Annotated in this window: 98 protein-coding genes, 4 tRNA genes and 2 pseudogenes (1 of these 104 running past the window's edge); 72 read left to right on the top strand and 32 right to left on the bottom strand. The window is 66.1% G+C overall.

The window, feature by feature from the left end:
• From hrpA to DIE08_RS21790, 5 genes are all read left to right on the top strand, one after another.
• A protein-coding gene (hrpA, locus tag DIE08_RS21810) for an ATP-dependent RNA helicase HrpA (RefSeq protein WP_124903521.1) crosses the window boundary here: on the top strand, window positions 1-1,276 show its final stretch. The gene continues 2,909 nt to the left of window position 1, outside the view; 1,276 of the gene's 4,185 nt are visible here — the last part of the coding sequence; the start codon falls outside the window, past its left edge; its stop codon occupies window positions 1,274-1,276.
• Between the two features lie 169 nt (window positions 1,277-1,445).
• Window positions 1,446-2,435 (top strand): beta-propeller fold lactonase family protein, encoded by a 990-nt coding sequence (locus DIE08_RS21805; RefSeq protein WP_059608430.1) that lies wholly within the window; start codon window positions 1,446-1,448, stop codon window positions 2,433-2,435.
• A gap of 16 nt (window positions 2,436-2,451) precedes the next feature.
• Window positions 2,452-3,426, top strand: a complete 975-nt coding sequence (locus DIE08_RS21800; RefSeq protein WP_124622287.1) for a sterol desaturase family protein — start codon at window positions 2,452-2,454, stop codon at window positions 3,424-3,426.
• Window positions 3,427-3,537: 111 nt separating this feature from the next.
• Window positions 3,538-4,365: an EI24 domain-containing protein gene (locus tag DIE08_RS21795; protein ID WP_059608428.1), complete on the top strand. Its 828-nt coding sequence runs from the start codon at window positions 3,538-3,540 to the stop codon at window positions 4,363-4,365.
• On the top strand, window positions 4,362-5,177 hold the full coding sequence (locus DIE08_RS21790) for a molybdopterin-binding protein (protein ID WP_124903519.1): 816 nt from the start codon (window positions 4,362-4,364) through the stop codon (window positions 5,175-5,177). The genes DIE08_RS21795 and DIE08_RS21790 overlap by 4 nt, the downstream gene beginning before the upstream one ends.
• A gap of 137 nt (window positions 5,178-5,314) precedes the next feature.
• Here DIE08_RS21790 and DIE08_RS21785 read toward each other — a convergent pair whose 3' ends face one another.
• On the bottom strand, window positions 5,315-5,779 hold the full coding sequence (locus DIE08_RS21785) for a rhodanese-like domain-containing protein (protein ID WP_124622293.1): 465 nt from the start codon (window positions 5,777-5,779) through the stop codon (window positions 5,315-5,317).
• A gap of 406 nt (window positions 5,780-6,185) precedes the next feature.
• Here DIE08_RS21785 and glnA point away from each other — a divergent pair, with 406 nt between their 5' ends.
• From glnA to DIE08_RS21765, 4 genes are all read left to right on the top strand, one after another.
• Entirely contained in the window at window positions 6,186-7,601 is a 1,416-nt protein-coding gene (glnA, locus tag DIE08_RS21780; RefSeq protein ID WP_059678739.1) for a type I glutamate--ammonia ligase, read from the top strand.
• Between the two features lie 161 nt (window positions 7,602-7,762).
• A complete protein-coding gene (gene glnL, locus DIE08_RS21775; RefSeq protein WP_059608424.1) occupies window positions 7,763-8,905 on the top strand; it encodes a nitrogen regulation protein NR(II) in 1,143 nt (380 codons plus the stop codon).
• 46 nt (window positions 8,906-8,951) lie between these two features.
• The gene (gene ntrC / locus DIE08_RS21770; RefSeq protein ID WP_124903517.1) at window positions 8,952-10,481 is read left to right on the top strand and encodes a nitrogen regulation protein NR(I); all 1,530 of its coding nucleotides are present in this window, start codon (window positions 8,952-8,954) and stop codon (window positions 10,479-10,481) included.
• Between the two features lie 79 nt (window positions 10,482-10,560).
• Entirely contained in the window at window positions 10,561-12,687 is a 2,127-nt protein-coding gene (locus DIE08_RS21765; RefSeq protein ID WP_124903515.1) for a prolyl oligopeptidase family protein, read from the top strand.
• A 26-nt stretch (window positions 12,688-12,713) separates the two neighbouring features.
• Here DIE08_RS21765 and xth read toward each other — a convergent pair whose 3' ends face one another.
• A complete protein-coding gene (gene xth / locus DIE08_RS21760; protein ID WP_203249536.1) occupies window positions 12,714-13,490 on the bottom strand; it encodes an exodeoxyribonuclease III in 777 nt (258 codons plus the stop codon).
• Between the two features lie 181 nt (window positions 13,491-13,671).
• On the opposite strand from xth, the gene DIE08_RS21755 reads away from it, so the two are divergent.
• Window positions 13,672-13,748: transfer RNA gene (locus DIE08_RS21755), tRNA-Met, on the top strand.
• Between the two features lie 82 nt (window positions 13,749-13,830).
• Here DIE08_RS21755 and DIE08_RS21750 read toward each other — a convergent pair.
• The gene (locus tag DIE08_RS21750; RefSeq protein ID WP_124903513.1) at window positions 13,831-14,523 is read right to left on the bottom strand and encodes an aspartate/glutamate racemase family protein; all 693 of its coding nucleotides are present in this window, start codon (window positions 14,521-14,523) and stop codon (window positions 13,831-13,833) included.
• Between the two features lie 166 nt (window positions 14,524-14,689).
• Here DIE08_RS21750 and dinB point away from each other — a divergent pair, with 166 nt between their 5' ends.
• Window positions 14,690-15,895, top strand: a complete 1,206-nt coding sequence (dinB, locus tag DIE08_RS21745; protein ID WP_124903511.1) for a DNA polymerase IV — start codon at window positions 14,690-14,692, stop codon at window positions 15,893-15,895.
• A 63-nt stretch (window positions 15,896-15,958) separates the two neighbouring features.
• Here the strand turns inward: dinB and DIE08_RS21740 are convergent, their stop codons facing one another.
• From DIE08_RS21740 to fixL, 4 genes are all read right to left on the bottom strand, one after another.
• Window positions 15,959-18,046, bottom strand: a complete 2,088-nt coding sequence (locus DIE08_RS21740; protein WP_059608418.1) for a M3 family metallopeptidase — start codon at window positions 18,044-18,046, stop codon at window positions 15,959-15,961.
• Between the two features lie 254 nt (window positions 18,047-18,300).
• Window positions 18,301-19,158, bottom strand: a complete 858-nt coding sequence (folD, locus tag DIE08_RS21735; RefSeq protein WP_124903509.1) for a bifunctional methylenetetrahydrofolate dehydrogenase/methenyltetrahydrofolate cyclohydrolase FolD — start codon at window positions 19,156-19,158, stop codon at window positions 18,301-18,303.
• A 243-nt stretch (window positions 19,159-19,401) separates the two neighbouring features.
• Window positions 19,402-20,040: an oxygen response regulator transcription factor FixJ gene (gene fixJ, locus DIE08_RS21730; RefSeq protein WP_006493245.1), complete on the bottom strand. Its 639-nt coding sequence runs from the start codon at window positions 20,038-20,040 to the stop codon at window positions 19,402-19,404.
• Window positions 20,037-22,553 (bottom strand): oxygen sensor histidine kinase FixL, encoded by a 2,517-nt coding sequence (gene fixL / locus DIE08_RS21725; RefSeq protein ID WP_124903507.1) that lies wholly within the window; start codon window positions 22,551-22,553, stop codon window positions 20,037-20,039. The genes fixJ and fixL overlap by 4 nt, the downstream gene beginning before the upstream one ends.
• 273 nt (window positions 22,554-22,826) lie before the next feature.
• Here fixL and aceE point away from each other — a divergent pair, with 273 nt between their 5' ends.
• From aceE to lpdA, 3 genes are all read left to right on the top strand, one after another.
• Window positions 22,827-25,523 carry a pyruvate dehydrogenase (acetyl-transferring), homodimeric type gene (aceE, locus tag DIE08_RS21720; RefSeq protein ID WP_124903505.1) on the top strand — a complete coding sequence of 899 codons (2,697 nt, stop codon included), beginning with the start codon at window positions 22,827-22,829 and terminating at the stop codon, window positions 25,521-25,523.
• Window positions 25,524-25,593: 70 nt separating this feature from the next.
• Window positions 25,594-27,240, top strand: coding sequence for a dihydrolipoyllysine-residue acetyltransferase (aceF, locus tag DIE08_RS21715; RefSeq protein ID WP_124903503.1), 1,647 nt, complete (start codon window positions 25,594-25,596; stop codon window positions 27,238-27,240).
• A 277-nt stretch (window positions 27,241-27,517) separates the two neighbouring features.
• Window positions 27,518-29,281: a dihydrolipoyl dehydrogenase gene (gene lpdA, locus DIE08_RS21705; RefSeq protein WP_124903501.1), complete on the top strand. Its 1,764-nt coding sequence runs from the start codon at window positions 27,518-27,520 to the stop codon at window positions 29,279-29,281.
• 207 nt (window positions 29,282-29,488) lie between these two features.
• On the opposite strand, the gene DIE08_RS21700 is transcribed toward lpdA, so the two are convergent.
• On the bottom strand, window positions 29,489-30,055 hold the full coding sequence (locus DIE08_RS21700; RefSeq protein ID WP_059608412.1) for a phasin family protein: 567 nt from the start codon (window positions 30,053-30,055) through the stop codon (window positions 29,489-29,491).
• A 654-nt stretch (window positions 30,056-30,709) separates the two neighbouring features.
• Here DIE08_RS21700 and pbpG point away from each other — a divergent pair.
• On the top strand, window positions 30,710-31,858 hold the full coding sequence (gene pbpG / locus DIE08_RS21695) for a D-alanyl-D-alanine endopeptidase (protein ID WP_124903499.1): 1,149 nt from the start codon (window positions 30,710-30,712) through the stop codon (window positions 31,856-31,858).
• A 101-nt stretch (window positions 31,859-31,959) separates the two neighbouring features.
• Here the strand turns inward: pbpG and DIE08_RS21690 are convergent, their stop codons facing one another.
• The gene (locus DIE08_RS21690) at window positions 31,960-32,769 is read right to left on the bottom strand and encodes an IclR family transcriptional regulator (RefSeq protein ID WP_059608410.1); all 810 of its coding nucleotides are present in this window, start codon (window positions 32,767-32,769) and stop codon (window positions 31,960-31,962) included.
• A gap of 185 nt (window positions 32,770-32,954) precedes the next feature.
• Between DIE08_RS21690 and DIE08_RS21685 the strand changes: the two genes are divergently transcribed.
• The 12 genes from DIE08_RS21685 to iscX all read left to right on the top strand — a co-directional run bounded on the left by DIE08_RS21685 (window position 32,955) and on the right by iscX (window position 42,096).
• A complete protein-coding gene (locus DIE08_RS21685; protein WP_059535864.1) occupies window positions 32,955-33,677 on the top strand; it encodes a (Fe-S)-binding protein in 723 nt (240 codons plus the stop codon).
• Window positions 33,678-33,711: 34 nt separating this feature from the next.
• Window positions 33,712-35,124 (top strand): lactate utilization protein B, encoded by a 1,413-nt coding sequence (locus DIE08_RS21680; RefSeq protein ID WP_124622318.1) that lies wholly within the window; start codon window positions 33,712-33,714, stop codon window positions 35,122-35,124.
• Window positions 35,125-35,251: 127 nt separating this feature from the next.
• Window positions 35,252-35,479, top strand: coding sequence for a hypothetical protein (locus DIE08_RS21675; protein ID WP_059608408.1), 228 nt, complete (start codon window positions 35,252-35,254; stop codon window positions 35,477-35,479).
• Window positions 35,480-35,580: 101 nt separating this feature from the next.
• Window positions 35,581-36,063: a low molecular weight protein-tyrosine-phosphatase gene (locus tag DIE08_RS21670; RefSeq protein WP_124903497.1), complete on the top strand. Its 483-nt coding sequence runs from the start codon at window positions 35,581-35,583 to the stop codon at window positions 36,061-36,063.
• Between the two features lie 117 nt (window positions 36,064-36,180).
• A complete protein-coding gene (gene iscR / locus DIE08_RS21665; protein WP_009691731.1) occupies window positions 36,181-36,720 on the top strand; it encodes a Fe-S cluster assembly transcriptional regulator IscR in 540 nt (179 codons plus the stop codon).
• A 63-nt stretch (window positions 36,721-36,783) separates the two neighbouring features.
• Window positions 36,784-38,007, top strand: coding sequence for an IscS subfamily cysteine desulfurase (locus DIE08_RS21660; RefSeq protein WP_124622322.1), 1,224 nt, complete (start codon window positions 36,784-36,786; stop codon window positions 38,005-38,007).
• Between the two features lie 68 nt (window positions 38,008-38,075).
• Complete coding sequence (gene iscU, locus DIE08_RS21655; protein ID WP_009691729.1) at window positions 38,076-38,483, top strand: Fe-S cluster assembly scaffold IscU; 408 nt, start codon at window positions 38,076-38,078, stop codon at window positions 38,481-38,483.
• Window positions 38,484-38,547: 64 nt separating this feature from the next.
• On the top strand, window positions 38,548-38,871 hold the full coding sequence (gene iscA, locus DIE08_RS21650; RefSeq protein ID WP_011885413.1) for an iron-sulfur cluster assembly protein IscA: 324 nt from the start codon (window positions 38,548-38,550) through the stop codon (window positions 38,869-38,871).
• Window positions 38,872-38,965: 94 nt separating this feature from the next.
• A complete protein-coding gene (gene hscB, locus DIE08_RS21645) occupies window positions 38,966-39,493 on the top strand; it encodes a Fe-S protein assembly co-chaperone HscB (RefSeq protein ID WP_034176899.1) in 528 nt (175 codons plus the stop codon).
• A gap of 54 nt (window positions 39,494-39,547) precedes the next feature.
• Window positions 39,548-41,416, top strand: coding sequence for a Fe-S protein assembly chaperone HscA (gene hscA / locus DIE08_RS21640; protein WP_124903495.1), 1,869 nt, complete (start codon window positions 39,548-39,550; stop codon window positions 41,414-41,416).
• A gap of 84 nt (window positions 41,417-41,500) precedes the next feature.
• Complete coding sequence (gene fdx / locus DIE08_RS21635) at window positions 41,501-41,842, top strand: ISC system 2Fe-2S type ferredoxin (protein WP_059464189.1); 342 nt, start codon at window positions 41,501-41,503, stop codon at window positions 41,840-41,842.
• Between the two features lie 44 nt (window positions 41,843-41,886).
• Window positions 41,887-42,096: a Fe-S cluster assembly protein IscX gene (iscX, locus tag DIE08_RS21630; protein WP_124903493.1), complete on the top strand. Its 210-nt coding sequence runs from the start codon at window positions 41,887-41,889 to the stop codon at window positions 42,094-42,096.
• A 128-nt stretch (window positions 42,097-42,224) separates the two neighbouring features.
• Here iscX and DIE08_RS21625 read toward each other — a convergent pair whose 3' ends face one another.
• From DIE08_RS21625 to DIE08_RS21605, 5 genes are all read right to left on the bottom strand, one after another.
• A complete protein-coding gene (locus DIE08_RS21625; RefSeq protein ID WP_124622326.1) occupies window positions 42,225-42,968 on the bottom strand; it encodes a glycine zipper 2TM domain-containing protein in 744 nt (247 codons plus the stop codon).
• Between the two features lie 340 nt (window positions 42,969-43,308).
• Window positions 43,309-44,835: a lysine--tRNA ligase gene (lysS, locus tag DIE08_RS21620; RefSeq protein ID WP_124622328.1), complete on the bottom strand. Its 1,527-nt coding sequence runs from the start codon at window positions 44,833-44,835 to the stop codon at window positions 43,309-43,311.
• 75 nt (window positions 44,836-44,910) lie between these two features.
• A protein-coding gene (gene prfB / locus DIE08_RS21615) for a peptide chain release factor 2 (protein ID WP_105787638.1) occupies window positions 44,911-46,015 on the bottom strand; the annotation gives its coding sequence in 2 pieces (ribosomal slippage) (window positions 44,911-45,933 and window positions 45,935-46,015; 1,104 coding nt in all).
• Between the two features lie 163 nt (window positions 46,016-46,178).
• The gene (recJ, locus tag DIE08_RS21610; RefSeq protein ID WP_124903491.1) at window positions 46,179-47,876 is read right to left on the bottom strand and encodes a single-stranded-DNA-specific exonuclease RecJ; all 1,698 of its coding nucleotides are present in this window, start codon (window positions 47,874-47,876) and stop codon (window positions 46,179-46,181) included.
• 10 nt (window positions 47,877-47,886) lie between these two features.
• Window positions 47,887-48,963: a regulator gene (locus DIE08_RS21605; RefSeq protein WP_185715885.1), complete on the bottom strand. Its 1,077-nt coding sequence runs from the start codon at window positions 48,961-48,963 to the stop codon at window positions 47,887-47,889.
• Window positions 48,964-49,115: 152 nt separating this feature from the next.
• Here DIE08_RS21605 and DIE08_RS21600 point away from each other — a divergent pair, with 152 nt between their 5' ends.
• The 9 genes from DIE08_RS21600 (at window position 49,116) to ftsB (ending at window position 60,033) form a co-directional block, all read left to right on the top strand.
• A complete protein-coding gene (locus DIE08_RS21600; RefSeq protein WP_059608400.1) occupies window positions 49,116-50,369 on the top strand; it encodes a lipoprotein-releasing ABC transporter permease subunit in 1,254 nt (417 codons plus the stop codon).
• Between the two features lie 55 nt (window positions 50,370-50,424).
• Complete coding sequence (gene lolD / locus DIE08_RS21595; RefSeq protein ID WP_124903487.1) at window positions 50,425-51,120, top strand: lipoprotein-releasing ABC transporter ATP-binding protein LolD; 696 nt, start codon at window positions 50,425-50,427, stop codon at window positions 51,118-51,120.
• Between the two features lie 64 nt (window positions 51,121-51,184).
• Window positions 51,185-51,973 (top strand): TatD family hydrolase, encoded by a 789-nt coding sequence (locus DIE08_RS21590; protein ID WP_124903485.1) that lies wholly within the window; start codon window positions 51,185-51,187, stop codon window positions 51,971-51,973.
• Between the two features lie 54 nt (window positions 51,974-52,027).
• Window positions 52,028-54,520 (top strand): DNA internalization-related competence protein ComEC/Rec2, encoded by a 2,493-nt coding sequence (locus DIE08_RS21585; protein WP_124903483.1) that lies wholly within the window; start codon window positions 52,028-52,030, stop codon window positions 54,518-54,520.
• Between the two features lie 85 nt (window positions 54,521-54,605).
• Entirely contained in the window at window positions 54,606-55,451 is an 846-nt protein-coding gene (locus DIE08_RS21580) for an alpha/beta fold hydrolase (RefSeq protein WP_124622334.1), read from the top strand.
• A 174-nt stretch (window positions 55,452-55,625) separates the two neighbouring features.
• Window positions 55,626-57,284 carry a CTP synthase gene (locus DIE08_RS21575; protein WP_059464180.1) on the top strand — a complete coding sequence of 553 codons (1,659 nt, stop codon included), beginning with the start codon at window positions 55,626-55,628 and terminating at the stop codon, window positions 57,282-57,284.
• Complete coding sequence (gene kdsA / locus DIE08_RS21570; RefSeq protein WP_044848177.1) at window positions 57,281-58,135, top strand: 3-deoxy-8-phosphooctulonate synthase; 855 nt, start codon at window positions 57,281-57,283, stop codon at window positions 58,133-58,135. The genes DIE08_RS21575 and kdsA overlap by 4 nt, the downstream gene beginning before the upstream one ends.
• A 106-nt stretch (window positions 58,136-58,241) precedes the next feature.
• Window positions 58,242-59,525, top strand: a complete 1,284-nt coding sequence (eno, locus tag DIE08_RS21565) for a phosphopyruvate hydratase (RefSeq protein WP_011885396.1) — start codon at window positions 58,242-58,244, stop codon at window positions 59,523-59,525.
• A gap of 82 nt (window positions 59,526-59,607) precedes the next feature.
• A complete protein-coding gene (gene ftsB, locus DIE08_RS21560) occupies window positions 59,608-60,033 on the top strand; it encodes a cell division protein FtsB (protein ID WP_059608395.1) in 426 nt (141 codons plus the stop codon).
• A gap of 95 nt (window positions 60,034-60,128) precedes the next feature.
• Here ftsB and DIE08_RS21555 read toward each other — a convergent pair whose 3' ends face one another.
• The 3 genes from DIE08_RS21555 to DIE08_RS21545 form a co-directional block, all read right to left on the bottom strand.
• Window positions 60,129-60,488 carry a hypothetical protein gene (locus DIE08_RS21555; RefSeq protein WP_124903481.1) on the bottom strand — a complete coding sequence of 120 codons (360 nt, stop codon included), beginning with the start codon at window positions 60,486-60,488 and terminating at the stop codon, window positions 60,129-60,131.
• A gap of 139 nt (window positions 60,489-60,627) precedes the next feature.
• Complete coding sequence (gene hslO, locus DIE08_RS21550; protein ID WP_059535822.1) at window positions 60,628-61,578, bottom strand: Hsp33 family molecular chaperone HslO; 951 nt, start codon at window positions 61,576-61,578, stop codon at window positions 60,628-60,630.
• 25 nt (window positions 61,579-61,603) lie between these two features.
• Window positions 61,604-62,128, bottom strand: a complete 525-nt coding sequence (locus tag DIE08_RS21545) for a gamma carbonic anhydrase family protein (protein ID WP_059608392.1) — start codon at window positions 62,126-62,128, stop codon at window positions 61,604-61,606.
• Between the two features lie 130 nt (window positions 62,129-62,258).
• Here DIE08_RS21545 and DIE08_RS21540 point away from each other — a divergent pair, with 130 nt between their 5' ends.
• From DIE08_RS21540 to DIE08_RS21490, 10 genes are all read left to right on the top strand, one after another.
• Window positions 62,259-63,116 (top strand): ferritin-like domain-containing protein, encoded by an 858-nt coding sequence (locus DIE08_RS21540; RefSeq protein ID WP_124903479.1) that lies wholly within the window; start codon window positions 62,259-62,261, stop codon window positions 63,114-63,116.
• A gap of 200 nt (window positions 63,117-63,316) precedes the next feature.
• A complete protein-coding gene (locus DIE08_RS21530) occupies window positions 63,317-64,207 on the top strand; it encodes an alpha/beta fold hydrolase (protein WP_124903477.1) in 891 nt (296 codons plus the stop codon).
• 79 nt (window positions 64,208-64,286) lie between these two features.
• Window positions 64,287-65,117 carry a 3',5'-nucleoside bisphosphate phosphatase gene (locus DIE08_RS21525; protein WP_059535814.1) on the top strand — a complete coding sequence of 277 codons (831 nt, stop codon included), beginning with the start codon at window positions 64,287-64,289 and terminating at the stop codon, window positions 65,115-65,117.
• A 72-nt stretch (window positions 65,118-65,189) separates the two neighbouring features.
• A complete protein-coding gene (locus tag DIE08_RS21520) occupies window positions 65,190-65,822 on the top strand; it encodes an L-threonylcarbamoyladenylate synthase (RefSeq protein ID WP_059535812.1) in 633 nt (210 codons plus the stop codon).
• A gap of 45 nt (window positions 65,823-65,867) precedes the next feature.
• Complete coding sequence (locus DIE08_RS21515; protein ID WP_059608387.1) at window positions 65,868-66,530, top strand: site-2 protease family protein; 663 nt, start codon at window positions 65,868-65,870, stop codon at window positions 66,528-66,530.
• A gap of 8 nt (window positions 66,531-66,538) precedes the next feature.
• Window positions 66,539-67,741 carry a tryptophan--tRNA ligase gene (locus DIE08_RS21510; RefSeq protein WP_044847993.1) on the top strand — a complete coding sequence of 401 codons (1,203 nt, stop codon included), beginning with the start codon at window positions 66,539-66,541 and terminating at the stop codon, window positions 67,739-67,741.
• 9 nt (window positions 67,742-67,750) lie between these two features.
• Window positions 67,751-68,353, top strand: a complete 603-nt coding sequence (locus DIE08_RS21505; protein ID WP_059608386.1) for a bifunctional 2-polyprenyl-6-hydroxyphenol methylase/3-demethylubiquinol 3-O-methyltransferase UbiG — start codon at window positions 67,751-67,753, stop codon at window positions 68,351-68,353.
• A gap of 47 nt (window positions 68,354-68,400) precedes the next feature.
• Entirely contained in the window at window positions 68,401-69,303 is a 903-nt protein-coding gene (dapA, locus tag DIE08_RS21500) for a 4-hydroxy-tetrahydrodipicolinate synthase (protein ID WP_059608385.1), read from the top strand.
• Between the two features lie 111 nt (window positions 69,304-69,414).
• Entirely contained in the window at window positions 69,415-70,560 is a 1,146-nt protein-coding gene (gene bamC, locus DIE08_RS21495) for an outer membrane protein assembly factor BamC (RefSeq protein ID WP_124903475.1), read from the top strand.
• Window positions 70,561-70,564: 4 nt separating this feature from the next.
• The gene (locus DIE08_RS21490) at window positions 70,565-71,341 is read left to right on the top strand and encodes an MBL fold metallo-hydrolase (protein WP_124903473.1); all 777 of its coding nucleotides are present in this window, start codon (window positions 70,565-70,567) and stop codon (window positions 71,339-71,341) included.
• A 318-nt stretch (window positions 71,342-71,659) separates the two neighbouring features.
• Here the strand turns inward: DIE08_RS21490 and DIE08_RS36730 are convergent, their stop codons facing one another.
• Window positions 71,660-71,905, bottom strand: a complete 246-nt coding sequence (locus tag DIE08_RS36730; protein WP_011657350.1) for a hypothetical protein — start codon at window positions 71,903-71,905, stop codon at window positions 71,660-71,662.
• Window positions 71,906-71,959: 54 nt separating this feature from the next.
• Entirely contained in the window at window positions 71,960-73,180 is a 1,221-nt protein-coding gene (locus DIE08_RS21475) for a cupin domain-containing protein (RefSeq protein ID WP_124903471.1), read from the bottom strand.
• Window positions 73,181-73,212: 32 nt separating this feature from the next.
• Here DIE08_RS21475 and DIE08_RS21470 point away from each other — a divergent pair, with 32 nt between their 5' ends.
• The gene (locus tag DIE08_RS21470; protein ID WP_124903469.1) at window positions 73,213-73,761 is read left to right on the top strand and encodes a peptidylprolyl isomerase; all 549 of its coding nucleotides are present in this window, start codon (window positions 73,213-73,215) and stop codon (window positions 73,759-73,761) included.
• Here DIE08_RS21470 and DIE08_RS21465 read toward each other — a convergent pair.
• The 3 genes from DIE08_RS21465 to DIE08_RS21455 form a co-directional block, all read right to left on the bottom strand.
• The gene (locus tag DIE08_RS21465) at window positions 73,741-75,012 is read right to left on the bottom strand and encodes a hypothetical protein (RefSeq protein WP_124903467.1); all 1,272 of its coding nucleotides are present in this window, start codon (window positions 75,010-75,012) and stop codon (window positions 73,741-73,743) included. The genes DIE08_RS21470 and DIE08_RS21465 overlap by 21 nt on opposite strands.
• On the bottom strand, window positions 74,993-77,650 hold the full coding sequence (gene mutS / locus DIE08_RS21460) for a DNA mismatch repair protein MutS (protein WP_124903465.1): 2,658 nt from the start codon (window positions 77,648-77,650) through the stop codon (window positions 74,993-74,995). The genes DIE08_RS21465 and mutS overlap by 20 nt, the downstream gene beginning before the upstream one ends.
• A gap of 236 nt (window positions 77,651-77,886) precedes the next feature.
• On the bottom strand, window positions 77,887-78,804 hold the full coding sequence (locus DIE08_RS21455; RefSeq protein ID WP_124903463.1) for a LysR family transcriptional regulator: 918 nt from the start codon (window positions 78,802-78,804) through the stop codon (window positions 77,887-77,889).
• A 141-nt stretch (window positions 78,805-78,945) separates the two neighbouring features.
• Between DIE08_RS21455 and DIE08_RS21450 the strand changes: the two genes are divergently transcribed.
• Together DIE08_RS21450 and DIE08_RS21445 are read left to right on the top strand one after the other, a co-directional pair.
• Window positions 78,946-79,710, top strand: coding sequence for an SDR family NAD(P)-dependent oxidoreductase (locus tag DIE08_RS21450; RefSeq protein ID WP_124903461.1), 765 nt, complete (start codon window positions 78,946-78,948; stop codon window positions 79,708-79,710).
• 625 nt (window positions 79,711-80,335) lie between these two features.
• Entirely contained in the window at window positions 80,336-81,226 is an 891-nt protein-coding gene (locus DIE08_RS21445) for a transporter substrate-binding domain-containing protein (RefSeq protein ID WP_124903459.1), read from the top strand.
• A gap of 116 nt (window positions 81,227-81,342) precedes the next feature.
• On the opposite strand, the gene DIE08_RS21440 is transcribed toward DIE08_RS21445, so the two are convergent.
• The 3 genes from DIE08_RS21440 to DIE08_RS21430 form a co-directional block, all read right to left on the bottom strand.
• A complete protein-coding gene (locus DIE08_RS21440) occupies window positions 81,343-82,248 on the bottom strand; it encodes an AraC family transcriptional regulator (RefSeq protein WP_124903457.1) in 906 nt (301 codons plus the stop codon).
• A 237-nt stretch (window positions 82,249-82,485) separates the two neighbouring features.
• Complete coding sequence (locus DIE08_RS21435; RefSeq protein ID WP_124903455.1) at window positions 82,486-84,108, bottom strand: NAD(P)/FAD-dependent oxidoreductase; 1,623 nt, start codon at window positions 84,106-84,108, stop codon at window positions 82,486-82,488.
• 110 nt (window positions 84,109-84,218) lie between these two features.
• Entirely contained in the window at window positions 84,219-85,022 is an 804-nt protein-coding gene (locus DIE08_RS21430; protein WP_059607917.1) for an inositol monophosphatase family protein, read from the bottom strand.
• 279 nt (window positions 85,023-85,301) lie between these two features.
• Between DIE08_RS21430 and DIE08_RS21425 the strand changes: the two genes are divergently transcribed.
• Together DIE08_RS21425 and cysE are read left to right on the top strand one after the other, a co-directional pair.
• On the top strand, window positions 85,302-86,126 hold the full coding sequence (locus DIE08_RS21425; protein WP_124903453.1) for an RNA methyltransferase: 825 nt from the start codon (window positions 85,302-85,304) through the stop codon (window positions 86,124-86,126).
• Between the two features lie 311 nt (window positions 86,127-86,437).
• Window positions 86,438-87,211 carry a serine O-acetyltransferase gene (cysE, locus tag DIE08_RS21420; protein ID WP_124903451.1) on the top strand — a complete coding sequence of 258 codons (774 nt, stop codon included), beginning with the start codon at window positions 86,438-86,440 and terminating at the stop codon, window positions 87,209-87,211.
• Window positions 87,212-87,250: 39 nt separating this feature from the next.
• On the opposite strand, the gene DIE08_RS21415 is transcribed toward cysE, so the two are convergent.
• The 4 genes from DIE08_RS21415 to DIE08_RS21400 all read right to left on the bottom strand — a co-directional run bounded on the left by DIE08_RS21415 (window position 87,251) and on the right by DIE08_RS21400 (window position 89,996).
• Window positions 87,251-88,051 carry a UDP-2,3-diacylglucosamine diphosphatase gene (locus tag DIE08_RS21415; RefSeq protein ID WP_059607914.1) on the bottom strand — a complete coding sequence of 267 codons (801 nt, stop codon included), beginning with the start codon at window positions 88,049-88,051 and terminating at the stop codon, window positions 87,251-87,253.
• Between the two features lie 27 nt (window positions 88,052-88,078).
• Window positions 88,079-88,570, bottom strand: coding sequence for a peptidylprolyl isomerase (locus DIE08_RS21410; RefSeq protein ID WP_006483987.1), 492 nt, complete (start codon window positions 88,568-88,570; stop codon window positions 88,079-88,081).
• 88 nt (window positions 88,571-88,658) lie between these two features.
• Complete coding sequence (locus DIE08_RS21405; protein ID WP_012364186.1) at window positions 88,659-89,234, bottom strand: peptidylprolyl isomerase; 576 nt, start codon at window positions 89,232-89,234, stop codon at window positions 88,659-88,661.
• Window positions 89,235-89,273: 39 nt separating this feature from the next.
• Entirely contained in the window at window positions 89,274-89,996 is a 723-nt protein-coding gene (locus DIE08_RS21400; protein WP_185715884.1) for a tetratricopeptide repeat protein, read from the bottom strand.
• A gap of 234 nt (window positions 89,997-90,230) precedes the next feature.
• On the opposite strand from DIE08_RS21400, the gene cysS reads away from it, so the two are divergent.
• The 4 genes from cysS (at window position 90,231) to tilS (ending at window position 95,062) form a co-directional block, all read left to right on the top strand.
• A complete protein-coding gene (gene cysS / locus DIE08_RS21390; RefSeq protein WP_124903449.1) occupies window positions 90,231-91,628 on the top strand; it encodes a cysteine--tRNA ligase in 1,398 nt (465 codons plus the stop codon).
• A 43-nt stretch (window positions 91,629-91,671) separates the two neighbouring features.
• A complete protein-coding gene (locus DIE08_RS21385) occupies window positions 91,672-92,541 on the top strand; it encodes a DNA-3-methyladenine glycosylase (RefSeq protein ID WP_059607911.1) in 870 nt (289 codons plus the stop codon).
• Window positions 92,542-92,640: 99 nt separating this feature from the next.
• Window positions 92,641-93,612, top strand: coding sequence for an acetyl-CoA carboxylase carboxyltransferase subunit alpha (locus tag DIE08_RS21380; protein WP_059607910.1), 972 nt, complete (start codon window positions 92,641-92,643; stop codon window positions 93,610-93,612).
• A gap of 43 nt (window positions 93,613-93,655) precedes the next feature.
• Window positions 93,656-95,062, top strand: a complete 1,407-nt coding sequence (tilS, locus tag DIE08_RS21375) for a tRNA lysidine(34) synthetase TilS (protein WP_124903447.1) — start codon at window positions 93,656-93,658, stop codon at window positions 95,060-95,062.
• Between the two features lie 122 nt (window positions 95,063-95,184).
• On the opposite strand, the pseudogene DIE08_RS36725 reads toward tilS, so the two are convergent.
• Window positions 95,185-95,422, bottom strand: a pseudogene (locus tag DIE08_RS36725) (hypothetical protein); the annotation flags it as partial.
• Between DIE08_RS36725 and DIE08_RS21370 the strand changes: the two are divergent.
• From DIE08_RS21370 to cyoD, 8 genes are all read left to right on the top strand, one after another.
• Entirely contained in the window at window positions 95,405-96,658 is a 1,254-nt protein-coding gene (locus DIE08_RS21370) for an aspartate kinase (protein WP_040144529.1), read from the top strand. The pseudogene DIE08_RS36725 and the gene DIE08_RS21370 sit on opposite strands and share 18 nt — an antisense overlap.
• 110 nt (window positions 96,659-96,768) lie before the next feature.
• A tRNA-Ser gene (locus DIE08_RS21365) sits at window positions 96,769-96,862 on the top strand.
• Between the two features lie 185 nt (window positions 96,863-97,047).
• Window positions 97,048-98,421 carry a hypothetical protein gene (locus DIE08_RS21360; protein WP_124903445.1) on the top strand — a complete coding sequence of 458 codons (1,374 nt, stop codon included), beginning with the start codon at window positions 97,048-97,050 and terminating at the stop codon, window positions 98,419-98,421.
• Window positions 98,422-98,870: 449 nt separating this feature from the next.
• Window positions 98,871-100,397: an NADH-quinone oxidoreductase subunit M gene (locus tag DIE08_RS21350; RefSeq protein WP_124903441.1), complete on the top strand. Its 1,527-nt coding sequence runs from the start codon at window positions 98,871-98,873 to the stop codon at window positions 100,395-100,397.
• A 251-nt stretch (window positions 100,398-100,648) separates the two neighbouring features.
• Window positions 100,649-101,536, top strand: a complete 888-nt coding sequence (gene cyoA / locus DIE08_RS21345; RefSeq protein WP_124903439.1) for a ubiquinol oxidase subunit II — start codon at window positions 100,649-100,651, stop codon at window positions 101,534-101,536.
• Window positions 101,537-101,539: 3 nt separating this feature from the next.
• The gene (cyoB, locus tag DIE08_RS21340; protein ID WP_124903437.1) at window positions 101,540-103,546 is read left to right on the top strand and encodes a cytochrome o ubiquinol oxidase subunit I; all 2,007 of its coding nucleotides are present in this window, start codon (window positions 101,540-101,542) and stop codon (window positions 103,544-103,546) included.
• The gene (gene cyoC / locus DIE08_RS21335; protein WP_059599484.1) at window positions 103,546-104,154 is read left to right on the top strand and encodes a cytochrome o ubiquinol oxidase subunit III; all 609 of its coding nucleotides are present in this window, start codon (window positions 103,546-103,548) and stop codon (window positions 104,152-104,154) included. The genes cyoB and cyoC overlap by 1 nt, the downstream gene beginning before the upstream one ends.
• Entirely contained in the window at window positions 104,155-104,487 is a 333-nt protein-coding gene (gene cyoD / locus DIE08_RS21330) for a cytochrome o ubiquinol oxidase subunit IV (RefSeq protein ID WP_006759069.1), read from the top strand.
• A gap of 182 nt (window positions 104,488-104,669) precedes the next feature.
• Here the strand turns inward: cyoD and DIE08_RS36720 are convergent.
• Window positions 104,670-104,795, bottom strand: a pseudogene (locus DIE08_RS36720) (efflux RND transporter permease subunit); the annotation flags it as partial.
• Between the two features lie 250 nt (window positions 104,796-105,045).
• On the opposite strand from DIE08_RS36720, the gene DIE08_RS21320 reads away from it, so the two are divergent.
• The 6 genes from DIE08_RS21320 (at window position 105,046) to DIE08_RS21295 (ending at window position 112,164) form a co-directional block, all read left to right on the top strand.
• Entirely contained in the window at window positions 105,046-105,408 is a 363-nt protein-coding gene (locus DIE08_RS21320) for a hypothetical protein (protein WP_059599493.1), read from the top strand.
• A 181-nt stretch (window positions 105,409-105,589) separates the two neighbouring features.
• The gene (locus tag DIE08_RS21315; protein ID WP_124903433.1) at window positions 105,590-107,473 is read left to right on the top strand and encodes an extracellular solute-binding protein; all 1,884 of its coding nucleotides are present in this window, start codon (window positions 105,590-105,592) and stop codon (window positions 107,471-107,473) included.
• 52 nt (window positions 107,474-107,525) lie between these two features.
• Window positions 107,526-108,569, top strand: coding sequence for a microcin C ABC transporter permease YejB (locus DIE08_RS21310; protein WP_124622392.1), 1,044 nt, complete (start codon window positions 107,526-107,528; stop codon window positions 108,567-108,569).
• Between the two features lie 75 nt (window positions 108,570-108,644).
• A complete protein-coding gene (locus DIE08_RS21305) occupies window positions 108,645-109,742 on the top strand; it encodes an ABC transporter permease (protein ID WP_124903431.1) in 1,098 nt (365 codons plus the stop codon).
• Entirely contained in the window at window positions 109,739-111,361 is a 1,623-nt protein-coding gene (locus DIE08_RS21300; protein ID WP_124903429.1) for an ABC transporter ATP-binding protein, read from the top strand. The genes DIE08_RS21305 and DIE08_RS21300 overlap by 4 nt, the downstream gene beginning before the upstream one ends.
• A 128-nt stretch (window positions 111,362-111,489) precedes the next feature.
• Window positions 111,490-112,164 (top strand): C40 family peptidase, encoded by a 675-nt coding sequence (locus tag DIE08_RS21295; RefSeq protein WP_124622394.1) that lies wholly within the window; start codon window positions 111,490-111,492, stop codon window positions 112,162-112,164.
• Between the two features lie 143 nt (window positions 112,165-112,307).
• Here DIE08_RS21295 and DIE08_RS21290 read toward each other — a convergent pair whose 3' ends face one another.
• Window positions 112,308-113,234 (bottom strand): patatin-like phospholipase family protein, encoded by a 927-nt coding sequence (locus tag DIE08_RS21290; protein ID WP_124903427.1) that lies wholly within the window; start codon window positions 113,232-113,234, stop codon window positions 112,308-112,310.
• A 280-nt stretch (window positions 113,235-113,514) separates the two neighbouring features.
• Here DIE08_RS21290 and gltX point away from each other — a divergent pair, with 280 nt between their 5' ends.
• The 3 genes from gltX (at window position 113,515) to DIE08_RS21275 (ending at window position 115,343) form a co-directional block, all read left to right on the top strand.
• Window positions 113,515-114,924 carry a glutamate--tRNA ligase gene (gene gltX / locus DIE08_RS21285; protein ID WP_124903425.1) on the top strand — a complete coding sequence of 470 codons (1,410 nt, stop codon included), beginning with the start codon at window positions 113,515-113,517 and terminating at the stop codon, window positions 114,922-114,924.
• Window positions 114,925-115,051: 127 nt separating this feature from the next.
• Window positions 115,052-115,127: transfer RNA gene (locus DIE08_RS21280), tRNA-Ala, on the top strand.
• 140 nt (window positions 115,128-115,267) lie between these two features.
• Window positions 115,268-115,343 (top strand) — tRNA-Glu (locus tag DIE08_RS21275).

Below are 115,343 nucleotides of genomic sequence, written 5' to 3'. Positions count from 1 at the left end.
ATACGCGGCCGGCTTCGTCGAGCGGACGGGCCGCGAGCGCTTCGGCGCGGGCGGCCTCGTCGAGGCGCTGATCGCCGACGTGCGCGGCGAGACCCAGGTCGCGATGAAGACGGCCGACTTCAAGCTCGAGACGTTGCCCGCGCACCTGTTCATGAACTTCAAGGTGATCGACGAGCACGGCCGCCAGCTCGCGATGGGGCGCAATCTCGCGCAACTGCGCCAGGAGCTCGGCGCGCAGGCGCAGCAGCAGTTCCAGAAGATCGCGGCGGCATCGACGATCGCGCCTGGCGGCGAAGCGGGCGACGGCGATGCGGGTGACGCGCCCGCGCTCGCCGCGGTGCCGGGTTCGGCGGCGAAGGGCGGCAAGCCGGGCAAGGGCGCGGCGCCGCACACGGCCGCCCCGGCGGAAGCCGGCGCGACCGCGCTGTACGAGAACCTGACGACGTGGAACTTCGGCAAGCTCCCCGAGCTGCTGGAGATCCGCCGCCGTGGCCAGACACTGTACGGCTATCCCGCGCTCGTCGATCGCGGCACGCATTGCGACGTCGAGGTGTTCGACTCGCCGGAGGAGGCCGCGCGGATCCACCGGGCCGGTTTGCGGCGACTGTTCGCGCTGCAGCTGAAGGAGCCGATCAAGTTCCTCGAGAAGAACCTGCCGGGGCTGCGCGAGATGGCGATGCAGTACATGTCGCTCGGCACGCAGGACGAGCTGCGCGACCAGCTGATCGACACGGCGCTCGACCGCGCGTGCCTTCAGGATCCGCTGCCCGACGACGACGCGAGCTTCCACGCGCGCCGCGACGAGGGCCGGAGCCGCCTGAACCTGCTCGCGCAGGAGATCGCGCGGCTCGTCGGGCAGATCCTCGCCGAGTATGCGGGGCTTGCGAAGAAGCTCGCGCAGGCGAAGCCGTTCGCGCAGGCCCACGCCGATCTGCAGCAGCAGCTCGCTGCGCTGGTCGGCAAGCGCTTCGTGATCGACACGCCTTACGTGCAGCTTGCACACTTCCCGCGCTACCTGAAGGGCATCGCGCTGCGGATCGACAAGCTGAAGGCCGACCCGGCGCGCGACGCGAAGCAGTCCGGCGAGCTGCTGCCGCTCGTCCAGCATTATCAGCGCGCGGTGTCGCAGCGCGGCGGCGTCGCCGATCCGCGCCTCGCGGAATTCCGCTGGCTGCTGGAGGAGCTGCGAATTTCGCTGTTCGCGCAGGAACTGCGCACGCCGATGCCTGTCTCTGTCAAGCGTCTGCACAAGGTGTGGGAGTCGATGCAGCGCTAGCGCAACGGCGATCGGCCGGGCCCGCACCGGTTGCAGGTCCCGGCCGCTCCAAGGCGCCGGCCGCATGGCAGCCGCGACCTGCGTCGAAGTGGCGCAATGCCGCCTCAGGTCAACCGGTGGGGCCTGCCGAGCGTTCTACAATGACTGCTGTTCCACGACGTGAGTCTTCATGCGCACTTTCCTTTCCTTCGGCCGCACGCTTGCGCTGGCCGCCGCCGTGCTGGCGCCCGCCGCACACGCGAATAACGTGATCATCCTCAATTCGGCCGAAGCGACGCTTTCCCTGATCGACCAGCAGACCCGCGAAGTCGTTTCCACGCTGCCGACCGGCAAGGAACCGCACCATCTGATGGCGACGCCGGACAATTCGTCGCTGATCGTCGCGAATTCGGTCTCGAACAGCCTGATGTTCCTCGATCCGAAGACGGGCAAGCTGCAGCGCACCGTCGAGGGGATCGACGATCCGTACCAGCTCGGCTTCTCGCCCGACCGCAAGTGGTTCGCGGCGGCGGGGTTGCGGCTCGACCGCGTCGACATCTACAGCTACGACGGCCACGACGTGCATCTCGCGAAGCGCGTGCCGCTCGCGGTGATGCCGAGCCACCTCGCATTCACGAAGGACAGCAAGACGCTGCTCGTGTCGCTGCAGGTGTCCGGCGAGATCGCGGCGATCGATCTGCCGACGCAGACGGTCAAGTGGAAGATGAAGGTCGGCAAGGTGCCGGCGGGCCTGTGGCTCACGCCGGACGACAAGTTCCTGCTGGTCGGGATGACCGGCGCGGATTACGTCGCGGTGGTCGACTGGCGCAACCAGAAGGTCGTCAAGCAGATCCATACGGGCAACGGCGCGCACAACTTCCGCTCGCTTGCCGACGGCACGCACGTCGCCGTCACGAACCGGGTCGCGAACACGATCAGCATCATTGACGAGAACACGCTCACCAACGTCGGCGACATCACCGGCCTGCTGCCGGGGCCGGACGACATGGAACTGTCCGCCGACAAGAAGACGCTGTGGGTGACGTTCCGTTTCGCGAAGAAGGTCGGTATCATCGATCTCGCATCGCGCAAGCTGGTGCAGACGATCGCCGTCGGCCGTTCGCCGCACGGGATCTACTTCTACGACCGCGCGCCGTGGAAGGCTGCGAACGGCGCGTGACGGGCGGAGGCGAGCGATGCTGCACCTGATCGATGCGTTCGTGTCGGACATCCAGACCTGGCTGTACGTCGATGTCGTGCAGCCGCTCCTCTTCAAGTTCAACCTGATGGGCTATGACGAGGACACCTACGACGCGCTGTACTGGGTGATCATCGGCGCGCTGCAGATGGTGCTGATGTTCGCGCTGCTGCGCCCGCTCGAGGCGCTGCTGCCGGTCGAGCGCTGGCAGAACCGCCGCGCGGTGCGGGTCGACGTGATCTATACGGCGATCTCGAAGCTCGGCATCTATACGCTGTTCTTCTTCTTCGCGCTGCAGCCGGTGTTCGACAGCTTCCAGGCATGGCTGCGCCTGCACGGCGTCGCGAACGTCAACCTCGACTATCTGTGGCCGGGCGTGACGTCGCGGCCGATCGTCGCGTTCGCGATCTACCTCGTCGTGCTCGACTTCGCCGGCTACTGGTATCACCGCTGGCAGCACAAGTTCGGCATCTGGTGGGAACTGCACGCGGTACATCACAGCCAGCGGCAGATGTCGCTGTGGTGCGACGACCGCAACCACCTGCTCGACAACGTGATCCAGTCGTGCTTCTTCGCGGCGATCGCGCTCGTGATCGGCGTGACGCCGTCGCAGTTCGTCGTGTTGACCGCCGTCACGAACTTCATGCAGAGCATCCAGCATACGAATGCGCGGCTGTCGTTCGGCTGGCTCGGCGAGCGCCTGCTCGTGAGCCCGACCTTCCACCGGCGCCACCACGCGGTCGGCTACGGCCACGAAGGCACCAAGTACGGGTGCAACTTCGGCGTGCTGTTCCCGTGGTGGGACATGATGTTCGGCACCGCGTCGTGGAACCGCACGGTCGAGCCGACCGGCATCCGCGAGCAGGTCGAAGGCGTGTCCTACGGCGACGGCTTCTGGGCGCAGCACGGCCTCGCGTTCGTGCGCATCTTCCGGCGCCTCGTTCCCGCGAAGCGCGGCGCGGCGTCGGCCTGACCTCGTCGCTTTCCCGTTGAACGGCTCTCCTGCACGGCCCGCATGCGCTTTGGCGCATGCGGGCCGTGTGGTTTATCCTTTCCCCGTTTTTCATCGTCGATACAGGTTCGCATGAACGACTTGCTGCGCTCCTTCGTCCGGGCCTTCGTCAGCGCGCTGCACCCGCGCATGCTGTGGCTCACCCTGATGCCGTTCGTCGTCTCGGCGCTGCTGTGGGGTGTCGTGCTGTGGTTCTCGTGGCAGACGCTGATCGATGCCGCGCGCGGCGCGCTCGACGGCTTCGTGCTCACGGCCGTGCTGTACCGCATGTTCGACGCGATCGGGATGTCGCAGCTGCATGCGGTCGTCGCGCCGTTCGTCGTCGTCTCGCTCGCGATTCCGCTGATCGTGCTGACCGTGCTGCTGCTGATCGCGACGATCTCGATGCCGGTCGTGATCAAGCACCTGTCGAACCGGCAGTTCGCTACGCTCGAGGCGAAGCGGGGCGGCACGTTCTTCGGCAGCGTGTTCAATTCGCTCGGCGCGGCCGTCGTCGGCGTCGTGCTGCTGGTCGTCACGATCCCGCTGTGGCTGATTCCGCCGTTCTTCGCGCTGCTGCCGCCGGTGATCTGGGGCTGGCTGACCTACCGCGTGATGACCTACGACGCGCTCGCGCAGCACGCCAGCCGGGACGAGCGCCGTGCGCTGGTGCGGCAGCATCGTTGGCCGCTGATCGGCATCGGCGTCGCGACGGGGCTGCTCGGTACCGTGCCCACCTTCGTGTGGGTGTCGTCGGTCTGGATGATGGTGCTGTTTCCGTTCGTGGCGGCGGCCATGATCTGGGTTTACGCTTTCATCCTCGTCTTCTCGGCGCTGTGGTTCGGGCACTATTGCCTGCGCGCGCTGGACGACCTGCGCGCGAGTTCGCGCGCCACTGCAATCGACATGGGGCAGGCATGAGCATCGGCATCATCATCATCGGCGACGAAATCCTTTCGGGCCGCCGGCAGGACAAGCACCTGACCAAGGTCATCGAGCTCCTCGGCGCGCGCGGCCTCGCGCTCGACTGGGCCGAATACGTCGGCGACGATCCGGCGCGGATCACCGCCACGCTCGCTCGCGCGATCGCGTCCGGCGACATCGTGTTCTCCACGGGCGGGATCGGCGCGACACCGGACGACCACACGCGCCAGTGCGCTGCCGCCGCACTCGGCGTGCCGCTCGAGCTGCACCCGGAAGCAAAGGCGCTGATCTCGGAGCGCATCCGCGAGACGCACACCGATCCGGCCAGGCCGGTCGATTTCGAATCGCCGGAAAACCAGCATCGCTTCAACATGGGCGTGTTCCCGGCGGGCGCGACGATCATCCCGAACGGCTACAACCGGATTCCCGGGTTCTCGGTCGGCGATCTCCATTTCGTGCCGGGCTTCCCGGTGATGGCGTGGCCGATGATCGAATGGGTGCTCGACACGAAGTACGGGCATCTCCATCACGCGACGCCGCACGCGGAGCGCTCGCTGTACGTGTTCGAGCTGCCGGAATCGACGCTCACGCCGCTGATGGAGAAGATCGAGCGCGATTTTCCGGGCGTGCGCGTGTTCAGCCTGCCAAGCGTGGGCGACGCCGAGCGCGGCGGGATCTACGCGCGCCGGCATATCGATCTCGGCGTGAAGGGCGAGCCGGAGGCGGTCGCGGCCGCGTTCGTGAAGCTGCGCGAAGGCGTGCACCTGCTCGGTGGCGACGTGGTCGAGCCGGACGTGCCGCGCGCCTGAGGGCCGCGCATCGGTTACCGATGCGGGCCGCGGAGAGGCCGCGCAAAAACCACGGGCCGCGCAACGCGGCCCGTCATCGGGATGTCATCGCCCGCCTCGACGATGTCGCAATCGGGCGTGCTTCGGCGGATGCGCCGTCAGGCGCCGATCCACGGCAGTTTCCGGAAGCACCAGCCGTCGACCGTCTTGCGGTGGCCTTCCGCATCCTTGCCGCCCTCGAAGCCTTCGAGCAGGTCGAAGGCCTTCGTGAAGCCGGCCTGCGTCGACGCGACCGCGGCGAGCTTCGAGCGCGCGGCGCTGCGGCACAGGAACAGGATGGGCGTATCGGCCGGGAGGGCCGCTTTCAGCTGATCGACGAATTCGGCGTTCGGCACGCCGCCCGGGTAGCGCGTCCATTCGAGGTGCAGGTACTGGCCGTCGCCGACGAGCGGGCGGCCGATCCAGTCGAGCTCGGCGCGGGTGCGCACGTCGACGAGGCGTGCCGACGGGTCGAGCTGCAGCAGTTCGAAAGCCTCGACCGGCAGCAGTGCGCCGGCATAGGGGAGCGCGCCCTGGGCGCGGCGTTCTTCGGCCTTCGCGTAAAGCTGGTCGAGCGTACTCATGGCAGGAGGTCTCCGTATCGGTCAAACGATCATTCTAGCGCGGTGCAGCCGCGCGGATGTCCGCTTGCCCGGCAGGGTATGCACCGCCCACGTGTTCACCAAAAAAGTGCAGAATGGCACGCATGCACCAGAATGATTCCATGGCATCGGCGTGCTTCGCCATTTGCACCATGGAGGTGCGGTCAGGCGATCGCCGATGCGGCGCCCGGCCCCGGAATCGCGCAGCCGGGCCCTGCCGTGGCGCGGGCTGGCGCGATTCATGTCGCTTCTGTGCATGGCTGGCACGGTTGCTGCTATATAGAATTCGGTCGACCCGGGGCGCGCTGCGCCAAAGCCAGACTCCGGGCAGCTCGATAAACGAGGCGGTTCCCAGTCCGCCGGAATTGTTCAATCAGGAGAAGAGGTTATGAGTAAAACCGTCGCCGACGTCATGCAGCTCGTGAAGGACGAGGACGTCAAGTTCGTCGATTTCCGCTTCACGGATACGCGCGGCAAGGAACAGCACGTGTCGGTGCCGGTTTCGGCGTTTGACGAAGACAAGTTCGAAAGCGGTCATGCATTCGACGGCTCGTCGATCGCCGGCTGGAAGGGCATCGAGGCGTCGGACATGCTGCTCATGCCGGACCCGAGCGCTGCGTTCATCGACCCGTTCTACGAAGAGTCGACCCTCGTGCTGACCTGCGACGTGGTCGAGCCGGCCGACGGCAAGGGCTATGAGCGCGATCCGCGTTCGCTCGCGAAGCGCGGCGAAGCGTACCTGAAGAGCACGGGCATCGGCGACACGGCCTACTTCGGTCCGGAACCGGAATTCTTCATTTTCGACTCGGTCCAGTGGAACACGGACATGTCGGGCTGCTTCGTGAAGATCAACTCGGAAGAAGCACCGTGGTCGGCAGGCAAGGAATTCGAAGGCGGCAACACGGGCCACCGTCCGGGCACGAAGGGCGGCTACTTCCCGGTCGCGCCGGTCGACACGTTCCAGGACATGCGTTCGGAAATGTGCCTGCTGCTCGAACAGCTCGGCATCCCGGTCGAAGTGCACCACCACGAAGTGGCGGGCCAGGGCCAGAACGAAATCGGCACGAAGTTCTCGACGCTGGTGCAGCGCGCCGACTGGACGCAATGGTCGAAGTACATCATCCATAACGTCGCGCACTCGTACGGCAAGACGGCGACGTTCATGCCGAAGCCGGTCGTCGGCGACAACGGTTCGGGCATGCACGTTCACCAGTCGATCTGGAAGGACGGTCAGAACCTGTTCGCAGGCAACGGCTATGCCGGCCTGTCGGAACTGGCGCTGTTCTACATCGGCGGCATCATCAAGCACGCCCGTGCACTGAACGCGATCACGAACCCGACGACGAACTCGTACAAGCGTCTGGTCCCGCACTTCGAAGCACCGGTCAAGCTCGCTTACTCGGCGCGTAACCGTTCGGCATCGATCCGCATTCCGCACGTGTCGAACCCGAAGGGCCGCCGTATCGAAACGCGCTTCCCGGATCCGATGGCGAACCCGTACCTGTGCTTCACGGCACTGATGATGGCCGGCCTCGACGGGATCCAGAACAAGATCCACCCGGGCGAAGCCGCGGACAAGAACCTGTACGACCTGCCGCCGGAAGAGGATGCAAAGATCCCGACCGTCTGCGCAGGCCTCGACCAGGCACTGGAAGCGCTCGACAAGGATCGCGAGTTCCTGACGCGCGGTGGCGTGTTCACCGACGGCATGATCGATGCATACCTCGCGCTGAAGGAGCAGGAGCTGGCGAAGTTCCGCATGACGACGCATCCGATCGAGTTCGAGATGTACTACTCGCTGTAATCGGCGATGGCGCTTCGATTCAGCGCCGTCATGCCGGTTCGTTCCCGTCGCGCGGCTTGCGGCGGGAACCGCGGAGTCTGAAAGGGGACGGCGTCCAGCCGTCCCTTTTTTGTTCCGAGCATTTCCATTTTTCGACCCGGTGAGGCGCGACGACACGCACGATGGCTCTGAAGAATCTGATCAAGGCGAAGACGGGGCAGCCCGAGCGACTGACGGAAGACGAGCGGCTCACGCGCTCGGGCCTGCTTGCGGGGCTGGAAGCGCTGCCGACGGTCGTGATCGTGCTCGACCGCAAGACGCTGCGGGTCGCGTACGCGAACCCATCCGCGGAGGCGATGCTCGACATCTCGCGCCGGCAGCTCGCGCAGCGGCCGTGGGGCGAGATTTTCCCGAACGCGAACGAGCTCGCGTCGACGATCACCGCGATCGGCGAGGAGCGCTTTCACGCGACGCATCTCGATACCGTGCTCGATCGGCCCGGCCGAGAACCGCTGCACGTGCATGCGATCGTCGGCTTCCTCGAGACCGCGCCCGATTTCGTACTCGTCGAGCTGTTCGAGAACGAACGGCAGTCGCGCACCGATCGCGAGGAACGCATCCACGACCTGACCGCGGTCAACAAGCAACTGATCCGCAACCTCGCGCATGAAATCAAGAACCCGCTCGGCGGCATTCGCGGCGCAGCCCAGCTGCTCGAATTCGAACTGAGCGAGCGCGAGCGCGGCGAGTTGCGCGAATACACGCAGGTGATCATCAAGGAGTCCGACCGCCTGCAGACGCTCGTCGACCGGTTGCTGGAGCCGCATCGGCATCCGCACATCGTCGGCGACGTCAACATTCATGAAGTGTGCGAACGCGTGCGCGCGGTGATGCTCGCGGAATTTCCGCGCGGGCTCTCCATCGAGCGCGATTACGACGTGAGCGTGCCGGACCTGCGCGGCGACAAGGAGCAGTTGATCCAGGCGCTGCTGAACATCGTGCGCAACGCCGCGCAGGCGCTGCGCGAACGGATCGCGCAGGGCGACGCGAAGATCGAGCTGCGCACGCGCGTCGCGCGCAAGGTGACGATCGCGAAGCGCCTGTACAAGCTGGCACTGGACTTGCACGTGGTCGACAACGGGCCCGGCATTCCGGAGGAGATCCGCGATCGGATCTTCTACCCGCTCGTGTCCGGGCGCGACGACGGCAGCGGCCTCGGTCTCACGCTCGCGCAGACCTTCGTGCAGCAGCACGACGGGATGATCGAGGTCGAGAGCCGGCCCGGCCGTACCGAATTTCAGATCCTGCTGCCGCTCGATCACTGAGCGACGGCATGGCGATTCACCGGATTCACCCATACCTGACCGACCTATGAAGCCGATCTGGATAGTAGACGACGACCAATCGATCCGCTGGGTGCTCGAAAAGGCACTCGCCCGCGACAGCTTCGCGACGAAGAGCTTCGCGAACGTGCGCGACGCGCTGGCCGCGCTCGACCACGAGACGCCGCAGGTGCTCGTGTCCGACATCCGGATGCCGGGCGGCTCCGGCCTCGAGTTGTTGCAGGCGATGCACGAGCGCTTGCCGGGCCTGCCCGTCATCATCATGACGGCGTTCTCCGATCTCGACAGCGCCGTCGCGGCGTTCCAGGGCGGCGCGTTCGAATATCTCGCGAAGCCGTTCGACGTCGACAAGGCCGTCGAGCTGATTCGCCGCGCGGTCGAGGAGAGCCTGCGCGGCGGTGCGCCGCAGGACGAGCGCGTCGCCGAGGCGCCCGAGATGCTCGGCCAGGCACCCGCGATGCAGGACATGTTTCGCGCGATCGGCCGCCTGTCGCATTCGGCCGCGACCGTGCTGATCACCGGCGAATCGGGCACCGGCAAGGAACTCGTCGCGCGGGCGCTGCACCGTCACAGCCCGCGGGCGAACGGCCCGTTCATCGCACTGAACACCGCGGCGATTCCGAAGGACCTGCTGGAGTCCGAACTGTTCGGCCATGAGCGCGGCGCGTTCACCGGCGCGCAGACGACGCGCCAGGGCCGCTTCGAGCAGGCCGAGAACGGCACGCTGTTCCTCGACGAAATCGGCGACATGCCGTTCGATCTGCAGACTCGCCTGTTGCGCGTGCTGTCGGATGGCCAGTTCTATCGCGTCGGCGGCCACAACCCGCTGCGCGCGAACGTGCGCGTGATCGCCGCGACGCATCAGAATCTGGAGGCGCGCGTGCGGCAGGGGCTGTTCCGCGAGGACCTTTACCACCGGCTCAACGTGATTCGGCTGCGGCTGCCGCCGCTGCGCGAACGCAGCGAGGACATCGCGCTCCTCACGCGCCACTTCCTGCAGAAGAGCGCGCGCGATCTCGGCGTCGAGCCGAAGCGCGTGTCGGACGAAGCGCTCGCGTATCTGACGTCGTTGCCGTTTCCCGGCAATGTGCGGCAGCTCGAGAACCTCGCGAACTGGCTGACCGTGATGGCGCCGGCGCAGACGGTCGAGATCAAGGACTTGCCGCCCGACCTCGTGCCGGCAGGCGCAACGGTGACCGCGATGGCCGATGGCGCGGATGCGCCCGGCGGCGTGAGCGGCGGCGTTGCGGGCGACGCGGCGCGCGCGCAGCTGGCGGCGGGTGGCGTGCCGTTGACGGCGGCGCCCGTCGCGGCCGCACCGAACGGTGCGCCGGCCGGCTATCCGATGTGGGAAAGCGGGCTGCGCACCGAAGTCGCGCGGCTGCTGCGCGAGAATTCGTCCGACGTGATGGACGAGCTCGCGCGCCGCTTCGAGGCGGCCGTGATTCGCGAGGCGCTCGACTTCACGCGCGGCCGCAAGGTCGAGGCGGCGGAGCGGCTCGGCATCGGCCGCAACACCATCACGCGCAAGATCCAGGAACTGCATCTGGAGCCGTAAGCCTCTATCGCGGCATGCGCGGGTGTCGCGCATGCCGCGATCGGACATAATCGCGGTTTGCCGTCAGGTGCGTTCCGTCATGTCCGATTCCTTCCGCTGGCCCGCCGGGGCCGATCCCTTCCGTTTTCTCGAAGCGCTCGACAGCAAGCGCGCCCGCGCGTGGGTCGACGAGCAGAACGCGCGCACGCGTATCGCGCTGCGCGACGACGATGCGTATCGCGCGCTCACCGCGCGGCTCGCGCAAGCGTATCTGCCGCGCGAACGCCCGGTGATTCCGACCCGCTGGCGCGACTGGGCGTACGACCTGTGGCAGGACGATCTCCATCCGAAGGGACTGTGGCGCCGCGCGCGCTGGGACGACTGGCGCGCCGGCCGGCCCGAGTGGGAAACGCTCCTCGACGTCGACGCGCTCGGCGCGCAAGAGGGCGAGTCGTGGGTGTTCGAGCAGGACGCAATCCTGTATCCCGACGGTGACCGCGCGCTGCTGTCGCTGTCGCCGGGCGGTGCCGACGCCGTCGTCGTGCGCGAGTTCGATCTCGTGCAGCGTCGTTTCGTCGACGGCGGTTTCACGATCGACGAGCCGGGGCATCACACGGTCGGCTGGATCGACCGCGATACCGTCTACGTGAGCTGGGATCGCGGCGAAGCGCATGCGACCGCGGCCGGCTATCCGTACGAAGCGCGCCGCTGGGTACGCGGCACGCCGCTCGCCGATGCGCCGGTCGTATTTCGCGGCGAACCCGACGACATCAGCGCCGGCGCGTGGTTCGACCCGATCGATGGCCGTCACGTCGCGTGGCGCAGCGTGGACTTCTTCGACGCACACGCGTACTGGCTGACCGACGCGGGCGAGTGGGCGCGCTACGACGTGCCGACGCATGTCGAGGTCGGCTTCTGGGAAGGCTGGCTCATGCTGGAGCCGCGGCTCGACTGGGACTGCGGCGGCGTGCATCACGCGGGCGGCTCGCTGCTCGCGATCCGCGAGCAGGCGTTCCTGGCAGGGTCGCGCGAGCTCACGACGCTGTTCGCGCCGCGGCCGTCGACGTCCGCCTGCACGTGGACGCACACGCGCACGATGCTGATCGCGAGCTGGCTCGACGACGTGCACAACCGCACGATGCTGTGGCAGCCGCGCCAGGGCGAGGACGGCGCGTGGACGTGGGACGCGCGGCCGTTCGACTGGCCGGGCGATGCGCAGATCGACGTCGAGCCGGTCGAGTCGACGCTGAACGACGATGTGTACGTGGACGTCGATACCTATCTCGATCCGCCCGAATGCTGGCTCGCCGACCTGGCCGATCGCGCGGCCGATGCGCCGTCGCGCCGCGTGCTGCTCGATCGGCCGCCGGTGCGGTTCGATGCGGCCGGGCTCGTCGTGCGTCGCGCGAATGCCCGTTCGCGCGACGGCACGATGGTGCCGTACACGCTGATCGGGCCGCGTGACGCGCTCGATGCGCGCGATGCGACGGATCGCGCCGACGGCAGCGCCCGCGTCGCGCGCCCGTGCCTGCTGTCAGGCTATGGCGGCTTCGCGATTCCGAACCTGCCCGGCTACAGCGATGCACTCGGCATTGCGTGGCTCGAACGCGGCGGTGTCGCGGCGTTCGCGCACATCCGTGGTGGCGGCGAATTCGGGCCGGGCTGGCACGTCGATGCGCAGCGCGAACATCGGCAGCGCTCGTTCGACGACTTCATCGCGGTGGCCGAGGACCTGATCCGCACCGGCGTGACGACGGCCCCGCAACTCGGCATCGAGGGCGGCAGCAACGGCGGGCTGCTGGTGGGCGCCTGCATGGTGCAGCGTCCGGAACTGTTCGGCGCGGTGCTGTGCCGCGTGCCGCTGCTCGACATGCGGCGCTATCCGAAGCTGCACGCGGGCGCCGCATGGCTCGACGAGTATGGCGATCCGGACGATTCGCGCGAGGGCGCGGCGCTCGCCGCGTACTCGCCGTATCACCGCGTGCGCGAAGGTGTCGTGTATCCGCCGCTGCTGCTGACGACGTCGACGCGCGACGACCGCGTGCATCCGGCGCATGCGCGCAAGATGGCCGCGCGCATGCATGCGCTCGGCCACGAACGGGTGTGGTACTGGGAGAACACCGACGGCGGCCACGGCAGTGCCGACGATCTGGAGCGCGCCGAATCGGATGCGGCGGAGTTCGGTTTCCTATGGGCCCATCTCGGGCCCGCGCCCGCGCGCGATTGAGCGCGCGCGTGAGAGTGGGCAGGGGCTCAGCCGACGATCGCGACGACGGGTGTGTGGTCGGACGGCTGGTCCCACGTGCGCGGCACGCGGTCGACTTCGCACGACGTGCAGGTGGCGGCGAGCGCCGGCGACAGCAGGACGTGGTCGATGCGCAGCCCCGCGTTGCGGCGGAACGCGAACATCCGGTAGTCCCACCACGTGAAGGTCTTCTCCGGCTGCTCGAAACGGCGGAATGCATCGACGAAGCCGAGTTCGATCAGCTTCGCGAAGTGCGCGCGCTCCTGCGGCGACACGAGGTTCTGGCCTTCCCATTTCGCCGGGTCGTGCACGTCGCGGTCTTCCGGCGCGATGTTGTAGTCGCCGAGCAGCGCGAGCTTCGGGTAGCGCTGCATCTCGGTGGCCAGCCACGCATGCAGCGCGTCGAGCCACTGCATCTTGTAGACGAACTTGTCGGAGTCGGGCGCCTGGCCGTTCGGGAAATAGGCGGACACGATGCGCACACCGTCGACCGTCACGGCGATCACGCGCTGCTGCGGATCGTCGAAGCCGGGGATGTTGCGCACGACGTCCGATTCGTCGACGGCGAGCGTGTCGCGCACGAGGATCGCGACGCCGTTGTAGGTCTTCTGGCCCGCGAACCAGCTGCGGTAGCCGGCAGCCTCGAGATCGGCGCGCGGATACTTCTCGTCGGGCAGCTTCAGTTCCTGCAGGCACAGCACGTCGGTTCCGCTTTGCGCGAGCCAGTCGAGCACGTGCTGCTTGCGGACGTTGAGCGAGTTGACGTTCCAGGTGGCGATTTTCATGAACGGGAATGCATGCGGGGTGAATGCGAAGGCCGCCATCTTACCGCGAGCAAGGGGCGCGAACGCGCGCGACACGCGGCGCGAAGCAGGGGTGATGCATCGCGTGATCGACGACCTGCAAAGAAATTGTGACAAAAGTGTTGACGTGAGTACTTCATCACCCTATAATTTATTTCTCTGACGCGGGGTGGAGCAGTCTGGCAGCTCGTCGGGCTCATAACCCGAAGGTCGTAGGTTCAAATCCTACCCCCGCAACCAAGCACACCAGACGATGTGCAGCGCAAGTGACCGATGCGCGCTTCGTCGACAGGAACCCGGCCTCGTGCCGGGTTTTTTGTTTTCAGCTCGCCGCCCACTCGACCGCCGCCTTCGCATGCAGCGCGGTCGTATCAAACACCGGCAGCGGCGAATCGTCTGCGCCGATCAGCAGCGTGATTTCCGTACAGCCGAGTATCACCGCCTGCGCGCCGCGTTTCGCCAGTTCGTCGATGATCGCTACGTAGGTCGCGCGCGACTCGGCATCGATGACGCCATGACACAGCTCGTCGTAGATGATCCGGTGCACGTCGCTACGCGCGGATTCGTCCGGCACCAGCACGTCGAGGCCGAATTTGTCGCGCAGACGCTCCGTATAGAACGGCAGTTCCATCGTGTAGCGCGTGCCGAGCAGCGCGACGCGCTCGACGCCAGCTGCTCGCAGTGCGGTGCCGGTCGGATCGGCGATGTGCAGGAATGGCAGCGCCACCGCAGCCTCGATCGCGTCGTGCACGCGGTGCATCGTGTTGGTCGTCAGCACGACGAGATCGGCGCCGGCCGCTTCGAGCCGGCGCGCGGCATCGGCCATCCGTTCACCGAGCGCGGCCCAGTCCTGCGCGCGCTGCAATGCTTCGATCTCCGCGAAATCCACCGTGACCAGCACGCTCTTCGCATTGTGATGGCCGCCGTGCAGCGCCTTCGAATGGCGATTGATCATCCGGTAGTACTCCGCCGACGATTCCCAGCTCATCCCGCCGATCAGTCCGATCGTCTTCATCCGTCACCCGTGCGTTTCTTGAACTGTGGCAGACGAGTATAGGGGGCGGTCCTTGCGCGCGGCGGTACGATCCGCGCGAAGCGGACCGGTACGGTGCCGCCGGAACGTGCCGGAACTGCGCGGAGGCGACCGAACGCGACATCACGCGACAGTTGAAACGGGCACTGTGTTTTTGTACAGTATTGGCACCGTGAATCCGACCATCATCCCGCCTGCCGATCCGCGCGTGCCGCCACCCGGCGACGCACCGTCACGCGTGCGCAAGATCATCCATTGCGACTGCGACTGCTTTTACGCGTCGGTCGAGATGCGCGACGACCCGTCGCTGCGCAACCGGCCGCTCGCGGTCGGCGGCCGGCCCGACCAGCGCGGCGTGATCGCGACCTGCAACTACGAGGCGCGGCGCTATGGCGTGCATTCGGCGATGTCGTCGGCGCTGGCGATGCGAAAGTGCCCGGACCTGCTGATCCTGCCGTCCGCGATGGACAAGTACCGCGCGGCGTCGCGACAGATCATGGCGATCTATCGCGACTACACGCGTGACGTCGAGCCGCTGTCGCTCGACGAGGCGTACCTCGACGTCAGCGGTTCCGAACTGTGCCAGGGCAGCGCGACGCTGATTGCACGGGAGATTCGCCGGCGCGTGTACGACACGGTCGGCGTGACGGTGTCGGCGGGCGTCGCGCCGAACAAGTTCATCGCGAAGATCGCGTCCGACTGGAACAAGCCCGACGGCCTGTTCGTCGTGCGTCCGCATGAGGTCGATGCATTCGTCGCGGCGTTGTCGGTGCGCAAGCTGCACGGCGTCGGGCAGGTGACGGCCACGCGGCTCGACCGGCTCGGCATCCAGACCTGCGCTCAGCTGCGCGACTGGTCGCTGATCGATCTGCATCGCGAGTTTGGCGCATTCGGCCGGCGGCTGTATCAGCTCGCGCGCGGAATCGACGAGCGGCCCGTGCAGGCCGACCAGGAGCGCAAGTCGGTCAGCGTCGAGACGACCTACGTGACCGACCTGACGACGCTCGAGCAATGCGCGGACGAGATTCGTCGCCTGGTCGTGCAACTCGACGCGCGGATCGCGCGCGCGGGCGCGGCCCGCACGATCCGCAAGCTGTACGTGAAGATCCGCTTCGCGGATTTCCAGCGCACGACGGTCGAGTGCGTGGCCGACGCGACGAATGCGCAGACGGCCGTCACGCTGCTCGCGAAGGGGCTGCAGCGGCGCGCGCAGGCGGTGCGGCTGCTCGGCGTCGGCGTGCGCATCGACGAGGACACGGCCGAGCGTCACGGGCAGTTTTCGCTGTTCGACGACGAGGCCGACCTCAACACCGACAACACGGACGAAGCAGGCGGCGAAACGCCGGCACCATGATGAAAAAAGGCACCGCCGAAGCGGTGCCTTTCGATGCAGGCGGACGAGCCGGGCAGGGCATGCTCAGTGCGCGGGGGAAGCCATCCCGTTGTGGCGCAGCAGCGCGTCGATTTCCGGCTCGCGGCCGCGGAACGCCTTGAACGAATCCATCGCCGGCCGGCTGCCGCCGACTTCGAGGATCTCGCGGCGATAGCGCGTGCCGGTCGCCGCGTCGAGCACGCTGCCGCTCGCGGCAGCCGCTTCCTCGAACGCCGCGTACGCGTCGGCCGACAGCACCTCGGCCCACTTGTAGCTGTAATAGCCGGCCGCATAGCCGCCCGCGAAGATGTGGCTGAACGTGTTCGGCCAGCGCGAGAACGCCGCCTGCGGAATCACGTGGTAACGCTCGTTGATCTCGCGCGCGAACGCGTTCACGCCGGTCGTGCCGGCCGGGTCGAAGTCGACGTGCAGCAGCATGTCAAACATCGAGAACACGATCTGGCGGAGCGTGCCGAGACCGCTCTGGAAGTTCTTCGCGGCGATCATCTTGTCGAACAGCTCGCGCGGCAGCGCGGCGCCCGTATCGACGTGCGACGACATCGACGACAGCACGTCCCATTCCCAGCAGAAGTTTTCCATGAATTGCGACGGCAGCTCGACCGCATCCCATTCGACGCCGTTGATGCCCGACACGCCGAGCTCGTCGACGCGCGTGAGCATGTGATGCAGCCCGTGGCCGAATTCATGGAACAGCGTGATGACTTCGTCGTGCGTGAAGCATGCCGGCTTGCCGCCGACCGGCGCCGAGAAGTTGCAGGTCAGGTACGCGACCGGCGTCTGCACGGCGTTGCCGCGCTTCGCGCGCGCACGCGCATCGTCCATCCACGCGCCGCCGCGCTTGCCTTCGCGTGCATACAGGTCGAGATAGAACTGCGCGACGAGCGAGCCGTCGCGGTTCTCCACGCGGAAGAAGCGCACGTCCTTGTGCCACACCGGTGCGTCGTCCGGCTTGATCCGCACGCCGAACAGCGTTTCGGTGACGGTGAACAGGCCCTTCAGCACGGCCGGTTCCGGGAAGTACTGCTTGACCTCGTTTTCCGAGAACGCGTAGCGCTGCTGGCGCAGCCGCTCGGCCGAGAACGCGACGTCCCACGGCGCGAGCTCGGCCAGACCGAGTTCCTTCGCGGCGAACGCGCGCAGTTCGTCCCAGTCCTTGTCAGCGTGCGGTCGCGCGCGCGTCGCGAGATCCTCGAGGAACGCGATCACCTGCTGTGGCGATTCGGCCATCTTCGGCGCGAGCGACACTTCGGCGAAGTTGCGGTAGCCGAGCATCTGCGCTTCTTCGCGGCGCAGCTTCAGTTCGTCGGCGACGATCGCCGTGTTGTCCCACTCGGCCTTGCCGCCGCCGTACTGCGGGCCGAGTTCTGATGCGCGGGTTGCATACGCGCGGTACAGCGTCTCGCGCATCGCGCGGTTCTCGGCGTACTGCAGTACCGGGAAGTAGGACGGGAAGTGCAGCGTGAACTTCCAGCCTTCCTTGCCTTCCTTCTGCGCGGCTTCGCGGGCCGCTTCGATCGCGTCGCCCGGCAGGCCGGCCAGCTCGGCTTCGTCGTGCGCGAAATACGCATACGCGTTGGTTGCGTCGAGCACGTGATCGGAGAACGCCTTCGACAGCGCGGCCTGCTGCTCCTGCAGTTCCGCGAAGCGCGGCTTCTGGTCCTCGGGCAACTCGGCGCCCGACAGGCGGAAATCGCGCAGCGCGTTGTCGAGGATCTTCTTGCGCTCGGCGGACAGCGTCGCGTATTCGGCGCTCGCGGCGATCGCCTTGTACTTCTCGTACAGCGCGAGGTTCTGGCCGACGCTCGACCAGAACTCTGTCACGCGCGGCAGGTTTTCGCCGTAGGCGGCGCGCAGCTCCGGCGTATCGGCGACCGCGTTCAGGTGGCCGACGACGCCCCATGCACGCCCGAGCGGCTCCGTCGCCTGCTCGACCGTCTCGACGATCGCGGCCCATGTCGCCGGCGTCGCTGGCGCGCTCGCGGTGTCGACCGCGCGGTTGGCGGCATCGAGCAGCGTGTCGAGCGCGGGCGTCACGTGTTCCGGACGAATCTCGCCGAAGCGGGGCAGGCCGGAGAAATCGAGGAGCGGATTGGTGTTGGCGCTGGCGGACATTAAGACTCCCTGTCTGTTGCCGGATGAACCGGGGTGAAAAGGGTGAGGCGCGATGCGGCGGCGCCCGATACCGACATTATTGGGGCGCATCGCGCGCTTTCCAATCGTTAGTTTCTAACGACGCGATTGGATGCGCTCGGTACGGGGTCGGATACAGGGGGATTCAGTGCGACGGCGCGGCCACAGCGGACGACCGGCGAGACGCCGGCGCGCGAATGCGCGCCGGCTGGGCGGGCAGAGCAATCGGGCGGCGCTCAGGCGGCCGCGGCAGCGCGCTCGGCGGCTTCGATCGTGTTGATCAGCAGCATCGTGATGGTCATCGGGCCGACACCGCCCGGCACCGGCGTGATGTGACCGGCAACTTCCTTCACACCGGCGAAGTCGACGTCGCCACACAGCTTGCCCGCATCGTCGCGGTTCATGCCGACGTCGATCACCGTCGCGCCGGGCTTGACCATGTCGGCGGTCAGGATGTTGCGCTTGCCGACCGCGGCGACCACGACGTCGGCCTGGCGCGTGTGCGCGGCGAGGTCGCGCGTCTTGCTGTGGCAGATCGTCACGGTCGCGCCGGCTTCGAGCAGCAGCATCGCCATCGGCTTGCCGACGATGTTCGAGCGGCCGATCACGACCGCGTTCGCGCCCTGCAGCGGGATGTCATGCGCCTCGAACATCTTCATCACGCCGTAGGGCGTGCACGGGCGGAACAGCGGCTTGCCCGTCATCAGCGCACCGGCGTTCGCGACATGGAAGCCGTCGACGTCCTTCTCCGGCGCGATCGCCTCGATCACCTTGTGGCTGTCGATGTGTTTCGGTAGCGGCAGCTGGACCAGGATGCCGTGGATCTTCGGGTCGCGGTTCAGTTCGTCGATGCGCGCGAGCAGGTCGGCTTCCGACAGGGTGTCCGGGTACGCATCCTTCTGCGAGAAGAAACCGTTGTCCTCGCACGCCTTGATCTTGTTGCGCACGTAGACTTCGCTCGCGGGGTTCGCGCCGACGAGGATCACCGCGAGACCAGGCTGGTGGCCGCGTGCGGTCAGGGCGGCGGCGCGTTCGGCGGCCTGTGCGCGCAAGGTCTTCGAAAGGGCGTTGCCGTCGATGAGGAGGGCTGTCATGGTGGTGGTTTTGCCGGGAAGTTGGAATGCGGGCGTGCGGCGCACGAAACGCCGCAGCAAAGCACGCAATTATACCGGTCGCCTGCCGTCGTCCGACAGCGAATACAAGGAAAGCGTCATGGCGGCAGTGCCGGCGCCCCGGGAGGCGGCGCCGGGCACGTGCCGTGCGAGCGGGCCGCATCGCGCGGCGCAGTCGTGCGGTGGGGCGGCCGGCGGGGCAGGTGCCCCGCGGCCGCGCAACGTTCAGGCCTGCTTCTTCGACAGGGCGAGGCGCAGCAGGTCGGCGACCGTGTTGACGTTGAGCTTTTCCATGATGTTCGCGCGGTGGGCTTCGACCGTCTTGATGCTGATCCCGAGATCGTCGGCGATCTGCTTGTTCAGCCGGCCGGCGATGATCCGCTCGAGCACCTGCTGCTCGCGCGCGGTCAGCTTCGACAGACGCTCGCTCGCGGCGCGCTGTTCCTGGACGCTCTTGCTTTCGCTTCGGGCCTTGTCGAGCATCCGCTCGACGAGCTTGCGCAGCTCGGCCTCGTCGAACGGTTTCTCGATAAAGTCCATCGCACCCTTTTTCATCGTCGACACCGCCATCGGCACGTCGCCGTGGCCCGTGACGAAGATGATCGGCAGCGCGGCGTTGTCCGCGATCAGGCGCTCCTGCAGCTCGAGGCCGCTCATGCCCGACATCCGCACGTCGAGGATCAGGCAGGCGATCTGGCCGGCCTGCTGCGCCGGCTGATAGGCATCGAGGAACTGCTCCGCGCTCGAGAAGCATTGCACGCGATAGCCGTTCGCCTCCAGCAGCCAGCGCAGCGAGTCCCGTACGGCTTCGTCGTCGTCGACGACGAAGACAGTTTCCTGAGTGGTGGTGACAGGGCTATTCATAGTTCTCCCGTAACGGTATGTGATGCCGATGCCTCGCGCCCCCCTTGGCCGAGATCAGCGGGTTCCCCAATGGGCAGGCTGCAGTGGAATGTCGCGCCGGAAATGCGGCCATCCGGCTCGACGTTGTTGACCACCCACAGACGCCCCCGATGCGATTCGATGATCGAACGGCAGATGTTCAGCCCCATGCCCATGCCATCGGACTTGGTGCTGTAAAACGGTTCGAACAGGCGCTCGGCGGTCGCTTCGTCGACGCCCGGGCCCTGGTCGATCACACGGATGTCGACGAAACCCGCATCGATGTCGGCGACGACGCGGATCACGCCGTCCGCCGACGCCGGCTTCACGTCGGCCATCGCCTCGGCCGCGTTCTTCAGCAGGTTCATCAGCACCTGCTCGATCAGCACGGGGTCGACATAAATAATAGGCATTCTTGCGAGGATTTCCGTGACGATCCGGATTCTGCGCTTCCTGGCCTCGATTTCGGCGAGCCCGACGGCGTCGGCGACGATGTCCGCGACGCGCGCCGGCTGGCGCTTCGGCTCGCTGCGCTTCACGAATTCGCGGATCCGCTTGACGATCATCCCCGCGCGCAGCGCCTGCTGCGCGGTCTTTTCCAGCGCGGGCTGCAGCGTCTCGGGCGTGCCGCGGCCGCTCTTGACGAGCGCGAGCGTGCCCGAGCAGTAGTTGTTGATCGCGGCGAGCGGCTGATTCAATTCGTGTGCAATCGACGACGCCATTTCACCCATCGTCATCAATCGGCTCGTGAACTGCAGCTTCTCTTCCTGCTGGTGCGCGAGTTCCTGCGCCTTCTTGCGGGTCGTGATGTCGGTCGCGATCTGCATCTGCGCGAGGTGGCCGTCCACCCACTGGATGTACTGGCGGCGCACCTCGAACCACTTCTGGATGCTCTCGACGTACACCTCCTGCGCATCGGCCGTGCTGCTCGTCAGCGCGGCGGCCGGCAGGCCCGCGAACGCGTCGACCATGTCGATCGAGTCGGATGACGCCTGCGCGCGGTCGAAGCCGCCGCCGGACAGCTCGAGGTGGCCGTCCGGACGGATGCCGAACAGGTGGCGGTAGTAGCGGTTCGCGAACAGCAGCTCGGCTTCGTCGGCGGCGAGCACCGACACGGCGGCGTCGAGGCTTTCGAGCACCGTCGTGAAGCGCTCGTGCGCGGCCGCGAGTTCCTCGCGTGCGCGCTTCGGCTCGGTGATGTCGGTCATCGACGACATCCAGCCGGTCTGGCGGCCCGAGCTGTCGATCAGCGGCGACACGTAGAGGCGCGCATGGAACAGCGTGCCGTTCTTGCGCCGCACGCGCAACTCGAAGCCCGAGCTCGGTGCCTTGCCACGCAGGGTCATGTCGAGCTGGCGCTGCATTTCCGGGTAGGCGTCGCGCGGCCAGTACGGGAACGGCGCGACCTTGCCGACGAGGTCGGTTTCGTCCCAGCCCGTCATCCGGCAGAACGCGGGGTTCACGTGCGTGATGCGGCCGTGCATGTCGAGCACGCGCATGCCGATCAGCACCGAGTTTTCCATCGCGCGGCGGAAGAACGCTTCCGCGTACAGCGCCTGCTGCGCCTCGAAGCGCTGGCGCGTGTGCTTCCACAGGCTCCAGAGGCTCCACAGCACGAAGCACGACAACCCCGCGACGAGCCACACGAGCGTATTGTTGGTCAGGTTCGTGAGCTGCGGGAATGCGTACACGCGCACGGTGAGCCCCTGGCCGGGCGGATCGAGCGGCAGGTCGTAGTGGGAGTCGCGCGGCAGGCGCGGGCGCGTCGACGTGGACGACAGCTCGCGGTTGTTCGAGTCGGTGATCGAGATCTTGTACTTCGACGACAGCTCCTGCGGGATGTCGTGCTTCAGGATCCCTTCGACCGAGAATACCGCGGCGATCGAGCCGAGATATTCGCGGTCGCCGCGCATCACGGGCGTCTGCAGCGTGATGAAGCCGTTGCCGAAGTCGTCGTAGATCAGCGGCGAATAGGCCTGGCGGCGCGTGCTGCGCGCTTCGTCGTACGCGCCGCGCACGGCGTCCTGCATCTGCGCGTCGCCGGGCTTCGCGAGCCGCTGGCCGAGCAGCGGCGGGTGCACGGTCGGCCAGCGCTGCACGCCGGGCGCGGTGTACCAGTTCAGGTAGAGGATTTCCGGATGCGTCTGCATCACGTCCGCGACGGCCATCTGGAATGCATTCTGGTCGAGGCGGCCGGACGCGAGATCGCGCGACAGCGCCTGCAACTGCTCCTGCGCGCCCGTCATCGACAGGCGGATCTGCTGCTGCGCCCACGCGACGTTACGGAACAGGGTGTCTTCCTGCTGCTGCTGTTCGCGGCGATTGAGGCTCCATAGAATCAGGCTCATCACCACGAGGAACACGAGGATCGACAGCAGCGGCGTCAGCAAATAGGAGTTGGACCACCACGGTCCGTGGTGCCAGCGGGACGGCTGCGACTCCGCCGGCGGGCCCGACGGTCGCGCCGAGCGTGCGAAAAGCCGATCGGTCAACATGGCAGGATTGTAGCGCAGCGCAATACATGGAAAACCCATACCGGATATGTTGAACGGAAACGGATTTGTCCTTGCGACGCGTGCCGGAGAGGCCCGAAGCGAGGGTGCAGCGCAGCAATATTCCACATTACGAGAAAAGATCTCATAATTCGAAAATTTTGTTGCGCGTGGTCGTACACGCTCATTACAATCCGTCGGAGCTTGCCCGCAGCCAGCCGCGTCGCGGCGTCTGCACAAGAGCGATCCTCACATTCCAGGACCCAGGAGACGAGAATGTCCGCTGTACCGAACGAAGTGATGAAATATGTCGCCGCCGATCGTGACGACGACCCGCAAGAAACCGTTGAATGGCTCGAGTCGCTCGACGGCGTGATCTCCTCCGTGGGCACTGGCCGCGCGCACTACCTGATCGAAAAGCAGATCGAATTCGCCCGCATGCACGGCGAACACCTCCCGTTCTCTGCCAACACCCCGTATATCAACACGATCCCGGTCGAAGCCCAGGCGAAGATTCCTGGCGACCAGGATATCGAGCACCGCATCCGTTCGTACACGCGCTGGAATGCGCTGGCGATGGTGCTGCGCGCAGGCAAGGATACGAACGTCGGCGGTCACATCGCATCGTTCGCGTCGGCCGCGACGCTCTATGACGTCGGCTACAACCACTTCTGGCACGCGGCGTCCGACCAGCACGGCGGCGATCTCGTGTTCGTGCAGGGTCACTCGTCGCCGGGCGTGTATTCGCGCGCGTTCCTGCTCGGCCGCCTGAAGGAAGAGCAGCTCGACAACTTCCGTCAGGAAGTCGACGGCAACGGCATTTCGTCGTACCCGCACCCGTGGCTGATGCCGGACTTCTGGCAGTTCCCGACCGTGTCGATGGGTCTCGGCCCGATCATGGCGATCTACCAGGCGCGCTTCATGAAGTACCTGGAATCGCGCGGCATCGCGAAGACCGCCGGCCGCAAGGTCTGGGCGTTCCTCGGTGACGGCGAGACGGACGAGCCGGAATCGCTCGGCGCGATCGGCATGGCGAGCCGCGAGAAGCTCGACAACCTCGTGTTCGTGATCAACTGCAACCTGCAGCGTCTCGATGGCCCGGTGCGCGGCAACGGCAAGATCATCCAGGAACTGGAATCGGAATTCCGCGGCGCCGGCTGGAACGTGATCAAGGTCATCTGGGGCAGCCGCTGGGATGCGCTGTTCGCACGCGACAAGACGGGCGCGCTGATGCGCCGCATGATGGAATGCGTCGACGGTGAATACCAGACGTACAAGTCGGAGTCGGGCGCGTACGTTCGCGAGCACTTCTTCAACTCGCCCGAGCTGAAGGCGCTGGTCGCCGACTGGTCGGACGACGACATCTGGGCGCTGAACCGCGGCGGCCACGATCCGCACAAGATCTACGCGGCGTTCCACGAAGCCAGCAACACGAAGGGCGCGCCGACCGTCATCCTCGCGAAGACCATCAAGGGCTACGGGATGGGCGAGTCGGGTCAGGCGATGAACATCACGCACCAGCAGAAGAAGCTGCCGGTCGAGCAACTGAAGAAGTTCCGTGACCAGTTCCGCCTGCCGATCACCGACGAGCAGATCGCCGACGTGCCGTACCTGAAGTTCGAGGAAGGCTCGAAGGAACTCGAATACATGCGCCAGAAGCGCATGGACCTCGGCGGCTACCTGCCGCACCGCCGCGAGAAGGCGACGTCGCTGCCGGTACCGGCGCTCGACGCATTCGAGCCGCTGCTGAAGGGCACGGGCGAAGGCCGCGAGATCTCGACGACGATGGCGTTCGTGCGGATCCTGAACATCCTGCTGAAGGACAAGGCGCTGGGCAAGCGCGTCGTGCCGATCGTCCCGGACGAATCGCGTACGTTCGGCATGGAAGGCCTGTTCCGCCAGATCGGTATCTGGAACCAGGAAGGCCAGAAGTACGTGCCGGAAGATTCCGACCAGCTGATGTTCTACAAGGAATCGGAAACCGGCCAGATCCTGCAGGAAGGCATCAACGAAGCGGGCGGCATGTGCGACTGGATCGCGGCGGCGACGTCGTATTCGACGCACGGCGAGATCATGGTGCCGTTCTACATCTTCTATTCGATGTTCGGCTTCCAGCGGATCGGCGACCTGGCATGGGCGGCGGGCGACATGCGCTCGCGCGGCTTCCTGCTCGGCGGCACCGCGGGCCGCACGACGCTGAACGGCGAAGGCCTGCAGCACGAAGACGGTCACTCGCTCCTGTGGGCGGCATCGGTGCCGAACTGCGTGAGCTACGACCCGACGTTCGGCTACGAACTCGCGGTGATCATCCAGGACGGTCTGCGCCGCATGGTGCAGGACCAGGAAGACGTGTACTACTACATCACGGTGATGAACGAGAACTACGAGCACCCGGCGATTCCGCAGGGCGAGCACGTGGCGGCCGACATCATCAAGGGCATGTACGCGTTCAAGAAGGCCGACGCCGACCAGAAGGCGCCGCGCGTGCAGCTGCTCGGCGCAGGCACGATCTTCAACGAAGTGATCGCTGCCGCCGACCTGCTGAAGAACGACTGGGGCATCGCGGCCGACCTGTGGAGCGTGCCGAGCTTCACCGAACTCGCGCGTGAAGGTCACGAAGTCGAGCGCTGGAATCTGCTCCATCCGACCGAGGAACGTCGCCTGTCGCACGTGCAGAAGTGCCTGAAGGACACGCAGGGTCCGGTCATCGCATCGACCGACTACGTGCGCGCGCTGGTCGACCAGATCCGCGGCCAGGTCGATCGCCGCTTCGTCGTGCTGGGCACGGACGGTTTCGGTCGTTCGGACACCCGCGAGAAGCTGCGTCACTTCTTCGAAGTCGACCGTCACTGGGTCACCGTCGCCGCGCTGAACGCACTGGCCGACGAAGGCACGATCGAGCGCAAGGTGGTCGCGGATGCGATTGCCAAGTACAACCTCGATCCGTCGAAGCCCAACCCGATGACCGTTTAACGCACACGCGCCGTGTGATGCCGCGCGCCGCTTCCGGGAGGGGCGCGCGCGGCCATGGAGACACAAAAAGATGAGTCAAGCGATCGAAGTGAAGGTGCCGGATATCGGCGATTACAAGGACGTGCCCGTCATCGAGGTGCTCGTGAAGGTGGGCGACACGGTCGAGCCCGAGCAGTCGCTCGTCACGCTCGAATCGGACAAGGCGACGATGGACGTCCCGAGCCCGGCAGCCGGCACGGTCAAGGAAGTGAAGATCAAAGTGGGCGATTCCGTGTCGGAAGGCTCGTTGATCATCCTGCTCGAAGGCGGCGCCGCGGCGCAGGTGAACGGCGCGGCCGCGCCGGCAGCAGCTCCCGCACCGGCGGCAGCGCCGGCACCGGCTGCAGCAGCGTCGGCTGCCGCACCCGCCGCTGCGGGTGGCACGCTCGAGGTGAAGGTACCCGACATCGGCGACTACAAGGACGTCCCGGTGATCGAGATCGGCGTGAAGGTCGGCGACACGGTCGAGAAGGAGCAGTCGCTCGTCACGCTCGAATCGGACAAGGCGACGATGGACGTGCCGAGCCCGGCCGCCGGCGTCGTGAAGGAAATCAAGGTCAAGGTGGGCGATTCGGTGTCGGAAGGCACGCTGATCGTGCTGCTCGACGCCGCCGGCGCAGCGCCTGCCGCCGCGCCGCAAGCGAGCGCACCGGCACCGGCCGCTGCCGAGCCGGCTCCCGCCGCCGCATCGGCACCCGCGAAGGCTGCGCCGGCTCCGGCTGCTGCCGCGCCGGCCGCCGCACCGTCGGGCGAGTATCGCGCGAGCCACGCATCGCCGTCCGTGCGCAAGTTCGCGCGCGAACTCGGCGTCGAAGTCGCACGCGTGCAGGGTAGCGGTCCGAAGGGCCGTATCACGAAGGATGACATCACGGGCTTCGTGAAGGGTGTGATGACGGGCCAGCGCGCAGCGCCGGGCGCAGCAGCCGCGCCGGCAGGCGGCGGCGAGCTGAACCTGCTGCCGTGGCCGAAGGTCGACTTCTCGAAGTTCGGCCCGTTCGAGGCGAAGCCGCTGTCGCGCATCAAGAAGATCTCGGGCGCGAACCTGCATCGCAACTGGGTGATGATCCCGCACGTCACGAACAACGACGAAGCGGACATCACCGAGCTCGAAGCGCTGCGCGTGCAACTGAACAAGGAGCACGAGAAGGCCGGTGTGAAATTCACGATGCTCGCATTCGTGATCAAGGCGGTCGTCGCCGCGCTGAAGAAGTTCCCGACCTTCAACGCCAGCCTCGACGGCGACAACCTGGTGTTCAAGCAGTACTACCACATTGGTTTCGCCGCGGACACGCCGAACGGTCTCGTCGTGCCGGTGATCCGCGACGCGGACAAAAAGGGCCTCGTCGACATCGCGAAGGAAATGGCCGAGCTGTCGAAGGCCGCGCGCGACGGCAAGCTCAAGCCGGACCAGATGCAGGGCGGCTGCTTCTCGATCTCGTCGCTCGGCGGGATCGGCGGCACCAACTTCACGCCGATCATCAACGCGCCGGAAGTCGCGATCCTCGGGTTGTCGCGCGGCCAGATGAAGCCGGTGTGGGACGGCAAGCAATTCGTGCCGCGTCTGACGCTGCCGCTGTCGCTGTCGTATGACCATCGTGTCATCGATGGCGCCGAAGCCGCGCGGTTCAATGCGTATCTCGGTGCGTTGCTTGCCGATTTCCGTCGCATCATTCTTTGATGAGCGGGGAGTTTGCTCGCGGGGCGTGGGTTTTTTGTCGGTTATCCATGCCTCGTCGTTGAACTGGCTTTCTTGACGGTCTGCTAGCGTCGCCCCTGCGCGGGGCGGCGGTCACTTTTCTTTGTCTTCCAAAGAAAAGTAACCAAAAGAAAGGCGCGTCCTTGGGCGGACGGCAAAGGTGGTCCTGCCCATGTGCGCGTTCTCTTCTCTTGCCAGGCCGTAGTTCTTCCGCGAGCAGCTCCCTCTCTGTCTGCAGCTAATCAAGAAGGGGACAGTAATGAGTCTCATCGAAGTCAAGGTTCCGGATATCGGCGATTTCAGCGGCGTCGATGTCATCGAAGTCAACGTGAAGCCGGGCGACGTGATCGAAAAAGAGCAAACGCTCATCACGCTCGAATCGGACAAAGCCTCCATGGAAGTGCCCAGCGACGTCGCCGGCACGGTCAAGGAAGTCAAGGTCAAGGCCGGCGAGAAAGTCTCGCAAGGCACGGTCATCGCCATCGTCGAAGCAGCGGCAGGCGCCGCCGCACCCGCGAAAGCAGCCGAACCCGCGAAGGCCGCAGCCCCGGCCGCTGCACCCGCCGCCGCTCCTGCACCCGCGCCGCAAGCCGGCAGCTACGCAGGTGCCGCCGACATCGAGTGCGACATGCTCGTGCTCGGCGCCGGCCCCGGCGGCTACTCGGCCGCGTTCCGCTCAGCCGACCTCGGCATGAAGACGGTGCTGGTCGAACGCTACTCGACGCTCGGCGGCGTGTGCCTGAACGTCGGTTGCATCCCGTCGAAGGCGCTGCTGCACACGGCACTCGTCATCGACGAAGCCGCGGCGCTGGCGTCGCACGGCATCACGTTCGGCAAGCCGGAGGTCGATCTCGACAAGCTGCGCGACTTCAAGGGCGGCGTCGTCAAGAAGCTGACGACGGGCCTCGCCGGCATGGCGAAGGCGCGCAAGGTCGAAGTCGTCACGGGCGTCGGCGCATTCGTCGATCCGTATCACATGGAAGTACAGGGCGAAAACGGCAAGAAGGTCGTCAAGTTCAAGCAGGCGATCATCGCCGCCGGCTCGCAGGCAGTGAAGCTGCCGTTCATGCCGGAAGACCCGCGCGTCGTCGATTCGACGGGCGCGCTCGAACTGCGCCAGCTGCCCAAGCGCATGCTCGTGATCGGCGGCGGCATCATCGGCCTCGAAATGGCAACGGTGTACGCGACGCTCGGCGCCGAGATCGATGTGGTCGAAATGATGGACGGCCTGATGATGGGCGCGGACCGCGATCTCGTGAAGGTCTGGGAAAAGTACAACGCGAAGCGCTTCGGCAACGTGATGCTGAAGACCAAGACGGTCGGCGCGGAAGCGAAGGAAGACGGCATCTACGTCAAGTTCGAGGGCGAGAAGGCGCCGGCGGAAGCGCAGCGCTACGACCTCGTGCTCGTCGCGGTGGGCCGCAGCCCGAACGGCAAGAAGATCGGTGCCGACAAGGCCGGCGTCGCGGTCACCGACCGCGGCTTCATCGAAGTCGACAAGCAGATGCGCACGAACGTCCCGCACATCTTCGCGATCGGCGACATCGTCGGTCAGCCGATGCTCGCGCACAAGGCCGTGCATGAAGGCCACGTCGCAGCGGAAGCCGCGCACGGCGAGAAGGCGTACTTCGATGCGCTGCAGATCCCGTCGGTGGCGTACACGGATCCGGAGGTGGCCTGGGCCGGCAAGACGGAAGACCAGTGCAAGGCCGAAGGCATCAAGTACGGCAAGGCCGTGTTCCCGTGGGCCGCATCGGGTCGCGCGATCGCGAACGGCCGCGACGAAGGCTTCACGAAGCTGATCTTCGACGAGGAAACCCATCGCGTGATCGGCGGCGGCATCGTCGGCCTGAACGCGGGCGACCTGATCAGCGAAGTGTGCCTCGCCGTCGAGATGGGCGCGGACGCGGAAGACATCGGCAAGACGATCCATCCGCACCCGACGCTCGGCGAATCGGTCGGCATGGCCGCCGAGCTGTACGAAGGCGTCTGCACGGACCTGCCGCCGCAACGCAAGAAGTAACGCGACCGGCATGGCCGGCCTTGTGTCGGCCTTGTTCCGGCCACGAAAAACGCCGCCGCCCGTGATATCCGGACGGCGGCGTTTTCTTTTGCCCGCAACCGACGGCAAATGCGCCACCGCAACTGCGACGACCGGATGACCGGATGTTCCGACGCCGGAAACGAAAAAAGCCGCGCACTGCGCGGCTTTTTCAGGAGCAGGGGACGCTTACGCGGCCGGCTTGCTCGAACGGCGCGATGCAGCAGCGCTCGCAGCCTTCGTCGCGACAGCGGCAGCCGCGTTGAAGTTCGTTTCGGCGATCTCGACGGCTTGCTTGGCAGCCTTCTGGACCGTTTCGTACGTCGTGTTCGCTGCGTTCAGTGCCGACTTCAGTGCGGCGACAGCCGTTTCCGAACCGGCCGGGGCGTTCTTCGCGACGTTGTCGACGAGTGCCTGGACCTTCTTGTTCTGCTCGTCGAATTGCGCTTCGGCAACCTTCGCGAACTCGGCTTGCGTCGACGAGGCGATTTCATACAGGTGACGGCTGTACGAGAGCACCTTTTCCGCGACCGGCTGCGACAGGCTCGCTTGCAGCGCGATCAGTTCCTGCGCGTCCTTCACCGACAGCAGGCGCTGCGCGTTTTCCTGGCTTTCCGCCAGCGACGACTTCACGACCTGCAGGTTGAGTTCGATCAGCTTTTCGACGCCTTCGAACGCCTTGGTCGTCAGACCGAACAGGCTTTCGAGGTTGGCTTTCTGTGCGGCGGCGATTTGCTCGGGGGTCAGCAAGGACATGTCAAGCTCCTGAAAAGCGATCGCGTCGATCGCAGGGGTAAGGGGCACTACGCTGGGGAACCTCGGAGCCGCGTGCTTTGTGCAACGCAGCAATGAGTCGTATTTTAGGGCAGAGAAAACGCTTGTCAAGTATTTTTTGTGCGTTGCACAATCGCGACAAATTATCGATAAAACAACGAGTTATCATGACGATTCGGAATCGGTTTCAGGCGTGTTCCCACATGGTGCGCACCTGGCTGGGGAAGGCGCGGCGCACAATGATCATGCACAGGTAAACCTGACAGGCATGTGGAACGTTATGCTTCTGCTCCTGTCGAAAAGCGCGCCGTTTCAATGCGCGTGCCGTGGCGACGTGCCGCCGCCGCGGTCGACACCGGTGCCGCTGGCACACCGAGCGCCGGGTACGTACTTTCCCCGCTTTATTTCGTCGCCAAAGTGACGTTATCTCAATTAACCGCGTGGTAATCGGGAGGCGGGTGCTGTCGGGCAGCGCATCTCATCAATTTTTTCGATGGGAGCGGGAGGGTTGATCGACTCGTCGTTGGTCAACTCTTACATTCCGGTTTAACGACGATCGGTAAGTGCCTAATATTGCTCTTTTTTTCAGCTTTAACTACACTTGCGGAAACTCCCGCCCGCTTTGTCCAGACCCCAATGAAAGCCGAATCGTTTTCACCGCGCAGATTGTTGCAGAGCATGACGCTCGGCACGGCTGTGTCGGTCGCCGTCGCCTTGCTGGCGACCGCTGCGTCCGTCGCACCCGCTGACGCCTTTGCCGCCACTGCGAAGACCCACCAGGCCGCCAAGAAAGCCGCTTCCACTTCCTCGGCGAAGAAGAAGACGGTGAAGGCCGCCTCCGCGAAATCCGCCAACGTCGCGGCCGATGCGCCGAAGGCCACGCGCAAGCGCGCGACGCTCGCGTCGAACGTACACGGCCACCGTGGTGCGGTGCGCAAGGTCGCGTTCCAGCCGCGTCGCCCGACGGTCGGCCAGGCATTCGGCCTGCACGACACGCCGGACGCGCTCGCGCTGCGCTCGAGCGTCGCGTACGTCGTCGACCAGAACACCGGCGAGCCGCTGTTCGACAAGAATTCGCACGCCGTCGTGCCGATTGCGTCGATCTCGAAGCTGATGACGGCGATGGTCGTGCTCGACTCGAAGTCGCCGATGACCGACCAGATCGAAGTCACCGACGAAGACCGCGACTACGAGAAAGGCACGGGCTCGCGCCTGTCGGTCGGCTCGGTCCTGTCGCGCGAGGACATGCTGCACATCGCGCTGATGGCGTCGGAAAACCGTGCCGCTGCCGCGCTGTCGCGCTACTACGCGGGCGGCCGTCCGGCGTTCATCGCCGCGATGAACGCGAAGGCGAAGTCGCTCGGCATGAACGACACGCACTTCGAGAATTCGACGGGCCTGTCGAGCTCGAACGTGTCGAGCGCGCGCGACCTCGTGAAGATGGTCAATGCGGCGTACCAGTACCCGATGATTCGCCAGTTCTCGACCGACCGCACGTACGAAGTCAATACGGGCAAGCGCAACCTGATCTACAACAGCACGAACGCGCTGATCCGCGGCAACGGCTCGTGGGACATCGGCCTGCAGAAGACGGGCTTCATCAACGAGGCCGGCGAATGTCTCGTGATGCAGGCGACTATCCACAGCCGGCCGATGGTGATGGTGTTGCTGGATTCGTTCGGCAAGTACTCACGCTTCGCCGACGCGGCGCGCCTGCGCAACTGGCTCGACGCCGGCGGCGGCGAGCGCCTGACGGCGGCCAACACGGCGAACGGCGGTACCTGATCGCGCCAAGGCGGTTTGCCGCCGTGCCGTCGCCGCAAACAAAAAGCCCCGCAATCGCGGGGCTTTTTTTCGTCCGGCCGCCGTGCGGCGGGCGGTGCGGGTCATGCGTGCCGTTGCAGCCCTTCGGCGTCCTTCGTGGGCTCCGGCCGGTAGCCGAGCGATTCCGAAATGGTGAGGGCGGTGCGGCTCAACTGGCCGAGCCACGCGTCCTGCAGGCGATCGGCCGGTGCCGACAGCGACAGGCCCGCGACGAGCTTGCCCGAGTCGTCGTAGATGCCGGCCGCGATACAGCGCACGCCCAGCTCCAGTTCCTCGTTGTCGCGCGCGCACGATTGCTGGCGCACGAGCGTCAGTTCGCGCTCGAGCTTCGCGATGTCGGTAATGCTGTTCTGCGTATGGCCGGACAGCCCGGTGCGCGTCGCGTAGGCGCGCACGCGCGACGTTTCGTCGACCGCGAGAAACAGCTTGCCGACCGATGTCAGGTGCAGCGGCGCGCGGCCGCCGATCGCGCGGACGACCTGCATCCCCGAGCGCTCCGAATACGCGCGCTCGATATAGACGATTTCGTCGCCCTGGCGTACCGACAGGTTCACGGTCTGGCCGGTCAGGCGGTGCAGTTCGCGCATCGGCATCAGCGCGGCGTCGCGTACCGACAGGCGCGCCTTCACGAGGTTGCCGAGCTCGAGCAGCCTCATGCCGAGCCGGTAGGTGCCGGGGTCGGAGCGGTCGACCAGGCGGCAGGTCACCATGTCGTTGAGGATACGGTGCGCGGTCGACGGATGAAGTTCGGTGCGCTGCGCAAGCTCCTTCAGGCTGACGGGGTCGCTGTGCGCGGCGAGCGCGTCCAGCAGCCGCATCATACGTTCGATCACCTGGATCGACGTTTTGGAATCCGGGGTGGGTTGGCTCATGTCGGGGGGGGGGAATCGGTTGACGCATCAAGCGGTGTTGCGTCGATTGTATCTCGTATCGTGAAAAAAGCGAACGCCGTTCGAGGAAGTCCTCGTTTCCGGCCGTGCGCGCTTGCTTACGCGCCGGCGTTGGTCTCGCCGGCCAAACGGCGGATAATGAGAGCCGTTTTCTCGAAGGAGCGCATATGCGAGTCGGTTTGTTCGTGACCTGCCTGGTCGACCTGATGCGTCCGGAAATCGGTTTTTCCGCGCTGAAACTGATTCGCGAAGCCGGCTACGAGGTATTCGTGCCGCCCGCGCAAACCTGCTGTGGCCAGCCGGCCTACAACTCGGGCGATCGCGCGCTCGCACGCGATCTCGCCGAAAAGACGCTGCGCGAGTTCGAGCAGTTCGACTACGTCGTCGCGCCGTCGGGCTCGTGCGGCGGCATGATCCGCACGCACTACGGCGACCTGTTCCGCGACGACCCCGAACTGATGGGGCGCTATGCGCGATTTCAGCAGAAAGTCTATGAACTGACCGATTTCCTCGCGAACGTCGCGAAGGTGACGCTCGCGCCCGGCGAATTCACGGGGCCGGTCACCTATCACGACTCGTGCTCAGGCCTGCGCGAGCTCGGCGTGAAGGCGCAGCCGCGCGCGCTGCTCGCGCAGCGCGGCGTGGCCGTCACCGAGATGAAGGATTGCGAGCACTGCTGCGGCTTCGGCGGCACGTTCGCGGTCAAGTACGGCGACATTTCGGCGGCCATCGCGGACGAGAAATGCGCGAATGTCCGCGCATCCGGCGCGGGCGCCGTCGTGCTCGGCGATCTCGGCTGCATGCTGAACATCGAAGGGCGGTTGCGCCGCACGGGCGACCGCGACACGCGCGTGCTGCACGTCGCGCAGGTGCTGGCGGGCGACGTCTGACGCCCGGTTCCGCTCACTTTTCCCCGATACCGCGATGCAAGTCCAATCGATGCATTTCAAGGCCCGTGCCGGCCAGAAGCTGGCCGACCAGCGCCTGCAGCAGAATCTGAAGAAGCTGTCGACGAAGTTCGTGTCCGCACGCGCCGACGCGATGACCGAGATCGACTTCCAGGCGACGCGCGCCGCGCTGAAGGCGCGCCGCAACCGTGCACTGGAGAATCTCGACGTGTGGCTCGAGGCGTTCGAACGCGAGGCGACGCGGCGCGGCACGACGGTGCTGTTCGCGGAAACGACCGCCGACGCCGCGCGGCTCGTCGCCGACATCGCCCGACGCCACGACGTGAAGAAGGTCATCAAGACGAAGTCGATGGTGTCCGAGGAAATGCGCCTGAACGCGGTGCTCGCCGAGATGGGTGTGCAGTCGATCGAGACGGACCTGGGCGAATACATCCTGCAGATCAACGACAACGAGCCGCCGAGCCACATCATCGCGCCCGTCGTGCACAAGGACAAGGACGAGATCGCGGACCTGTTCGCGCGCACGCACCACCGCGAGCGGCTGACCGAGATCCCCGACATGACGCGCGAGGCGCGTGAGGTGCTGCGCCCGCATTTCCTGTCAGCCGACATGGGGGTGACGGGCGGCAACTTCGTGATTGCCGAGACGGGGTCGGTCGCGGTCGTCACGAACGAAGGCAACGAAGGGATGTGCACGGTGATGCCGCGCGTGCATGTCGCGGTGACGGGCATCGAGAAGGTGCTGCCGACGCTCGAGGATCTCGCGACAGCGATGCGTCTGCTGCCGCGCTCGGCGACCGGGCAGAAGACCTCGAACTATTTCTCGCTGCTCACCGGGCCGCGCGGCCCCGGCGACGAGGACGGCCCGGAGCACAACTACGTGGTGCTCGTCGACGGCGGTCGGACGGGACTGATCGGCGGCGAATTCCAGGAGATGCTGCGTTGCATTCGCTGCGGCGCATGCATGAACCACTGCCCGGTATATCAGAAGGTCGGCGGGCACGCGTACGGATGGGTCTATCCGGGCCCGATGGGCTCGGTGCTGACACCGAGCTACGTGGGGATCGACCGTGCACTCGACTTGCCGCAGGCCGCGACGCTGTGCGGCGAATGCGACAGCGTGTGCCCGGCCGGGATCCCGTTGTCGCACTTGCTGCGTACGCTGCGCGAGAAACAGGTCGAGCGGCATCTGCGGCCGTGGCGCGAGCGCGCCGCGCTCGCCGCGTGGGGCTTCGTCGCGCGCCGGCCGATGCTGTATGCGCTGACGACCAAGCTCGCGGTGCGCATCCTCGAGCGGCTGGGCGGCAATGGCGGCACGCTGCGGCGCCTGCCAATGATGGGCGGCTGGATGGACACGCGCGACATGCCGACGCCGACCGGGCGCACGTTCCGCGAGCTGTACGCGGCATCCCAAAGCCACCTCGGCTGACCACTGTTCATCGAGCGACAACAGTGCGTTCGCTATTCATGTATTTATCTCGATAGGTGCGGTCTATAGAATCCTGCCTGTAGTCCCCGGAATCGGGTTTCGGGGCATGAGGTCAAGGAGCCGCATCATGAGAAAGACAATATCGATGTACTGGCCGCTGGCAATCGTCGTCCCGCTCGCCGCGGTCGCTTATTTGCACGCGATGGCCGACGCGCCGTCGCGTGGCCCGATCGCCGTTCATCAGGCATCGGCCGAACTCGCGCGCGCGGTGTCGTTCGGGCTGGTCGGCGACGCGGCGAAGCCGTTGCCGGCCGTATCCGGCGACGTCGCGCTCGCCGCACCCAAGGCGCTGTAAGTCACGCCGCCGTCGCTTTGCGCGGCGGCGCGATTCCGGGCGCCTTTGTATAATGGCGCGTTCTTCTTCCACGCGGTTCACCGCGGCTTTTCGAGAGTGCGATGTCCCGCGTTGCGATCTGTTTCGTCTGTCTCGGCAACATCTGCCGTTCGCCCACGGCGGAAGGCGTGATGCGCCACCAGGTCGACGCGGCCGGGCTGGCCGACCGGATCGCGATCGATTCGGCCGGGACGGGCGACTGGCACGTCGGCGAGCCGCCCGACACGCGCGCGCAGGCGGCGGCGCGTACGCGCGGCTACGACCTGTCGGCGCTGCGGGCGCGGCAAGTGAGCGCGGTGGATTTCGAGCGGTTCGATCTGCTGCTGGCGATGGACGAGGCCAATTTCGCGGAATTGCGGCGGCGCTGCCCGCCCGAGCATCGCGACAAGGTGCGCCTCCTGATGGAATTCGCGCCGGGCGCGACCGAGATCGAAGTGGCGGATCCTTATTTCGGCGGCGCGCAGGGCTTCGAACAGGTGCTCGACCAGGTCGAGCGCGCGTGCGCGGGCCTGCTCGATACCCTCCGCAGCAGCGCCGCACACTGATCGCGGCGAGGTATTCAGCGATCTGCGAATACCCTGTCGAAGACATGGATACTTGACTAAAATCGTCAAATATTTATACTTGACCAAAATCGTCAAGATTGCAGTCCCCTAGACACCATGAGACTCACCACCAAAGGCCGTTTCGCCGTCACGGCGATGATTGACTTGGCACTGCGCCAGGAGCAGGGCCCGGTGACGCTTGCAGGCATCAGCCAGCGCCAGCGGATTTCGCTCTCGTATCTCGAACAGCTGTTCGGCAAGCTGCGCAGGCATGAAATCGTCGAATCCGTGCGCGGCCCGGGCGGCGGCTACAACCTCGCGCGCCGCGCGCAGGACGTCACCGTCGCCGACATCATCATCGCGGTCGATGAACCGCTCGACGCCACGCAGTGCGGCGGCAAAGGCACGTGCGACGGCTCGAAGCAGCCCGACGGCCATTGCATGACGCACGAGCTGTGGTCGACCCTGAACCAGAAAATGGTCGAGTACCTCGATTCGGTATCGCTGCAGGATCTCGTCGATCAGCAGCGCGCACGCGAGGGCGCACCCGCGGTGCTGCGCGACCGGCGCACGCCGGAGCCCGTCGCGGCACCGGCCGAACCGGTGCGCACGATGCCGCTCGGTCCCAATTCGGTGTTCAACATCGCGAGTTCGTGAGCGCGAACGCGCCGCACACCCCATAACGCACATAGTCCCTGCACAGAATTCCCGGAGCGACAGATGACCCAAGAGACTCTCCACCTGCCCATCTACATGGATTACAGCGCGACGACGCCGGTCGACCCGCGCGTGGTCGACAAGATGGTGCCGTACCTGCGCGAGCAGTTCGGCAACCCGGCGTCGCGCAGCCACGCATACGGCTGGGACGCGGAACGCGCGGTCGAGGAAGCGCGCGAGCAGGTGGCTGCGCTCGTGAACGCGGATCCGCGCGAGATCATCTGGACGTCCGGCGCGACGGAATCGGACAACCTCGCCATCAAGGGTGCCGCGAACTTCTACAAGGGCAAGGGCAAGCACATCATCACGGTGAAGACCGAGCACAAGGCCGTGCTCGACACCTGCCGCGAGCTCGAGCGCGACGGCTTCGAAGTCACCTATCTCGACGTGAAGGAAGACGGCCTGATCGACCTCGACGTGTTCAAGGCTGCGCTGCGCCCGGACACGATCCTCGTGTCGGTCATGCACGTGAACAACGAGATCGGCGTGATCCAGGACATCGAGACGATCGGTGAAATCTGCCGCGAGAAGGGCATCGTGTTCCACGTCGACGCCGCACAGTCGACCGGCAAGGTCGAGATCGACCTCGCGAAGCTGAAGGTCGACCTGATGTCGTTCTCGGCGCACAAGACCTACGGCCCGAAGGGCATCGGCGCGCTGTACGTGCGCCGCAAGCCGCGGGTGCGCATCGAAGCGCAGATGCACGGCGGCGGCCACGAGCGCGGGATGCGTTCGGGCACGCTGGCGACGCACCAGATCGTCGGCATGGGTGAAGCGTTCCGCATCGCGCGTGAAGAAATGGCGACCGAGAACGAGCGCATCCGCATGCTGCGCGACAAGCTGCTGCGCGGCCTGTCGCAGATCGAGGAAACGTACGTGAACGGCGACATGGAGCACCGTGTTCCGCACAACCTGAACATCAGTTTCAACTTCGTCGAAGGCGAGTCACTGATCATGGCGATCAAGGACGTCGCGGTGTCGTCGGGTTCGGCGTGCACGTCGGCGTCGCTCGAGCCGTCGTACGTGCTGCGTGCACTCGGCCGCAACGACGAACTCGCGCACAGCTCGATTCGTTTCACGGTCGGCCGCTTCACGACGGAGCAGGAAGTCGACTTCGTGATCGCACTGCTGAACAGCAAGATCGCGAAGCTGCGCGAACTGTCGCCGCTCTGGGAAATGCACCAGGAAGGCATCGATCTGTCGACGATCGAATGGGCTGCACACTGAACACCGCATTGAATACATTCGCGGGCGGATTTGCGCACGCAGACGTAACGAGTCAAGGAGTCTGAGTCATGTCATACAGCAACAAGGTTCTGGATCACTACGAAAACCCGCGTAACGTCGGTTCGTTCGCGAAAGACGACGACGCGGTCGGCACGGGCATGGTCGGCGCGCCGGCCTGCGGCGACGTGATGAAGCTGCAGATCCGCGTCGGCGCGGACGGCGTGATCGAAGACGCGAAGTTCAAGACGTACGGCTGCGGTTCGGCGATCGCGTCGAGCTCGCTCGTGACCGAATGGGTGAAGGGCAAGACCCTCGACGAGGCGCTGTCGATCAAGAACACGCAGATCGCCGAAGAGCTGGCCCTGCCGCCGGTGAAGATTCACTGCTCGATTCTCGCGGAAGACGCGATCAAGGCAGCCGTGGCCGACTACAAGAAGCGCCACGACACGAAGGAAGGCGATCAGGCAGCGGCCTGAGCGCCATCGAGCGGCTTGTGAAGGAACGCGGCGGGCCCGGGTGGCGCGCCGCGGCAAGGACATCATGGCAATTACACTGACCGAAAAAGCAGCACAGCACGTCCAGAAATACCTCGTCCGTCGCGGCAAGGGTGTGGGCCTGCGGCTTGGCGTTCGCACGACCGGGTGCTCGGGGCTCGCGTACAAGCTCGAGTATGTCGACGAGCTGGCCCCCGAGGATCAGGTGTTCGAGAGCCATGGCGTGAAGGTCGTCGTCGACCCGAAAAGCCTCGCGTACATCGACGGCACCGAACTCGACTTTGCACGCGAAGGCCTGAACGAAGGGTTCAAGTTCAACAACCCGAACGTGAAGGACGAGTGCGGTTGCGGCGAATCGTTCCGCGTGTGACGCGGGTATCCGCGCGATGCGGGCAAGAGGCGGCACGAGCCGCCTTTTTAATGTGCGGCGTTTGCCGCGCGACGAACCGGAATTGAACGCGACGATGGTTTCGCTGAAAGACAGCCACTTCGATCTGTTTCACCTGCCGGCGCAATTCGCGCTCGACGAGGCTGCGCTCGACAGCGCGTATCGCACCGTGCAGACGCAGGTCCACCCGGACCGTTTCGCGGCGGCCGGCGACGCGCAAAAGCGCATCGCGATGCAATGGGCGACCCGTGCGAACGAAGCCTACCGCACGCTGCGCGATCCGCTGAAACGCGCGACCTATCTGCTGTCGCTGCGCGGCGTCGACATCGGTGCCGAAAACAACACCGCGATGGAGCCCGCGTTCCTGATGCAGCAGATGGAGTGGCGCGAAGGCATCGAGGATGCCGCTGCCGCCCGCAACGTCGATGCGCTCGATGCGCTGCTCGCCGAATTGCGCGACGAAAAGCGCGTGCGCCTCGAGCGCCTCGGCACGCTGCTCGACAGCGCAGCCGACCAGGCCGCCGCCGAAGCCGTGCGCCAGCTGATGTTCATCGAACGGGTCGCGTCGGAAGTGGGCGCGCAGATCGAGCGCCTCGAAACTTAACCGCGTGCCTCGCGGCACGCGCAGCAAACGGGCCGAGCGCCCGAACGAACCAAGATGGCTTTACTGCAAATTTCCGAACCGGGCATGGCGCCGGCGCCGCACCAGCGGCGACTCGCTGTCGGGATCGATCTCGGCACGACGAACTCGCTCGTCGCGGCCGTGCGCAACAGCGTGCCCGAAGTGCTGCCGGACGAGGCGGGCCGCGTACTGCTGCCGTCGGTGGTCCGTTATCTCGAGAAGGGCGGCCGCCGCATCGGTCACGAAGCGAAGGAGCAGGCCGCGACCGATCCGCGCAACACGATCGTGTCGGTCAAGCGCTTCATGGGCCGCGGCAAGGCCGAGGTCGAAGGCGCGGCGAACGCGCCTTACGAATTCGTCGATGCACCGGGCATGGTGCAGATCCGCACGATCGACGGCGTGAAGAGCCCGGTCGAAGTGTCGGCCGAGATTCTCGCGACGCTGCGTTACCGCGCGGAAGACACGCTCGGCGACGAACTGGTCGGCGCGGTGATCACGGTGCCCGCATACTTCGATGACGCGCAGCGCCAGGCGACGAAGGACGCCGCGCGTCTCGCGGGCATCAACGTCCTGCGCCTGCTGAACGAACCGACCGCGGCCGCGATCGCCTATGGTCTCGACAACGCGGCCGAAGGCCTCTACGCGGTGTACGACCTCGGCGGCGGCACGTTCGACCTGTCGATCCTGAAGCTGACCAAGGGCGTGTTCGAAGTGCTGGCCGCGGGCGGCGATTCCGCGCTCGGCGGCGACGATTTCGACCACGCGCTGTTCGGCCACGTGCTCGCGCATGCCGGCATCGATGCGAAGGCGCTTGCGCCCGAGGACGTGCGCCTGCTGCTCGATCGCGTGCGCGTGCTGAAGGAAGCGCTGTCGTCCGCGCCGCAGGCGTCGCTCGACGTGACGCTGTCGAACGGTGCCCGGCTCGAGCAGACGATCTCGCACGACACGTTCGCCGCGCTCGTCGAGCCGCTCGTGCAGCGTACGCTGACGCCGACCCGCAAGGCATTGCGCGACGCGCAGGTAACGCCGGCCGACATCAAGGGTGTCGTGCTGGTCGGCGGCGCGACGCGCATGCCGGTGATCCGCGAGGCGGTCGCGAAGCATTTCGGCCAGCCGCCGCTCGTCAATCTCGACCCCGACCAGGTCGTCGCGCTCGGCGCGGCGATCCAGGCCGACCTGCTCGCCGGCAATCGCGGCAGCGGCGACGACTGGCTGCTGCTCGACGTGATCCCGCTGTCGCTCGGCGTCGAGACGATGGGCGGTCTCGTCGAGAAGATCATTCCGCGCAATTCGACGATTCCGATTGCGCGTGCGCAGGAATTCACGACCTTCAAGGATGGCCAGACCGCGATGGCGATCCACGTCGTGCAAGGCGAGCGCGAGCTCGTCGCCGACTGCCGGTCGCTCGCGCGCTTCGAGCTGCGCGGCATCCCGCCGATGACGGCCGGTGCGGCGCGCATCCGCGTGACTTACCAGGTCGATGCGGACGGGTTGCTGTCGGTGTTCGCGCGCGAGCAACATTCGGGCGTCGAGGCGTCGGTCGTCGTGAAGCCGTCGTACGGCCTCGCCGACGACGACATCGCGAAGATGCTCGAAGACAGCTTCAAGACCGCCGAGATCGACATGCGGGCGCGCGCGCTGCGCGAAGCGCAGGTCGAGGCCGAGCGGATGATCGAGGCGACGCAGGCGGCGCTGGCGACCGACGGCGAATTGCTCGATGACGCCGAACGCACGCAGGTCGACGCGCTCGTCGCGGCGCTGCGCACGATCGCGCAGGGCGACGACACGGACGCGATCGAAACCGCGACCAAGACGCTGGCCGACGGCACCGACGAATTCGCGGCGCGCCGGATGGACAAGAGCATCAAGCGCGCACTGTCGGGCCGACGGCTCGACGAGATCTGAACGAAATGCACGCGGGCCGGCGACGGCCCGCGCGATATTGAACCGTGCGGCGCCAGCCGCCGCACCCTGACTGACGGAACGGACATGCCTCAACTGGTGGTGCTGCCTCACGTCGAACTGTGCCCGGACGGCGCAGTGATCGACGCGACGCCCGGCAAGAGTATTTGCGACAACCTGCTCGACAACGGGATCGAGATCGAGCATGCATGCGAGAAGTCGTGCGCATGCACGACCTGCCACGTGGTGATCCGCGAGGGCTTCAACGATCTCGATCCGTCCGACGAGGACGAAGACGACCTGCTCGACAAGGCATGGGGCCTCGAGCCGACGTCGCGCCTGTCGTGCCAGGCAATCGTGAAGGAAGATTCGGACCTGGTGGTCGAGATCCCGAAGTACTCGATCAACCACGCGAAGGAAAATCACTGACGGACCGGCGGGGCGGACTCGCCGCGTACACGGGAGAGCAAGTCATGAAATGGACCGATTCGCGCGAAATTGCCATCGCGCTGGCAGACAAGCATCCGGAGGTCGATCCGCAGAAGATCAATTTCGTCGACCTGCGCCAATGGGTCATCGATCTGGACGGCTTCACCGACGACCCGGCGCACTCGGGCGAGAAGATCCTCGAAGCGATCCAGGCCCACTGGATCGATGAATCCGACTTCGACGACGAAGACTGAGGTTCGCGCTGGCGCCCCGCGCCATGTGGCTCCGGCAAGGCTCCCGCAAAAAGAAAAGGCTCGTGATGCTTCACGAGCCTTTTTCATTTCCGGCACGGCGCAAGGGCTGTCCGGCGATGCGTCAGGCGTCAGGCGCCGACCAGCGTCCCGTTCTCGATCCGCACGCGCTGACCCTGGCCGAACGGCGGCGGGTTGTGGTACGTGAACGTGCGCGTCGCGCCGCTTTCCATCTGGACCTGTACCTGGTAGTCGGTTTCCGCGCGCACCTGCTTCTCGACCTGGTTGCCGGCGAGACCGCCGCCGAGCGCGCCGATGATCGTCATCGCGGTGCGGCCGTTGCCGTGACCGAACTGGTTGCCGAGCAGGCCGCCGGCCGCTGCGCCGCCGACCGCTCCGATCCCCGAACTCTGACCCGGCGTACGCGTCTGCGTGATCGCGACGACCGTGCCGCAGGTCTGGCAATAGGCCGGCTGCGCGGGCGCGGACGGCTGCTGCGCGTATTGCGGCGGTTGCGGCGCCGGCGTATGGCGGCGGTGCGTGGCTGCCGGGCGCGGCGCGGGCTTCGGTTCGACCTGGGCTGCCGCGGCCTTCTCGGCAGCCGCCTTCTGCTGCGCGGCCTGTTCGGCTGCCTGCTGTTGCGCCTGCGCGGCGAGCGCGGCGCTGGCTGCAGCGGCCGTATCGACGGCCGGCTGCGACGCGATCAGCGCGGCCTGGGTCTGGCCGTTCTGCGCGTTATTGCTGTTGGCCTTCGGGAAGATGCCCGTGATCGCTGCAGTGGCCGCGAGGCTCGCGACGATCACGGCGCCTGCCGCGGTCGCGATAAGCGGGTGGAGGCGTTGCTTTTGCGGGGTGGTTTGATTCTGGTTGTCCATTTTGTTCTCCGGTGTCGACCCGGCGTCGCACGTTGGCGCTGGCCGGATCCCACGCTCGGGAGCGAGCAGACTTGGCGTTCCGGCGCCGCGTTCTGGTCCCGTGGTCATGCGTGGTGACGCAACAGGAGTGTCGTCCACGGGCGAGGGTCGCACCGTATCAAGGTGTAACGAATTGCAGCGGGGAGCGGGCGGGCGTTATCGGGAAAACCCGGAGAGGGCCGTCGCGACGAGGGGATAAAACGGGGGAGGATCGAAAGCCGTCGAACGCCGGCGAGCGGGATTTACGCGTGGTTACAAAGCTGACGCGTGCGCCGCGGGGCGCGGCGCACGCGGGGGGCGGTCAGTCTTCGCGGCGCAGGTGCGGGAACAGCAGCACGTCGCGAATCGTCGGGCTGTCGGTCAGCAGCATCACGAGACGGTCGATGCCAATCCCGCAACCACCCGTCGGCGGCATCCCGTGTTCGAGCGCGCGGATGTAGTCGGCGTCGAAGAACATCGCTTCCTCGTCGCCTGCATCCTTCTGCTCGACCTGCTTCTTGAAGCGCGCGGCCTGGTCTTCCGGATCGTTCAGCTCCGAGAAGCCGTTCGCGATCTCGCGGCCGGTCATGAACAGTTCGAAACGCTCGGTAATGCCCGGCACCGTATCCGATGCGCGTGCGAGCGGCGACACCTCGACCGGGTAGTCGATGATGTAGGTCGGCTCCCACAGCTGCGATTCGGCGGTTTCCTCGAACAGCGCGAGCTGCAGCGCGCCGATGCCGGCGTTCAGGAAGGCCGGCTGCGACACGTCCACGCCGAGGCGCTTCAGTTCGGAGCGCAGGAACGCGTCGTCCGACAGCTGGCCGTCGGTGTACTGCGGCGCGTACTTCTGGATCGCCTGCGTGATCGTCAGGCGGTGGAACGGCTTCGCGAGGTCGAGCTCGCGCCCCTGGTACTGGATCGTCGCGGTGCCGAGCGCATCGATCGCCGCCTGGCGGATCAGCTGCTCGGTGAAGTCCATCAGCCAGCGGTAGTCGGTGTACGCGGCGTAGAACTCCATCATCGTGAATTCCGGGTTGTGGCGCGGCGACACGCCTTCATTCCGGAAGTTGCGGTTGATCTCGAACACGCGTTCGAAGCCGCCGACGATCAGGCGCTTCAGGTACAGCTCCGGCGCGATACGCAGGAACATCTGCATGTCGAGCGCGTTGTGGTGCGTGACGAACGGCTTCGCCGCGGCACCGCCCGGGATCGGGTGCAGCATCGGCGTTTCGACTTCCATGAAGTCGGCGTTGTCCATGAACTTGCGGATCGACGCAATGGTCTTGGTGCGCGCACGGAACGTGTCGCGCGTTTCCGGCGTGACGATCAGGTCGACGTAGCGCTGGCGGTAGCGCATTTCCTGGTCGGCGAGGCCGTGGAACTTGTCCGGCAGCGGACGCAGCGCCTTCGACAGCAGGCGCAGCTCCTTGCACTGGACCGACAGCTCGCCCTTGTTGGTGCGGAACAGCACGCCGCGTGCGGCGACGATGTCGCCGAGGTCCCACTTCTTGAACGCGTCGTAGGTTTCCGTGCCGACGTCGTTCGGCGTCACGAAGAACTGGATCTGGCCCGAACCGTCCTGCACCGTCGCGAAGCTCGCCTTGCCCATCACGCGCTTGAGCATCATGCGGCCGGCGACCGACACCTCGACCGGGTTCGCCTCGAGCGCGGCCTTGTCCGAGTCGGCGAATTTCGCCTGGAGATCGGCGGCGTGATGCGTCGGCCGAAAATCGTTCGGATAGGCGACGCCTTGCTCGCGCAATGCGCGCAGCTTCTCGCGGCGCTCGGCGATGATCTGGTTTTCGTCCGCCGCGACGGCGGGCTGCGTTTGGGTCGGTTCGGTCATGATGGTCGGAATTCGGAGTGGGTGCGGCAACGCAACGGGAAGGGCGGCGCGACCGGAGAGGCCGCGCCGCGGCGCTTACACGCCCTGTTTGAGGCTCGCGCTGATGAAGTCGTCGAGATCGCCGTCGAGCACGGCTCGCGTGTTGCTCATTTCGACGTTCGTACGGAGGTCCTTCACGCGGCTCTGGTCGAGCACGTACGAGCGGATCTGGTGGCCCCAGCCCACATCGGTCTTGCTCGATTCGAGCTTGTCCTGCTCGGCCTGGCGCTTGCGCATTTCGGCTTCGTACAGGCGCGACTTCAGCATGGCCATCGCTTCGGCACGGTTGCGGTGCTGCGAGCGGTCGTTCTGGCACTGCACGACGATGCCGGTCGGCATGTGCGTGATCCGCACGGCCGAGTCGGTCTTGTTGATGTGCTGGCCGCCGGCGCCCGAGGCGCGGTACGTGTCGATGCGCAGGTCGGCCGGGTTGACTTCGACTTCGATCGAGTCGTCGATTTCCGGATACACGAACACCGACGAGAACGACGTGTGGCGGCCGCCCGACGAGTCGAACGGCGACTTGCGCACGAGGCGGTGAATGCCCGTTTCGGTGCGCAGGAAGCCGTATGCGTATTCGCCCGTGACCTTGACCGTCGCGTTCTTGATGCCGGCGACGTCGCCGTCGGATTCTTCGAGCACTTCGGCCTTGAAGCCCTTGCGCTCGCAGTAGCGCAGGTACTGGCGCAGCAGCATCGAAGCCCAGTCGCACGCCTCGGTGCCGCCGGCGCCGGCCTGGATGTCGATGAAGCAGTTGTTCGGGTCGGCCGGGTTCGAGAACATCCGGCGGAATTCGATGTCGCCGACGCGCGCTTCGAGCTTCTTCGCGTCGTCTTCGGATGCGATGAGGGTGTCTTCGTCGCCTTCCTCGCGTGCCAGCTCGAACAGGTCGAGCGCATCGCGCAGGTCGCTATCGAGTGCCGTCAGCGTCGTGACGACGCCTTCGAGCAGCTTCTTCTCGCGGCCGAGTGCCTGGGCGTTCTTCGAATCGTTCCAGACGTTCGGGTCTTCGAGTTCCTTGTTGACTTCGGTCAGACGCGCAGATTTGGCGTCGTAGTCAAAGATACCCCCGAAGCTCGCCCGCGCGCGTGCGCAGGTCGAGCAGGGAGCTTTCGATCGCGTTGAGACGTTCCGCTTCCATGATCGTTCGCTATTCTTGCTTCGTAAAAAAGCGGAATTATAGCCGATCGGCGGGGTTTCCCGGTGACGCGGAACGTGCTTGCATGCGCGCCGCGGCCGAGCGTTCGGTGCGGCGCGCATGCGGCCCGCGAGTGCCGCGGGCCGGTTGGCCGGGCGGGCGGCGTTCAGCCGGCCGCGTGTTCGACGATCAGCTGGACGCGCGTCACGCCGTTCCACGTGTCGGCCACGAGGCGGTACGCGATCAGCGCGCTCGCCGGCAGCGGCTCGGTGTGATTGAACCAGATCGCGTTGAAGCGCTGGCGGCCGCGCGCCAACTGCAGCTTCAGGTGCTTTTCCTTCACGAGTGACTGCGACACGACGTCGAATTCGCCGGAGAAAAGCGGGGCCGGAAAACCCTGGCCCCAGACGGCTTCGTCGAGCAGCCCGACGAACTGCGGCGTGAAATACGCTTCCTCGAGTTCGCCGTCGGTCTCGATCACGCGCGCCAGCGCGTCGTCGGACAACCACTCGCGCGCGACGGCCTCGAACGCGGCCGCGAAGCGCGGCACGTTGCCGGTGTCGAGCGTAAGGCCGGCCGCCATCGCGTGGCCGCCGAACGCGACGATCAGGTCGGGTTCGCGCTTCGACACCAGGTCGAGTGCATCGCGCAGGTGGAAGCCGGGAATCGAGCGGCCCGAACCTTTGACCCGCGTGCCGGCTTCGTCCGCATGCGCGAACGTGAACGACGGGCGATGGAACTTCTCCTTGAGCCGCCCGGCGACGATGCCGATCACGCCCTGGTGCCATTCGGGGTTGAACAGCGTGATCGTGCATGCGTCGGCCGGATCGACGTCGGCGAGATCGGCGAGCGCCTGCTGCTGCATGCCGGCCTCGATCTCGCGGCGCTCGCGGTTCATCGTGTCGAGCTGTTGCGCGAGGTCCCATGCGCGGCCGATGTCGTCGGTGATCAGGCACTCGATGCCGAGCGACATGTCCGACAGCCGCCCGGCGGCGTTCAGGCGCGGGCCGAGGCCGAAGCCGAGGTCGAAGCCCGACGCGGTGCGCGCCTCGCGGCCGGCCGCGCGGAACAGTGCGGCGATGCCCGGCTGCATGCGGCCGTTGCGGATGCGCTGCAGCCCCTGCGCGACGAGCACGCGGTTGTTGCCGTCGAGCCGCACCACGTCGGCGACGGTGCCGAGCGCGACGAGGTCGAGCAGTCCGTCGAGGCGGGGTTCGGCCTCCTTGCTCGCGAACGCGCCGCGGCGGCGCAGCTCGGCGCGCAGCGCGAGCAGCACGTAGAACATCACGCCGACGCCGGCGATGTGCTTGCTCGGGAACGCGCAGCCAGGCTGGTTCGGGTTGACGATCGCGCGCGCGGCGGGCAGCGCGTCGCCGGGCAGATGGTGGTCGGTGACGAGCACATCGATGCCGCGCGCGTTCGCGGCTTCGACACCCGCGACGCTCGCGATCCCGTTGTCGACGGTGATCAGCAGGTCGGGCTTGCGCGCGGCCGCGAGTTCGACGATTTCGGGCGTGAGCCCGTAGCCGTATTCGAAGCGGTTCGGCACCAGGTAGTCGATCTGCGTGCCGAACATCCGCAGGCCGCGCACCGCGACTGCGCAGGCGGTTGCGCCGTCGCAGTCGTAGTCGGCGACGACCAGCAGGCGCCGCTTGTCGGCGATCGCGTCGGCGAGCAGCGCCGCGGCGTCCGCGCAGCCTTTCAGTTCGGTGGGCGGGACGAGGCGCGCGAGGGCCGTCTCGATGTCGGTCGGGGACTGCACGCCGCGCGACGCATACAGGCGCGCGAGGACGGGATGCAGGCCGTGGCGCGCGAGCGCTTCGGCGTCGGCGGGCGCGACGGGGCGGGTAACGATCCGGGTCATACAGGTCGGGTTATTCGAACAGGGATGCCAGCGCGCGGCGGCGCCAGAACTTGCGCAGGTCGCCGCGCGTCGCGTGCAGCGTCACGGAGCTGGTGTCGCCGCACAGCGTGAAATCGACGCCGGCCAGCTCGCCGTTCTGCAGCGCGGCGAGGGACGGCGCGAACCAGTCGCGCTCGAGCGCGGCGAGCGCATCGTGCCAGCGTGGCCAGTCCTGCTCGATGTACGGGGCGGACAGCGTGGGCAGCTCGACGAGCGACGCGCCGGCGGCGGCGGGCAGTGCGTCGAATGCGGCCGGCACGGCGCCGGCATCGGTTTGCGCCGCGCGCGCGAGGCCGAGCGCCGCGGGCGACGCGGACAGCACGCGTGCGAACGGCTTGCCGACCGGCTTCAGCGTGCCTTGCGCATGGAACCAGATCGAATTGACGGCGGGCAACCCGCGCGCTTCGCGCGCTTCGTTCACCGGATGCTGGAACCATGCCATCTGCACTTCGTTCTGCAGCTTCATCCACATCCGCGAGCGTTCGCCGGTGTGCGCCTCGTGCGGCAGCCAGATCTCGATGTTGCGGCCGCTCGCGCGCAGCGGCGCTGCGCCGGCGAGGCGGGCGAACTGCTCACTGGACAGGTACCAGCGCGCTGGCTGCGGCGCCTCCAGTCGCACGCCGAGCTCCTCGATCAGCGGGCGCGCGACTGCCAGCAAGGCGGCTGCGTCGCCGTCGTCGAGCGCGAGGCTCGCCGGGTCGACGAGCACAAGGTGATCGTGCGCGATTTCGACATGGACGGGCTCGACGCACGCCCAGGCCTGGGTACCCGGGTCGCCGCCGTCCGCCAGCAGCATGTAGGGTGCGAGCGGCGCCTCGTCGGCGGCGTTGCCCTGGGTCGCGCCGAACTGGCGGGCCAGCCAGCGCTCGTGCGGCAGCGTGCGCTGGAAGTCCTCGCCTGCCACGCGCTCGACGAGGTTGGCGCGGGCGAGCAACTTTTCGAGCGCGGGGCTGTCCAGCGTGTGCAGGGACGAGGCCGCATCGGCCGCCGACGGCAGCGCGAACGGAACGAGAAAATGGAGGCGTCGGTCGTGCATGATGGTGCGCATTGTATGGCAAACTGCGCGCGTGATCGGGCCGGCGGACGGCCCGATTGCGTCCGGCGACCGTTTTTTCGGCCGTGCCCGGGCGGCCGGCCGCCGCCGGACGGCGCTCCGGCCACGGGCCGCCATCCCCGCCGTAACCAGCAGAAAGGATTCGCTTGAAACTTCCGTACGAATGGCAGATCGGCTGGCGCTACACGCGCGCCGGCAAACGCACGACCGGCAACGGCTTCATTTCCTTCATCGCACTGGTGTCGATGCTCGGGATCGCGCTTGGCGTCGCGGCGCTGATCGTCGTGCTGTCCGTGATGAACGGCTTCCAGAAGGAAGTGCGCGACCGCATGCTGTCGGTGCTCGCGCACGTCGAGGTGTTCTCGCCGACCGGCTCGATGCCCGACTGGCAACTGACCGCGCAGGAAGCGCGGCGCAATACTTCGGTGGTCGGCGCGGCGCCGTACGTCGACGCGCAGGCGCTGCTCACGCGCCAGGACGCGGTGAGCGGCGTGATGCTGCGCGGCGTCGAGCCGTCGCTCGAACCGCAGGTGTCGGACATCGGCAAGGACATGAAGGCAGGCCAGCTCGCCGCGCTCGTGCCCGGCCAGTTCGGCATCGTGCTCGGCGACGCGCTCGCCGGCAACCTCGGCGTGACGGTCGGCGACAAGGTCACGCTCGTCGCGCCCGAAGGGACGATCACGCCGGCCGGGATGATGCCGCGACTCAAGCAGTTCACGGTGGTCGGCGTGTTCGAGTCGGGCCACTACGAATACGACAGCACGCTCGCGATGATCAACATCCGCGACGCGGAGGCACTGTTCCGGATGTCCGCGCCGACCGGCGTGCGGCTGCGGCTCACCGACATGCAGAAGGCGCCGCAGGTCGCGGTCGAGCTGTCGCATACGCTGTCGGGCAGCCTGTACATCCGCGACTGGACCCAGCAGAACAAGACATGGTTCTCGGCCGTGCAGATCGAGAAGCGGATGATGTTCATCATCCTCACGCTGATCATCGCGGTGGCCGCATTCAACCTCGTGTCGTCGCTCGTGATGACGGTGACCAACAAGCAGGCCGACATCGCGATCCTGCGCACGCTCGGCGCGCAGCCCGGCTCGATCATGAAGATCTTCGTCGTGCAGGGCGTGACGATCGGCTTCGTCGGCACCGCGTCGGGCGTCGCGCTCGGCTGCCTGATCGCGTGGAGCATTCCGTGGCTGATCCCGATGATCGAGCATCTGTTCGGCGTGCAGTTCCTGCCGCCGTCGGTGTACTTCATCAGCGAGCTGCCGTCGGAGCTCGTCGCGGGCGACGTCATCAAGATCGGCCTGATCGCGTTCGTGCTGTCGGCGGTCGCCACGCTCTATCCGAGCTGGCGCGGCGCAAAGGTGAAGCCGGCGGAGGCGCTGCGCTATGAATGATCGCGCGACCGCATTGGCGGATTCACGACAACCCATCAGACAGGATTCGGCAGGTATGCAGGAATACGTGCTTCAGGCGCGCGGGATCACAAAGGCGTTCGTGCAGGGCGGCTTCAACGTGCAGGTGCTCAACAACACCGAATTGACGGTGCGGCGCGGCGAGAAGCTCGCGATCGTCGGCGCGTCGGGCTCCGGCAAGAGCACGCTGCTGCACGTGCTGGGCGGCCTCGACGAACCGAGCGCGGGCGAAGTGTCGCTGCTCGGCAAGCCGTTTACGCAACTCGCCGAGCGCGAACGCAACGAGCTGCGCAATCGCGCGCTCGGCTTCGTCTACCAGTTCCATCACCTGCTGCCGGAATTCACCGCGCTCGACAACGTCGCTATGCCGCTGCGCATCCGCCGGATGACGACCGAGGACGCGCGCGCGCAGGCACAGGCGATGCTCGAACGCGTCGGTCTCGGCCCGCGTGCGAAGCACCGGCCGGGCGAGCTGTCGGGCGGCGAGCGGCAACGCGTGGCGATCGCGCGCGCGCTGGTGACGAAGCCCGCTTGCGTACTCGCCGACGAGCCGACCGGCAACCTCGACGGCACGACCGCCGACACGGTGTTCAACCTGATGCTCGAACTGTCCGAGACGCTCGAAACGAGCTTCGTGATCGTCACGCACGATCCCGAGCTCGCGGCGCGCTGCGACCGCATCATGCGCCTGCGCGACGGCGTGCTGCACGAGGAGCCGGCGCTGCCGGTGTGAACGAACGCCCCGCCGTGCCGCCGGGCGAGTCCCGGCACGGCGGCGAGGGCGCAGGAAAGCCGCCATGTGGATCGATACGCATTGCCATCTCGATGCTGCCGAGTTCGACACCGACCGCGACGTCGTCGTGCATGCGGCGCGCGCGGCCGGCGTGTCGCGCATCGTGATCCCAAGCGTCGGGTGCGACAATTTCACGACCGTGCGCGAACTGGCCCAGCGCACGCCGGGTGCGGTTTATGCGCTCGGCATCCATCCGATGTATACGCCGCACGCGCGCGACGAGGATCTCGACCGCCTGCGCATGGAGATCGAGGCGAGCCTCGATGATCCGCGCTTCGTCGCGATCGGCGAGATCGGTCTCGACTACTTCGTGCCGGGGCTCGACGAGGACCGCCAGCAATTCTTCTATCAGGGGCAGCTCAAGCTCGCGCGCGAATTCGACCTGCCGGTGCTGTGCCACGTGCGCAAGTCGCAGGACCGCGTGCTCGCCGGGCTGCGCCGCTTCGGCGTGCGGCGCGGCATCGCACATGCGTTCAACGGCAGTTTCCAGCAGGCCGACGCGTATCTCGCACAGGGGCTGCATCTCGGTTTCGGCGGCAACGTGACGTTCGGACGGGCGTTGCAGATCCGGCGGCTCGCCGCGCAGTTGCCGCTCGACGCGATCGTCGTCGAGACGGATGCGCCCGACATCGCGCCCGAGTGGGCGTACAAGTCCCGCAACGCGCCCGACCAGGTGCCGCGCATCGGCGGCGTGCTCGCCGAACTGCGCGGGATCGACGCGCACGCGCTGTCCCTATCCACAACGGCTAACGCGCTCGCCGCGCTGCCGCGCCTCGCACTTTCGTCCGCATAATCGTTGCTGGAGGGTGCCGCATCGACGGCGGCGCCAGGTCGACGAGGAGGTGCGATGCGCGTGTGGTGGATCGCGTTTGCGCTCGGCGTCGTCGTGCTGCAGCGGCAGGCGGCGTTGCCGGGCATGGGCGGCTGGGTAGGCGGCGCGGTCGTGCTGGCCGGTTGCGGTGCGCTGTTCGCATGGTGTACACGGCGCCGTCGAACCCGCTCGATCGTCGCGCTCCGGTGGATGCTGTGCGCCTGCGCCGCCTGCGCGATCGGATTCGGCTATGCGGCCGCACGCGCGGAATGGCGGCTGCGTGACGGCCTGCCTGTCGAGCGGGAAGGGCGCGACATCGTCGTCACGGGCGTGATCAGCGGGTTGCCGGTGATCGACGACACCGGCGCGCGACTGCTGTTGGCCGTCGAATCGAACGATGCGGGGCTGGCCCGTTTCCCTCCGCTGATCCGGTTGTCGTGGCGCACCTACGGCGCGCCCGCCGCACGCAACGCGATGCCCGATTTGCGCGCCGCGCAGCGCTGGCGCCTCGTCGTGCGCCTGAAACGCCCGCATGCCGAGGCGAATCCCGGCGTGCGCGACAGCGAGGCGGCGTGGCTCGCCGCGGGCATTCGTGCGATCGGCTATGTGGTCGCGACCGAGCGGGCGGAACTGCTCGACGCACGTGCATCGGGGTGGCGCGCGTCGATCGATCGGCTGCGCGACGCGCTGCGCAACGGTATCGGTGACGCGCTCGGCAGCGACGCGCGCCATCGCGGCATCGTGACCGCGCTCGCGGTCGGCGATCAATCCGGCATCGGCGACGACGCGTGGCGCGTGCTGCGCAATACGGGCACGAGTCATCTGGTCGCGATTTCGGGCCTGCACGTCGGACTCGTCGGCGCGATCGCGGGCGGGATCGTATCGTGGGTCTGGCGACGTCTGCGCTGGCGCGGACATGCCGCGGCGCTCGCGATGCCGGCGCCCTATGCGGCTTCGATGGCGGCGCTGACGGCCGCCGCTGGCTACGCGGCGCTTGCCGGCTTCAACGTGCCGGCGCAGCGCGCGTGGTGGATGATCGCGGCCGGGGCGGCTGCCTATCTTGCCGGACGCAGCGTGCCGACGTCCGCCGTGTTGTGCGCGGCGCTCGGCGGCGTGCTGCTTGTCGATCCGTGGGCGGTGGTGTCGGCCGGGTTCTGGCTGTCTTTTGGCGCGGTCGCCGTAATCCTGATGTCCGTGGCGGGCTGGGGCGCGGTGCGCGAATTCGACGACGGTGACGACCGTGGGACGGACGGTACTGCCCCGCTCGACCGCTGGCGCAGGCTGCGCGCTTGGTGCAAGCGTGCCGGGCGCCGTGTCGCGCAGGCGACGCGCGTGCAGTACGCGGTGACGATCGGTCTTGCGCCGCTGACGGCCGCGTGGTTCGCTCAGATCTCGGTATCGGGCCCGTTCGGCAATGCGTTTGCGATCCCGTGGGTCAGCGCCGTCGTGACGCCGATCGTGCTCGCCGGGATCGGGTTGCCCGCGCCGCTGGACGCACATGCGTTCCGGCTCGCGCATGCGGCGCTCGAACCGATGATGGCGCTGCTCCGGCACCTCGCCGACTGGCCGGCTGGCGTGTTCTGGCTGCGCATGCCCGACTGGCCGGTTCTGGCGCTTGCGTGCGTGGGTGTCGCGTGGGTCTTGATGCCGCGCGGCTGGCCGCTGCGCTGGGCGGCGCCGATGACATGGCTGCCGCTGGTCGCGCCGGCACCCGATGCGCCGCCGCCTGGCGGCTTCCGGCTGACCGTGCTCGATGTCGGGCAGGGCGCGTCGGTGCTGGTGGAGACCGCGCGCCGGACCTTGCTGTTCGATGCGGGGCCGGGGGCGGAGTCGACCCATGCCGGTGCGCGGATCGTCGCGCCGGCATTGCGTGCCCGCGGAATCCATACCGTCGATTCGCTCGTCCTGAGTCATGCGGACGCCGATCACGCGGGCGGCGCGGCGGCCGTCTATGCGGCCGCCGAGGTCCGCCAGCTGCTCGCCGGCATTGCGCCGCAGCACCGGCTGTGGCGTGACGCGCGGGCGGCCGGCGTGGCCGATCGGCTGCCGTGCGCGGCCGGGCAGCGGTGGACCTGGGACGGCGTCGTATTCACGATGTTGTGGCCGCCGGGTGTTGCCGGCGCTGGTTCCTCGAACGAACAATCGTGCGTGCTGCGCATCGACGCGGGCGACACGTCGGCGCTGCTGACGGGCGACATCGAGGCACGCGCCGAGCGCCGGCTGGTGGACGATGCGCGCGACGCGCTGGCCGCGCAGATCCTCGTTGTGCCGCACCACGGCAGCCGCACGTCGTCGGTCGAGCCTTTCCTCGATTCGGTCGGGCCGCGCGTCGCGGTATTTCCTGTAGGCTATCGCAATCGATTCGGACATCCGCACCGGACGGTCCTTGCGCGCTACGAAATGCGCGGGATTCCGCTGCCGCGCACCGATCGCGACGGGGCCGTGAGGTTCGACGTCGCCCCGACGGGCGGCGGTTTCGCGTTTGAGCGTCATCGCGATGCGCAGCGGCGGTACTGGATGGACCGGTGAGCGTCGCGATGGCGCGGGTCAAGAATGAGGAGGCCGGAGGAAGTGCTGAAGCACTGACTCCCGCCGGCAAAGGAGACATCGGCGTTTGAAGGACATCCTCCATTTCTCGCATGCGAACGGTTTTCCGGCATCGACGTACCGGACGATCTTCGCCGAGCTGGCAGACGACTACGAGCTGCGCTACATCGAGCGCATCGGTCACGACCGCCGCTACCCGGTAACGCGCGACTGGCCGCATCTCGTCGAGCAACTGCTCGACGACATCGGCAGCCGCTACGAGCGCCCGGTCTGGCTCGTCGGCCATTCGCTCGGCGGCTACCTGTCGCTGATGGCTGCGCTGAAGAAGCCGCACTGGGTGCGCGGCGTGGTGATGATCGATTCGCCGATCATCGCGGGATGGCGCGCCGGCGCATTGCGCGCGAGCCAGTGGGCCGGGCTCGACGAGCGGCTGTCGCCGGCGGCCGCGACGCGCAACCGGCGTACGCGCTGGGTGAGCCGCGACGAAGCCTGGCGGCACTTTCACGAGAAACCCGCGTTCGCGCGCTGGGACGAGCGGATGCTGTCCGACTACATCGACTACGGCATTCCGCAGGCGGGCGCCGACGGCGAACGCGTCCTCGCGTTCGACCGGCAGGTCGAATACCTGATCTACCGGACGCTGCCGCATACGCTCGGCCCGCGGCTCGCGCACGGCGCGCCGGTGCCGCTCGGCTTTCTCGCCGGTACGCGCTCGCGCGAAGTGCGGCAGGTCGGGCTCGATGCGACGCGTCGTGCGGCGCGCGGGCGCATCGAATGGCTCGAGGGCAGCCACCTGTTCCCGATGGAGCGGCCGATCGAGACGGCCCGCGCATTGCAGCGGATGCTGAGTTCGCTGAAGATGGCGGAGGGTGGCGTGCCGCGCGACAGTGCGGCGCTCGCGAAAAGCGCCTGACGCATCGGTCCGGTGCACCGCGCCGGCGTGCGCGGTTGCACCGACCGGACGGCCGGTTCGCCCCGGCGCGCACGGTTGGCGTGGCACAGCGCGAAAGGGCAGGATCATCGCGTCAATTGCTGAGAGAAGGGCGGGCTTTACGGTATAATCCGTTTTTCCCGCGAGCATTCAGCGATGACCAAATATGTTTTCGTCACCGGCGGCGTAGTTTCTTCCCTCGGCAAGGGTATTGCCGCCGCCTCCCTCGCCGCGATCCTCGAATCGCGCGGTCTGAAAGTCACCCTCCTCAAACTCGATCCCTACATCAACGTCGACCCCGGCACGATGAGCCCGTTCCAGCACGGCGAAGTGTTCGTGACGGAAGACGGAGCGGAGACCGACCTCGACCTCGGCCACTATGAGCGCTTCATCAGCACGAAGATGCGCAAGGCCAACAACTTCACGACCGGCCAGATCTACGAATCGGTGATCCGCAAGGAACGCCGCGGCGACTATCTCGGCAAGACCGTGCAGGTGATTCCGCACATCACGAACGAAATCCAGGCGTTCATCGAGCGCGGGGCGGCATCTGCCACCTGCGGCGAGCCGGACGTCGCGATCGTCGAGATCGGCGGCACGGTCGGCGACATCGAGTCGCTGCCGTTCCTCGAGGCCGCGCGCCAGATGAGCCTGCGCCTCGGTCGCAACAGCGCGTGCTTCGTGCACCTGACGCTCGTGCCGTACGTCGCGACGGCCGGCGAGCTGAAGACGAAGCCGACCCAGCACAGCGTGCAGAAGCTGCGCGAGATCGGCATCCTGCCGCACGTGCTGCTGTGCCGTGCGGATCGCCGCATCCCCGACGACGAATCGAAGAAGATCTCGATGTTCTCGAACGTGCCGGAAGACGCCGTGATCTCGGTGTGGGACGCCGACAGCATTTACAAGATTCCGCAGATGCTGCACGACCAGGGCCTCGACCGGATCATCTGCGAAGAGCTGAAGCTGTCGCCGAAGGACGCCGACCTGAGCATGTGGTCGGCGCTCGTCGAGAAGCTGGAAAACCCGAAGCACGAAGTCACGATCGGTATGGTCGGCAAGTATGTCGACCTGACCGAGTCGTACAAGTCGCTGATCGAGGCGCTGCGCCACGCATCGCTGCACACGTCGACCAAGGTCAACATCGAGTACATCGACTCGGAAGAGATCGAGACGAACGGTGTCGATAGCCTGAAGCATCTCGACGCCGTGCTGGTGCCGGGCGGTTTCGGCCGTCGTGGCACGGAAGGCAAGATCGCCGCGATCCGCTACGCGCGCGAGTCGAAGGTGCCGTACCTCGGCATCTGCCTCGGCATGCAGCTTGCGGTGATCGAATTCGCACGCGACGTCGTCGGCCTGAAGCAGGCGAACAGCACGGAATTCGATCCGGATACGCCGGAACGCGTGGTCGCGCTGATTACCGAGTGGTACGACCGCGAAGGCAAGGTCGAGACGCGCACCGAGGAATCCGATCTCGGCGGCACGATGCGCCTCGGCTCGCAACGTTGCCCGATCAAGCCCGGCACGATGGCCGAAGAGATCTATGGCAAGGACGTGAACGAGCGTCACCGCCACCGTTATGAAGTCAATAACCGCTTCGTGCCCCAGCTCGAAGCCGGCGGCCTTATCATCAGCGCCCGTACCCCGAGCGAGGATCTGCCGGAAATGATGGAGCTGCCGCGTTCGATGCACCCGTGGTTCGTCGGCGTCCAGTTCCACCCGGAATTCACGTCCACGCCGCGTGACGGTCATCCCCTGTTCAAGTCGTTCGTCGAAGCCGCGCTCGCCAACAAGCAAGCGCGTGGAGTGCAAGCATGAAGCTGTGCGATTTCGAGGTCGGTCTCGACCAGCCTTTCTTCCTGATCGCGGGTACCTGCGTCGTCGAATCGGAGCAAATGACGATCGACACGGCGGGCCGCCTGAAGGAGATCTGCGAGAAGCTGAACGTTCCGTTCATCTACAAGTCGTCCTACGACAAGGCGAATCGCAGCTCGGGCAAGTCGTTTCGCGGCCTCGGAATGGACGAGGGGCTGCGGATCCTCGGCGAGGTGAAGCGTCAGCTCGGCCTGCCGGTGCTGACCGACGTGCATTCGATCGAAGAGATCGAGCAGGTCGCGTCGGTCGTCGACGTGCTGCAAACGCCCGCATTCCTGTGCCGCCAGACCGACTTCATCCACGCGTGCGCGCGCTCGGGCAAGCCCGTCAACATCAAGAAGGGTCAGTTCCTCGCGCCGCACGACATGAAGAACGTGATCGACAAGGCGCGCGACGCGGCGCGTGAAGCAGGTCTGTCGGAAGACCGCTTCATGGCGTGCGAGCGTGGCGTCTCGTTCGGCTACAACAACCTTGTGTCCGACATGCGTTCGCTCGCGATCATGCGCGAGACGAACGCGCCGGTCGTGTTCGACGCGACCCACTCGGTGCAGCTGCCGGGCGGGCAGGGCACGAGCTCGGGCGGCCAGCGCGAATTCGTGCCGGTGCTCGCGCGTGCGGCGGTCGCGACGGGCGTCGCGGGCCTCTTCATGGAAACGCACCCGAATCCGGCCGAGGCGAAGTCGGACGGCCCGAACGCGGTGCCGCTGAACCGGATGGGTGCGCTGCTGGAGACGCTCGTCACGCTCGATCAGGCGGTGAAGCGCAATCCGTTCCTGGAAAACGATTTCAATTAAAGATCGAATGAACCTTGTGACGGCTTCGCGCGTCAGTAGCGAAAGCGGTTCAGGCGCGCGCGCCGTCGCAGTTTGAAGAATCCATCGTCATTCTCAGAGGAAACCCATGAGTGCAATCGTAGATATCATCGGCCGCGAGATTCTGGATTCGCGCGGCAACCCCACCGTCGAATGCGACGTGCTGCTCGAATCGGGCACGATGGGCCGCGCGGCGGTGCCGTCGGGCGCGTCCACCGGCTCGCGTGAAGCGATCGAACTGCGCGACGGCGAAGCCGGCCGCTACAACGGCAAGGGCGTGCTGAAGGCAGTCGAGCATATCAACACCGAAATCTCCGAAGCCATCATGGGCCTCGACGCGTCGGAACAGGCGTTCCTCGACAAGACGCTGCTCGAGCTGGACGGCACCGACAACAAGTCGCGCCTCGGCGCGAACGCGATGCTGGCCGTGTCGATGGCCGTCGCGAAGGCAGCCGCTGAAGAAGCCGGCCTGCCGCTGTACCGCTACTTCGGCGGCTCGGGCGCGATGCAGCTGCCCGTCCCGATGATGAACATCGTCAACGGCGGCGCGCACGCGAACAACAGCCTCGACATCCAGGAATTCATGATCGTCCCGGTGAGCCAGCCGACGTTCCGTGAAGCCCTGCGTTGCGGCGCGGAAGTGTTCCACGCGCTGAAGAAGATCCTGAGCGACCGCGGCATGAGCACGGCAGTCGGCGACGAAGGCGGCTTCGCGCCGAACTTCGGCAGCAACGACGAGTGCCTGTCGACGATCCTGCAGGCGATCGAGAAGGCCGGCTACCGTGCGGGCGAAGACGTGCTGCTCGCGCTCGACTGCGCGGCATCCGAGTTCTACCACGACGGCAAGTACCAGCTCGCGGGCGAAGGCCTGCAACTGTCGTCGGCCGAATTCACCGACTACCTCGCGACGCTCGCCGACAAGTTCCCGATCGTGTCGATCGAGGACGGCATGCACGAAGGCGACTGGGACGGCTGGAAGCTGTTGACCGAGCGCCTCGGCAAGAAGGTGCAGCTCGTCGGTGACGACCTGTTCGTCACGAACACGCGCATCCTGAAGGAAGGCATCGAGAAGGGTATCGCGAACTCGATCCTCATCAAGATCAACCAGATCGGTACGCTGACCGAAACGTTCGCGGCAATCGAAATGGCGAAGCGCGCGGGCTACACGGCCGTGATCTCGCACCGCTCGGGTGAAACGGAAGATTCGACGATCGCGGACATCGCGGTCGGCTTGAACGCCGGTCAGATCAAGACGGGTTCGCTGTCGCGCAGCGACCGCATCTCGAAGTACAACCAGCTGCTGCGCATCGAGGAAGACCTCGGCGATATCGCGAGCTACCCGGGCAAATCGGCTTTCTATAACCTGCGCTAACGCGCTACTATCGGGTTCGTCATCTCGACGCCGCTCTGTGCATGTCGCGCGGAGCGGCGCTTCTTATATCTGCGTCTTCTACATGCGGCTTGTCACTGTCGTCCTGATTGCCTTGCTGGCGCTCATTCAGTACCCCCTATGGTGGGGACACGGCGGCTGGTTGCGGGTGCATGAATTGCGCCAGCAACTCGGCGATCAACTGCAGAAGAACGCGGACGAGAAGCTGCGCAATGAACGGATCGCGGGCGAAGTGCAGGATCTGCAGGGCGGTACCGCGGCCATCGAGGAGCGCGCGCGCTACGAGATGGGCATGGTGAAGGACGGCGAAGTATTCGTGCAGTTCGTGTCGCCGAATGCGCCGGCGGCGCCGCTGAACAACACGCCTTCGAGCATGTCGACGCGCGGTACCGTTTCCGCCGCGCCCGTGCGTGTCGTGCCGAACCCGCAGTCGATCGCGAAGCCATCGCGGCATCATGGCGGCGAGAAGGGCAAAGCCGCGCATCACTGAGCGCGGGAGTCCGAACCATTGAAAAAGCGCGGGAAATGCCGCGCTTTTTTATTTCCTGCCAGTCGTCAATCGAATCGGTCGACACGCGTCACGCATCACCACCACCAGCCCGGATAACCGTAGCCATATCCGATGCCGGTGCCCCACCGGTTTCCCCAACCGCCGCCGTAATAGCCGCCGTAGACGGTCACGGGGGGCGGCGAGTAATACGCCCACGCGCGCGCGGCGGCCTCCGCCGCCATCGCGTCGTTCTGCTCGCGCAGCGCTTGCCGGTCGATCTCGTCGTAGCGTTTGCGCTCCGCACTCGACAGTGCGGGCGGCTGGCCGGCCGAAGCGCCCGGTTCGGGCAGGCGGCTCAGGATCGTCGACGAAGGCGGCTGCACCGCGCAGCCGGCGAGGGCCAGTGTGCCGGCTGCGACACTGGTCAGGACGAGGGTGCGGAACGGGCGATTCATGTGTTTCTCCAGCAGCGCGCCGACAGCGGAAAGCGGTTTGTGCCGAAGGCGGACCTCCGGCGCCTGGGCCGTTGCGTGCGACGCTCGTGCGTCATTATGCACCCGCGCCGTGCATGGCCGGCACGGGCGCGCCGCTCGCTCAGTGACGCTGATCGGTCGCGGGCGTGATGCCGGTCGCGAGTTCCGGCGCGGCGAACAGCTGCGCGACGTCGACGGGATCGAACTCGTAGCGCTGGTTGCAGAACTCGCAGTGGATCTCGACGTGACCGCGCTCGACGATCACGCTGTCGACTTCGTCGCGCCCGAGCATGCGCAGCATCGCGCCGACCTTCTCGCGCGAGCACGAGCACTGGAAGCGCGTACCGGCCGGGTCGAAGTGCTGCACGTTTTCCTGCCAGAAGAGCCGACGGAACACGACTTCCGGTTCGACCTCGAGCAATTCCTTCGCGGACAGCGTGCCGCCGAGCGTGCAGACGCGCTCCCACGTGTCGGCGTCGGTCTCGGCGTTGCGCGGCACGATGCCGCCGTCGCCCGGCAGCTTCTGCAGCAGCATGCCGACCGCGCGGTCGCGATCGGCCGCGAGCCACAGCCGCGTGTCGAGCTGCTCCGAGTGATGCATGTAATGCTCGAGCACTTGCGATACCGATTCGAGCGGACCGTCGACGCCGTTCAGCGGCACGATGCCTTGGTACGGCTGCTGGCCCGGCAGCTTCTCGGCCGGGTCGAGCGTGATCACGCATCGGCCGTGGCCGCTCGCGTTGACGAGCGACGCGAAGTGCGTGTCGTCGCCGATCGTCTGCGCGACGTCGCCGGCGAACTTGGCCGTGGCGCGCATCGACAGGTCCGAGCCGCACTGGACGACCAGCATCTGGACCGGCCCGTCGCCGAAGATCTGCATGATCAGGGTGCCGTGAAATTTCAGGTTCGCGGACAGCAGCGCACACGCAGCCATCATCTCGCCGAGCACCGTGCGCACCGGGGCAGGGTAGTCACGGCGGGAAAGCACCTCTTGCCACGTGTTGCGCAGCGACACGATCTCGCCGCGCACGGGTGCCGAATTGAACATGAATTTCTGTAACTGGTCGCTCACTCTTCTTCCTTGAAATCCGCGCGAATCAGCCGATCCGCACGAGTTGCTCCTTGAAATGCGCGCGTCGTTCGACGTACGTCTTCGCATTTGCGCGCAGCCGCGCGATGTCGTCTGCCGACAGCTCGCGCACGACTTTCGCCGGGGCGCCGAGAATCAGCGAGTTGTCCGGGAACGTCTTGCCTTCTGTCACGACCGCGCCGGCACCAACCAGACAGTTGCGGCCGATGACCGCTCCATTCAAGACCACCGCCTGAATCCCGATCAGCGAACCTTCCCCGATCGTGCATCCGTGCAGCATCGCCTGGTGCCCGATCGTCACGTTTTCGGCAATCGTCAGAGGAAATCCGGGGTCCGTATGCAGGACCGCGCCTTCCTGGACGTTGCTGCCGGCACCGACCGAGATCGTCTCGTTGTCGCCGCGAATCGTCGCGCCGAACCATACGCTCGCGTTTTCCTCGAGCACGACCTTGCCGATGATGGCCGCCGTATCGGCGACGAATACGCTTTCGTGGATCGTCGGGGCCGTCTCGCCCAGTTTGTAGATCGTCACGGAGTCTCCTGGTCTCTTCGATGATGGGCGCCGGTAGAATGGCGCGTCTGGCGTGCCGGGTGCATTGCGTGACGGCACAAACGTACATTGTAAACCGTCGCGTGCATGCGCACTGGCGGTGCCCGGTTTGATGAACATGGAGCCTTCTTCTTTCATGGCTGCGCCACACTGCGTGCGTCGCGCCGCGCTGGACGCCCTGCGGATGTCCGAGCCGGCCGCGAAGGCCGCTCGGGTCCGCGCGCTGCATGACGCGCTGCTGGCCCGGCAGGCCACGATCGCACCGACGCTCGATCTGGACGAACCGACCGACCTGCCCGGCCGTCCGGCGCGCCCGCCGCTCGTCGAGCCGCGCGAGCTCGAGCGCCGCAGCATGCGCTCGCCCGCGGGGCGCGCGGTGCTGCTGCACGCCCTCGCGCATATCGAATTCAACGCGATCAACCTCGCGCTCGACGCCGTGTGGCGCTTCGCCGGGATGCCCGGCGCATTCTATGCGGACTGGCTGAAGGTCGCGGCCGAGGAGGCTCATCACTTCACGCTGTTGTCCGCGCGGCTCGCCGAGTTCGGGCATGCGTACGGGGATTTTCCCGCGCACAACGGGCTGTGGGAGATGTGCGAGCGGACCAAGGCCGATCCGCTCGCGCGGATGGCGCTCGTGCCGCGCACGCTCGAGGCGCGCGGACTCGACGCGTCGCCGCCGATCCGGGCGCGGCTCGTGCAGGCGGGCGACGATGCGTCCGCGGCGATCCTCGACGTGATCCTGCGCGACGAGATCGGCCACGTCGCGATCGGGAATCGCTGGTTCCGGTACCTGTGCGACGAGGCCGGCCGCGATCCGGTGCCGGCCTACCGCGAGCTCGCCGAGCAGTACCATGCGCCGCGGCTGCGCGGCCCGTTCAATTTCGACGCGCGCCGCACCGCGGGATTCGAGCAGGCGGAGCTGGACGAGCTCGCCGCGCAGGACGCGGCGGACGGCAACGCGGCGGGCTAGCACGTCCGGGCGCCGCCGGCTCCCGGCGGGCGGGCGAAGGCTGTCGCTGCGTCGGCCTCGCGGATCGTCCGGCAGCATGTCCGCGGCGTCCGACAGGCCGATTCCGCGCGCCGTCGCTAGAGAGCTGCCTCGACTGCCAGGCGCCGGAATGGAGGCGTCATCGCTATAATCGAACGATCATTCTTTTTTTGGCGGCTGCAATGAGTGCCTCGAGTTCTGTTTCCGATTTCGTCACGGTGCGCGGCGTCAAGCTGCATGTGCGGCGCTGGGGCCGGCCCGATGCGCCGACGCTGTTCATGCTGCATGGCTGGATGGACGTCGCGGCATCGTTCCAGTTCGTCGTCGACGCGCTCGCGGGCGACTGGCAAGTGATCGCGCCGGATGCACGCGGCTTCGGCCTGTCCGACTGGCCGGTCGCGAGACAGGGCGGCGGTCATTACTGGTTCCACGAGTACCTGGGCGACCTCGATGCGCTCGTCGATCACTATGCACCCACCGGCGAAGTCAATCTGGTCGGGCACAGCATGGGGGCCAACGTCGTGTGCCTGTACGCGGGCGCGCGCCCGGAGCGCGTGCGGCGCGTGGTCGACCTCGAAGGGTTCGGGCTCGCCCCCGCGCGGGCCGAGCAGGCGCCGCGCCGGCTGCGCGGCTGGCTTGACGAGCTGCGCGAGCCGCCCGTGTTGCGCCCGTACACGTCGCTCGACGACGTGGCGGCCCGGCTGATCAAGACCAATCCGCGGCTCGATCCGCACCGCGCCGCGTTCCTCGCCGCGCACTGGTCGAAGCGTGGCGATGACGGCCTCTACCACCTGTTGGCGGACCCCGCGCACAAGATGGCGGGCCCGCAGCTGTACCGGCTCGACGAGGTGATGGCCGTCTGGAAGCAGGTGCGCGCGAAGGTGCTGCACATCGAGGCCGTCAATTCGCCGACGCTCGCGTATCTCGCCGGCGACATCCCGCTGCCGGAGTTCAAGGCGCGCTTCGGCGCGTTCCCCGACTGGCGCGAAAAGCTCGTCGAGGATGCCGGCCACATGGTTCATCACGACCAGCCGGAGCAGATCGCGGCGCTGATCGAGGCGTTCTGCGCGTAGGCGTGTGGCGGCGGCGGGGCAGGCGGGCGGCGCAATTGCCGCATTGCAGTAGAATGAAGCTTCACCTGCCATATCGACAATGAACGCTGATCTCCACTGCCATTCGAATGTTTCCGACGGGTTGCTGTCGCCTGCCGACGTCGCGCGCCGCGCCCATGCCGGCGGCGTGACCCTGTGGGCGCTGACCGACCACGACGAGATCGGCGGCCAGGCGGCAGCGCGCAGCGAGGCGGAGGCGCTGGGGATGCGCTACCTGAGCGGCGTCGAGATTTCGGTCACGTGGGCGTCGCGCACCGTGCATATCGTCGGGCTGCACATCGATCCGTCGAACCCGACGCTCGTCGACGGCCTCTACCGCACGCGCCACGGCCGCGCCGCGCGTGCGCGGGCGATTGCCGCGCAGCTCGAGACGCTCGGCATTCCCGGCGCGTACGAAGGCGCGCTGAAGTACGTATCGAATCCCGACCTGATCTCGCGCACCCACTTCGCGCGCTTCCTGGTCGAGAACGGCCATGCCGAATCGACCTCCGATGTGTTCGACCGCCTGCTCGGCGACGGCAAGCCCGGGTTCGTCCCGCACCGCTGGGCGACGTTGTCCGACGCCGTTGCATGGATTCGCGCGGCGGGCGGCGAGGCCGTGGTCGCGCACCCGGGCCGCTACCGCTACACGCCGGTCGAATTCGATGCGTTTTTCGGTGAATTCATCGATCTCGGCGGCCGCGCGATCGAGGTCATTACGGGCAGCCACACGCCCGACCAGTACCGCGAATACGCGGACGTCGCGCGCCGCTTCGGCTTCGAGGTGTCGCGCGGCTCGGATTTCCATGCGCCGGGCGAGGGCCGCATCGAGCTCGGCAGCCTGCCGCCTTTGCCGCCCGACCTGAAACCGCTCTGGGAGCGCTGGCTCTGACGTACCGCGGCTGCTTGCCGCTGGCGCTGCCGTCGAGGCGCGCATCCGACTTCTCCCTCTTTACGTGTCCCCATGTCCCAGTTCTTCAGGATTCATCCGGATAATCCGCAGCCGCGCCTGATCAAGCAGGCCGCGGACATCGTCAGCAAGGGCGGCGTGATCGCGATGCCGACCGATTCGAGCTACGCGCTCGCGTGCCACCTCGATGACAAGGATGCAGTCGAGCGCGTGCGCCGCATCCGCGGCCTCGACGAGAAGCAGCACCTGTCACTGCTCGTGCGCGACCTGTCGGAACTGGCCAACTTCGCGATGGTGGACAATCGTCAGTACCGGCAGATCAAGTCGGTGACGCCGGGCCCGTACGTGTTCATCCTGCAGGCGACGAAGGAAGTGCCGCGTCGTCTGTCGCACCCGTCGCGCAAGACGATCGGGCTGCGCGTGCCCGATCACGCGATCACGCTCGCGCTGCTCGAATCGCTCGGACAGCCGCTGCTTGGCACGACGCTGATCCTGCCGCCGGACGACGAGCCGCTCAACGATCCTGACGACATCCGCGCGCGGCTCGAGAAGCAGGTCGATCTCGTGATCGACGGTGGTGCGTGTCCGCGCGAACCGTCGACGGTGATCGACCTGACGGGCGACGAGCCGCAGCTCGTGCGTGCCGGGCGCGGTGCGCTCGAACCGTTCGGGCTTTCGGCCGCGTAAGCGCCATTCATTTTTGCGCGAGTGCGCTTGTTACAATAACGCAATATGGACGCTTCCCTGATACAGACCATCGCCGTCTACGCGCTGCCCGTGATCTTCGCGATCACGTTGCACGAGGCTGCGCACGGCTATGCCGCGCGCCTGCTCGGCGACAACACCGCCTACATGATGGGGCGCGTGTCGTTCAACCCGATGCGCCACATCGATCCGCTCGGCACGATCGCGATCCCGCTCGCGATGTATTTCCTGACGGGCGGCGCGTTCCTGTTTGGCTATGCGAAGCCGGTGCCGGTATCGTTCGGCAACCTGCGCGATCCGCGCTGGGGCAGCCTGTGGGTGTCGCTGGCTGGCCCGGCCTGCAACTTCGTGCAGGCACTGATCTGGGGCGTGCTGACCATCGTGCTGCCCGCTGCCGGCATCGACGAGCCGTTCTTCACGCGGATGGCCTACGCAGGCGTTAGCGCGAACCTGGTGCTCGGCGTGCTGAACCTGTTTCCGCTGCCGCCGCTCGACGGCGGCCGCATCCTGGCGGCGCTGCTGCCGCCGAAGCAATCGATCGCGCTGTCGCGAATCGAGCCTTACGGTTTCATCATCGTCCTCGTGCTGGTCTCGACGGGCGTGCTGACGAACTTCTGGCTGCGGCCGCTCGTGAATGCCGCGGCCGGCGTGCTGAGCGCCATCCTGTCTCCCTTCGCCTCGCTTTTCTAACGACAATCATGTTCCCAGATCGTATTTTCTCCGGCATGCGACCCACCGGGTCGCTGCACCTCGGCCACTACCACGGCGTGCTGAAAAACTGGGTGAAGCTGCAGTCCGAGTACCCGTGCTTCTTCTGCGTGGTTGACTGGCATGCGCTGACGACGCACTACGAAACACCCGAGGTCATCGAGAAGAACGTGTGGGACGTGCTGATCGACTGGCTCGCGTCCGGTATCGATCCGGCGCAGGCGACGCTGTTCATCCAGAGCAAGGTGCCCGAACATGCGGAACTCGCGTTGCTGCTCGGCATGAGCACGCCGCTCGGCTGGCTCGAACGCGTGCCGACCTACAAGGAGCAGATGGAGAAGCTGAAGGACAAGGACCTGTCGACCTACGGCTTCCTCGGCTACCCGGTACTGATGGCGGCCGACATCCTGCTGTATCGCGGCTCGCTCGTGCCGGTCGGCGAGGATCAGGTGCCGCACGTCGAGATGACGCGCGAGATCGCACGCCGCTTCAACTACTTGTACGGCCGCGAGCCGGGCTTCGAGGAGAAGGCGCTCGAAGCCGCGAAGAAGCTCGGCGGCAAGCGCGCGAAGCTTTATCACGAGCTGCGCAACGCGTACCAGCAGGAAGGCGACGACGAGGCGCTCGAACAGGCGCGCGCGATGCTGCAGGAATCGCAGAGCCTGTCGATGAGCGACCGCGAGCGCCTGTTCGGCTATCTCGAAGGCGCGCGCAAGATCATCCTGGTCGAGCCGCAGGCGCTTTTGACCGAAGCGTCCCGGATGCCGGGTCTCGACGGCCAGAAGATGTCGAAGTCGTACGGCAATACGATCGGCCTGCGCGAGGATGCGGAGACGATCACGAAGAAGGTCCGCACGATGCCGACCGATCCGGCACGCGTGCGCCGCACCGATCCGGGCGATCCGGACAAGTGCCCGGTGTGGCAGCTGCATCAGGTCTATACGGACGAAGCGACGCACCAGTGGGTGCAGAGCGGCTGCCGCTCGGCGGGCATCGGCTGCCTCGACTGCAAGCAGCCGGTGGTCGAAGGGATCCTGCGCGAACAGCAGCCGATGCTCGAGCGCGCACAGAAGTACATGGACGATCCGTCGCTGCTGCGCGCGATCGTCGCGGACGGCTGCGACAAGGCGCGCAAGCACGCGGTCGAGACGATGCGCGACGTGCGCGAGGCGATGGGCCTGTCGTACACCTGATCTGACGGCATGCGCGAACCTGTGATTGCCGCCGCGGGCGGCCACGTGGCCCAGACCGAACCGTCGCGCTGGGTCGCCCGCTGGTCACGACTCGTTCCGGCGAGCGGCACGGTGCTCGACGTCGCCGCGGGCGGTGGTCGCCATGCACGCTGGTTTGCGTCGCACGGGCATCCAGTCGTCGCGCTCGACCGCGATGCGGCCGCGCTGGCCGCATTGCGCGCGATTCCTGGTGTCGATGTGCGCGACGCCGATCTCGAGGGCGCGCCCTGGCCGCTGCCGGCCGGTGCGTCGTTCGCGGCGGTGATCGTCACCCATTATCTGCATCGCCCGCTCTGGCCCCGACTGCTCGATGCGGTGGCGCCGGGCGGCGTGCTGATCTACGAAACCTTCGCGCAAGGAAACGAAACGGTCGGCAAGCCGTCCAATCCTGCGTTCCTGCTCGCCCCGGGCGAGTTGCTGGACGCGGTGCGTGGCCGCCTGCGGGTGGTTGCGTACGAGGACGGATTCGTCGCCGCGCCGCGCGAGGCGTTCGTGCAGCGCATCTGCGCGGTACGCGAGGGCGCGACCCCGACAGCGGGGGCGGGAATTCCACGTTACGAACTGCCCGGCTAATCCGCTACAATCTCAACGTTTACCGGTACAACAATCAATCGCGTTTCATGGCTAACGGCACCCAAGACGGCATTCAAATCCGCGGCAGCATCCCCGCGATCGTCACCCCTATGCTCGAAGACGGCAGTCTTGACCTGCCGGCGTTTCGCAAACTGATCGACTGGCACATCGCGGAAGGCACCGACGCACTCGTCGTGGTCGGCACGAGCGGCGAGTCGGCAACGCTCAACGTTGAAGAGCACATCCTGATGATCCGCACGGCGGTCGAGCATGCGGCGAAGCGCATCCCGATCATCGCGGGCGCGGGCGGCAACTCGACCGCCGAAGCGATCGAACTGACGAAGCATGCGAAGGCCGTCGGCGCCGACGCGACGCTGCAGGTCGTGCCGTACTACAACAAGCCGACGCAGGAAGGGATGTACCGGCACTTCAAGATGATCGCCGAGGCGGTCGACCTGCCGGTGATTCTGTACAACGTGCCCGGCCGTACGGTCGCGGACATGGCGCACGAGACGACGCTGCGCCTCGCTCAGGTGCCGGGCATCATCGGTGTGAAGGACGCGACCGGCAACATCGATCGCGCCGCGCACCTGATCAAGGCCGCGCCGAAGCATTTCGCGATCTACAGCGGCGACGATCCGACCGCGATCGCGCTGATGCTGCTCGGCGGCCACGGCAACATCTCGGTGACGGCGAACGTCGCGCCGCGCGCGATGAGCGACCTGTGCCGCGCGGCGCTGGCCGGCGACGTCGCAACGGCGCGCGAGCTGCACATGAAGCTGCTGTCGCTGCACAAGAACCTGTTTGTCGAGGCGAACCCGATTCCGGTGAAGTGGGCGCTGCAGGCGATGGGCAAGATGCAGGGCGGCATCCGCCTGCCGCTCACGCCGCTCGACGAGCGCTGTCACGACGTCGTGCGTTCGGCCCTCGTCGAGGCCGGCGTCCTCTGATGCCCAGGCGGCCGCGTCCTGCGGCCGCCGGCTCGACCCCTCATCAACCCGCACCGGCCGGCTCCGTCCGGCGCCGCTCCTGACGAGCGTTCTAGCAAGACGAAGGATTTCATGAAACGTTTCGCCTTTTCCTCTCGCGCCATCCAGGTTTCGGTGGTGGCGCTGGCGCTGGGCGCGCTCGCCGGCTGCGATACGCTGAACGATTATCTGGCTCCAGACCGGGTCAACTACAAGAACACGGGTTCGGCGCCGCCGCTCGCGGTGCCGAGCGACCTGAAGCCGGTGCCGACGACCCAGCAGTTCGTCGCGCCGCCGAGCAACGCTGGTCTCGGCACGCTGCCGCCGCGGGCGACGACGGCCGCCGGCAACGCGACCGACGGTGTCCCGAGCGCGCAGGATCCGCTCGGCATGCATATCGAGCGCGACGGCGACCGCCGCTGGCTCGTCGTGGACGGGCGCTCGCCCGAGCAGCTGTGGCCGATCCTGAAGGAATTCTGGCAGGAGAATGGCTTCTCGCTGAAGACCGACGCACCGTCGACCGGCATCATGGCCACCGACTGGGCCGAGAACCGCGCGAACATTCCCGATGACTGGTTCCGCCGCACGATCGGCAAGGTCATCGACTTCGCGTACTCGTCGGGCACGCGCGACCGTTTCCGCACGCTCGTGAACCGCACGCCGGACGGCAACACCGACATCTCGATCACGCACAGCGCGATGGAGGAAATGATGGTCGGCCCGCAGGGCGGCACGTCGTCGCGCTGGGAAGAGCGTCCGCGCAATCCGGTGCTCGAGGCTGTGTTCCTGACGAAGCTGATGCAGAAGTTCGGCCTGAGCGACGCGCAGGCGAAGCAACTGCTGACCGATGCGCGTCCCGCGACGGCGCCGGCGCAGGTGAGCGATACGAGCAGCGGTGCCGCGACGCTGCAACTGGCGGAATCGTTCGACCGTGCGTGGCTGCGCGTCGGTCTCGCGCTCGACCGCACCAACTTCGCGGTCGACAATCGCGACCGCGAGAAGGGCCTGTACACGGTCCGTTACGCGAACACGATGGAAGAGCTCAAGCGCGACGGGCTGTTCGGCAAGCTGTTCTACGGCGGCCCGTCGGCGGCGAAGCCGGGCAAGGAATATCTGGTCAACGTGCGCGCGCAGGGCAGTGGCGGCACGCAGGTCGCGGTGGTCGACGCGACCGGCAAGGTCGACAACTCGTCGGACGCGCAGCGGATCATTTCGCTGCTGCACGCCCAGTTGAACTGATCGCGTGCGCTTCGCCAGCCTCGGTAGCGGCAGCGAAGGCAACGCGCTGGTCGTCGAGGTCGCGAGCGGCACGACGACCACCCGCGTGCTGCTCGACTGCGGTTTTTCAGCGAAGGAGGTCGAGCGCCGCCTCGGCCGCCTGAATCTCGGCATCGACGATCTCGATGCGATCCTCATCACCCACGAACACAGTGACCACGTCGGCAGCGCGCTGACGCTCGCGCGGCGCGGGTCGCTGCCGCTCTACATGAGCTGGGGCACGGCACGCGCGGTGGGCGCGGACGAAGCCGATGTCGATCTCCGCGTGTTGTGGGGCGACGAGACAGCCGCGATTCGCGATCTGGCCGTGATGCCATATACGGTGCCCCATGACGCGCGGGAACCGCTCCAGTTCGTCTTCATGGACGGTTGCCGCCGGCTCGGCGTGCTGACCGACGTCGGGATGGCCACGCCGCATATCACGGCCGTTCTGAGCGGTTGTGACGCGCTGGTGCTCGAATCCAACCACGATACCGAGATGCTCGCCGGGAGCCGCTATCCGCAGTCGCTGAAGGCGCGGATCGGTGGCAATCACGGCCACCTGAGCAACGCCGCCGCCGCGGGCATCCTCGCATCGCTCGAACGCAGCCGCCTCCAGCACCTTGTCGCGGCGCACCTGAGCCAGCAGAACAACCGGCCCGAGCTGGCCCGCCAGGCATTGGCCGGCGTGCTGGGAACGGACGGGGAGGAAGTGGTCGTGGCCACGCAGGACGCGGGCTTCGACTGGCTGACGCTCGGCTGAGCGGGCGCAGGATCGGCGCACAGGACGGCTCTTGGCCGGTCCAGCCGCCGGATACGATGCGCGCAACCGACAGACGTAAAAAAACCGGCCCGAAGGGCCGGTTTTTTTTCAGCTGATGCTGAGGCTTACTGGCTTGCGCCCGAAGCCGGAGCAGCCGTCGCTGCCGAAGCAGCCGACGCCACAGCAGCAGCTGCGTCGCTCGCAGCAGCCGTAGCCGACGAAGCAGCAGCAGCTGCGTCGCTCGCAGCACCAGCAACTGCCGAAGCAGCCGACGAAGCAGCAGCCGATGCGTCGCTAGCAGCCGACGAAGCAGCTTGATCAGCGCTCTTGTTGCAAGCAGCCAGTGCAACAGCAGCCAACAGGGAAGCTACGAGGAGGGATTTCTTCATGATCACGTCCTTTTATGGTTAAAGGTAAGCAACAGCGCGAAACAATACCGGTAATGTGCTCCAACACCGACCTGGGCCGCTGGTGGAGACGCACTTCTAGAGCGTGAATCTTCCCTACGGCTTGGGCGGAAATTATATGCACTTTCCTATCGACCGTCGACAAATGCGGGGTCAATACGTTGTCTTTCCCATACAGAATTTGATCTGCACGGGCATACGGGGCGGCTCACTAAATCCGGTTTCCGACCCGTATCCAGCCCGCACAATACCACTCGTGCAGCAAGGCTGTCATTGAGGGAACCCGGGATAGTGTTACAAACCGTTTCGCCTCCATGTGGCGCAGATTGGCCAGTTCGGGCAGCCATTCGCCGGCGTGCTCGAGCGGTTCTTCCTCGCCATTAATGAAGTACGAGCGCGCGTTATACATCAATGCGGCCCGTCTGTCGAGATACACGCCCCGGCGCGACGCCTGCGCGACGAACGCGGCCTCGGACAGCGGGCGCGCCGGCGGCTCGAATACGACGTTCGATTTGGGTTCGCTCAGGTAGCAACCGAGGAATTCGGCGACGTCACGCTTGCGCCAGCGGATCGCATCGACGATCTCGGCGACGCGCTCGACCATCGCCGGCGGCAGTTGCGCCGGGGTGTCGACCGCCGGCTGCTTCGGGTCGCGGTAAAGCGCGTCGCCACGCTCGTCGCGCAGGCCGCCGCGCTCCGCGAGGTAATACAGGAATTGCGCGCCCAGCTCCCCGGCGGACGGCGCCCGAAAGCCGATCGAGCAGGTCATGCATTCGCCTTCGGCCACGCCGTCGTGCGCGATGTGCGGCGGCAGGTACAGCATGTCGCCCGGCTCCAGCACCCACTCGTCGCTCGGCTCAAAATGCTCGAGGATCTTCAACGGGACGTCCGGCTGCAGCGACAGGTCCTTCTGCGCACCGATGCGCCAACGGCGCCGGCCCTCGACCTGTAGCAGGAATACGTCGTACGAGTCGAAGTGCGGGCCGACGCCGCCTCCGTCGGTCGCGTACGAAATCATCAGGTCGTCGAGGCGTGCGTCCGGGATGAAGCGGAAGCGGTCGAGCAGCGCGCGTGCCGCGTCCACGTGCAGGTCGAGCCCCTGCACGAGCAAGGACCAGGACTTTCGCGAAACGGCAGGCAGCGCGCCCGGCTCGAAGGGACCGTGGGCCAGTTGCCACTTGTTACGAAAATGGGTGATCAGTCGCGATTCGGCGTCATAGTCGGCTGCCAGCTCGAACAGTGAGTCGCGCGTCACCGGCGGCTTCACGCCGGGGATCGCCTGGCGGATCAGCAGCGGCTTCTTCTGCCAGTAGCGGCGCATGAATTGCGCCGGCGAGAGGCCGCCGAGCAGCGGTGTGGGAAGATCGGAAGGCGGCGCGCCGAGCGGGGCGGCAGCGGCATCCCGCGGTTCGGCTTGAGACCGGTTGCGCATCGTATAATGAGACTTGTATTTGGGAGAATTGGATGAAAATCGCAAAAAACACCGTCGTGTCGGTCGCTTACAAGCTGTCGGATGCGCAAGGCAATCTGATCGAGGAAAGCGACGAGCCGATGGTTTATCTGCACGGCGGCTATGATGGCACGTTCCCCAAGATCGAGGAACAGCTCGACGGCCAGGAGCCCGGTTACCAGGCGCAGGTTCAGCTCGAGCCGCAGGACGCGTTCGGCGACTACGATCCCGAACTCGTGAAGATCGAGCCGCGCGATCGTTTTCCCGAGCCGATCGAAGTGGGCATGCAGTTCGAAGGCACGCCGGAAGACGGCGACGAGGAAGTGGATTCGCTGATCTACACGGTCACGGACATCGCCGAGGACAAGGTCGTGCTCGACGGCAACCACCCGCTTGCGGGCATGGCGCTGCGATTCGCACTGACGGTCAAGGACGTTCGCGAAGCGACCGAAGACGAGATCGAGCATGAGCACGCGCATGGCGCGGAAGGCCTCGAAATCGTCGACGAGGACGAAGACGAGGACGAGGAAGGCGACGCACCGTCAGGGCGTACCCTGCACTGAGCTGGCAGGCAGGCCGGGCGCCGGCCCTGAAGCAGGGCGCGGCGCGGGCCACGAAGCGCCGTCCGGTGTCGTGCCGTCGCCTTGAAGCGGCGGCGCGACCGACGACGAGTCGGGCAATGCCGGCAAGGCCGGGATCTCCGGCATCTGCGGCAGCGGGACGTTATCGCGCGGCACGACCGGCAGCGCGGGCGGGGTCGGCAGATTCTTCGGGACGTCCTGCACGCTCACGTTGAAGATCGTCTGCCGTGCCGGTGACACGTTGACCTTCACCCACTGACTCGCCGGATGACGCGGTCCGATCGCGACACGCGTCACATTTCCCACCAGCACGCCGTCGTCCGCATGCAGCGGGCGATCGATCAGGAAGCCGTTCGCAAGCGGCTCGCTGCTCGCGTGCACCACCAGGATCGGGCCGCGGAATACCGCCGCCGCCTTCACCAGTGTCCGTTTCAGTTCACGAAAACCGTCGCGGACGCGCGGCCGGTTGAAACGCAACCACGCAAACCGTTCGGCACGCTCATAGCGATCGAACTGCGGATCGCCTTCGAACATCACCACGATCGCGCGCGCTTCGTGCCGCTTCGCATATTCGGCCGCGTGGTCGATCCAGAAGCCGTTCGCGATGATGCGGTCCTCGAATTCGCCGTTCCGCCCGCCGGCCGTCAGATAGTGGTTGTTCGGTGCCGGTGCGTTCAGCGCGACGTAGACGACATCGTCATGCAGCCAGCGCGCGTTTTCGCGATAGGGCCGGAACCGGGCGACTTCACTTTCGCGCGTGATCTGCAGCGCGCCGGGGTCGGGCAGCGCCGCGTCGGCCAGCAGCGTCTGACGCAGGAAGTCCAGACGTTCGACCGGGTCGTAGTTGCCGCCGGCCGCCGTGTTGCACGTTACCCAGTCGTCGTGGCCGGGAATGAACACGAGCGGCACGCGAGATGCGTCGAGGATCGCGCCGCGCTGCGTATACAGCGAGTCGCGGCACGCTTCCTTTGCGCCTTTGATGTTGCCTGCATAGACGACGAAGGCCAGATTGCGCTCGCGCGCGATCGATTCGAACAGCCGTTGCGCGGCTGGCTCGTCGGCCGGCGTATCGATGACGCCCGACACGACCGCGAACGAGTAGGGGGCGGCGGCACGTTTGGGCGGCGCGGCCAGCGCGCCGGCCTGCGCCAGCGCGAGCACCGCCGCGACCAGCGCAGCGGTGGCGCGGGCCGGCCAACCCGACGGGGTACGCTTATGCGTGCCCGTCGGCATCGTGCGAGCGGACGAGCGTGCGCAGTTCGTACAGCAGGTCGAGCGCGTCGCGCGGCTTGAGGTCGTCGGGATCGATGTCGCGCAGCCTTTCGAGTGCCGGATGCGGGATGTTGGACGGTGGAGGCGCATCCGCGCATTCGAGTTCGTCGGTCGCGGCGGGCGGCGCGCTGAACAGGTCGAGCTGCGGCGTATGCTGCGTGGCCGACTGTTGTTCGAGATACGCGAGATGCTTGCGCGCGGCGCGGATCACCGGTGCCGGCACGCCCGCGAGTTGTGCAACCTGCAGCCCGTAGCTCTGGTTCGCCGGGCCTTCGTTGACCGCGTGCAGGAACACGATGCCGTGACCGTGCTCTACGGCCGACAGGTGGACGTTGGCCGCCTGGGGGAATTCGGCGGGCAGTTGCGTCAACTCGAAGTAATGCGTCGCGAACAGCGTGTAGCAGCCGTTTTGCGCCAGCAGATGACGCGCGATGGCCCATGCGAGCGCGAGGCCGTCGAACGTCGACGTGCCGCGGCCGATTTCGTCCATCAGCACGAGGCTCTGCGGTGTCGCGTCGTTCAGGATCGCAGCCGCTTCGGTCATCTCGACCATGAAGGTCGAGCGGCCGCCGGCGAGGTCGTCGGCCGCGCCGATTCGCGTGAATATCCGGTCGATCGGGCCGAAGCAGGCCGACTTCGCCGGCACGTAGCTGCCGACGTATGCCATCAGCGCGATCAGCGCCGTCTGCCGCATGAAGGTCGACTTACCGCCCATGTTCGGGCCGGTGATCAGCAGCAGTTTGCGCTCGGCGCCGAACCGGCAGTCGTTTGCGATGAACTGCTCGACCTGCGCTTCGACGACGGGGTGACGCCCCTGTTCGATTTCGATGCCGATTTCGTCGGTGAAGGCGGGTGCGACCCAGTCGAGCGTGCGTGCGCGCTCGGCGAACGCGGCGAGCACGTCGAGCTCCGCGAGCGCCAACGCGACGCGCTGACACTCGGCAATGAACGGCAGCAGAGCCTGCAATACGCCGTCGTACAGCGCGCGCTCGCGGGCCAGCGCGCGTTCCTGCGCGGACAGCGCCTTGTCCTCGAAAGTCTTCAGTTCGGGCGTGATGTAGCGCTCGGCATTCTTCAGCGTCTGGCGGCGGCGATAGTCGTCGGGCACCTTGTCGGTCTGGCCGCGCGTGACCTCGATGTAGAAGCCGTGCACCTTGTTGTATTCGACGCGCAGGTTCGCGATGCCCGTGCGGGTACGCTCACGCGCCTCGAGATCGATCAGGAACTGCCCGCAGTTCTCGGAGATGTCGCGCAGCTCGTCGAGCTCCGCATCGTAGCCGCGCGCGATCACGCCGCCGTCGCGCACCATCGCGGCAGGCTCTGGGGTGATCGCGCTCGTCAGCAGGTCGAGACATTCGGCGGGCGGTTCAAGCGCCGCGTCGATGCGCGTGAGCGCATCCGCGTTCGCGACGATCGCGCCGATGCGTTCGCGCATCGCGGGCAGCGCGGCGAACGTGTCGCGCAGGCTCGACAGATCGCGCGGGCGCGCGGACAGCAGCGCGAGACGCCCGGTGATCCGTTCGACGTCCGCAATCTGGCGCAGTGCGGTTCGCAGGGCGTCGAGGCTCGCGTTCGCGGGCGCTTCGAGCAGTGCGCCGATCGCTTGCTGGCGTGACTGTGCGGCGACGGACGCGCGCGGCGGGTGATGCAGCCAGTGACGCAGCAGGCGGCTGCCCATCGTCGTGCAGCATGTGTCGAGCAGCGAGTACAGCGTTGGCGATTCGGTGCCGCGCAGCGTTTCGGTCAGTTCGAGGTTGCGGCGCGTTGCCGGATCGAGCCCGATGTATTCGGTTTCGTTCTCGACCTTCAGGCTGCGCACGTGACGCAGCTGCTGACCCTGCGTGGCGGCCGCGTACAGCAGCAGTGCGCCGGCAGCTCCGCATGCGCTCGTCAGCGAATGCGCGCCGAAGCCGTCGAGGCCCGCGACGTCGAGCTGGTCGCACAGGCGCTGCGTGCCCGACGCGATATCGAAATGCCATGCCGGCACGCGCTTGATCGCACCGGCGCCGGCGGGCACGGCGTCGGTCGTGCCGTCCGCCGTGAGGATCTCGGCCGGCCGGATGCGTTCGAGCGCGGCGCCGAGCTGCTCGGGTTCGATTTCGGCGAGCCGTAGCGCGCCGCTTGCGAGGTTCAGCCACGCGAGGCCGATGTTGACCGCCACGCCACGCTTGTTGTGGCCCGCGCACATCGCGAGCAGGTAGACGTCGTTCTTGTCGGACAGCAGCGCCGCGTCGGTCAGCGTGCCGGGCGTGACGACGCGCACGACCTTGCGCTCGACCGGCCCCTTCGACGTCGCAGGGTCGCCGATCTGCTCGCAGATCGCGACCGATTCGCCCATCTTTACGAGCTTCGCCAGATACTGTTCGACCGCGTGATGCGGGACGCCGGCCATCTTGATCGGCGTGCCGGCCGATGCGCCGCGCTGCGTGAGGGTTAGATCGAGCAGACGCGCCGCTCTCTCCGCATCCTCGAAGAACAGTTCGTAGAAGTCGCCCATCCGGTAGAAGACGAGCGTGTCGGGGTGATCGGCCTTGATGCGCAGGTACTGCTGCATCATTGGAGTGACGGGGGCAGGTGCGGCCGTGGGTGGCGTGCTCATGTGATCGGGAAAAGTTGCTTTGGTTGCCCAAGTTTACCAGCGGCCCGAACCGGACACCTCGAAGTTCGCCATTCGGCCAGTTGTCGCCTATAACCTTTGACATGATGTCGTCCAGTGAGTGGGAAGGACGATACGGGGCGCGCGATATTTGCGAAATGGAATTGCTTGAGATCCATCATTGCGGCAATGCAATGATGCTCGGCCATCCAGAGTGTGGGCTCATCCTCGCCACTGCGTTACTTCGGCCATCGCCATGACGGCTCCGAGAGATGCTCCGCAAAATAATCGGACAGCACCGCCACCTTCGCCGGACGTGCACGCGCCGATGGCGTGACGAAGTAAAGGCCGCCCTTCGTCAGCGACCAGTCGGTGAGGATCGCCTCAAGGCGGCCATCGGCCAGATATTCGCTGGCGACGAATTCGGGCAACTCGGCAATTGCGAGGCCGTCGAGCAGCGTGGGCAGCAGCGCATCGGAATTCGTCACGCGCAACGGGCCGGTCGGCTTGACCGGCTCCTCCTCGCCTGCAGCGTTCGTGAAGCGCCACAAATCGCTGCGCGCGCGATACGCGTATGAAAGGCATGGCCGGTCCGCCAGCTCGCGCGGATGCGCGGGCCGCCCTTCGCGCTTCAGGTACGCGGGCGACGCCACCACGAATTGTGTGACCGGGCACAGGCGTCGTGCCACCAGCGACGAATCAGGCAGCGCGGCAATGCGCAGTGCGGCGTCAAACCCATCGGCAACCAGATCGACTGACGCATCCGAAAGATGCAGGTCGATCGACACCTCCGGATACGCGCGAAAAAACGCGGGCAGCAGCGGCGCGACCCAGCGCAGCCCGAACGACATCGGTACAGCCAGGCGCACCAGTCCGCGCGGCTGCACCGACATTTCGCGCGCGGCGCTTTCTGCTTCTTCGGCCTGACGGTAGATCTCTCCGGCCTTATCGCAGATCGTCCGGCCGAACTCGGTGAGCGAGAGTTGGCGCGACGTGCGGTTGAAGAGCCGCGCGCCCAACCGGTCTTCGAGACGGGCGACGCCCCGCGAGACCGTCGCCACCGACACGCCCATCGCGCGCGCCGCGGCCGCGAACGATCCTTCCTCCGCGACCTTCGCGAACATAGCAAGTCCTTCGAAATCAGGCAGCTTCGCCATTTCCCCTCATCTTTTCATTTTTGCAACGTTTGATTGCAATCAATTCTATTTCGATAAGCCTTGGACGTCGATATTCTCCTCACATCGCAGCACGAAACACCGAACGCAGTCATCCACTTACCGAACGAACGGAGAAGCACCATGGCACGCAAGCTCGACAACAAGATTGCACTCGTTACCGGCGCAACCAGCGGCATCGGCCTCGCCACCGCACAGCGTTTCGCGGCAGAAGGCGCGCACGTCTACCTCACCGGCCGCCGTCAGGCTGAACTAGATGCCGCAGTGAAGGGCATCCGCGAAGCGGGCGGCAACGCGACGGGGGTACGTGTCGATTCCACAAAGCTGGGTGAGCTCGACGCGCTGTATGCGCAGATCAAGGAAGAACAGGGGCGTCTCGACGTGCTGTTCGCCAACGCCGGCGGCGGTTCGATGCTGTCGCTTGGCAGCATCACCGAAGAACACTACGACGACACCTTCGATCGCAATGTGAAGGGCGTGCTCTTCACGGTGCAAAAAGCGTTGCCGCTGCTCACCGAGGGGGCGTCGGTGATTCTTACCGGTTCAACGGCAGGCAGCGCGGGCACGGCTGCATTCAGCGTGTATTCGGCTTCGAAAGCCGCGGTGCGCGCCTTCGTACGCAGCTGGATTCTCGATCTGAAGGATCGCCGCGTCCGGGTCAATACAATCAGCCCGGGTGCGACGCGCACGCCCGGCTTGCTCGACCTCGCCGGTGACGATGCAGTCCAACGCCAGGGTCTTGCCGATTACCTGGCTGCCCAGATCCCGATGGGGCGCCTCGGCGAGCCCGGAGAGATCGCAAGCGCTGCGTTGTTCCTTGCGTCGGACGACGCGAGCTTCGTGAACGGCATCGAGCTGTTCGTCGATGGCGGGCAGCAGCAGATCTAAGCGCCTGCTGGATGTCTGTGATCGGTGGGTAACGGTCGATCCTCGAAAGAGCCAGCGTAGGTCGTGGCGTAGGTTCGTGCGCCGAGCCTTATCAGGTAAGGCGCGAGTACTGCCGCATCATCGGAGTGCGGCCAGCAAAGGCCTCGGGCGACAGCGTGGTCATAGATCCGGCATCAAGTTGTTGCTTGAGTTTCCCAAGTTTGCCAGTGGCTTTGACGAATACGGTCGAAGTTGGCCGATAGGCCAGCAGATCGCGCGATCCGACTCCGTGTCCGGCAACAATTCTGGCTCGTGCGGCTTGGCCGGTCGGATGGCCCCAAGGGATAGCGCCGGTGCTTGTCTTGCCGGCATGACGCTTATCGATCAGCCAAGGCGGGCAGGCGGCCTGTCGACCAACCGAATCTCGATACGGGTTGCGGCGTCGTGCTGAAACTCCGTCCCGGCACTTGTTAGGAGGCCGCTGCGCCGTTGACCTGAGTCAATCGGGGGCGATCGACTCCGCTTAAAGTGAATTCACGTCGGAATTGATGGACGCGCGGCAAGGGATACGACGTGCGGTCCGCTACTGACGGAGCCGGCTCGGCAAATCGAGCTTCTGCAGGGAAGACGTCGTGAAAGAGGCATCATGAGATCCCCATCCTTTGCCATGCTTGCCGCATTATTCGCGGGGTGTGCCGCGTCGATGACCGCCAATGCGCAGACGTTGGACAAAATCTCCCGGTCCAATCAAATCGTTGTTTCGTACAGGGAAGCCGCCGTGCCGTTCAGCTACCTGCTGACACCGCATAAAGCCGTCGGCTTTTCGATGGACGTAACGGAAGCAATCGTCGACGACGTTCGCAAGGTACTTCGCAGACCGGATCTGAAGGTCGCTTACGTGCCGGTCACCGGTCAAAATCGAATTCCGCTGCTCGTCAATGGCACCTACGATCTGGAGTGCGGGTCGACGACAAACACCTCGGCGCGTGGCAAGGACGTCGCGTTTTCGATCAATTACTTTTATGCCGGTACGCGGCTGATGGCAAAACGGGCGTCACGCATTGGCGACTATGCCGACCTCGCGCATAAGGCCGTCGTGACAGTCAGCGGGAGTACGAACGAAAAAACGCTGCGACGCCAACTCGAAGCGCAGCACATCGATGCCGAAGTCGTGCTGACAAAGGACTACGCCGACGCACTAAAGATCGTCGCGGACGACAAAGCGGCAGCGCTCGCCCTCGATGACGTTCTGCTTTATGGGCTCAGGGCCAACGCGGACGACCCGAGTACGTGGGCCGTGACGGGAGACGCGTTGCAGGTGGAGCCATACGCATGCATGGTGCGCAAAGACGATCCGGCGTTCAAGCGACTCGTCGATGGCACGCTCACTCGGCTCATGAAGAGTGGCGAATTCACTCGCCTGTACGCAAAATGGTTTGAATCACCTATTCCGCCACATGGTGCGAATCTTGACATGCCGATGAGCGCGGCACTAAAGGGAAATCTGGTCACGCGCAGCGATCGACCTGCGCAGTGACGATCGATCGGCGTGGCGCAGGTCTTGGCGTAGCTTTGTGCGCCAAGACTTGTCGGATCATGCCGGACAAGAAAGAGATGCCCGCTTGCGAAAGCGAGGCGTCGCTCATGCGGCCCTCAAACGTTGTCCGTGCGCCAACGACGCGGTGTAACGCCGGTGACGCGCGTAAATGTTCTCGTGAAGTGGCTCTGGTCGGCGAAGCCGCATGCATCCGAGATCATTTGCAGGGGCATGGACGACGTGCGCATGTACATCATTGCTTGCTCGATGCGCTGATTGATCAGCCAGCGATGGGGCGGTAACCCGGTGGTCTGATGAAAGGCTTTGACGAAATGGCCGCGAGACAGGCCGCATGCTTTCGCCACATCGGCAATCGATATGTTCCCGGTTAGGTGTTCGAGAAGAAGTCCTTTCGCCATTCGCTCCTGCCACGCAGTGAGTTTGCAGGTCGACTTCTCCCGGCGCTCGCTGACGCCGCCATACAGGCGCGCGACATGCGCCTGGAAGGCGAGCGCGACATGGTCGATAAAAAGCTGAGATGCATGCTCGGGCTGCGCTAAAGCGGGGAGCAGAGCGTGGCCCAGCCGCTGGATGATCGGATCCGTCGCACTCAAATGCGGCGGCAAGTAAAGCTGTGGTCGCTGCCTGCCTCCGATTTCATCGACCGTCTCCTCCAGCGTTCGGCGAGGGAGGTGAAAATGGATGCAGTCGAACGCCCCCTTCAGGTCGGAAACCCATCTGCGATCGAGGTCATGAATCGTGACGGTCCCTGCGTCATAGGGGACAAAGCGGGCAACGCGTCCGTCAAGCCACAATTCCTGTTCGCCGAACGCACGCAATTGCAACACGATGAGATCTGCGTCTTCAAGTTCATATGGCGCAGTTCGGCCAATGTTTCTACGAGATGTCTTCAGTCGGCTGATGCCGACCTGGGAATGCGGCAACGTCTGCGTAATCACGCTTTGCCTGAGGTCAGCCGGCATGAAATCAGATGACGCGTTGTCTGACTGTGCAGCGGCCATGGATGCGTGGAAACGTAGAGAACCTGGGCGCCAAGTGTACCAAAGCGAAATCAGGCCCGGCGTCAGTCGTGTTCGGCATACCGGCCTCTGAATGGCCGCGGCGCATCGCAAAGGCCGGAGATCACGGTCGGAGACCGTCGGCCCGATGTGGCGATTGGAGCTCGCCCCGGGCAAGCATTGAAAATGCAGGCTTGACTCGGCGCATGGGCATACGTGCGCCGAGCCCGGCCTGCAATATCAGGACGTGTGCGCCGACATCAGATCGAGCGCCACCGCCTGCGCGACTTCGATACCGTCGATCGCTGCGGAATAGATGCCGCCCGCATACCCTGCGCCTTCGCCGGCCGGATACAGGCCTTCGACGTTCACGCTCTGGTAATCGTCCTTGCGCCGGATCCGGATCGGGGACGACGTGCGCGTCTCCACGCCGGTGAGCACCGCATCGTGCATCGCGAAGCCGGCGATCTTCTTGTCGATTTGCGGCAGCGCTTCACGAATGGCTTCGATCACGTAGTCGGGCAGCGCGGTGCTGAGATCGGTCGGGCGCACGCCCGGTTTGTACGACGGCACCACGGAGCCGAGCGACGTCGACGGCCGGCCCGCGATGAAATCGCCGACCAGCTGGCCCGGCGCGCTGTAATCGCCGCCACCGAGCTCGAACGCGCGTTCTTCCCATTTGCGCTGGAACGCGATGCCCGCAAGCGGTCCGCCCGGATAGTCTTCCGGCGTGATGCCGACGACGATGCCCGCATTCGCGTTGCGCTCGGCGCGGGAATACTGGCTCATGCCGTTGGTGACCACGCGGCCCGGCTCGGAGGTCGCCGCGACCACCGTGCCGCCGGGGCACATGCAGAAGCTGTAGACCGCGCGTCCGTTGCTGCAGTGATGGACGACCTTGTAGTCGGCCGCGCCGAGTTGCTTGTGACCCGCGAACTTGCCGAAGCGGCTGCGATCGATCAGCCCCTGCGGATGTTCGATCCGGAAACCCAGCGAGAACGGCTTCGCTTCGACGTACACGCCGCGCTCGTGCAGCATCTGGAACGTGTCTCGCGCGCTGTGGCCCACGGCCAGCACCACGTGATCGCACCGGAGCGTTTCGCCGTTCGACAGCGTCAGCGAGCGCACCTTGCCCTGGTCGATTTCGATGTCCTCGACCCGGGTTTCGAAGCGCACTTCACCGCCCAGTTCGTGGATGGTCGCGCGCATCTTTTCCACCATGCTGACGAGGCGGAACGTGCCGATGTGCGGCCGGCTCAGGTACAGGATGTCTTCCGGCGCGCCGGCCTTGACGAATTCGTCGAGCACCTTGCGGCCGTAGTGGTGGGGATCCTTGATCTGGCTGTAAAGCTTGCCGTCGGAAAACGTCCCGGCCCCGCCTTCGCCAAACTGCACGTTGGACTCGGGATTGAGGACGCTCTTGCGCCACAGGCCGAAGGTGTCCTTGGTGCGCTCGCGCACGGCCTTGCCGCGCTCGAGGATGATGGGGCGGAAACCCATCTGCGCGAGGATCAGGCCGGCAAACAGGCCGCACGGCCCCATGCCGATGACGACGGGGCGCAGGAAGTTGGCGTGCTCGGGCGCCTTCGTGACGAAGTGGTACGCCATGTCGGGCGTCACGCCGCAATGCGGCGTGCCGGCGAGTCGCGGAAGCACGGCCGCTTCGTCCTTGACTTCGACGTCGACGATATACGTGAGCTTGATGTCGGCGCGCTTGCGCGCATCGTGCGCACGGCGGAACACCGTGTAACGGAGGAGCCCGTCTGCCGGCACGCCAAGCTCCGCGAGGCGCGCACGGATCGCGGCCTCGAGGGCGCTCTCGGGGTGGTCGAGCGGGAGTTTAAGTTCGCTTAGCCGTAACATGAGTATTCGGATACGGTCGCCACGAAGTCGTGGCGGTGTTGAGACGGGCGGGGCGGCGTGCCGGCGGCAGCGGTGCTGGGTCAGCCGCGCCGCGCGGGCGCGGCCCGGATTTACTCCGCTGCCGGATGTACGCGGCTGTAGCGGTTCAGGATCGGGATCATCTGCGCGTAGATCTTCGGGTTCGCCGCGACGATCTCATGACGATGCAGGAAGTCGGCGTCGCCCGTGTAGTTGCCGACGAGGCCGCCGGCTTCGGTGATCAGCAGGCTGCCCGCCGCCATGTCCCACACGTTGATGCCCTGCTCGAAGAACGCATCGAGACGGCCGGCCGCGACGTTCGCGAGGTCGAGCGCGGCCGCGCCCGGACGGCGCAGCCCCGTGCACGCCTGCGTCATTTCGGTGAACAGGCGCGCATATGCGTCGAGGCCGTCCTTTTCGCGGAACGGGAAGCCGGTCCCCACCAGCGCGTCCGCCAGGCGGTCGCGACGGCCGACGCGGATGCGGCGGTCGTTCAGGTACGCGCCGCGGCCGCGGGTGGCCGTGAACAGATCGTTCTTGTTCGGATCGTAGATGACGGCCTGCGTGACGACGCCCTTGTGCTCGAGCGCGATCGACACGCAGTAGTACGGGAAGCCGTGGATGAAGTTGGTCGTGCCGTCGAGCGGATCGATGATCCACTTGAATTCGGATTCGTTCTCGGATTCGCCCGATTCCTCCGCGAGGATCGCGTGGTCGGGGTAGGCGGTCTTCAGCGTCTCGATGATCGCCTCTTCGGCGGCCTTGTCCACTTCGGTGACGAAGTCATTCTGTTGCTTCTTGCGGATCTCGATCAGGTCGAGGTCGAGGGAGGCACGGTTGATGATCTGTCCGGCGCGGCGCGCAGCCTTGACAGCGATGTTGAGCATGGGATGCATGAGCCTGGATCCTGTAGCCGGCGGCACGGGCCGCCACGAAGTGGAACACACCGCCCGGAACGGCGCAAACGTGCCGGGCGAGATGAGACGCGAATTGACAAAGAGCAGGGTACGACCCGTGTCGCACGGGATGCGACACGTAAACGCATGATTTTACCCGATTTTCGAGAGTTTCAGGTGGCCGGAATGCGGGGAAACCCCACTGGCCGTCCGGACGAGTGGGTTTGCCGGGGCGATGGCGATACCATACTGCCATTCTGATGAACCGAGTCGTATGTAGTGGAAACCCCGCAGAATCCCGCCGCGCCGTCCGAATCGGGCACGGCCTCGCCCCTGCCGCCGTCCGGCGGCTTCACGTCCACCCGTTTCGTGCTCGTCGAGCCGAGCCATCCCGGCAATGTCGGGGCGGCCGCCCGCGCGCTGAAGACGATGGGTTTCTCCAGGCTCGTACTGGTTGCGCCGCGCGTGCCGCATGTGCAGAGCGACCCCGAAGCGATCGCGATGGCGAGCGGCGCGGATGACGTCCTCGCGTCCGCGCATGTCGTGCCCACGCTCGGCGACGCACTGTCCGGCGTCCACTGGTCGATCGCGCTGACTGCCCGCACGCGCGAATACGGGCCGCCGCGCCTTGCGCCGCGCGCGGCCGCCGAACAGGCGTGCACGCAGGTCGGCACCGGCGACGTCGCGTTCGTGTTCGGCAACGAGCGCACGGGTCTCGCGAACGAGCACGTCGAACAGTGCAGCGCGCTCGCGCACATCCCGGCGAATCCGGCTTACAGCTCGCTGAACCTCGCGCAGGCCGTGCAGGTGCTCGCGTATGAACTGCGCGTCGCGCTCCTGGAGCAGGGGAGCGAGCCGTCGCACCGGGCGCCGGCGGAAGCCGGCACGCTCGCGCAGAGCGATGAGATCGAGCGGATGTACGCGCACCTCGAGAACGCGCTGATCGCGCTCGATTTTCTCGATCCGCGCAATCCGAAGAAGCTGATGCCGCGGCTGCGGCGCCTGTTCGCACGCACCGGTCTCGAGCGCGAGGAAGTCAACATCCTGCGCGGCATCGCGAAGCACATCCTGCTGAAATCCGGCACGCCCGAGGGCGACGCGTAAGCGGGTCGGCACGCCGGCTACCGGGCGCTCGCGCGCCGGGCGGCTGCGTTCCCGCCGCGAACGCCGCGTTGCATCGGCCGCTCGATGTCAGTGACCTGGTTGGCGCCGATCCACCGGATGGCCTCGTCGACAGGCTGCTACGGGCGTTCCGCACGAATACCCGTGCCGCCGGCGGGGTGAACGCGCGACGCCGTGCGGCCGCGCGCGAGTGGCCCTACAATCGGCGGACGTCATAAGCAAATTACCCGGTGCGATAACGGCCGGCCATTGCCGGCGGGGCACGCCGGCCTTTTCCCAGCCCAGACCAGATCATGTTCACTAGACTGCGCGAAGACGTTGCGACGATTCGCGAGCGGGATCCCGCCGCTCGCAGTGCCTGGGAAGTGCTGACCTGTTACCCGGGGCTGCAGGCGCTCGTGCTGCATCGCTTCGCGCATGCATGCTGGCGCGCGAAACGCTACTGGCTCGCACGCTTCGCGTCGCAGGCCGGGCGCTTCCTGACGGGTATCGAGATTCACCCGGGCGCGACGATCGGCCGGCGCGTGTTCATCGATCACGGGATGGGTGTCGTGATCGGCGAAACCGCAATCGTCGGTGACGACTGCACGATCTATCAGGGCGTGACGCTCGGCGGCACCTCGCTCACGCGCGGCGCGAAGCGCCACCCGACGCTCGAGGCCGGCGTGATCGTCGGCGCGGGCGCGAAGGTGCTCGGCGGTTTCACGGTCGGCGCGGGCGCGAAGATCGGTTCGAACGCGGTCGTCGTGAAGCCGGTGCCGGCAGGTGGCACCGCGGTCGGCAATCCGGCGCGCATCGTGATGCCGGCGCAATCGAAGCCGCAGCCCGAGCGCGCCGCATTCTGCGCGTACGGGATCACGCCGAACGCGGACGACCCGATGTCACTCGCGATTCACGGCCTGATCGACCACGCGGCGAAGGAAAGCCGGCGCGTGGACGAGATCGTCGCGGCGCTCGAGCAACTCGGCGCGCATCTGGAAACGCTGCAGGGCGCGGACGCAGCGCGTCTCGATCTGCGCAGGCTGTCGGCGGTGCTGGAGGGCAAGGCGCTCGAGCGCCAGTCGTAACGCGGTGCACGCCGGCGGCGGCCGGCAGTGCCGATCGAGTCAGTCGAGCGGCATCGCGTGGATGCCTTCGGCGTCGACGCGCAGATAGCCGCCGCGCGGCTTGCCGTGGTCGAGATCCCAGTCCGGCAGTACCCAGCGAATCCCGCCCGGTTCGGCGTGACTTGCGGGGCGATGCGTGTGGCCGTGAATGATTACGCTCGCGCGGCTCTTCCGGAACAGCGCGGCGATGCCTTCACGCGTGACGTCGTAGCGCGGCGAAGCGGGGCGCATCCGTCCCGCTTCGCTGTTCGAGCGCATCCGTTGCGCGAGCGCGCAACGCCAGCGGAACGGCCACGCGAGAAACAGTGCTTGCGCGATGCCATTGCGGGCAAACCGCCGAAATATCTGGTAGCCGCGATCGGCCGTGCATTGCGCGTCGCCGTGCGCGAGCACGATGCGCTGGCCGAACGACGTGATCAGCGCCGGGTCCGGCAGCAGCATCGCGCCGGCCGCCTTCATGAAGCGCCGGCCGAGCAGGAAATCGCGATTGCCGTGCATCACGTAGAGCGCGATCCCGCGTTCCGAGAACGTATGCATCAGCGCGGCCATGCGCGCCGCGAACGGATCGTGGTCGAGCACGTCGTCGCCGATCCAGTATTCGAACAGGTCGCCGAGGATGAACACCGAGTCGGCGCTGTCGGCCGTGTATTTCACGAAATGCTCGAACGCGGCGACCGTCTTCGGAATCGCCTCGCTCAAGTGCAGATCGGAGAGAAACAGGAACGGGCGTGCGGCTTGCGCGTATTCGCGCTCGCCCGGCACGCCCGCGGAGACGCTTCGCGGCGGACTCTCCTGCAACATCGAAGTGCCTCCGTAACGGACTATGCGTCAGACCACCACGGCCTTTTCGATCACGACGTCGTCGGTCGGGACGTCCTGGTGGAAGCCCGCGTTGCCCGTCTTGACGCCCTTGATCTTGTCGACCACGTCCTGGCCTTCGACGACCTTGCCGAACACCGCGTAACCCCAGCCCTGCGGCGTCGGCGACGAGTGGTTCAGGAAGTCGTTGTCGTTCACGTTGATGAAGAACTGGGCGGTCGCCGAGTGCGGATCGTTCGTGCGCGCCATCGCGATCGTGTAGTTGTCGTTCTTCAGGCCGTTGTTTGCTTCGTTGTCGATCGGCGCGTCGGTCGGCTTCTGCTTCAGGCCCGGCTCGAAGCCGCCGCCTTGAATCATGAAGCCGTTGATCACGCGGTGGAACACCGTGCCGTCATAGTGACCCTTCTTCACGTAGTTGAGGAAGTTCTCGACCGTCTTCGGTGCCTTGGCGGCGTCCAGCTCGAGCTTGATCACGCCGTGGTTCGTGTGCAGTTCAACCATGATGAATTCCTTCGGTAAGGCGGTTTAAATGGCACGCGGCCGGTCGTGCGACGCGGCCGCGTGTGGCGCCGGACGTGCCGGCAGGTGCTTATTTCGAGACGATGCTGGCCGACTCGATCAGGACCGGCTGGGCCGGTACGTCCTGCATCGGGCCGCGCGAGGTCGTCGCCACGCCTTCGATCTTCTTCACGACGTCGAGGCCCGACACGACCTTGCCGAACACCGCATAGCCGTTGCCGTCCGGGTTCGGGTAGTCGAGGCCGCTGTTGTCGACCGTGTTGATGAAGAACTGCGCGGTGGCCGAATTCGGATCGCTGGTACGCGCCATCGCGATCGTGCCCGTCAGGTTCTTCAGACCATTGCGGCTTTCCAGCGGGATCGGCGCGCGGGTCGGCTTCTCCTCGAAGTTGGTCTTGTAGCCGCCGCCCTGGATCATGAAGCCCTTGATCACGCGATGGAAGATCGTGCCGTTGTACTGGCCGGCCTTCACGTAATCGAGGAAGTTGGCGACCGTCTTCGGCGCCTTCTCCGGATAGAGCTCGACGCGGATGTCGCCCTGCGAGGTCTTCAGCTGCACGACGGGGTGCGCGGTGGCCGATTGCGCGAACGCGGGCGCGGTCGCGAGAAGGGCGGCGCCGCCAAGCGCCAGCAACAGACGTTTCATTGCGATCCTCAGATTGGGAGGGAAGGAAGGTTGCGCCGCTTACTGCGACGGCGCGACGTACGGCGCTGTCAGCGCACCGGACGGACCATTGAACTGGAACGTCGGCGACATCGGCAGCGTGGTGGTGCTCACGTTCGCGGCGGCGCGATCGGTGTACGCGCGCGTGGCGGGCGTGACGGCGCGCGCGTTCGCTGCCGCCTTCGGTGGCGACACGATCTTCTGCAGGTCGGCGAGGCGTTGCGCAGTCGCGCCGCTCGTGCGGCCGAGCGATTGCGCGCGCTTGTACGATTCGGCCGCGAGGCGCAGATAAAGGTCGCCGAGGTTCTCGTACGCGAGCGAGTAGCTCGGGTTCGATTGCGTCGCGATGACGAGTGCGCTGCGCGCTTCGTCGTAGCGGCCGTGCTTCGCGTAGAGCGCGGCGAGGTTGTTGTACGGTTCGGGCAGTTCGGGGTAGGCCTGCGTGATCGCGACGAACTGCTGGATCGCGTCGTCGTCGCGGTTCAGGCGGGCGAGCACGGTGCCGCGCTTGAACTGCGCCTGCACGTCGTGCGGGTTCGACGCGATGCGCGCGTCGAGCTGCGCGAGCGCCTGCTTCCACTGCTTGCCGGCGATCGACGCGTCGATTTCGGGGGTGCCGTCGGCGACCGCAGGGGCCTTCTGCGCATGCGCCGCGGGAGCCGCGAAAAGCGTCAGCGCGACGCTCATGACGGTGGTCGCGACGAGGGTCGCAGCGCTCGGCGCGCGGCCGCGATGAGGTTTCATAGGCGTAAATCGGAATGTTATACTCCGAGCCATTCTAACAAAACGTCTGCGCGTTCCGGCGAGCGGCAGACAGTCTTTCTTAGCCTCTCGTGGCCGTCACCGCTGTGCTTGCAGCCTGACCGCCCCATGTGATATCGAGGACGCGCGGCCTGGTGCCGCGGCAGATGGTCCGTCCGTTTCGCATGCTGGGCGAGCTTCGCCAGGGCGGTTTCCTTCGGCTCACGGTTCATCTCTATGGAATCACTGCGCATCTACAACACGCTCGCGCGTGACAAGCAAGTTTTCGTGCCGCGCCAGCCCGGCGAAGTGCGGATGTACGTATGCGGAATCACCGTCTACGACTATTGTCACGTGGGCCACGCGCGCATGCTGGTCGTGTTCGACCTCGTCCAGCGCTGGCTGCGTGCGATCGGCTATCGGGTCACGTACGTGCGCAACATCACCGACATCGAGGACAAGATCATCCGCCGCGCGGTCGAGAACGGCGAGACGATCAAGTCGCTGACCGACCGGTTCATCGACGCGATGCACGAGGATGAAGCTGCGCTCGGCATCCAGCGGCCCGACGTCGAGCCGCGCGCGACGCAGTTCATCCCGCAGATGCTCGGCATGATCGAGGCGCTCGAGGCGAACGGCTACGCGTACCAGGCGACCGACGGCGACGTCAATTACTCGGTGCGCAAGTTCGCTAACTACGGGAAGCTGTCGGGCAAGTCGCTCGACGACCTCCGCGCGGGCGAACGCGTCGCCGCGAACGACGCGAAGCAGGATCCGCTCGATTTCGTGCTGTGGAAGCGCGCGAAGGACGACGAGCCGGAGGGCGCGTCGTGGGCGTCGAAGTACGGGACGGGCCGCCCGGGCTGGCACATCGAGTGCTCGGCGATGGGTTGCTCGCTGCTCGGCAACCATTTCGACATCCACGGCGGCGGGCAGGATCTGCAATTCCCGCACCACGAGAACGAAATCGCGCAGAGCGAAGGCGCGACCGGCGAGACGTTCGTCAACTACTGGATGCACAACGGCTTCGTGCAGGTCGACAACGAGAAGATGTCGAAGTCGCTCGGCAACTTCTTCACGATCCGCGAAGTGCTCGAGCGCTACGACGCCGAGGTCATGCGCTTCTTCATCGTGCGCACGCACTACCGGTCGCCGCTCAACTACAGCGACGTGCATCTCGACGATGCGCGCGCGTCGCTCACGCGCCTGTATACGGCGCTGAAGGATGTCGAGCCGGACGCGCTCGCGCTCGACTGGAACGAGCCGTATGCGCAGCGTTTCGCGGCCGCGATGAACGACGACATCAACACGCCGGTCGCGGTGGCGACGCTGTTCGAGCTGGCGGGCGAAGTCAACCGCACGCGCGATGCCTCGCTCGCGCGGCAACTGAAACAGCTGGCGGGCCTGCTGGGCCTGCTGGGCCGCGAACCGCGCGCGTTCCTGCAGCAGGGCACTGGTGCCGCACAGGCAGGCGGGGTCGCAGCGGAAGAAATCGAAGCGAAGATCGCCGCGCGCGTCGCGGCGAAGCAAGCGAAGGACTATGCCGAAGCGGACCGGATTCGGGCGGAACTGCTCGACGCCGGCATCGCACTTGAAGACAAACCGGGCGGATCGACCGAATGGCGTCGCGTATGAGCGCGGTGCGTTCCACTGACCGATCCGTCAGGTAGGAGGCAAGATGGCAACGGCCAGAAAAGCGCCGGTCAGGCGCGCGACTCCGCTCGCCGCGCGTCCGGCGGCCAAGCGCGCGCCAGCGGCGAAGGCGGACGCGACGCGCGCCGTGCCGAACGGCGCGCTCAACGGTCATGCGAGGCCAGCGCGCGGGAAGGGCGCGGATGCGGCGCAGCCGGAGGTCGCGATGGCGGCCGCCGACGCGGCCCGCAAGGTGCGTGCAGCCGATGCGGCAGTCGACGGCGCCGACGGTGCCGTGCGTCCCGCATACTGGGACAAGGCGTGCGCCGATCTCGTCAAGCGCGACCGCATCCTGAAGAAGCTGATCCCGAAGTTCGGCCCCGCACACCTCGTGAAGCGCGGCGACCCGTTCGTCACGCTCGCGCGTTCGGTCGTCGGCCAACAGATCTCGGTGCCGTCCGCACAGGCACTGTGGGCGCGCATCGAGGATGCGTGTCCGAAACTCGCACCGCAGCCGGTCATCCGGCTCGGCGCGGACAAGCTGATCGCGTGCGGATTGTCGAAGCGCAAGACGGAATATATTCTCGATCTCGCGCAACACTTCGTGTCCGGCGCGCTGCACGTCGACAAATGGACGTCGATGGACGACGAGGATGTGATCGCCGAACTCACGCAGATCCGCGGCATCAGTCGCTGGACGGCCGAGATGTTCCTGATCTTCAACCTGTCGCGGCCGGACGTGCTGCCGCTCGACGATCCGGGCCTGATCCGCGCGATCAGCGTCAATTATTTCAGCGGGGAGCCTGTCACGCGCAGCGAGGCGCGTGAAGTGGCCGCCAACTGGGAGCCGTGGCGTACCGTCGCGACCTGGTACATGTGGCGCAGTCTCGACACGCCGGACGCCGGCGCCGATTGACGGCTATCGGGTTTTAAACATCAATAGTTGAGAACCGGTCTTGCACGTCGCCCGCGCGGGTAGAATACGCGCTGCTGCAAGACCCAAGGATTCGAACACATGAAGACCACGTTTCTGGATTTCGAACAGCCGATCGCCGAACTCGAGGCCAAGATCGAAGAGCTGCGATTCGTGCAGGACGACTCGGCTGTCGATATTTCGGAAGAAATCGAGCGGTTGTCGAAGAAGAGCCAGCAACTGACGAAGGACCTCTACGCGAATCTGTCGCCGTGGCAGGTCTCGCAGATCGCGCGGCATCCGCAGCGTCCGTACACGCTCGATTACGTTGCGGAACTGTTTACCGATTTTCACGAACTGCATGGCGACCGCGCATTCGCGGACGATATTTCGATCGTCGGCGGTCTCGCGCGCTTCGGCGGCCATCCGTGCATGGTGATCGGCCATCAGAAGGGCCGCGACACGAAGGAACGCGCCGCGCGCAACTTCGGGATGCCCCGTCCGGAAGGCTATCGCAAGGCCGAACGCCTGATGCGTCTTGCCGAGAAGTTCGGGCTGCCGATCTTCACGTTCGTCGACACGCCGGGCGCGTATCCGGGCATCGGCGCGGAAGAGCGCGGCCAGTCGGAGGCGATCGGTCGCAACCTGTACGTGATGGCCGAACTGAAGACGCCGATCATCACGACCGTGATCGGCGAGGGCGGTTCGGGCGGCGCGCTCGCGATCGCCGTGGCCGACACCGTGATGATGCTGCAGTTCTCGACCTACTCGGTGATCTCGCCGGAAGGCTGCGCATCGATCCTGTGGAAGAGCGCCGCGAAGGCGCCCGAGGCTGCGGAAGCGCTGGGCCTGACCGCGCATCGCCTGAAGGCGCTCGGCCTGATCGACAAGATCATCAACGAGCCGCTCGGCGGCGCGCATCGCGATCCGAAGGGCATGGCCGCGCTGCTGCGCCGTGCGCTCGCCGATTCGCTGCGCCAGTTCCAGGGCATGAGCATCGATGCGCTGCGCGAGCGCCGCTTCGAGCGCCTGATGGCCTACGGCAAGTTCAAGGAAACCACGCCCGGCGCATGACCGGCGTGTTCGCATCGCGCGCCGTCCGGCGCGCGTCCGTCTCGTGATCCCCTCGACCGAATTCTCCGCCGACCGCGTCGTTCTCGACGCGGTCGGCGTTGCGCTTGCCGATCTGCCGGCCAATGCGCGCATCGCGATCGCGTACAGCGGCGGCCTCGACTCGACCGTGCTGCTCGACGCGGCCGTGCGCGTGGCGGGCGCATCGCGCTGCGTCGCGTTGCACGTGCATCACGGCCTGAGTGCGAACGCCGACGCATGGGTCGCGCATACGCAGGAGACGGCCGAGCGACTCGGCGTCGCGTTCGAATCGGAACGTGTCGACGTGCCGCGCGACAGCGGCCTCGGTGTCGAGGCGACCGCGCGCGAGCGCCGCTACGCGGCGCTCGACGCGATGTGCGAACGTCATGGCGTGGCCGCGCTCTGGGTCGCGCAGCATGCCGACGACCAGGCGGAGACCGTGCTGCTGCAGTTGCTGCGCGGCGCGGGGATTGCAGGCCTGGCCGCGATGGCGCCGCGTTATCGCCCTGGCGGTACGAGCGTCGAACGCGTGCGACCGCTGCTGCGATTGTTGCGCGCGCAACTGGAGCGCTACGCAGCGCAGCGCGAGCTGACGTGGATAGACGACGAATCGAACGGCGATACGCGCTATGCGCGCAATGCGCTGCGCCTTGACGTGCTGCCGTCGCTCGCCGTGCATTTCCCGGGCTTTCGCGATGCGCTGGGCCGCGCGGCCCAGCATGCGGCCGCCGCGCAACGGCTGCTCGACGATCTCGCCGAACTGGATTTCGCCGGCGTCGCGCGGGACGAGGGCCACGCGCTGTCGCGCGATGCGCTGGTCGCGTTTGACGACACGCGCGGCGCGAACCTGCTGCGTTTCTGGATGCGCCGGCTCGGCTTGCCCGGCGCATCGGCAGGGCGGCTCGCGAACATGATGCGGCAACTGCGCGCCGCGCACGACTCGCATGCGCTGCGGATCGATCACGCGGGGCAGTGTCTGCGACTCTATCGCGACACCGTGTACTGGGAGGCGGGCGACAGCGCCGAGCCGGCCGACGACGGTGCCGGAACGCCGCACCCCGAATCCTCGCTTGCGTGGGACGGCCAGGAAGTCTGGCACGTACCGGCATGGCGCGGCACGTTCGTATTCGCGCCGGCCGAAGCCGGCAGCGACGGCGCGGTGCCGGAGGCGCTGCTGCGAAGCGCCGCGCTCACCGCGCGCGCGCGCGCGGGCGGCGAGCGACTGCGTACGTCGCCCGGCGGCCCGGGCCGCACGCTGAAGAACCTGTTCCAGGAGCGCGGCGTGCCGGCCTGGCAGCGTGACGTGCCGCTGCTGTTCGCGGGCGACCGGCTCGTCTACGTGCCGCGGCTCGGCGTGAATCACGGCGACGGGCTGTCCGGCGACGGCGGATGGCGCCGGATCGAGTGGCGTCCCGACCTGCTGATCGCGTAGCGCCTGCACGCTTCCGGCCGCGCGATCGCGCGCCGGTTTTCACCATTTGGTAAACAGCGCCGGAACGCTTGCCAAACCGGCGGGCGGCTTGTCAAGCGGGCCTCTATCGGGTACGCTCGGTCGTTTGCTCGGCTCGATTTTTGAGCGATTTGTGCAGGTTTTCCGCGTGACGTACCCGGTTTGCGCGGCCTGATCGGCCTTCCGGGCAAAATCCGTCACGCTTGCGTGTTGCGTCCCAGCCGTCCCCCTCGTCGTCCGTCCACAGCCACAAGCCGCGTGACCGAACGGCAACGCGGCCTGCCCAGCGCGCCCGTGCGGCTTCTCCTTCTGTTCAGAACGACAATGGCACTCATCGTACACAAATACGGCGGCACTTCGATGGGCTCGGTCGAGCGCATCAAGAACGTCGCGAAACGCGTCGCAAAATGGCATCAGGCCGGGCACCAGATGGTGGTCGTGCCGTCCGCGATGTCCGGCGAAACCAACCGTCTGCTAGGGCTCGCGAAAGAGATTTCGAGCCAGCCGAGCCCGCGTGAGCTCGACATGATCGCGTCGACCGGCGAGCAGGTCAGCGTCGGCCTGCTGTCGATCGCCCTGCAGGAAATCGGCGTCGAGGCCGTGAGCTATGCCGGCTGGCAAGTGCCGATCAAGACCGACAGCGCGTTCACGAAGGCGCGTATCCACTCGATCGACGACGAGCGCGTGAAGGCCGATCTGAACGCCGGCAAGGTCGTGATCATCACGGGCTTCCAGGGCGTCGATCCTGATGGCCACATCACGACGCTGGGCCGCGGCGGCTCGGACACGTCGGCGGTGGCGGTCGCGGCCGCGCTGGATGCCGAAGAGTGCCTGATCTATACGGACGTCGACGGCGTCTACACGACCGACCCGCGCGTGGTCGAAGAGGCGCGACGCCTTGATCGCGTGACGTTCGAGGAAATGCTGGAAATGGCCAGCCTCGGCTCGAAGGTCTTGCAGATCCGCTCGGTCGAATTCGCCGGCAAATACCAGGTGAAGACGCGCGTGCTGTCGAGCCTGACCGATCCGCTGATTGCGCTCGACGAAGAAATGCGCTCGGGCACCCTGATTACTTTTGAAGAAGACGAGACCATGGAAAAGGCAGTCATTTCCGGCATCGCGTTCCAGCGCGACGAAGCACGCATTGCGGTGATGGGCGTGCCCGACAAGCCGGGCATCGCGTATCAGATCCTCGGCCCGGTTGCCGATGCGAACGTCGACGTCGACATGATCATCCAGAACCAGAGCGTCGAAGGCAAGACGGACTTCACGTTCACGGTCGGCCGCGGCGACTACCAGAAGGCAATGGACATCCTTACCAACCAGGTGCAGGGCCATGTGAGCGCAGAGCGCGTGCAGGGCGACCCGAAGGTGTCGAAAGTGTCGGTCGTCGGCGTCGGCATGCGTTCGCACGTGGGCGTCGCGAGCAAGATGTTCCGCACGCTGTCGGAAGAGGGCATCAACATCCAGATGATCTCGACGTCCGAAATCAAGATTTCGGTGCTGATCGACGAGAAATACATGGAGCTGGCTGTTCGCGCGCTGCACAAGGCATTCGAACTTGATCAGGCCGCGTGAATTTTTTGTGATGCATTGAAGAAAATGCATCATAGAAATTGACCAACGGCTCCAAACCCTATATGATCTTGTTCTCGTCGCACTGCCTCCCTGGTGCGAGCGAAGGTTTGGGAGACGTGGCCGAGAGGTCGAAGGCACTCCCCTGCTAAGGGAGCATCTGGGCCAAAACCTGGATCGAGGGTTCGAATCCCTCCGTCTCCGCCAAAAGCGGTGACAAAGCCCCGCAAGTTCTCGGACTTGCGGGGCTTTTTCTTTTCCGCTGCGCTGACGGGTTCGCCGCCCGTCGCCACGCTGTCGTCCGGATAGCCAATCAATGCTCGACTTGAGCGGCGCTCATGCGCTAAATAGGCGTATCGCCTCGCGCGGCTCAATCCGGAGTTCCGGCACGCATGCATTCCGTACTCACCATCCTTTCGCATCGACCTGTCGACGGGCTTGTCGACAATCACGGACGTTACGCGCGAGGCCGCGGCTACCGGCACGCGATCGTCGACGGCACGCACGTATACGGCGAGCGTCAGCAGGTGCTCCACAAGTACCACGCGATCATCGCGCAGCTCGTCGCGATGGAGCAGGGTGCGTTGCTGCTCGTGCTCGATCCGTTCTCGGTCGTGTTCGGCCAGCATGCGTTGCCGGATGTCGCGGACGGTTATGACGCGATCGTCACGACGCAGACGTCGAAGTCGCCGTTGCCCGCCGCAAGCGGCATGATTTTTCGCAACGTGCCCGACGTGCGCGAGCGCTTGCGCAAGTTGGTGGTCGAGCTCGGCAAGTGGGCGATGCGCCTGCCCGAGCGGCAACATGCGTGCGAGGCAACGCTGCTTGCCGAGCAATTCCCGCCGCTGCCGTTCGATCAGCCGCTCGCGACCGGCTATTTCGCGTCGGCCCAGACAGTGTGGGGCGACGGGCTTGCGATCGACGGCGTCGTCGGTGCGCATCCGCTCGTGGCGCACCACGCGCCGGAATGGCAGCAGATCGATGGCGTATGGGCGCCGACGCCCGACTACGACTTTCGCTACGTGCTCGCGCTCGTCGACGATGCGGCGCGCGTTCAGCGGGGCGAGCAGCCGCGCGCGATGGACGACTGGCGCGCCGCGCAGCAACGAACGCGCGAGCCGGCGCGGCACCTGAACCCGCATGCAGACATCGCGTTCGTGAGTCTGCACACGTCGCACATCGCCGGTTACGGCGATCTCCACGAAGAGAACTTCGTTCGCTATTGCGCGCGACACGGCTATGCGTACCACGCGTATCGCGAGCCGCCCGCGTTCCTGCCGGCCGGGGTCGATGCGAACTGGGCGAAGCTGCACCTGATTCGCGAACATCTGCCGGATCACGCGTTCGTGTTCTGGGTCGACGCCGATATCCTCGCGATCGACCAGCGGCAGACGGTCGACAGCGTGATCGACGGCCGCGATTTCGTGATCGGCACCGATCACACGGCCTGGGCGATCAACTCGTGCATGATCGGCGTGCGCAACGTCGCGCCGATGCGCGAACTGGTCGAGCGCATATGCGCGCGCATCGAGAATATCGGCGATCGGTCGTCGGTCTATGCGAGCGGCGGCGATCAGCAGGCGATCTATGTCGAACTGTTGGAGGCGGCCATGATCGACGCGCGCTATATCGTCGATGCGACGTCGCTCGCGTCGTCGCCGGTCTATGCGACGCGCGACAGCCGTTTCGTCCATTTCCCCGCGCAACACAACCACTATCGAGCGGTGACGATGCGCGTGTGGGACAGGCAGAGCCATCAGCGCTAACGGAATGCGCCGCGACTTCCGGTGTTCCGGATCGCGCCGATCGGCCGTCATTGAAGTGAAAATGAAAGTATCGATGTAAGGATTGAATCGGTCTCATTCATCCTTCCCCGCATTCACCGCCTGCGCCCCGAAGAATCGGTCTTCAGACAAAAATGCGGCATCGCACCGATTCACACGATCGACGCTGCGTCGCATTACAAAAAATTACTCATAAAAATCAGCGGCGTATCCGGACATCGTGAAACGAAGCTTTGCTGCGATGCAAAAAATAATCAATCGCCTTATGCTGGTTAACCCGATTGCGCTTGAGCGGCGTCAACCTTTGCGCTGATTCCGCTTTACATTTTGCCAACAATGGCGATCCACGAAATCTATCTGTCGATTTGATTTCGTTCCCTTCGTCGCGCCTGTTCCCAATGCAGTGCGCGACCTTCTCAAGGCCTGTTGACATGCTTGATTTCCCCTTTCTGAGCCTGGCGATCTGGGTTCCGATCCTGTTCGGCGCGTGCCTGCTGCGTGCCGGTTCCGACCGTCATCTGCAGCGCACACGACTGATCGCGCTCGTCGGCGCGTTGGCGGGACTGGCCGCCGTCGTGCCGCTTGTCGCCGGTTTCGATTCGCAGTCGGCCGCGATGCAGTTCGCCGAAACCCGCAACTGGCTGGCGGCCTTCAACGCCGGCTGGCGCGTCGGGATCGATGGCGCATCGCTGTGGCTCGTCGTGCTGACCGCCTTCACGACGCTCGTCGTCGTGATCGCGTCGTGGGAGTCGGTGACGGTGCGCGTCGCGCAGTACTACGCGTCGTTCCTGATCCTGTCGGGGCTGATGGTCGGCGTGTTCGTCGCGCAGGACGGGCTGCTGTTCTTCATCTTCTTCGAGGCGACGCTGATTCCGCTGTACCTGCTGATCGGTACGTGGGGCAGGGAGCACCGCGTCTACGCGGCCGTGAAGTTCTTCTTCATCTCGTTCGCGGGTTCGCTGCTGCTGTTGATGGCGATGCTGTACCTGTACGCGAAGTCGCATACGTTCGACATGAACGCATGGCGCACGCTGCAGCTCGGCTTCGCACCGCAGTTGCTGGTGTTCCTCGGTTTCTTCGCCGCGTTCGCGGTCAAGGTGCCGATGTGGCCGGTGCATACGTGGCTGCGCGACGTCTACACGGACGGCCCGACGGGCGCGGCGCTGATGCTCGCGATGCTCAAGCTCGGCGGCTATGGCTTCCTGCGCTTCGCGCTGCCGATCACGCCGGACGCGAGCCACTTCTTCGCGCCGGCCGTGATCGCGCTGTCGCTGTTCGCGATCGTCTACGCGAGCCTGATCGCGCTCGCGCAGACTGATCTCGGCAAGCTTCTCGCATATTCGACCGTCGCGCACATGGGGATCGTCACGCTCGGGCTGTTTCTGTTCAACCAGATCGGCGTCGAAGGTGCGATCGTGCAGCTCGTGTCGTACGGCTTCGTCGCGGGCGCGATGCTGCTGTGCGTGAGCGTGCTGGTCGATCGCACGAACCAGCGCGAGATCGCCGCGTATGGCGGCGTGGCGGGTGTCATGCCGCGCTTCGCGACGTTCGCGCTGCTGTTCGCGATGGCCAACGTCGGCCTGCCGGGCACGTCGGGCTTCGTCGGCGAGTTCATGGTCATCATGGGCGCGATTCGCGTCAATTTCTGGGTCGGCGCGATCGCGGCGCTCACGCTGATCCTCAGCGCGTCGTACACGCTGTGGATGGTCAAGCGCGTCGTGTTCGGCAAGATCGCGAGCGCGCGCATTGCGAAGCTCGCCGACCTCAGCCGCCGCGAGATCGTGATGTTCGCGCCGCTCGCGCTGATCGTGCTGATGGTCGGCGTCGATCCGAAGCCGTTCACCGACGCGATCGACCCGACCGTTGCGCGGCTGATCGACGACGCCAGCCATTCGAAGCTGCCGGCCGGGGACGGTGGCGCGCCCGCGCAGGCGTACATGGCAGCGACGCACGGCTGATTGCCTGACGCGCAGTCGTTGTGCGCACATCCATACGGGCTGGCGCGGGCGGCGTCCGGCCGGCTCGCGCTCGCCGTCCGGCTGCGTGAAATTGCCCCCGCGACAATCTGTCTCACGGCAGATTTTGCAATGATGATTTGCCGCATCCACCGGTTTTTCGTCGCACCCGCGCGACGTATGATTCGGCCACTTTCGTGGATCGAATGCGCATCGGGCATACGCAACGGATTCAATGACCCTCGGGCTGTGTGATGAAAAGAAAAGCTTCAAGAGGCTGGACGGCGCTGATATCGATCGGCGCGGCGCTGAGCCTGTCAGGCTGTAATTTAGATGTACTAAATCCGAAAGGAAGCGTCGGCGCCGCGGAAAAGGCGCTGATCGCGACGTCGACATGGGCGATGCTGATCGTCGTCGTGCCGGTGATCCTGCTCACGTTGTGGTTCGCGTGGCGTTACCGCGCATCGAACCGCAACGCCGCCTACGCGCCGAACTGGTCGCACTCGACCGCGATCGAGGTCGTGATCTGGACGGTGCCGACGCTGATCATCCTGTTTCTCGGCGTGCTCACGTGGAAAACCACGCATGAACTCGATCCGTACAAGCCGCTCGAGTCGTCGGTGAAGCCGATCGACGTCGAGGTCGTCGCGCTCGACTGGAAGTGGCTGTTCATCTATCCGGAACTCGGCATCGCGTCGGTGAACCAGCTCGCGATTCCGGTCGGCACACCGGTGAATTTCCGCATCACGTCGGATTCGGTGATGAACTCGTTCTTCATTCCGCAGCTCGGTGGCCAGGTGTACGCGATGGCCGGCATGCAGACGCGTCTGCATCTGATCGCCGACGAAGCCGGCGACTACGCGGGCACGTCGGCCAACTTCAGCGGCCGCGGTTTCTCCGACATGAAGTTCCGCACGCTCGCCGAGCCGCGCGAGCGGTTCGACGCCTGGGTGCAGAAGGTGAAGGCTTCGCCCGACCGGCTCGACGCGACCGTGTACGGCACCGTCGCGCAGCCAAGCGAGAAGGCGCCCGTGCGCTACTTCTCGTCGGTCGATCCGCGGCTCTTCCACAACATCATCGCGAAATACAACGATGGCCACGTCCTCGACCTGAAGGACGCCGCCTGCGGCACGAAGGGGTAACGCATGTTCGGCAAACTCACACTATCGGCGATCCCGTTCGATCAGCCCATCATCATGGTGGCCGGCGCCTTCATGGGGCTGGTCGTGCTGGGCATTCTCGCCGCGCTGACGATCACCGGCCGCTGGAAGTGGCTGTGGACGGAGTGGCTGACGACCGTCGACCACAAGAAACTCGGCGTGATGTACATCATCGTCGCGCTGATCATGCTGCTGCGCGGCTTCGCCGACGCGATCATGATGCGCATGCAGCTCGCGCTCGCTTACAACGCGCCTGGCTACCTGCCGCCGCATCACTATGACCAGATCTTCACGGCACACGGCGTGATCATGATCTTCTTCATGGCGATGGTGTTCATGGTCGGCCTGATGAACCTGATCGTGCCGCTGCAGATCGGCGCGCGCGACGTCGCGTTTCCGTTCATCAACTCGCTGTCCTTCTGGATGACCGCGGTCAGCGCGATCCTGATCAACGTGTCGCTCGTGATCGGCGAGTTCGCGCAGACGGGCTGGCTCGCGTATCCGCCGCTGTCGGAGCTGCAGTTCAGTCCGGGGGTAGGGGTCGACTACTACCTGTGGGCGCTGCAGATCTCGGGTGTCGGCACGCTGCTGACCGGCGTGAACTTCTTCGTGACGATCATCAAGATGCGCGCGCCCGGCATGACGCTGATGAAGATGCCGGTGTTCACGTGGACGGTCCTCTGCACGAACGTGCTGATCATGGCGTCGTTCCCGATCCTGACCGCGACGCTCGCGCTGCTCGGTCTCGACCGTTACCTCGGCATGCACTTCTTCACGAACGAAGCCGGCGGCAACGCGATGCTGTACCTGAACCTGATCTGGGCGTGGGGCCATCCGGAGGTGTACATCCTGATCCTGCCGGCTTTCGGCATCTTCTCGGAAGTCATCGCGACGTTCTCGAAGAAACCGCTGTTCGGCTACAAGACGATGGTGTACGCGACCTGCGCGATCATGGTGCTGTCGTTCCTCGTGTGGCTGCATCACTTCTTCACGATGGGCTCGGGTGCGAACGTGAATGCGTTCTTCGGCATCATGACGATGATCATCGCGATCCCGACCGGCGTGAAGGTGTTCAACTGGCTGTTTACGATGTACCGCGGCCGAATCGAATTCACGACGCCCGTGCTGTGGACGATCGGCTTCATGGTCACGTTCACGCTCGGCGGCATGACCGGTGTGATGATGGCGATTCCGGGCGCGGACTTCGTGCTGCACAACAGCCTGTTCCTGATCGCGCACTTCCACAACGTGATCATCGGCGGCGTGCTGTTCGGGTACCTCGCTGGCTTCAACTACTGGTTCCCGAAGGCGTTCGGCTTCAAGCTGAACGAGAAGCTCGGCAAGGCCGCGTTCTGGTTCTGGCAGATCGGCTTCTACGTCGCGTTCGTGCCGCTCTACGTGCTCGGCTTCATGGGCATGACGCGCCGTCTGAACCACTACGACAACCCGGCGTGGCATCCGTGGCTGCTGGTCGCCGCGTTCGGCGCCGTGCTGATCGCGATCGGCATCGCATGCCAGCTGCTGCAACTGGTCGTCAGCATCCGCAACCGCAACCTCCCGGCTTACCGCGACACCACGGGCGATCCGTGGGGCGGCCGCACGCTGGAATGGGCGACCTCGTCGCCGCCAGCCGAATACAACTTCGCGGTGATCCCGCAAGTGCGCACGCTCGACGCGTATGCCGACATGAAGGCACGCGGCGACGGCCGGCCGAACCCGGCGACGATCCGCGACATCCACATGCCGTCGAATACGTGTGCGGGCCTCGTGGTCGCGATTTTCAGCCTGGTGCTGGGCTTCGCGCTCGTGTGGCACATCTGGTGGATGGCCATCGGCGGCCTGGTCGGCATCGTCGCGACGCTGGTGATCTACAGCTCGCGTGACAACGATGGCTACTACATCCCGGCATCGAAGGTGCGCAGGATCGAAGAGAAGCAACCTGCGGCACGCGTGGCCACGCATGTCGACGACGTGGAACTGGAGGCCAACTGATGTTGCAGAAAACCTTGAGCGCAACCCTGCTCGAGCACGACGACCATCCGCCGTCGCACTCGGTGTTCGGCTTCTGGCTGTACCTGATGACCGACTGCGTGATCTTCGCGGCGCTGTTCGCGACGTTCGCGGTGCTCGGCAACCAGTATGCGGGCGGTCCGACCGCGAAGGACCTGTTCGACATTCCGGGCGTCGCGGTCGAAACCGCCGCGCTGCTGCTGTCGAGCATCACCTACGGTTTCGCGATGCTGGCCGCGTACAAGCAGCGGCGCGGCGCGCTGCTCGCGTGGCTCGCGGTAACGTTCGTGCTCGGCGCGGCGTTCCTCGCGATGGAACTACGTGAGTTCTCGCACCTGATCGCGGACGGCGCGGGCCCGCAGCGCAGCGCGTTCCTGTCGGCGTTCTTCACGCTGGTCGGCACGCACGGGCTGCACGTGACGGCCGGCCTGCTGTGGATGATCGTGCTCGCCGGGCAGATCGTACTGCGCGGCGGCGACCTGACCGATCGCGACCTGCGGCGCCTGACGTGCCTGAGCCTCTTCTGGCACTTCCTCGACATCGTGTGGATCTGCGTGTTTTCCTTTGTCTATCTCGCGAGCGTGATCTAAATGGCTCATTCGCATTCGTCTCAACTCGAAGAAGGGCACGGCAGTGTCGGCGGCTATGTCGCCGGCTTCATCCTGTCGGTTCTGCTCACCGCCGCGTCGTTCGGCCTCGTGATGGGCGGCGTGCTGTCGCCGCACGCGTCGCTGATTGCGCTGGCCGCGCTCGCGTTCGTGCAGATCGTCGTGCACCTCGTGTACTTCCTGCACATGAACGGTTCGTCCGGCCAGCGCTGGAACGTGATGGCGTTCAGCTACACCGTGCTGACGGCGGCGATCCTGATCGTCGGCACGCTGTGGGTGATGCACAACGTCAGCATGAACATGATGTCACGCTGAACGGCATCGCGGCGCAGCGGACGATCTCCATGCGCTTCATGCAAAAAAGGCGGCACGCGAGTGCCGCCTTTTTCTCATTTCGGCCGCGCAATGCGCACCGGTCGTCAGTGCGTGCTCGTGCTCGCGTCAGCCGTCAGCGCAGGCGAGCAGTCCGTGCGGTACTCCGCGGCGAGCCGATGCTTTGCGCCGTCGAGGATCGCGCCGCGGACGCCCTTGGCATGTTCGAGGTGCCAGTTTACGTTCTCGATAGTGACGGTCGCATCGTCGACGAGAATGCCGACCGCGAGCGCGGGTCCGCCGAGCGTCAAAGCTGCGCCGCTTGACGCCGGGCGCGGGCCAGGATGAAAGATGTTCCAGGAAGGGCGGAACGGGCCCTCGGCCGGCACCGCAAGGCGGGCCGGGCAGGCGGGCGCGACGGCTGGGCGCCAATTGTTACAAGACGTTAGCGGGCGCTTCCCGTTGCGACGCTGCGCATCAGTTCTTACAAACTTGAAATATGCCGGGACGGCGCTTGTCGCTATAGTCGAATCACACATGAAACAACTCGAAGAGGAATCCATGAAGACTTTGCGTATTGCCTCGCTCTTGACCGGTATGACGGCCTTGCTCGTGTCGGGCGCAGCAATGGCGGGAGTCAATGTCGGGATCAACGTCGGCGTGCCGGCTCCGGTCTACGTCGCGCCCGCGCCCGTGTATGCGCCGCCGCCTCCGCCGGTCGTCTACCAGCCGGCGCCCGTGTATGCACCGGCGCCCGTCTACGCGCCGGCACCGGCGATCGTGATCGGCTGGCACGGCGATCGTTACTGGGACGGCCGCCGCTACTGGGGCCGCGACGAGTGGTATCGCCATCATGGCCGCGGCTGGGGCGGCGATCGCGGTCACGGTCATTGGGATAACGGCCGCCACAACGGCTGGCGTTGATCGACATGCGCGCATGAGATGAAGACCGCCCGCGAGGCGGTTTTCTTTTGCCTGCGCGTGCCGCGCGCGGCGGTCGCGATGCGTTGGCGCCACGCGCGAAAAGCCGCACGCTGGCTCGACGTCGAATTGAATGGGTAGAATCGACCCACGTTCCATCCCTCAATCGACCGACAGGGCCTCTATGACGAAGGGTTCGCCCCGGGCCGCCGCCGCGCGCACCCGCTTCGGCGCCGCGCGTGCAGTACGTGCCGCCGGCCGCACGGCGGCAGCATGGGCAATACAGGCGGTACTCGCCGCGACGGCCGCGCACGCGGCCCATGCGATCGCGCAGTACGGCGAGCCGAAATATCCGCCGGGCTTCAAGCATTTCGACTACGTGAACCCGGACGCGCCCAAGGGCGGCACGCTCGTGCTCGCGAACCCGAACCGGCTGACGTCGTTCGACAAGTTCAATCCGTTCACGATGCGCGGCAACCCTGCGCCGGGCGTCGACATGTTGTTCGAGAGCCTGGCGACCGGCAGCATGGACGAACCGTCATCCGCCTACGGGCTGCTCGCCGACGACATCGCGATCGCGCCGGACCGCCGCTCGGTCACGTTCCACCTGAATCCGCGCGCGCGCTTCTCGAACGGCGATCCGGTCACGGCCGAGGACGTCCGGTTCTCGTTCGACACGCTCAAGAGCAAGCTGGCCGCACCGCAGTTCGGCGCATATTTCGCCGAAATCGCGAAGGCCGTGGCGGTCGACCCCGCGACCGTGCGCTTCGAATTCCGCAGCGCGAACCGCGAGCTGCCGCTGATCGCCGGCGGCGTGCCGGTGTTCTCGCGCAAGTGGGGGCTGCGCGCGGACGGTTCGCGGATTCCGTTCGACCAGCTCGCGTTCGAACAGCCGATCGGCAGCGGCCCGTACCTGATCGAGCGCTACGACAACGGCCGCACCATTACGTACCGGCGCAATCCCGCGTACTGGGGCGCCGATCTGCCGGTGCGGATCGGCACCGACAACTTCGAGCGGATCGTCTACAAGCTGTACGGCGACGGCGTCGCGCGGCTCGAGGCGTTCAAGGCCGGCGAGTACGACGTGCTGGTCGAATACATCGCGCGCAACTGGACGCGACGCGACGTCGGCAAGCGCTTCGACAGCGGCGAGCTCGTCAAGCGCGAATTCCGCCAGCACAACGGCGCGGGCATGCAGGGCTTCTTCATGAACCTGCGCCGCCCGCAGTTTCGCGACGTGCGCGTGCGCCAGGCGCTCGATCTCGCGTTCGACTTCGAATGGCTGAACCGCCAGCTGTTCTATAGCGCGTACACGCGCCTCGACAGCTATTTCGCCGATACCGACCTGCAGGCGACCGGTACGCCGGGCCCGGGCGAGCTGAAACTGCTGGAGCCGTTGCGCGCGCAGCTCGACCCGGCCGTGTTCGGGCCGATGGTCACGCAACCGAACACAAACCCGCCGGGCTCGCTGCGCGCGAATCTGCTGAAGGCGCGCTCGCTGCTCGCGCAGGCCGGCTGGACCTACCGCGACGGCGCGTTGCGCAACTCGCAGGGCGAGCCGTTCACGTTCGAGATTCTCGACGATTCGGGCGCGGCGATGGAAGGCGTCGTGACCGCCTATCAGCGCAATCTCGCGAAGCTCGGCATCGACGCGCGCTTTCGCACGGCCGATTACGCGCTGCTGCAGAAGCGGCTCGACGCGTTCGACTACGACATGACGACGGTCCGCCTGCCGGGCGTGCAGGTGCCGGGCGCGGAGCAGTTCTCGCGCTACGCCAGCAAGTTCGCCGACGAGCCGGGCTCCGACAATATCATCGGCCTGAAGTCGCCGGCCGTCGACACGCTGCTGCATGCGCTCGGCGCCGCGCAGACGCGCGACGACCTGCTCGACGCGACGCATGCGCTCGATCGCGTGCTGATGCATGGCTATTACGCGGTCCCGCAGTGGTACAGCACCACGCACCGGATCGCATACAAGCGCACGCTCGGCTATCCACAGACGCTGCCGCTGTACTATTCGGCCGAGGGCTGGGTCGTGTCGACCTGGTGGGCCAAGCCCGATCACTGAAGCCTGCCGGCCCTTCGTTCAACCCAGCCTATCGATCGCGAGTCGACGCCCTATGTGGAGCTACATCCTCAAACGCCTGCTGCTGATGATCCCGACGCTCGTCGGCGTGCTCACGCTCACGTTCGCGGTGATCCAGTTCGTGCCGGGCGGCCCGGTCGAACAGGCCGTGCAGGAACTGCGCAAGGGCGCGACGGAGCAGGGCGCGGCGCCGTTCGGGATGCGTGCGCATACCGGCGTCGACGCGCAGCAGCTCGCACAGCTCAAGGCGCTGTACGGCTTCGACAAGCCGCCGCTCGAGCGTTACTGGCTGATGCTGAAGCGCTTCGCGCGCTTCGATCTCGGCGATAGCTACTTCCGCCACCAGAGCGTGTGGTCGCTGATCGTGCAGAAGCTGCCGGTGTCGATCAGCATCGGGTTGTGGACGTTCTTCGTCACCTATCTGATCTCCGTGCCGCTCGGCATCGCGAAGGCCGTGCGCAACGGTTCGCCGTTCGATGTCGCGACGAGCCTCATCGTGCTGGTCGGCTACGCGATTCCGGGCTTCGTGCTCGGCGTGCTGCTGCTCGTGCTGTTCGGTGGCGGGTCGTTCTGGCAGTTGTTCCCGCTGCGCGGGCTCACATCGGACAACTTTTCCCAGCTGTCGCTCGCCGGCAAGGTGCTCGACTATCTGTGGCACATCGCGTTGCCGATTACCGCATCGGTCGTCGGCAGTTTCGCGGTCATCACGATGCTCACGAAGAACGCGTTCCTCGACGAAATCCGCAAGCAGTACGTGCTGACCGCGCGCGCGAAAGGGCTCGCCGAGCGCACCGTGCTGTGGAAGCACGTGTTCCGCAACGCGATGCTGCCGCTGATCGTCGGGTTTCCAGCCGCGTTCATCGGCGCATTCTTCACGGGCAGCCTGCTGATCGAGACGCTGTTCTCGCTCGACGGCCTCGGGCTGCTGTCGTACGAGTCGGTCGTGCGGCGCGACTATCCGGTCGTGCTCGGCACGCTGTACCTGTTCACGCTGATCGGGCTCGCGACCAAGCTGATCTCCGACCTCTGCTACGTGTGGGTCGACCCGCGCATTCAATTCGACAATCTGGAGCGCTGACATGAAACCGTCCGCCAGCACGCCGTTCGTCGGCGCGCCTATCCGCCTGCCCGCGCTCGCCGGGCGAGGTGCGCGATGAACCGGGCCGTCGTGTCGTCCCGCATCGACGCGGCGCGCGCGCGCGTGTCACCTTCGCCCGCGCGCCGCGTCTGGCAGCGCTTTCGCCAGCAGCGCCTCGGCTACTGGAGCTTCGTCATCTTTGCGGTCGCGTTCGCCGCGAGCCTCGCGGCACCGCTATGGTCGAACGACAAGCCGCTCGTCGTGCGCTACGACGGCCAGACCTATTTCCCGATGTTCCATGCGTATCCGGAGACGACCTTCGGCGGCGACTTCCCGACGCCGGCCGACTATCTCGATCCGTATGTCCGCAAGCGGCTCGAGGCGCCGGGCAACTTCGTCGTCTATCCGCCGAACCGCTATTACTACGACACGCTGAATTACTTTTCGACCGTGCCGAACCCGGCGCCGCCGTCGCGCGCGAACTGGCTCGGCACCGACGCGCAGGGGCGCGACCTGCTCGCGCGGCTCGTGTACGGGTTCCGCGTGTCGGTCGAGTTCGGGCTGATCCTGACCGCTATCGGCACGTTGCTCGGGATCGCCGCTGGCGCAGTGCAGGGCTTCTTCGGAGGACGCATCGACATCGTGGGGCAACGGCTGATCGAGATCTGGAGTTCGCTGCCCGAGCTGTACCTGCTGATCATCTTCGCGTCGATCTTCGAGCCGAGCTTCCTGCTGCTGATCGTGCTGCTGTCGCTGTTCGGCTGGATCGGCCTGGCCGACTACGTGCGTGCCGAGTTCCTGCGCAACCGCACGCAGGACTACGTGCGGGCGGCCCGCGCGATGGGGCTCACGAACTGGCAGATCATCTGGCGCCACGTGCTGCCGAACAGCATGACGCCCGTGATCACGTTCCTGCCGTTCCGGATGAGCGGTGCAATCCTCGCGCTCACGAGCCTCGACTTCCTCGGGCTTGGCGTGCCGCCACCGACGCCGAGCCTCGGCGAGCTGCTCGCGCAGGGCAAGGGCAATCTCGACGCGTGGTGGATCTCGCTGTCGACGTTCGGCGTGCTGGTCACGACGCTGCTGTTGCTGACCTTCATGGGCGATGCGCTGCGCAACGCGCTCGACACGCGGATCGCCGACTCGGTGCGCGCGGCAGGAGGCCAGCGATGAGCGACACGGTCGTATCGAACGCGGGCGAACCGCTGCTGTCGCTCGAGCACCTGCACGTGCGCTTCGGCGACACAGTGGCCGTCGACGACGTGACGCTCGCGATCGGCCGCGGCGAGCGCGTCGCGCTCGTCGGCGAGTCGGGGTCGGGCAAGAGCGTGACCGCGCTGTCGATCCTGCGGCTGCTGCGCGACGCCGACGTGAGCGGCACGATCCGCTTCGCCGGGCACGACCTCGCCGGCAAGAGCGAGCGCGAGATGCGCGGGCTGCGCGGCTCGGCCATCGCGATGATCTTCCAGGAGCCGATGACGGCGCTCAACCCGCTGTACACGATCGGTGCGCAAATCGGCGAGACGATCGTGCTGCACGACGGCGTGACGGCGGGGGAGGCGCGCAAGCGCGCGATCGCGCTGCTCGCGCGCACCGGCATCGCGGAGCCGGAGAAGCGCGTCGACAGTTACCCGCATCAGCTGTCGGGTGGCCAGCGGCAGCGCGCGATGATCGCGATGGCGCTCGCGTGCCGGCCGCGGCTCTTGCTCGCGGACGAGCCGACCACGGCGCTCGACGTGACGATCCGCGCGCAGATCGTCGATCTGCTGCTCGAGTTGCAGCGCGAGGAGGCGGAAAAACGCGGGATGGCGATCCTGCTGATCACGCACGACCTTAACCTCGTGCGGCACTTCGCCGAGCGGGTCGCGGTGATGGAGCGCGGCAAGCTGGTCGAAAGCGGGCCGGTCGAGCGGATCTTCGCGGAGCCGGAGCATCCGTATACCCGGCGGCTGCTGAATAGCCGGCCGCAGCGCACGGTCGCGTCGGTGCTGCCGATCGCGCCCGTCGTGCTCGAAGCGCGCCACGTCAGCGTGCAGTTCGCGCGCAAGCGGCCGGGCTTCGCGGGCTGGTTCGGCACGATGCCCGTGACGGCGGTCGCGGACGTGTCCGTGTCGGTGCGGCAGGGCGAGACGCTCGGGATCGTCGGCGAGTCCGGTTCAGGGAAGTCGACGCTCGCGATGGCGCTGCTCGGGCTGCAACGGACGGTGCACGGCGAGATCGAATTCCAGGGGCGCGCGCTGTCGACCTACCGTGGCCGCGAACAGACCGCGCTGCGCTCGAACATGCAGGTCGTCTTTCAGGATCCATTCAGCTCGCTGTCGCCGCGTCACACGATCGAGCGGATCGTAGGCGAGGGGCTCGAACTGCATCGCCCGGAGCTGACGCCGGACGCGCGCCGCGCGAAGTCGCTGGCCGTGCTGCGCGAAGTCGGCCTCGACCGCACGGTGCTGCATCGCTATCCGCACGAATTCTCGGGCGGGCAGCGCCAGCGGATCGCAATCGCGCGCGCGCTCGTGCTGGAGCCGCGCATCCTGATCCTCGACGAACCGACTTCCGCGCTCGACGTGTCGATCCAGCAGCAGGTGCTGAAACTGCTCGCGAATTTGCAACAGAAATACAACCTCGGCTATGTATTCATCAGCCACGATCTGGAGGTGATCGGCGCGATGGCGCATCGGGTCGCGGTGATGCAGGGCGGGGCGATCGTCGAGTCCGGGGACGTGGCCGATATCTTCACGAAACCGTCACATCCTTACACACAAAAGCTGTTGAAAGCGGTCTGGAAAGCGTGATAGGCGTCCAATGGTCTGACTATCTCGATTGTATTTTTTAATTTGTTTTGACAAACGATTACGCGCTGGCTAGTATCGACCGAAATTTTCCGCCAATCAGCTGATTTTTAAGCACATTCCATCGACCAATGCAGCATCGATCCCTGACCCAGGCATGCGCGCGCACCCTCGCCGGGCTGTTCATCGGCGCCCTGTTCGCAGCAGCTCCCGTCGCGTTCGCCGACGAAGTCAGCAGTTTTAACCAGAATGTCACGAATTCGACTCAAATCGGGTCGAATTCGTCCCTCCAGCAGACCAGCGCGCAGCCGTCGAGCGGCGGCGCGAAGTCGTTCCTCGCCGGTATGGCCGGCAAGGCAGGCGACGTGGTCGTCGGCGCGCTGAACATGATCGGCGTGCGCTACCGCTGGGGCGGTAACTCGCCGGATTCCGGCCTCGATTGCAGTGGCTTCGTGCGCTACGTGTTCCAGGACACGCTCGGCATGTCGCTGCCGCGTCGCGCGGAAGAGATGAGCCGCGTCGGCGAGAAGGTCAGCATGAGCAACCTGAAGCCGGGCGACCTCGTGTTCTTCAACACGATGCGCCGTACGTTCTCGCACGTCGGCATCTACATCGGCGACAACAAGTTCGTGCATTCGCCGTCGACGGGCAGCACGGTTCGCGTCGACGATCTCGACAGCGGCTACTGGGAAAAGCGTTTCACCGGTGCCCGCCGGATCGAATCGGCGTTCCCGATGAAGGCCGACGACCTGCGCCAACGCGTGCGCGCGACGATCGGCGACGACGCGGCGAACGGCAGCAACTGACGCACGCCGGCGATCGGCCGGATGAAAAAACCCTGTCACCGAAAGGCGGCAGGGTTTTTTGCTTTGGGGGCGCGGAAGCGGCGGGTTGGGGGCGTCGGCGCCGGTGGCGCCCCGTTACACGCCGTGCCCCGCGATGCGTCCGCTTATGCCGCTGCTGCCCCGCGGGCTGCCGCAAGCTTGCGCTGCAACTCGGGCATGATGCGCGCGACCGCTTCTTCGCCCGCGAGGATGGCCGCGTTGCGCTGGTTGAAGTCGCTGCCACCCATCGCCGCGAGGTTCGGGCGAATCACGACGTCCGCGTATTTGTCGAGCTCGTAGGTCTTGATCGTCTGACCCATGATCGTGAAGGTCTGCAGCAGCATCTCGATCGGGTTGGAGGTCGCCGCGCCGTCCGGTCGCGACGAGATGTCGACTGCGATCACGAAGTTCGCGCCCATCTTGCGCGCGAACGACGCGGGCACCGGGCTCACGAGACCGCCGTCGACGTATTCGCGGTTGCCGATCTTCACGGGCTCGAACACCGACGGCACGCTGCACGACGCGCGCACCGCAAGCCCCGTATTGCCCTGCTGGAACAGAATCGGCTGGCCGTTCTGCAGGTCGGTCGCGACGACGCCGAGCGGCTTCGCCATCTTCTCGATCGGCCGGTTGTTGAGCGTCTTGTTCAGGAAGTTCTGCAGCGCGATGCCCTGCAGCAGCCCGCGCGAGCGGAACGGCAGCGCCCAGTCGCTGATCGCCGCCTGATCCATGTCGAGCGCGATCTTGTTGATCTGCAGCCCGCTCATCCCCGACGCGTACAGTGCCCCGACCACCGAGCCCGCGCTCGTGCCGGCGACGATCTCGACCGGGATGCCGCGCGCCTCCAGCGCCTTCAGCACGCCGATGTGCGAGAAGCCGCGGGCGGCGCCGCCGCCGAGCGCGATGCCGATCTTCACGGGCTTCTCGCGCGACTGCGTGGGATTCGCGGCGTTGTCGGGGCGGGACTTGTCGCCGAACGACGTGCAAGCGGCGAGGCTGGCGGATGCGCATGCGATCGTGAAGTGACGGCGCGACAGGCGAGGGGACGACATCGTGTGGTTCTCCGGCGGCTTGGCGGCGGGCCGGGCGGCCCGCGGCGGCGATAGGTTCCGAGCGGCCGTGCGGCAGAAACCGGGCGGCCGGCGCGGCGCCGGCTGGCGGCCGCGGCGCGCACATCATAAAGCAAGCGGCGCGCTTGGCGCGAAGACCGGCGCGAGTATAATTCCGGCTTCTTTCCCGTTCCGGGCGCGGCCGGCCCCATTGCTGTCCGGGCTGTCGCCGTCGATCCCGCGTCGAATCATTCATGCGCCCCAGGCGTTCGAGTTACCGTTTATGACCCGTCCTGTCCGTACCCGCTTCGCGCCGAGTCCCACCGGCTTCATCCACCTCGGCAACATCCGCTCCGCGCTCTATCCGTGGGCGTTCGCGCGCAAGATGAAAGGCACGTTCGTGCTGCGTATCGAGGATACCGACGTCGAGCGTTCGTCGCAGGAAGCCGTCGACGCGATCCTCGAGGGGATGCAGTGGCTCGGCCTGGATTTCGACGAAGGCCCGATCTACCAGATGCAGCGGATGGACCGCTATCGCGCGGTGCTCGCGCAGATGCTCGAGCAGGGGCTCGCGTACCCGTGCTACATGTCGGCTGAGGAACTCGACGCGCTGCGCGAACGCCAGCGCGAGGCTGGCCTCAAGCCGCGCTACGACGGCACGTGGCGTCCGGAGCCGGGCAAGGTCCTGCCCGAGCCGCCGGCCGGTGTGAAGCCCGTGCTGCGGTTCCGCAACCCGCTGACCGGCACGGTCGTGTGGGACGACGCGGTGAAGGGGCGTGTCGAGATCTCGAACGAGGAGCTCGACGACCTCGTGATCGCGCGTCCGGACGGCACGCCGATCTACAACTTCTGCGTGGTCGTGGACGACATGGACATGAACATCACGCACGTGATCCGTGGCGACGACCATGTGAACAACACGCCGCGCCAGATCAATATCCTGCGCGCGCTCGGCGGCGAGCCGCCCGTCTATGCGCACCTGCCGACCGTGCTGAACGAGCAGGGCGAGAAGATGAGCAAGCGGCATGGCGCGATGAGCGTGATGGCGTATCGCGACGCGGGCTTCCTGCCGGAGGCGGTCGTCAACTACCTCGCGCGTCTCGGCTGGTCGCACGGCGACGCCGAAATCTTCTCGCGCGAGCAGTTCGTCGAATGGTTCGACCTCGAGCATCTCGGCAAGTCTCCCGCGCAATACGATCACAGCAAGCTGAGCTGGCTGAACGCCCATTACATCAAGGAAGCGGACAACGCGCGCCTCGCCGCGCTGGCGAAACCGTTCCTCGCGGCGCTCGGCATCGACGACGCGGCGATTGCGACGGGCCCGGCGCTCGACGCGGTGGTCGGCCTGATGAAGGATCGCGCGACGACGGTCAAGGAGATCGCCGAAGGCGCCGCGATGTTCTACCGCGTGCCGGCTCCGGACGCCGACGTGCTCGCGCAGCACGTGACCGATGCGGTGCGCCCGGCGCTGGCCGATCTCGTCACTGCGCTGAAGGCAGCCGAGTGGACGAAGGAGGCGGTGTCCGCCGCGTTGAAGGCGACGCTCGGCGCGCACAAGCTGAAGATGCCGCAGCTCGCGATGCCGGTGCGCCTGCTGGTGGCGGGCACGACGCATACGCCGTCGATCGACGCGGTGCTCGTACTGTTCGGTCGCGACATCGTGGTGTCGCGCATCGAGGGTGCGCTGGCCTGAGGTTGGGGCGGGGCGAAGCCGCCCGTGCATGACATCACGGCGGCTTCGCAAAAAAATTCGCTCGGATCGCAAAAAGGGTATTTACAAGTTCAAATTCGGTCCATATAATCTCATTTCTGTTCTGCAAGGGGGTATAGCTCAGCTGGGAGAGCGCTTGCATGGCATGCAAGAGGTCAGCGGTTCGATCCCGCTTACCTCCACCATCAGAGCAGAATGGATTGATTTGCGAAGCAGTGGTGGTAGTAATAAATGCTTCACAAAATGATTTAAAGCAGTTAGAATTTCGGCCTTCGCTGTTGATGATGAGTGAATAGCGAAAGTCAGACAGATCTGAAAAGATTATGTCCCCTTCGTCTAGAGGCCTAGGACATCACCCTTTCACGGTGAGTACAGGGGTTCGAATCCCCTAGGGGACGCCA

Source organism: Burkholderia sp. Bp9004, from assembly GCF_003858025.1.
In the GTDB taxonomy this organism is placed as follows: Bacteria; Pseudomonadota; Gammaproteobacteria; order Burkholderiales; family Burkholderiaceae; genus Burkholderia; species Burkholderia diffusa.
This window is presented reverse-complemented; position numbering and strand designations above follow the sequence as displayed.

Coding starts and splice junctions, on each gene's coding strand:
- DIE08_RS21805 (WP_059608430.1), top strand. CDS start 1,446: ATGCGCACTTTCCTTTCCTTCGGCCGCACGCTTGCGCTGGCCGCCGCC.
- DIE08_RS21800 (WP_124622287.1), top strand. CDS start 2,452: ATGCTGCACCTGATCGATGCGTTCGTGTCGGACATCCAGACCTGGCTG.
- DIE08_RS21795 (WP_059608428.1), top strand. CDS start 3,538: ATGAACGACTTGCTGCGCTCCTTCGTCCGGGCCTTCGTCAGCGCGCTG.
- DIE08_RS21790 (WP_124903519.1), top strand. CDS start 4,362: ATGAGCATCGGCATCATCATCATCGGCGACGAAATCCTTTCGGGCCGC.
- DIE08_RS21785 (WP_124622293.1), bottom strand. CDS start 5,779: ATGAGTACGCTCGACCAGCTTTACGCGAAGGCCGAAGAACGCCGCGCC.
- glnA (WP_059678739.1), top strand. CDS start 6,186: ATGAGTAAAACCGTCGCCGACGTCATGCAGCTCGTGAAGGACGAGGAC.
- glnL (WP_059608424.1), top strand. CDS start 7,763: ATGGCTCTGAAGAATCTGATCAAGGCGAAGACGGGGCAGCCCGAGCGA.
- ntrC (WP_124903517.1), top strand. CDS start 8,952: ATGAAGCCGATCTGGATAGTAGACGACGACCAATCGATCCGCTGGGTG.
- DIE08_RS21765 (WP_124903515.1), top strand. CDS start 10,561: ATGTCCGATTCCTTCCGCTGGCCCGCCGGGGCCGATCCCTTCCGTTTT.
- xth (WP_203249536.1), bottom strand. CDS start 13,490: ATGAAAATCGCCACCTGGAACGTCAACTCGCTCAACGTCCGCAAGCAG.
- DIE08_RS21750 (WP_124903513.1), bottom strand. CDS start 14,523: ATGAAGACGATCGGACTGATCGGCGGGATGAGCTGGGAATCGTCGGCG.
- DIE08_RS21740 (WP_059608418.1), bottom strand. CDS start 18,046: ATGTCCGCCAGCGCCAACACCAATCCGCTCCTCGATTTCTCCGGCCTG.
- folD (WP_124903509.1), bottom strand. CDS start 19,158: ATGACAGCCCTCCTCATCGACGGCAACGCCCTTTCGAAGACCTTGCGC.
- fixJ (WP_006493245.1), bottom strand. CDS start 20,040: ATGAATAGCCCTGTCACCACCACTCAGGAAACTGTCTTCGTCGTCGAC.
- fixL (WP_124903507.1), bottom strand. CDS start 22,553: ATGTTGACCGATCGGCTTTTCGCACGCTCGGCGCGACCGTCGGGCCCG.
- aceE (WP_124903505.1), top strand. CDS start 22,827: ATGTCCGCTGTACCGAACGAAGTGATGAAATATGTCGCCGCCGATCGT.
- aceF (WP_124903503.1), top strand. CDS start 25,594: ATGAGTCAAGCGATCGAAGTGAAGGTGCCGGATATCGGCGATTACAAG.
- lpdA (WP_124903501.1), top strand. CDS start 27,518: ATGAGTCTCATCGAAGTCAAGGTTCCGGATATCGGCGATTTCAGCGGC.
- DIE08_RS21700 (WP_059608412.1), bottom strand. CDS start 30,055: ATGTCCTTGCTGACCCCCGAGCAAATCGCCGCCGCACAGAAAGCCAAC.
- pbpG (WP_124903499.1), top strand. CDS start 30,710: ATGAAAGCCGAATCGTTTTCACCGCGCAGATTGTTGCAGAGCATGACG.
- DIE08_RS21690 (WP_059608410.1), bottom strand. CDS start 32,769: ATGAGCCAACCCACCCCGGATTCCAAAACGTCGATCCAGGTGATCGAA.
- DIE08_RS21685 (WP_059535864.1), top strand. CDS start 32,955: ATGCGAGTCGGTTTGTTCGTGACCTGCCTGGTCGACCTGATGCGTCCG.
- DIE08_RS21680 (WP_124622318.1), top strand. CDS start 33,712: ATGCAAGTCCAATCGATGCATTTCAAGGCCCGTGCCGGCCAGAAGCTG.
- DIE08_RS21675 (WP_059608408.1), top strand. CDS start 35,252: ATGAGAAAGACAATATCGATGTACTGGCCGCTGGCAATCGTCGTCCCG.
- DIE08_RS21670 (WP_124903497.1), top strand. CDS start 35,581: ATGTCCCGCGTTGCGATCTGTTTCGTCTGTCTCGGCAACATCTGCCGT.
- iscR (WP_009691731.1), top strand. CDS start 36,181: ATGAGACTCACCACCAAAGGCCGTTTCGCCGTCACGGCGATGATTGAC.
- DIE08_RS21660 (WP_124622322.1), top strand. CDS start 36,784: ATGACCCAAGAGACTCTCCACCTGCCCATCTACATGGATTACAGCGCG.
- iscU (WP_009691729.1), top strand. CDS start 38,076: ATGTCATACAGCAACAAGGTTCTGGATCACTACGAAAACCCGCGTAAC.
- iscA (WP_011885413.1), top strand. CDS start 38,548: ATGGCAATTACACTGACCGAAAAAGCAGCACAGCACGTCCAGAAATAC.
- hscB (WP_034176899.1), top strand. CDS start 38,966: ATGGTTTCGCTGAAAGACAGCCACTTCGATCTGTTTCACCTGCCGGCG.
- hscA (WP_124903495.1), top strand. CDS start 39,548: ATGGCTTTACTGCAAATTTCCGAACCGGGCATGGCGCCGGCGCCGCAC.
- fdx (WP_059464189.1), top strand. CDS start 41,501: ATGCCTCAACTGGTGGTGCTGCCTCACGTCGAACTGTGCCCGGACGGC.
- iscX (WP_124903493.1), top strand. CDS start 41,887: ATGAAATGGACCGATTCGCGCGAAATTGCCATCGCGCTGGCAGACAAG.
- DIE08_RS21625 (WP_124622326.1), bottom strand. CDS start 42,968: ATGGACAACCAGAATCAAACCACCCCGCAAAAGCAACGCCTCCACCCG.
- lysS (WP_124622328.1), bottom strand. CDS start 44,835: ATGACCGAACCGACCCAAACGCAGCCCGCCGTCGCGGCGGACGAAAAC.
- recJ (WP_124903491.1), bottom strand. CDS start 47,876: ATGACCCGGATCGTTACCCGCCCCGTCGCGCCCGCCGACGCCGAAGCG.
- DIE08_RS21605 (WP_185715885.1), bottom strand. CDS start 48,963: ATGCGCACCATCATGCACGACCGACGCCTCCATTTTCTCGTTCCGTTC.
- lolD (WP_124903487.1), top strand. CDS start 50,425: ATGCAGGAATACGTGCTTCAGGCGCGCGGGATCACAAAGGCGTTCGTG.
- DIE08_RS21590 (WP_124903485.1), top strand. CDS start 51,185: ATGTGGATCGATACGCATTGCCATCTCGATGCTGCCGAGTTCGACACC.
- DIE08_RS21585 (WP_124903483.1), top strand. CDS start 52,028: ATGCGCGTGTGGTGGATCGCGTTTGCGCTCGGCGTCGTCGTGCTGCAG.
- DIE08_RS21575 (WP_059464180.1), top strand. CDS start 55,626: ATGACCAAATATGTTTTCGTCACCGGCGGCGTAGTTTCTTCCCTCGGC.
- kdsA (WP_044848177.1), top strand. CDS start 57,281: ATGAAGCTGTGCGATTTCGAGGTCGGTCTCGACCAGCCTTTCTTCCTG.
- eno (WP_011885396.1), top strand. CDS start 58,242: ATGAGTGCAATCGTAGATATCATCGGCCGCGAGATTCTGGATTCGCGC.
- ftsB (WP_059608395.1), top strand. CDS start 59,608: ATGCGGCTTGTCACTGTCGTCCTGATTGCCTTGCTGGCGCTCATTCAG.
- DIE08_RS21555 (WP_124903481.1), bottom strand. CDS start 60,488: ATGAATCGCCCGTTCCGCACCCTCGTCCTGACCAGTGTCGCAGCCGGC.
- DIE08_RS21540 (WP_124903479.1), top strand. CDS start 62,259: ATGAACATGGAGCCTTCTTCTTTCATGGCTGCGCCACACTGCGTGCGT.
- DIE08_RS21530 (WP_124903477.1), top strand. CDS start 63,317: ATGAGTGCCTCGAGTTCTGTTTCCGATTTCGTCACGGTGCGCGGCGTC.
- DIE08_RS21525 (WP_059535814.1), top strand. CDS start 64,287: ATGAACGCTGATCTCCACTGCCATTCGAATGTTTCCGACGGGTTGCTG.
- DIE08_RS21520 (WP_059535812.1), top strand. CDS start 65,190: ATGTCCCAGTTCTTCAGGATTCATCCGGATAATCCGCAGCCGCGCCTG.
- DIE08_RS21515 (WP_059608387.1), top strand. CDS start 65,868: ATGGACGCTTCCCTGATACAGACCATCGCCGTCTACGCGCTGCCCGTG.
- DIE08_RS21510 (WP_044847993.1), top strand. CDS start 66,539: ATGTTCCCAGATCGTATTTTCTCCGGCATGCGACCCACCGGGTCGCTG.
- DIE08_RS21505 (WP_059608386.1), top strand. CDS start 67,751: ATGCGCGAACCTGTGATTGCCGCCGCGGGCGGCCACGTGGCCCAGACC.
- dapA (WP_059608385.1), top strand. CDS start 68,401: ATGGCTAACGGCACCCAAGACGGCATTCAAATCCGCGGCAGCATCCCC.
- bamC (WP_124903475.1), top strand. CDS start 69,415: ATGAAACGTTTCGCCTTTTCCTCTCGCGCCATCCAGGTTTCGGTGGTG.
- DIE08_RS21475 (WP_124903471.1), bottom strand. CDS start 73,180: ATGCGCAACCGGTCTCAAGCCGAACCGCGGGATGCCGCTGCCGCCCCG.
- DIE08_RS21470 (WP_124903469.1), top strand. CDS start 73,213: ATGAAAATCGCAAAAAACACCGTCGTGTCGGTCGCTTACAAGCTGTCG.
- DIE08_RS21465 (WP_124903467.1), bottom strand. CDS start 75,012: ATGCCGACGGGCACGCATAAGCGTACCCCGTCGGGTTGGCCGGCCCGC.
- mutS (WP_124903465.1), bottom strand. CDS start 77,650: ATGAGCACGCCACCCACGGCCGCACCTGCCCCCGTCACTCCAATGATG.
- DIE08_RS21455 (WP_124903463.1), bottom strand. CDS start 78,804: ATGGCGAAGCTGCCTGATTTCGAAGGACTTGCTATGTTCGCGAAGGTC.
- DIE08_RS21450 (WP_124903461.1), top strand. CDS start 78,946: ATGGCACGCAAGCTCGACAACAAGATTGCACTCGTTACCGGCGCAACC.
- DIE08_RS21445 (WP_124903459.1), top strand. CDS start 80,336: ATGAGATCCCCATCCTTTGCCATGCTTGCCGCATTATTCGCGGGGTGT.
- DIE08_RS21440 (WP_124903457.1), bottom strand. CDS start 82,248: ATGGCCGCTGCACAGTCAGACAACGCGTCATCTGATTTCATGCCGGCT.
- DIE08_RS21435 (WP_124903455.1), bottom strand. CDS start 84,108: ATGTTACGGCTAAGCGAACTTAAACTCCCGCTCGACCACCCCGAGAGC.
- DIE08_RS21430 (WP_059607917.1), bottom strand. CDS start 85,022: ATGCATCCCATGCTCAACATCGCTGTCAAGGCTGCGCGCCGCGCCGGA.
- cysE (WP_124903451.1), top strand. CDS start 86,438: ATGTTCACTAGACTGCGCGAAGACGTTGCGACGATTCGCGAGCGGGAT.
- DIE08_RS21415 (WP_059607914.1), bottom strand. CDS start 88,051: ATGTTGCAGGAGAGTCCGCCGCGAAGCGTCTCCGCGGGCGTGCCGGGC.
- DIE08_RS21410 (WP_006483987.1), bottom strand. CDS start 88,570: ATGGTTGAACTGCACACGAACCACGGCGTGATCAAGCTCGAGCTGGAC.
- DIE08_RS21405 (WP_012364186.1), bottom strand. CDS start 89,234: ATGAAACGTCTGTTGCTGGCGCTTGGCGGCGCCGCCCTTCTCGCGACC.
- DIE08_RS21400 (WP_185715884.1), bottom strand. CDS start 89,996: ATGAAACCTCATCGCGGCCGCGCGCCGAGCGCTGCGACCCTCGTCGCG.
- cysS (WP_124903449.1), top strand. CDS start 90,231: ATGGAATCACTGCGCATCTACAACACGCTCGCGCGTGACAAGCAAGTT.
- DIE08_RS21385 (WP_059607911.1), top strand. CDS start 91,672: ATGGCAACGGCCAGAAAAGCGCCGGTCAGGCGCGCGACTCCGCTCGCC.
- DIE08_RS21380 (WP_059607910.1), top strand. CDS start 92,641: ATGAAGACCACGTTTCTGGATTTCGAACAGCCGATCGCCGAACTCGAG.
- DIE08_RS21370 (WP_040144529.1), top strand. CDS start 95,405: ATGGCACTCATCGTACACAAATACGGCGGCACTTCGATGGGCTCGGTC.
- DIE08_RS21360 (WP_124903445.1), top strand. CDS start 97,048: ATGCATTCCGTACTCACCATCCTTTCGCATCGACCTGTCGACGGGCTT.
- DIE08_RS21350 (WP_124903441.1), top strand. CDS start 98,871: ATGCTTGATTTCCCCTTTCTGAGCCTGGCGATCTGGGTTCCGATCCTG.
- cyoA (WP_124903439.1), top strand. CDS start 100,649: ATGAAAAGAAAAGCTTCAAGAGGCTGGACGGCGCTGATATCGATCGGC.
- cyoB (WP_124903437.1), top strand. CDS start 101,540: ATGTTCGGCAAACTCACACTATCGGCGATCCCGTTCGATCAGCCCATC.
- cyoC (WP_059599484.1), top strand. CDS start 103,546: ATGTTGCAGAAAACCTTGAGCGCAACCCTGCTCGAGCACGACGACCAT.
- cyoD (WP_006759069.1), top strand. CDS start 104,155: ATGGCTCATTCGCATTCGTCTCAACTCGAAGAAGGGCACGGCAGTGTC.
- DIE08_RS21320 (WP_059599493.1), top strand. CDS start 105,046: ATGAAGACTTTGCGTATTGCCTCGCTCTTGACCGGTATGACGGCCTTG.
- DIE08_RS21315 (WP_124903433.1), top strand. CDS start 105,590: ATGACGAAGGGTTCGCCCCGGGCCGCCGCCGCGCGCACCCGCTTCGGC.
- DIE08_RS21310 (WP_124622392.1), top strand. CDS start 107,526: ATGTGGAGCTACATCCTCAAACGCCTGCTGCTGATGATCCCGACGCTC.
- DIE08_RS21305 (WP_124903431.1), top strand. CDS start 108,645: ATGAACCGGGCCGTCGTGTCGTCCCGCATCGACGCGGCGCGCGCGCGC.
- DIE08_RS21300 (WP_124903429.1), top strand. CDS start 109,739: ATGAGCGACACGGTCGTATCGAACGCGGGCGAACCGCTGCTGTCGCTC.
- DIE08_RS21295 (WP_124622394.1), top strand. CDS start 111,490: ATGCAGCATCGATCCCTGACCCAGGCATGCGCGCGCACCCTCGCCGGG.
- DIE08_RS21290 (WP_124903427.1), bottom strand. CDS start 113,234: ATGTCGTCCCCTCGCCTGTCGCGCCGTCACTTCACGATCGCATGCGCA.
- gltX (WP_124903425.1), top strand. CDS start 113,515: ATGACCCGTCCTGTCCGTACCCGCTTCGCGCCGAGTCCCACCGGCTTC.